The 86,114-nt window shown below is 62.8% G+C and carries 72 protein-coding genes, 1 tRNA gene and 2 pseudogenes; 33 read left to right on the top strand and 42 right to left on the bottom strand.

The window, feature by feature from the left end; translation table 11 throughout:
* Window positions 1-574: 574 nt before the first annotated feature.
* Window positions 575-964: pseudogene (locus DC522_RS10040) on the bottom strand (transposase); the annotation flags it as partial.
* Window positions 965-3,258: 2,294 nt separating this feature from the next.
* Between DC522_RS10040 and eda the strand changes: the two are divergent.
* The 4 genes from eda (at window position 3,259) to DC522_RS10020 (ending at window position 8,081) form a co-directional block, all read left to right on the top strand.
* Window positions 3,259-4,002 (top strand): bifunctional 4-hydroxy-2-oxoglutarate aldolase/2-dehydro-3-deoxy-phosphogluconate aldolase, encoded by a 744-nt coding sequence (gene eda, locus DC522_RS10035; RefSeq protein ID WP_245444072.1) that lies wholly within the window; start codon window positions 3,259-3,261, stop codon window positions 4,000-4,002.
* Between the two features lie 66 nt (window positions 4,003-4,068).
* Window positions 4,069-4,908, top strand: coding sequence for a tellurite resistance TerB family protein (locus tag DC522_RS10030; RefSeq protein ID WP_116528557.1), 840 nt, complete (start codon window positions 4,069-4,071; stop codon window positions 4,906-4,908).
* A gap of 475 nt (window positions 4,909-5,383) precedes the next feature.
* Window positions 5,384-7,192, top strand: a complete 1,809-nt coding sequence (locus tag DC522_RS10025; protein ID WP_116528556.1) for an IlvD/Edd family dehydratase — start codon at window positions 5,384-5,386, stop codon at window positions 7,190-7,192.
* A gap of 142 nt (window positions 7,193-7,334) precedes the next feature.
* Window positions 7,335-8,081, top strand: a complete 747-nt coding sequence (locus tag DC522_RS10020; protein ID WP_116528555.1) for an SDR family oxidoreductase — start codon at window positions 7,335-7,337, stop codon at window positions 8,079-8,081.
* On the opposite strand, the gene DC522_RS10015 is transcribed toward DC522_RS10020, so the two are convergent.
* The 7 genes from DC522_RS10015 to DC522_RS09985 form a co-directional block, all read right to left on the bottom strand.
* Window positions 8,078-9,049, bottom strand: a complete 972-nt coding sequence (locus DC522_RS10015) for a 2-hydroxyacid dehydrogenase (protein ID WP_116528554.1) — start codon at window positions 9,047-9,049, stop codon at window positions 8,078-8,080. The genes DC522_RS10020 and DC522_RS10015 overlap by 4 nt on opposite strands.
* A 17-nt stretch (window positions 9,050-9,066) precedes the next feature.
* Window positions 9,067-9,372 carry a TfoX/Sxy family protein gene (locus DC522_RS10010; RefSeq protein ID WP_116528553.1) on the bottom strand — a complete coding sequence of 102 codons (306 nt, stop codon included), beginning with the start codon at window positions 9,370-9,372 and terminating at the stop codon, window positions 9,067-9,069.
* 211 nt (window positions 9,373-9,583) lie between these two features.
* Complete coding sequence (locus DC522_RS10005) at window positions 9,584-10,111, bottom strand: MarR family winged helix-turn-helix transcriptional regulator (RefSeq protein ID WP_245444071.1); 528 nt, start codon at window positions 10,109-10,111, stop codon at window positions 9,584-9,586.
* 92 nt (window positions 10,112-10,203) lie between these two features.
* The gene (locus DC522_RS10000) at window positions 10,204-11,019 is read right to left on the bottom strand and encodes an ABC transporter permease (protein ID WP_116528551.1); all 816 of its coding nucleotides are present in this window, start codon (window positions 11,017-11,019) and stop codon (window positions 10,204-10,206) included.
* On the bottom strand, window positions 11,019-11,792 hold the full coding sequence (locus DC522_RS09995; RefSeq protein WP_116528550.1) for an ABC transporter ATP-binding protein: 774 nt from the start codon (window positions 11,790-11,792) through the stop codon (window positions 11,019-11,021). Before DC522_RS09995 ends, DC522_RS10000 begins: the two co-directional genes overlap by 1 nt.
* Window positions 11,793-11,823: 31 nt before the next feature.
* Window positions 11,824-12,837 (bottom strand): ABC transporter substrate-binding protein, encoded by a 1,014-nt coding sequence (locus DC522_RS09990; RefSeq protein WP_116528549.1) that lies wholly within the window; start codon window positions 12,835-12,837, stop codon window positions 11,824-11,826.
* A gap of 103 nt (window positions 12,838-12,940) precedes the next feature.
* Window positions 12,941-14,515 carry a glucan biosynthesis protein gene (locus DC522_RS09985; protein WP_116528548.1) on the bottom strand — a complete coding sequence of 525 codons (1,575 nt, stop codon included), beginning with the start codon at window positions 14,513-14,515 and terminating at the stop codon, window positions 12,941-12,943.
* A gap of 629 nt (window positions 14,516-15,144) precedes the next feature.
* Between DC522_RS09985 and DC522_RS09975 the strand changes: the two genes are divergently transcribed.
* Both DC522_RS09975 and DC522_RS09970 read left to right on the top strand, forming a co-directional pair.
* Window positions 15,145-16,299 (top strand): type III PLP-dependent enzyme, encoded by a 1,155-nt coding sequence (locus tag DC522_RS09975; protein WP_116528547.1) that lies wholly within the window; start codon window positions 15,145-15,147, stop codon window positions 16,297-16,299.
* Between the two features lie 132 nt (window positions 16,300-16,431).
* Window positions 16,432-17,004 carry a GNAT family N-acetyltransferase gene (locus DC522_RS09970; protein WP_116528546.1) on the top strand — a complete coding sequence of 191 codons (573 nt, stop codon included), beginning with the start codon at window positions 16,432-16,434 and terminating at the stop codon, window positions 17,002-17,004.
* Between the two features lie 24 nt (window positions 17,005-17,028).
* Here DC522_RS09970 and DC522_RS09965 read toward each other — a convergent pair whose 3' ends face one another.
* A complete protein-coding gene (locus DC522_RS09965; protein ID WP_116528545.1) occupies window positions 17,029-18,240 on the bottom strand; it encodes a nitrate/nitrite transporter in 1,212 nt (403 codons plus the stop codon).
* A gap of 323 nt (window positions 18,241-18,563) precedes the next feature.
* Between DC522_RS09965 and DC522_RS09960 the strand changes: the two genes are divergently transcribed.
* Together DC522_RS09960 and DC522_RS09955 are read left to right on the top strand one after the other, a co-directional pair.
* Window positions 18,564-19,994 (top strand): homospermidine synthase, encoded by a 1,431-nt coding sequence (locus tag DC522_RS09960; protein ID WP_116528544.1) that lies wholly within the window; start codon window positions 18,564-18,566, stop codon window positions 19,992-19,994.
* A 113-nt stretch (window positions 19,995-20,107) separates the two neighbouring features.
* Window positions 20,108-20,446, top strand: coding sequence for a hypothetical protein (locus tag DC522_RS09955; RefSeq protein WP_116528573.1), 339 nt, complete (start codon window positions 20,108-20,110; stop codon window positions 20,444-20,446).
* A 150-nt stretch (window positions 20,447-20,596) separates the two neighbouring features.
* Here DC522_RS09955 and DC522_RS09950 read toward each other — a convergent pair whose 3' ends face one another.
* The 9 genes from DC522_RS09950 to DC522_RS09910 all read right to left on the bottom strand — a co-directional run bounded on the left by DC522_RS09950 (window position 20,597) and on the right by DC522_RS09910 (window position 28,440).
* Entirely contained in the window at window positions 20,597-21,112 is a 516-nt protein-coding gene (locus DC522_RS09950; RefSeq protein ID WP_116528543.1) for a DUF2937 family protein, read from the bottom strand.
* Between the two features lie 12 nt (window positions 21,113-21,124).
* Window positions 21,125-21,403, bottom strand: coding sequence for a hypothetical protein (locus DC522_RS09945; RefSeq protein WP_116528542.1), 279 nt, complete (start codon window positions 21,401-21,403; stop codon window positions 21,125-21,127).
* 8 nt (window positions 21,404-21,411) lie between these two features.
* On the bottom strand, window positions 21,412-22,419 hold the full coding sequence (locus tag DC522_RS09940) for a WD40 repeat domain-containing protein (protein WP_116528541.1): 1,008 nt from the start codon (window positions 22,417-22,419) through the stop codon (window positions 21,412-21,414).
* Window positions 22,420-22,896: 477 nt separating this feature from the next.
* Entirely contained in the window at window positions 22,897-23,859 is a 963-nt protein-coding gene (locus DC522_RS09930; RefSeq protein ID WP_116528539.1) for a GTP-binding protein, read from the bottom strand.
* Between the two features lie 57 nt (window positions 23,860-23,916).
* Window positions 23,917-24,843, bottom strand: a complete 927-nt coding sequence (locus tag DC522_RS09925) for a metal ABC transporter substrate-binding protein (protein ID WP_116528538.1) — start codon at window positions 24,841-24,843, stop codon at window positions 23,917-23,919.
* A 20-nt stretch (window positions 24,844-24,863) separates the two neighbouring features.
* Window positions 24,864-25,688 carry a metal ABC transporter permease gene (locus DC522_RS09920; RefSeq protein ID WP_116528572.1) on the bottom strand — a complete coding sequence of 275 codons (825 nt, stop codon included), beginning with the start codon at window positions 25,686-25,688 and terminating at the stop codon, window positions 24,864-24,866.
* Window positions 25,689-25,741: 53 nt separating this feature from the next.
* The gene (aztA, locus tag DC522_RS09915; RefSeq protein ID WP_116528537.1) at window positions 25,742-26,491 is read right to left on the bottom strand and encodes a zinc ABC transporter ATP-binding protein AztA; all 750 of its coding nucleotides are present in this window, start codon (window positions 26,489-26,491) and stop codon (window positions 25,742-25,744) included.
* Window positions 26,492-26,494: 3 nt separating this feature from the next.
* Window positions 26,495-26,659: a hypothetical protein gene (locus tag DC522_RS34740; protein ID WP_165820110.1), complete on the bottom strand. Its 165-nt coding sequence runs from the start codon at window positions 26,657-26,659 to the stop codon at window positions 26,495-26,497.
* A 203-nt stretch (window positions 26,660-26,862) separates the two neighbouring features.
* Window positions 26,863-28,440, bottom strand: a complete 1,578-nt coding sequence (locus DC522_RS09910; protein ID WP_116528536.1) for a glucan biosynthesis protein — start codon at window positions 28,438-28,440, stop codon at window positions 26,863-26,865.
* A 157-nt stretch (window positions 28,441-28,597) separates the two neighbouring features.
* Here DC522_RS09910 and DC522_RS09905 point away from each other — a divergent pair, with 157 nt between their 5' ends.
* The 3 genes from DC522_RS09905 (at window position 28,598) to DC522_RS09895 (ending at window position 32,320) form a co-directional block, all read left to right on the top strand.
* Complete coding sequence (locus DC522_RS09905) at window positions 28,598-29,566, top strand: TAXI family TRAP transporter solute-binding subunit (RefSeq protein ID WP_116528535.1); 969 nt, start codon at window positions 28,598-28,600, stop codon at window positions 29,564-29,566.
* Window positions 29,567-29,660: 94 nt separating this feature from the next.
* Window positions 29,661-31,961 (top strand): TRAP transporter permease, encoded by a 2,301-nt coding sequence (locus DC522_RS09900; RefSeq protein ID WP_116528534.1) that lies wholly within the window; start codon window positions 29,661-29,663, stop codon window positions 31,959-31,961.
* A complete protein-coding gene (locus tag DC522_RS09895) occupies window positions 31,958-32,320 on the top strand; it encodes a DUF1850 domain-containing protein (RefSeq protein WP_116528533.1) in 363 nt (120 codons plus the stop codon). The genes DC522_RS09900 and DC522_RS09895 overlap by 4 nt, the downstream gene beginning before the upstream one ends.
* Before the next feature lie 2 nt (window positions 32,321-32,322).
* On the opposite strand, the gene DC522_RS09890 is transcribed toward DC522_RS09895, so the two are convergent.
* Window positions 32,323-32,559 carry a hypothetical protein gene (locus DC522_RS09890; RefSeq protein WP_371679239.1) on the bottom strand — a complete coding sequence of 79 codons (237 nt, stop codon included), beginning with the start codon at window positions 32,557-32,559 and terminating at the stop codon, window positions 32,323-32,325.
* A 99-nt stretch (window positions 32,560-32,658) separates the two neighbouring features.
* Here DC522_RS09890 and DC522_RS09885 point away from each other — a divergent pair, with 99 nt between their 5' ends.
* Window positions 32,659-34,254 (top strand): gamma-glutamyltransferase family protein, encoded by a 1,596-nt coding sequence (locus DC522_RS09885; RefSeq protein WP_116528531.1) that lies wholly within the window; start codon window positions 32,659-32,661, stop codon window positions 34,252-34,254.
* Window positions 34,255-34,270: 16 nt separating this feature from the next.
* Here DC522_RS09885 and DC522_RS09880 read toward each other — a convergent pair whose 3' ends face one another.
* The 3 genes from DC522_RS09880 to DC522_RS09870 form a co-directional block, all read right to left on the bottom strand.
* On the bottom strand, window positions 34,271-34,891 hold the full coding sequence (locus DC522_RS09880; RefSeq protein ID WP_116528530.1) for a YitT family protein: 621 nt from the start codon (window positions 34,889-34,891) through the stop codon (window positions 34,271-34,273).
* A gap of 95 nt (window positions 34,892-34,986) precedes the next feature.
* The gene (locus tag DC522_RS09875) at window positions 34,987-36,009 is read right to left on the bottom strand and encodes a nickel/cobalt transporter (RefSeq protein ID WP_116528529.1); all 1,023 of its coding nucleotides are present in this window, start codon (window positions 36,007-36,009) and stop codon (window positions 34,987-34,989) included.
* Entirely contained in the window at window positions 36,000-36,653 is a 654-nt protein-coding gene (locus DC522_RS09870) for a DUF1007 family protein (RefSeq protein WP_116528528.1), read from the bottom strand. Before DC522_RS09870 ends, DC522_RS09875 begins: the two co-directional genes overlap by 10 nt.
* A 211-nt stretch (window positions 36,654-36,864) precedes the next feature.
* Here DC522_RS09870 and DC522_RS09865 point away from each other — a divergent pair, with 211 nt between their 5' ends.
* The gene (locus tag DC522_RS09865; RefSeq protein WP_116528527.1) at window positions 36,865-40,368 is read left to right on the top strand and encodes an indolepyruvate ferredoxin oxidoreductase family protein; all 3,504 of its coding nucleotides are present in this window, start codon (window positions 36,865-36,867) and stop codon (window positions 40,366-40,368) included.
* Between the two features lie 113 nt (window positions 40,369-40,481).
* Here the strand turns inward: DC522_RS09865 and DC522_RS09860 are convergent, their stop codons facing one another.
* Window positions 40,482-41,687 carry an amino acid aminotransferase gene (locus tag DC522_RS09860; RefSeq protein ID WP_245444070.1) on the bottom strand — a complete coding sequence of 402 codons (1,206 nt, stop codon included), beginning with the start codon at window positions 41,685-41,687 and terminating at the stop codon, window positions 40,482-40,484.
* A gap of 94 nt (window positions 41,688-41,781) precedes the next feature.
* Window positions 41,782-42,489, bottom strand: a complete 708-nt coding sequence (ung, locus tag DC522_RS09855; RefSeq protein ID WP_116528526.1) for a uracil-DNA glycosylase — start codon at window positions 42,487-42,489, stop codon at window positions 41,782-41,784.
* Between the two features lie 193 nt (window positions 42,490-42,682).
* On the opposite strand from ung, the gene DC522_RS09850 reads away from it, so the two are divergent.
* The 5 genes from DC522_RS09850 to DC522_RS09830 all read left to right on the top strand — a co-directional run bounded on the left by DC522_RS09850 (window position 42,683) and on the right by DC522_RS09830 (window position 49,369).
* A complete protein-coding gene (locus tag DC522_RS09850; protein WP_245444069.1) occupies window positions 42,683-44,194 on the top strand; it encodes a bifunctional UDP-sugar hydrolase/5'-nucleotidase in 1,512 nt (503 codons plus the stop codon).
* Window positions 44,195-44,354: 160 nt separating this feature from the next.
* A complete protein-coding gene (locus DC522_RS35835; RefSeq protein ID WP_245444068.1) occupies window positions 44,355-46,586 on the top strand; it encodes an HWE histidine kinase domain-containing protein in 2,232 nt (743 codons plus the stop codon).
* A 114-nt stretch (window positions 46,587-46,700) separates the two neighbouring features.
* Window positions 46,701-47,762: a ferrochelatase gene (hemH, locus tag DC522_RS09840; RefSeq protein ID WP_116528525.1), complete on the top strand. Its 1,062-nt coding sequence runs from the start codon at window positions 46,701-46,703 to the stop codon at window positions 47,760-47,762.
* A gap of 174 nt (window positions 47,763-47,936) precedes the next feature.
* Entirely contained in the window at window positions 47,937-48,923 is a 987-nt protein-coding gene (locus DC522_RS09835; protein WP_116528524.1) for an SPFH domain-containing protein, read from the top strand.
* A complete protein-coding gene (locus DC522_RS09830; protein WP_116528523.1) occupies window positions 48,920-49,369 on the top strand; it encodes an NfeD family protein in 450 nt (149 codons plus the stop codon). The genes DC522_RS09835 and DC522_RS09830 overlap by 4 nt, the downstream gene beginning before the upstream one ends.
* 13 nt (window positions 49,370-49,382) lie before the next feature.
* Here DC522_RS09830 and DC522_RS09825 read toward each other — a convergent pair whose 3' ends face one another.
* Entirely contained in the window at window positions 49,383-50,378 is a 996-nt protein-coding gene (locus DC522_RS09825; RefSeq protein WP_116528522.1) for an SIS domain-containing protein, read from the bottom strand.
* Between the two features lie 50 nt (window positions 50,379-50,428).
* A complete protein-coding gene (locus tag DC522_RS09820) occupies window positions 50,429-51,295 on the bottom strand; it encodes a UTP--glucose-1-phosphate uridylyltransferase (RefSeq protein ID WP_116528521.1) in 867 nt (288 codons plus the stop codon).
* A 342-nt stretch (window positions 51,296-51,637) separates the two neighbouring features.
* Here DC522_RS09820 and galE point away from each other — a divergent pair, with 342 nt between their 5' ends.
* From galE to DC522_RS09805, 3 genes are all read left to right on the top strand, one after another.
* Window positions 51,638-52,624 (top strand): UDP-glucose 4-epimerase GalE, encoded by a 987-nt coding sequence (gene galE / locus DC522_RS09815; RefSeq protein ID WP_116528520.1) that lies wholly within the window; start codon window positions 51,638-51,640, stop codon window positions 52,622-52,624.
* Window positions 52,625-52,718: 94 nt separating this feature from the next.
* A complete protein-coding gene (locus DC522_RS09810; RefSeq protein ID WP_116528519.1) occupies window positions 52,719-53,945 on the top strand; it encodes a lytic murein transglycosylase in 1,227 nt (408 codons plus the stop codon).
* A 54-nt stretch (window positions 53,946-53,999) separates the two neighbouring features.
* A complete protein-coding gene (locus DC522_RS09805) occupies window positions 54,000-55,241 on the top strand; it encodes a DUF459 domain-containing protein (protein ID WP_116528518.1) in 1,242 nt (413 codons plus the stop codon).
* Between the two features lie 75 nt (window positions 55,242-55,316).
* Here the strand turns inward: DC522_RS09805 and DC522_RS09800 are convergent, their stop codons facing one another.
* Together DC522_RS09800 and gltB are read right to left on the bottom strand one after the other, a co-directional pair.
* Window positions 55,317-56,738 (bottom strand): glutamate synthase subunit beta, encoded by a 1,422-nt coding sequence (locus DC522_RS09800; RefSeq protein WP_116528517.1) that lies wholly within the window; start codon window positions 56,736-56,738, stop codon window positions 55,317-55,319.
* Window positions 56,739-56,756: 18 nt separating this feature from the next.
* A complete protein-coding gene (gene gltB / locus DC522_RS09795; RefSeq protein ID WP_116528568.1) occupies window positions 56,757-61,457 on the bottom strand; it encodes a glutamate synthase large subunit in 4,701 nt (1,566 codons plus the stop codon).
* Window positions 61,458-62,082: 625 nt separating this feature from the next.
* On the opposite strand from gltB, the gene DC522_RS09790 reads away from it, so the two are divergent.
* Complete coding sequence (locus tag DC522_RS09790; RefSeq protein WP_116528567.1) at window positions 62,083-63,159, top strand: low specificity L-threonine aldolase; 1,077 nt, start codon at window positions 62,083-62,085, stop codon at window positions 63,157-63,159.
* 329 nt (window positions 63,160-63,488) lie between these two features.
* Here DC522_RS09790 and DC522_RS09785 read toward each other — a convergent pair whose 3' ends face one another.
* Complete coding sequence (locus DC522_RS09785) at window positions 63,489-63,947, bottom strand: Hsp20 family protein (RefSeq protein ID WP_116528516.1); 459 nt, start codon at window positions 63,945-63,947, stop codon at window positions 63,489-63,491.
* A 179-nt stretch (window positions 63,948-64,126) separates the two neighbouring features.
* Here DC522_RS09785 and DC522_RS09780 point away from each other — a divergent pair.
* Window positions 64,127-65,071 (top strand): annotated as a pseudogene (locus DC522_RS09780) (alpha/beta fold hydrolase); the annotation flags it as partial.
* A gap of 183 nt (window positions 65,072-65,254) precedes the next feature.
* On the opposite strand, the gene hisN reads toward DC522_RS09780, so the two are convergent.
* Complete coding sequence (gene hisN, locus DC522_RS09775) at window positions 65,255-66,037, bottom strand: histidinol-phosphatase (RefSeq protein WP_116528515.1); 783 nt, start codon at window positions 66,035-66,037, stop codon at window positions 65,255-65,257.
* A gap of 226 nt (window positions 66,038-66,263) precedes the next feature.
* On the opposite strand from hisN, the gene DC522_RS09770 reads away from it, so the two are divergent.
* Window positions 66,264-67,523 carry an MFS transporter gene (locus DC522_RS09770; protein ID WP_116528514.1) on the top strand — a complete coding sequence of 420 codons (1,260 nt, stop codon included), beginning with the start codon at window positions 66,264-66,266 and terminating at the stop codon, window positions 67,521-67,523.
* Between the two features lie 160 nt (window positions 67,524-67,683).
* Here DC522_RS09770 and DC522_RS09765 read toward each other — a convergent pair whose 3' ends face one another.
* The gene (locus DC522_RS09765; protein ID WP_116528513.1) at window positions 67,684-68,574 is read right to left on the bottom strand and encodes an N-formylglutamate amidohydrolase; all 891 of its coding nucleotides are present in this window, start codon (window positions 68,572-68,574) and stop codon (window positions 67,684-67,686) included.
* A gap of 172 nt (window positions 68,575-68,746) precedes the next feature.
* On the opposite strand from DC522_RS09765, the gene cpdR reads away from it, so the two are divergent.
* The 5 genes from cpdR (at window position 68,747) to DC522_RS09740 (ending at window position 71,177) form a co-directional block, all read left to right on the top strand.
* The gene (gene cpdR / locus DC522_RS09760) at window positions 68,747-69,103 is read left to right on the top strand and encodes a cell cycle two-component system response regulator CpdR (protein ID WP_047191407.1); all 357 of its coding nucleotides are present in this window, start codon (window positions 68,747-68,749) and stop codon (window positions 69,101-69,103) included.
* A 92-nt stretch (window positions 69,104-69,195) separates the two neighbouring features.
* A tRNA-Val gene (locus tag DC522_RS09755) sits at window positions 69,196-69,270 on the top strand.
* 43 nt (window positions 69,271-69,313) lie between these two features.
* Window positions 69,314-69,439: a type B 50S ribosomal protein L36 gene (ykgO, locus tag DC522_RS09750; protein ID WP_009763379.1), complete on the top strand. Its 126-nt coding sequence runs from the start codon at window positions 69,314-69,316 to the stop codon at window positions 69,437-69,439.
* 129 nt (window positions 69,440-69,568) lie between these two features.
* Window positions 69,569-70,177, top strand: a complete 609-nt coding sequence (locus DC522_RS09745; protein ID WP_116528512.1) for a M48 family metallopeptidase — start codon at window positions 69,569-69,571, stop codon at window positions 70,175-70,177.
* Window positions 70,178-70,211: 34 nt separating this feature from the next.
* Complete coding sequence (locus DC522_RS09740) at window positions 70,212-71,177, top strand: alpha/beta fold hydrolase (protein ID WP_205769586.1); 966 nt, start codon at window positions 70,212-70,214, stop codon at window positions 71,175-71,177.
* A 119-nt stretch (window positions 71,178-71,296) separates the two neighbouring features.
* Here the strand turns inward: DC522_RS09740 and pyk are convergent, their stop codons facing one another.
* The 3 genes from pyk to DC522_RS09725 all read right to left on the bottom strand — a co-directional run bounded on the left by pyk (window position 71,297) and on the right by DC522_RS09725 (window position 74,335).
* Window positions 71,297-72,733, bottom strand: a complete 1,437-nt coding sequence (pyk, locus tag DC522_RS09735; RefSeq protein WP_116528510.1) for a pyruvate kinase — start codon at window positions 72,731-72,733, stop codon at window positions 71,297-71,299.
* On the bottom strand, window positions 72,730-73,194 hold the full coding sequence (locus tag DC522_RS09730; RefSeq protein WP_116528509.1) for a DUF1036 domain-containing protein: 465 nt from the start codon (window positions 73,192-73,194) through the stop codon (window positions 72,730-72,732). The genes pyk and DC522_RS09730 overlap by 4 nt, the downstream gene beginning before the upstream one ends.
* Before the next feature lie 217 nt (window positions 73,195-73,411).
* Complete coding sequence (locus tag DC522_RS09725) at window positions 73,412-74,335, bottom strand: DMT family transporter (RefSeq protein WP_116528508.1); 924 nt, start codon at window positions 74,333-74,335, stop codon at window positions 73,412-73,414.
* 108 nt (window positions 74,336-74,443) lie between these two features.
* Here DC522_RS09725 and DC522_RS09720 point away from each other — a divergent pair, with 108 nt between their 5' ends.
* The 3 genes from DC522_RS09720 to DC522_RS09710 all read left to right on the top strand — a co-directional run bounded on the left by DC522_RS09720 (window position 74,444) and on the right by DC522_RS09710 (window position 75,916).
* Window positions 74,444-75,277, top strand: a complete 834-nt coding sequence (locus DC522_RS09720) for an N-formylglutamate amidohydrolase (protein ID WP_116528507.1) — start codon at window positions 74,444-74,446, stop codon at window positions 75,275-75,277.
* 13 nt (window positions 75,278-75,290) lie between these two features.
* Window positions 75,291-75,596: a DUF1244 domain-containing protein gene (locus DC522_RS09715; protein WP_116528506.1), complete on the top strand. Its 306-nt coding sequence runs from the start codon at window positions 75,291-75,293 to the stop codon at window positions 75,594-75,596.
* Window positions 75,597-75,658: 62 nt separating this feature from the next.
* Complete coding sequence (locus tag DC522_RS09710; protein ID WP_036361868.1) at window positions 75,659-75,916, top strand: DUF2312 domain-containing protein; 258 nt, start codon at window positions 75,659-75,661, stop codon at window positions 75,914-75,916.
* 116 nt (window positions 75,917-76,032) lie between these two features.
* Here the strand turns inward: DC522_RS09710 and ppsA are convergent, their stop codons facing one another.
* The 5 genes from ppsA to DC522_RS09695 form a co-directional block, all read right to left on the bottom strand.
* Entirely contained in the window at window positions 76,033-78,444 is a 2,412-nt protein-coding gene (ppsA, locus tag DC522_RS09705; RefSeq protein WP_116528505.1) for a phosphoenolpyruvate synthase, read from the bottom strand.
* Window positions 78,445-78,696: 252 nt separating this feature from the next.
* On the bottom strand, window positions 78,697-79,134 hold the full coding sequence (locus DC522_RS09700; RefSeq protein ID WP_116528504.1) for a universal stress protein: 438 nt from the start codon (window positions 79,132-79,134) through the stop codon (window positions 78,697-78,699).
* 181 nt (window positions 79,135-79,315) lie between these two features.
* Window positions 79,316-79,468 carry a hypothetical protein gene (locus DC522_RS34735; RefSeq protein ID WP_165820114.1) on the bottom strand — a complete coding sequence of 51 codons (153 nt, stop codon included), beginning with the start codon at window positions 79,466-79,468 and terminating at the stop codon, window positions 79,316-79,318.
* Between the two features lie 165 nt (window positions 79,469-79,633).
* Window positions 79,634-79,765, bottom strand: coding sequence for a hypothetical protein (locus DC522_RS36835; RefSeq protein ID WP_256369846.1), 132 nt, complete (start codon window positions 79,763-79,765; stop codon window positions 79,634-79,636).
* Window positions 79,762-80,208 carry a thioesterase family protein gene (locus tag DC522_RS09695; RefSeq protein WP_116528503.1) on the bottom strand — a complete coding sequence of 149 codons (447 nt, stop codon included), beginning with the start codon at window positions 80,206-80,208 and terminating at the stop codon, window positions 79,762-79,764. The genes DC522_RS36835 and DC522_RS09695 overlap by 4 nt, the downstream gene beginning before the upstream one ends.
* A 142-nt stretch (window positions 80,209-80,350) precedes the next feature.
* Between DC522_RS09695 and DC522_RS09690 the strand changes: the two genes are divergently transcribed.
* Complete coding sequence (locus DC522_RS09690) at window positions 80,351-81,211, top strand: DUF1989 domain-containing protein (protein WP_205769585.1); 861 nt, start codon at window positions 80,351-80,353, stop codon at window positions 81,209-81,211.
* A gap of 33 nt (window positions 81,212-81,244) precedes the next feature.
* Here the strand turns inward: DC522_RS09690 and DC522_RS09685 are convergent, their stop codons facing one another.
* From DC522_RS09685 to DC522_RS09675, 3 genes are all read right to left on the bottom strand, one after another.
* The gene (locus DC522_RS09685) at window positions 81,245-82,909 is read right to left on the bottom strand and encodes a DUF882 domain-containing protein (RefSeq protein ID WP_245444067.1); all 1,665 of its coding nucleotides are present in this window, start codon (window positions 82,907-82,909) and stop codon (window positions 81,245-81,247) included.
* Window positions 82,910-83,048: 139 nt separating this feature from the next.
* Window positions 83,049-84,815 carry a murein L,D-transpeptidase gene (locus tag DC522_RS09680; protein WP_116528502.1) on the bottom strand — a complete coding sequence of 589 codons (1,767 nt, stop codon included), beginning with the start codon at window positions 84,813-84,815 and terminating at the stop codon, window positions 83,049-83,051.
* Window positions 84,816-84,923: 108 nt separating this feature from the next.
* On the bottom strand, window positions 84,924-85,958 hold the full coding sequence (locus DC522_RS09675; protein ID WP_116528501.1) for a sigma 54-interacting transcriptional regulator: 1,035 nt from the start codon (window positions 85,956-85,958) through the stop codon (window positions 84,924-84,926).
* Between the last annotated feature and the right edge of the window lie 156 nt (window positions 85,959-86,114).

The following is an 86,114-nucleotide window of genomic DNA, read 5'->3' as shown; positions in this document are numbered from 1 at the left end:
GGGCTCCAGCGCGTGCTCTCCAACCTGTGCTCTCCTGCGCGCGTCGACTGTGGCCGGCCCCTCGAAGGCCCGCCGCGCCGCTGGCGCTTGCTTAGGATTGTGCAGCGCTGTTCGGCGCGTGGGCAACCGCAGACCACACTGCAGCAGCGTCGCGTGCGATCAGGGCTTCGTCAGAGGGGCCGGGTCCGACACAGTGCAAATCCCGCTTGAGCCACGCGACGAGTCGATCCTCCGCCTCCGGCGAACTGACATCCAGCGGCAGCCGGACGACACACGGACGCACGACCGCGGCCAGCCCGGGTCGGAAAGGGGTGAGCGGAAGGAGCCAAAACTTAAATGACGTTCCAGGAAGGTCCGCTTGCCGCTCACAAGATGACCACCCCGCGACGTCCGAGAAGTGCCGATTGGGTTGAAAAAGTAGGCGCCTGGATGGGCTGAGCCAGCGACCAAGCTTTGCTTGCTGATGTCAGGACTATGATGAGCTGAGCACCCTTGGCCCCTTACGCCGTCCGGAACATGCGGGGCGATCTTCTGCTCTTCCACCAGCCAGTGCAGCATCTCGGCCGCGCCATAGGCGCTGTACGGCCTCGAACAGGTGACGGATCAGGTCGCTCTCACGAAAGCGCCCGTGCCGGTTCTTCGAGAAGGTGGAGTGATCGGGCACCTCACCTTCCAGCCCGAGACGGCAGAACCAGCGGTACGCCAGGTTGAGGTGCACCTCCCCGCACAGGCGCCGCTCGGATCGGATGCCCAGGCAGTAGCCGATTAGCAGCATGCGGATCATCAGCTCAGGGTCGACAGAGGGCCGGCCTGTGGTGCTGTAGAAGCCGGTCAGACGTTGGCGCAGTTCCGAGCAGTCGACGAAGCGGTCGATGCGCCGCAGGAGATGATCGGAGGGGACATGATCCTCGAGCCTGAACGCGTAGAACAGGCTCTCCTGCATCACAAGACGCTCGCCCATCATGGCCCGATCCTCCCGCTGAGAATGCCCGATCAAGGAATCACGATCCGGCGCCATGCACGAGGAGTTTTTCAACGAAATCTGCCAGTTGCTGACCTTAAGCGACCTTAACTCCAGCTGCATCGTGCCACTCACGTTCCAGGTCGGAGGCCGGAGCGAACTAAAGCTTCGGACGTGAAAAGTGCAAATCCACTTTTGTATCCGATGCCCTCTCGCATTAATGAGTGCATCGGTGGAGCGGAAAACCGGGTTCCCTTTTCACTGGCGTGGCCCTTCGGTTCCGCCCGAGGCGCTAGGTCATCATTGTAATCCGGAGGAAACATTCCAACCACGGGCGTCCCGACCCTCTTTGAGTGGCCGCCCGCTCCATCGCCATGGAGGCGATCTGCTGTGATAGTGGCGTTCGAGGCTCAGAAACATCGATTGGCGGCCGTCTCTGCCACGTTGGTTATACTGGCAGATGCTACCCTTTTGGGAGGGTAGCATCAAATCGGCAAGGAGAGCAGTATTCCCCGGTCAGCACCGATGCAATCAACATGCATCAACGGAGGGCCGTTCCGATGCCATCCTCATTCAGCAAGAGCACCTTTCAGTCTCTTAGCATCGCTATTCTCACGGGTGTTGGACTTGGAGTTAGTGCGGCGACAGCCGTTTCCGCCTCGCCCGAGGATGAGATCGCCCGACTCAATCGGGTCCGCGCCAACCTGTTCGAAGAGCTAGTCAAGACGCGGGCAGAAGCCGCCGCCGCCCGTGGGGAGCGGGATGAGGCCATCAAGGCGCGCGATGCGGCTGAGGCCGAGCTTGCGCGACTGAAGCAAGAAGCAACTTCTGCCCAACGGCCAAGTCCGGCACCAGCCGGCCAGAATACGGTTGAGCCACAGAAACAAGGGCAGGGCACCAGTTCTACAAAAAATCAGAGCCGCCCGAAAATTAAGACAGTACGTCCCACTGATCGGAGGAACATGTCGGGCTCTCACCCAACCGCAACGGCTTCAATCCCTCGAGCTGTCACAGCGACATCGCGGTCTGACCTCGTTCGGGGTGGCGCCGATGACGGCACAGCAAGCAGACAGGTCAGGCCGGCTGCGCGCGCCTCAGCGATTTCAGCTGCTCGGCCACAGGAACTTCCTAGCGTGTTGCGCTTGCAAGGTCCGCAATAACAGTCCGTCCGCGGCGGTCCACCCGACATTCGATCACGCCCTGGCGGGCTTCCCGTCCGCCTGACCGACTGTAGACAATCCCGATCTCCACTGGTGCACTTTGACCGTTGCGCGTGCGCCGCATCTCGCCTGCACTCGCGGCGTCGACCCGAACCAGTGTTGCTCCCGTCTCACTTGCATGAGCCCGAGCTGCCGAGACGACCGCATCGCGGCAGGCTTGAACGATTAAAAAAGGTGTGCCTGGGCGGTATTGCAGCTTGGGTATGGTTGCTTGTTCAGACGCATAGCCGCCAGCTAATCCAGCGGCCCCAGCGAGCAGGACGATCCACAGCATGTTACGTACACCAACAGCATGTCTGAGAGGTGAATACCTCGACCAAGGCCCGCAATCGCATGGACCGCAGCTCCTCAATCCAAGCACAATGAGAAATGTCGATTCCGACCGTGGTTCCCTTGAATTTGGTATTAATCTTGCTTGGGTATCCCGGGCTCGACGATCTCTGGCCTTTGCGAAAGCCATGCGGTTACAGCTGAGCCGCTGTTGCTGCGTGACTTGTGCAATGGCTATGCCCTTAATCCTGGACGCGGAATGAAGGCCATGGACCAACACGGTCCTTGAGTGCGGCCCTGTGGAGGTTCCCTCGCCACGCGAGTGCAGGCGTTCAGCCTTCCTCCGCAGGATATGCGCGTACGGCGTCCCAGACCTTCAGAAGAAAGTCCTCTCCGGTCCAGCAGACATCTAAGGCCAAGCTAGAAGCTCAAAGGACTGGGAATTTAACCAAGGAAGGCCTGCTCTCTTGGATGCTCCTGACAGAGTGAGACACCATCGTCTCACCCTGTCTACAGGTCGGGGAGCTTCCATGAGAACAATAATGATCGTGCTGAGCATCGGACCCAAAAGTGGGATCCACTTTTGGGGCTCATCTGATGCTCCCTTTTTAAACGGCGCAACGTGCAGAAAGCCGGGGCCACTTTTCGCTGACGCGAACCTTCGGTTCCGCACGATGCTCTAACCGCAATCATTTGCCTGCCAGGCTGCGTCTCCCCTCAACTTCCAAGGCCCACCCGCCAAATGATGTGACGCACCCCAGTCGACGGTATCGCCGGGCTTCCGCCACAGCCTTTGGAGGATCCGCCATGCCAATGCGCTTTGCTCGGCATGTGTCGCACATCGTCGACAAAAAACCTGGACCTCGGCACAAGGATCTGCTGTCCTGCATCCGCTCGAACAAGGACACATCCTCCATGCCGCACACCGACGTCCTACAGGATCAGCTCCGCCGTGCGCCCGTCATTCCTGTGGTGACCGTGAACGACGCGCGCATCAGCATCGACCTTGCTCATACCCTTGTCCGCGCAGGCCTGCCGGTGATCGAGATTACGCTCCGAACCTCTGCTGCGCTCGACGCCATAAGCGCTATTGCCAAGGCCGTGCCCGAGGCCATGGTCGCGGCCGGCACTGTTCTCGCGCGGAGCCAGATTCACGAAGTGGTGGACGCCGGCGCCAAGTTCATCGTGACACCAGGAACGCCAGTGAAGCTCGCGGAGGATCTGCGCGAAGCCCCGATCCCAGTGATGCCCGGCTGCTCGACGGTTTCGGAAGCCATGACCCTTGCGGACATGGGTTTCCGCTATCTCAAATTCTTTCCCGCGGCCGCATCAGGGGGAACAGCCTGGCTCAAGTCCGTCCATGGGCCCCTTCCGGACCTGGTGTTCTGCCCGACAGGCGGCATCGACCGCACCTCTGCACCGTCTTATCTTTCCCTTCCCAATGTTGCCTGTGTCGGCGGCACATGGGTTACGCCTGCGGAGGCGATGAAGAAGGGTGATCTTGCCGCAATTGAGCGGCTTGCCGCGGATGCCGCCTCTCTGCGGGGCTAAACCTGAACCATTCCCCGGCGCCTCCGTTGTGTTCTTGCTTTGGCATTGAACCGGCAGGAGGACGCAATGGTCGATTACAGAAAACTCTTGGATGCATTCGTCGGCGCGATCGGCCGTGCCGAGCCCCATCAGAATCGCCAGGGCTCTTCAGAGGTCCAACAGGCCAGAGCCGGCCAGCAAGGCTTGGGGCAGCAACTCGAGAAGAGCGTGACTCAGATCACGGGCCAATCCCCTGACCAACTCATTCAGAAGGCGAAGGATCTGGCGACACAGCATCCGGGCGTCACCCAGGCGGCGCTGCTCGGCTTGGCGGGGCTCCTGTTCGGGCGTCGCAAGAAAGGCAAACTCACCGGCGATCTTGTGAAACTCGGCGGCCTCGCGGTGATCGGAGGTCTCGCCTATCGCGCCTATCAGAAGCAGCAGGGTGGTGTGATGGCTACAGCGGATACCAAGGGACAGGCCCCGGCCGAGTCCGGCAAAAGTGATGGCGAAGCGGTGGCCCAAGCGGCTTTGAGCCTGCCGGAGACATCGCGGTTCCATCCGGTCTCGCAGACCGAGGACGATGCCTTGCTTTTTTTGAGGACCATGGTGGCAGCCGCAGCGTCAGATGGCAGGATCGATGCAGCCGAGCGCGCACGGATCGTCAAAGGCCTGACCGAAGCCGGCATCGACCCGGAGGCGAGCCGCTGGCTTGAGCGGGAAATGGCGTCGCCGGCCGACGTCGAGGAACTGGCAGCGAGCATCAACGATCCCGAGAAGGCGGCACAGGTCTATGCGGCCGCGCGCATCGCCATTGATCCCGATACGATTCAAGAACGTGAATTCCTCCACCAGCTCGCGGAAGCGCTCGATCTCGATCCTGCGACACGCGCGCAGATCGACGAGACCGCGAGCGCCTTGAGCTGATCTTGACGACTACCTTAAATAAGGAGAGCCGCGCCCAAGCGGTCTGATGCTCTGGGTCTGATCGTCTGTGCTCGTCGCGTGACCCGAACGAGGCCGCAGGCTACAGCCTCGGACCCACAAGTGGATTTGCACTTTTGGGACCCATCCGATGCTTTCTCCTTGAATGAGAGCATCGTTCAGGCGACCCGAAGGGCCGCGCTAGCGAATAACCGGATCCACTTTTCCGCACGATGCTCTAGGAGCTGCGACCGGTATCGAACGCGTCGCCAGCGACAACTCAGGCTCGGTACGAAACAATATATCAAATTTATTTGTATGATTTATTCGAAAGTCGCCTTGCGTCAGGCAGCGTTTCGCTTTCGATTGCTTGCCGACGGACTCATCAGGACGGATACGATTTTTATCCAGACCGGTTTTTCGGCTTCTGTCCTGCACCACATAAGGCCAAAGTGCCTAAAATTGAGAGGATCCAAGAATGGCTGACAGGCCCCACCGCCGCACTCCCGATCAGCTGCGCTCTCGGCTCTGGTTCGACAACCCGGACAATCCGGGCATGACGGCGCTCTATCTCGAGCGCTATCTGAACTTCGGCCTGACCGGCAAGGAGCTGCAGGGCAAGAAGCCGATCATCGGCATTGCGCAGACGGGTTCCGATCTCTCTCCCTGCAACCGCCACCATCTCGAGCTCGCCAAGCGCGTGCGGGACGGCATCACGGCGGCGGGCGGCGTGGCCTTCGAATTCCCCTGCCACCCGATCCAGGAGACGGGAAAGCGACCTACGGCCTGCCTCGATCGGAACCTGGCCTATCTCTCCCTCGTCGAGGTTCTCTACGGCTATCCGCTCGACGGCGTCGTGCTCCTGACCGGCTGCGACAAGACCACGCCGGCCTGCCTGATGGCGGCGGCGACCGTGAACATCCCGGCGATCTCGCTCAATGTCGGCCCCATGCTCAACGGGTGGCATCATGGCGAGCGTACCGGCTCCGGCACCATCGTGTGGAAGGCGCGCGAGCGTCACGCCGCGGGTGACATCGATTATCAGCAATTCATAGACATCGTCGGGTCCTCGGCGCCGTCGGTCGGCCATTGCAACACCATGGGCACGGCTTCGACCATGAATGCGCTGGCGGAAGCACTCGGCATGTCGCTGCCGGGCTCCGCTGCGATCCCCGCGCCTTATCGCGAGCGCGGGCAGATGGCTTACGAGACAGGCAAGCGCATCGTCGAGATGGTGTGGGAGGATCTGAAGCCTTCCGACATCATGACCCGTGAGGCATTCGAGAATGTCATCGTGGCGAATGCGGCCATCGGCGGTTCGACCAATGCGCCGATCCACATCAACGCGATTGCGAAGCACATTGGCGTTCCGCTCAACAATGACGACTGGGAGCGCATCGGCTTCGAGATCCCGCTGCTCGCGAATGTGCAGCCTGCCGGGGAGTATCTCGGCGAAGAATATTTCCGTGCCGGCGGCCTGCCGGCGGTGCTGGCCGAGCTGATCGGCGCGGGCAAGATCCATGAGAATGCGATCACCTGCACGGGCACGACGGTTGGCGAGAACTGCAAGGGCAAGTTCACCTGGGATCGCGACGTGATCCGCTCCTACGACAATCCGCTCAAAGAAAAAGCAGGCTTCCTCAACCTGAAGGGAACGCTCTTTGATTCCGCGATCATGAAGACAAGCGTGATCAGCGCGGAATTCCAGGAGCGCTATCTCAACAACCCGAGCGATCCGAATGCGTTCGAGGGACGCGTCGTGGTGTTCGATGGGCCTGAGGACTATCATCACCGCATCGATGATCCGTCGCTCAACATTGACGAGCATACGATCCTCATCATGCGCGGTGCAGGTCCCATCGGTTATCCGGGAGCTGCGGAAGTGGTGAACATGCAGCCGCCTGGCGCACTGATCAAACGCGGCGTTCTCTCGCTGCCCTGCATCGGTGACGGACGCCAGTCGGGCACGTCCGGTACGCCCTCCATTCTGAACGCGTCACCTGAGGCGGCGGCTGGCGGCGGTCTCGCTTTGTTGCAGACGGGTGATCGCATCCGCATCGATCTGAACAAGCGTACGGCCGATATCCTGCTCTCGCAGGAGGAGCTGGAGAAACGCCGTGCCGATCTCGAAGCCCGCGGTGGCTATGCCTATCCGGCAAGTCAGACGCCATGGCAGGAGATCCAGCGCTCGATGGTGGATCAGCTCTCCGAGGGCATGACGCTCAAGCCCGCGGTCAAATACCAGAAGGTGGCGCAGACCTACGGCGTGCCGCGCGACAACCACTAGAGCATCGGACCCGAAAGTGGATTGGCACTTTTGGGATCAATCCGATGCTCAATCTTGAGAGAAGCGCATCGTTTGGGGCGGAGAACCGGGGCCACTTTTCCGCACGATGCGCTAAGGTGCACGCATAGATCCTGGAGGCGTCATGACAGATCGTCTTAAGAACAAAACCGCCCTCGTCACGGCGGCAGGGCAGGGCATCGGGCGCGCCATTGCGCAAGCCTTCCTCCGCGAGGGCGCGCACGTCTGGGCAACGGATCTCGACGAGGCTAAACTCGAAGACCTTGAGGGGGCGACGCGGCGCAAGCTCGATGTTCGCTCGAATAGCTCCATCGAGGCCCTCGTCAACGAAGCCGGAGCGTTCGATGTTCTCGTGAATGCGGCGGGCTTCGTGCATCACGGCACCGTGCTCGAATGCTCCGATGCGGACTGGGATTTCTCGTTCGACCTGAACGTGAAATCCATGCACCGCACCATCAGAGCCGTCCTGCCGGGCATGCTCGATATTGGCGGTGGATCGATCGTCAACATCGCCTCCGGCGCATCCTCCGTGCGCGGCATTCCGAACCGCTATGCGTATGGTGCGACGAAGGCGGCAGTGATCGGACTCACCAAGGCCGTGGCCGCCGATTTCATCAAGCGCGGCATCCGCGCGAATGCCATCTGCCCCGGCACGATCCAGTCGCCTTCTTTGGACGAACGCATCGCATCTCTGGCCGCGAGCTCAGGCCAGGGCATCGAGGCGGTGCGTCAGGCCTTCATCGACCGGCAGCCGATGGGACGCCTCGGAACGCCTGAGGAGGTCGCGGCGCTCGCCGTCTATCTCGCCTCAGACGAGTCGAGCTACACGACGGGCCACATCCACCTCGTGGATGGCGGCTTCGCGCTTTAAGCCCGGCTGCCCGGATAGGGTGTCTCGGGCACGGGCGTCAGCGGCCCCTTGCCGTTGAACCACGAGATGAGATTGTCGGCGACGAGCTGGCCCATGGCGTTGCGCGTGTGAACCGAGCCGGAAGCGATATGGGGCAGAAGCACCACATGCTCCATATCGATCAACTCCTGCGGCACGCGCGGCTCATCCTCATAGACATCGAGGCCTGCGGTGAGGATCGTGCCGGATTTGAGCGCCTCGATCAGCGCCTGCTCGTCCACCACGCTGCCGCGCGCCACGTTGATGAGAACGCCGTTGGGCCCAAGAGCCTTTAGAACATCTGCGTTGATGAGGTGCCTCGTGCCTGCGCCGCCAGGCGTGATGGCGATCAGCACATCGCAGGCCTCAGCCATCCCGATGAGCGTCGGGTGATAGGTGTAAGCGACATCTTCCTGCCGCGTGCGGCCATGATAGGCGATGCTCACGTCGAATCCTTCGAGCCGTTTCGCAATGGCTTTGCCGATGCGGCCGAGGCCGACGATGCCGACCTTGCGTTCGCGGAGGGTCGGAGAGAGAGGAAAGGGGGCCTTCAGCCATTTCCCTTCGCGCAGGTAGCGATCGGCCTGCGGAATTTTGCGCAACGTGGCGAGGAGAAGGCCCAGGGTGAGATCGGCGACTTCGTCGTTGAGCACGTCGGGCGTATTGGTGACGATCACCTGTCGCTTGGCCGCCTCCGTCACATCCACGTTGTCGTAGCCGACGCCGAAGCTCGACACGATCTCAAGATTTGGCAGAGGGTCGAAGAGTGCCGCATCCATGCGGCCGAAGAGCGTGCTGGTGGCAACGCCGCGAATGCGCGGGCCGACTTCGCTCAAGAACTTGCCGCGATCCTCGTGCTCCCAGAGCCGGTGCAGGATGAAGGCCTTGTCGAGCGCGTCGATCACCACAGGCATCATCGGGGCGGTCATCAGGATCTCGGTGTTGTTCATGAGACTCTCTTTTTCCTTCAGCGCGTCGTGCAGCGGGAGACGGGGCCGCGGCGAAAGGCTTCTTCAATCGCCTTGGCCTCTTGCTGCAGAACCATCTTCACATCCTGGGGCAGGTCGAGCCAATGGCAACCGCGCAAGGCGGCTTCAAGGGCATAGAGCGCGTTGAGGCTGACCTGACGAGGAAGCATGAACTTGAGACGGCGATAGGCCTCGACGGACCCGACGGCCTTGAGCTCCGATACCGTGCGGATGCCTGCATCTCCCAGTCGGCTCTGCGTGACGGGGCCGATTCCGGGAAGGCTGCTGATGGTGTCATCGCTCATGGAAAAGCGTCCAGCTCCTGCTGCTTCGTGCGGACACGATAGAGCAAGTTGAAGCCGGACGCGATGGACCCTGCCGATTCAAGAGAGATCAGTCTTGGATTGATGCTCAATTTATAGAATAGCGCATCGTTTTGCGCGGAAGACCGGGTCCCCTTTTCGCTGACGCGGACCTTCGGGTCGCTGACGCGGACCGCCGGTGCCGCACGAGGCGCTAAGCCGTTGCGGCGAGTTCGGGCTCCTCAGTGCCGAGATCTTCCAACTCGTCATCCGTCTCGAATCCGGTCTGGTCGGCACCGGTCACGCCTGCCAGGTTCTTGGCGGCTCTGCGCAGGAGCTTGCGGAGGCGCTTGCGGTCCTTGTTGTCGAAGCCCGCGAGGAGTTCCGTTTCGACCTCGTCCCAGAGGGCATCGATGGCAGCGGCCTTGCGCTTGCCTTCCTTCGTCAGCTTCACGCGCACTACGCGCGCATCGCCCGGCTCCGTGTGCCGCTCGACGAGTTTGAGAGCTGAGAGGCGGGATACTGTCTTGGATGCCGTGGGCGGGCGCACGCGGAGAATGGCGGCGAGATCGCCCATGGTCATAGGGCCGGAGTTGGCCAGCGCCTGGAGAACCTGCTCCTGACCCGCGAAGAGCCCGAGTTCCGAGAGCTTGTCGCCCGTGCGACTGCGGTGAAGACGCGATGCTTGGACCAGGGCCCAGCCGACGCTTTTCACGCCTGGATGTACGATATCCTTGTCCATTGCCATCTTCCTTTGAGCAGCTATCACCTTACCATGACCAGCAACTCATGACGTTTCGATGACAGATCTGCGACCCTTTAACAGATCTCTCATCAGGCCTCCCGGGGCAGGGCGCTTTCGTGCCAATGCCGCAGCAGGAAACGGGACAGGAAGCCCAAAATAAGAAATAGGGTAACGCCCGTGAGCGCCAGGAGCACCAGGGCCGCAAACAGACGGGGAATGTTGAGCCGGTACTGGCTTTCGATGATGCGATAGGCGAGCCCCGAGCCGGCTCCCGCGGAGCCCGCCGCCATTTCGGCAACGACCGCTCCGATGAGCGAGAGCCCGCCCGCGATCCGCAAACCTGCCAGGAAGGCGGGCAGGGCCGCCGGTCTGCGCAGATACCAAAGAGCCTTCAACCGGGATTCGAGGCGAGCATCCCAGTCCCGTCGAGAGGAGGTGCCATAGAGCTGAAAAAGCTCCAGCAGGTTCCGGTCGACGGATTGAAGCCCCAGCATGGTGTTCGACAGGATCGGGAAGAAGGCCACCAGCCATGCGCAGGCAAGCACAGCCACATCCTGCGGCATATAGATCAGCAGCAAGGGGGCGATGGCGATGATCGGCGTCACTTGCAGGACGACAGCGAAGGGATAGAGCGAATACTCGACGATGCGCGAGAGGCTCAAGAGAATGGCGAGCGCTACGCCGCCGATGACTGCGAGAGCGAGAGCCGTCAGGGTGGTCTTCAGCGTCACCAGAAGCGAAGCCGACAGGATCGGCCAGTCTGACTTCATCGTGGCTGCGATCAGGCTTGGTGCGGGCAGGATATAGGGCGGCACGGCGGCAAGGCGCACGTACATTTCCCATGCACCAATGGCCGCGATGAAAACCAGGAGTGGCATAAGGATCTTGAGAGGATTGCGGAGCATCACAGCCTCTCGTCCTGCATGGTGCTCGTCAGGGCCTGCGACACGTGCCGGCACAGATCCGCATAAGGAGGACTTGTCCGAAAATCGCTGCCACGCTCATAGAGGGGAACGCCTGCGATCTCCGTAACGATGCGGCCCGGTCGAGGTGATAGAACGGCAATGCGGTTCGACAGATACGCACTCTCGAAAACGGAATGCGTTACAAACACGATGGTGCAGTTGAGTTCACGCTGCAACCTCAACAGATCGTCATTCAGCTTGAAGCGCGTGATCTCGTCGAGCGCAGCAAATGGTTCGTCCATGAGAAGCAGCCGAGGCTTCACGCTGAGCGCGCGGGCGATCGACACGCGCATCTTCATGCCGCCGGACAATTCGCGCGGATAGGCCTTGGCGAAATCCTGCAAGCCCACAAGCGCGAGGCTTTCCGCAATGCGGCCTTTCGCTTCCTGCCGCGAGATGCCGCGCAGGCGAAGCGGCAGCCACACATTGTCCGCCACTTTGGCCCAGGGCATCAGGGTCGGCTCCTGGAACACGAAGCCGATCTCGCTGCGATGATCAGCTTCCGAAGAGCCGGGCCAGGCCACAACTCCCGATGTTGGTCCCGTCAAGCCTGCGATGAGACGCAGCGCCGTCGATTTGCCACAGCCCGAGGGCCCTAGCAGGGAGACGAGATCACCTGAGCGAACATCAAGATCGAGGCGCTCAAGAGCCGCCACGCCGTTGGCGAAAACCTTGCTCACCTGATTGAGCGAAACGAGCGTGGAGACGGTCATGAGATGCGCGGTGCCGGATGCAGATCGATGTTTACTTTTTCAGCTCGATTCCAACGCCCTTGTTCACGAACTGGAGTGTATACGCTTTCTTGTAGTCGAGATCTGCCTTGAAGAGGCCGGCTTTCACCATCTTGTCGAAGAAGTCCTTCACGCGCGCGTCGGAGATAGTGCCGATACCGAGCTTCTGCGCATCGCCTGAATCGACGATGCCGTATTCCTTCATCCTCGCGACCGAGTAGGCAAGAAGCTCGTCAGTCATTTCCGGATTGTCGCGCTTGATGAGCGCATTGGCTTTCGTGTTGTCGCCGTAGAGATAATTGTACCAGCCGATGGTCGATGCATCGACGAAGCGCTGCACGAGATCGGCATCCTTCTCCACCACCTCGCGGCGCGTCTCGATCGTGGTCGAATAGGTGCTGAAGCCCTGATCGGCGAGCAGGAAGACGTTGGGCTTGAAGCCCGCCGCCTTCTCGATCACCAGCGGATCGGAGGTCACGTAGCCCTGCTGCACCGAGAGCTTGTTGGCGATGAAGGGTGCGGGATTGAAGCCATAGGGCTTCACCTGCTCGTCCTTGAATCCGAACTCCGCTTTCATCCACTGGAAGAAGGTGGCGGTGCCGCTCTTCGAGAGAAAGATGTCGTTCGATCTCCTCAAGGACTCGAACGTGTCGAGGCCCTCGCCCGGATGGCTCATCAAGGCCTGCGGCTCTTTCTGAAAATGAGCCGCGACGACCACCGTCGGAATGTCCTTTTCCACCGCTGAGAAGGCCTGGATAAGGCTGCCGCCCATATAGAAGTCGAGCTTGCCGACGGTCATGAGCATGCGGTTGTCCGCACGCGGGCCACCCGGCACGATGGTGACCTTCAGGCCATGCTTCTCATACGTGCCGTCCGCGAGTGCCTGATAATAGCCGCCGTGTTCGGCCTGGGCGAGCCAGTTTGTGCCAAAAGTCACCTCCCGCAAGGCAGGCTGCGCGATGGCCGGACCCATGTTCCAACCGGCCCAAACCACCAGCAGCCCCGCTGCCCAAGCCTTCCGTTTCATCGCTCTCGCCCCTTGCCATGGCGCAGACAGTCCCTGCGCGTCCAGGGTCCGGTTCTGCGCGGTTCCGGCGCGCTTGGCAAGCGCCGGGCGCTTCAGGCGGCGCTCACTCCACGGCCCAGGGATAGGTCCAGGTTTCCGTGAGCGCCCGGTTTCCGGCCCGCAGGAAGGCCCGCAGGTCCGTGGATTGGCCGGGCTCCAGCTTCACGTCGATGGCTGCGCGGAAACCGTTGGTGTGATCGTTGGGCATGAGGAATGTGTGGGTGATCTGCCCGACAGATGTGGAAGGCACCAGCTGCACCTGCTCCGGAGAGCTGAAGTAATAGGGCAGGTTGCCGCCTGCGAAATCGATGATGAAGCGTCGATGCGTGCGATCGCTCGGACCGTTCGAGCCGCTGGCGCGCGGTGGCGTCTGGAACGTATTGATGGCCTTGCCGCCCGGATGCATGTCGCCGATGGCGGAGGCCGCGCGCAGGCGATAGGAGAAAGTCACCTCCTGCCCGGCCTCGTAAGGTCTGGCAGGCTGCCAATAGGCCACGATGTTGTCGTGGGTCTCGTCCGGGGTCGGCAGCTCGACCAGCTCCACCCAACCCTCGCCCCAATCGCCCACTGGCTCCACCCAGTAGCCAGGGCGCTGATGGTAGTAAGCCTCCAAATCCTGGTAATTCTCGAACACCCGGTCACGCTGCATCAGGCCGAAGCCGCGCGGATTGTTGTCGGAGAAGGACGAGATCGTCTTCGTGGTGGGGTTGCGCAAGGGGCGCCAGATCCACTCGCCCGCGCCGGACTGCATGAGCAGCCCGTCCGAATCGTGAATTTCGAGGCGGTAGTCGTCCGTCGGCTTCCGGTCGTTCTCGCCTTCGAAGAACATGGAGGTGAGGGGCGCCAGTCCGACATTCTCCATCCGCTGGCGCGGGAAGATCGTGGCCGTGATATCGAGGGTGGTCTCTTTCGACGGATAGATCTCGAAACGATAGGCGCCGGTGGCGGAGGGGCTGTCGAGGAGCGCATAGACCGTGGCCCGGTCACTGTCGGGCTTGGGCATGTCCACCCAGAACTCGCGGAAATGCGGAAACTCCTCCCGCTCTCCGCCTTCGACGTTGATGGCGAGGCCGCGTGCCGAGAGGCCATATTTCTGGTCACGGCCCAAGAAGCGGAAATAGCTCGCGCCCAGGAAGGCGATCAGCTCGTCGAACACCTTCGGGTTGTTGAGCGGATAATGCAGGCGGAAGCCCGCAAAGCCGAGGTTCACCGGCAGCGGCTTCTCGATCTTGTTGCGACCGTAATCGAACAGCTCGCGCTGATAGGGCACCGGCGTCGGCACGCCGTCGCGGATGATGTTGACAGTCACCGGCCGCTGATAAAGGAAGCCGAGGTGGAACAGCTGCATGCGGAACGGGCCGTTGCCGGAGGCAAGCAGCGCCTTTTCCGGGCGGAAGCGGATATCGCGGTAATCGTCGAAGCTGAGCCGGTTGAGCGGCTCGGGCAGCTGCGAAGGATTGGCCTCGAATGGGGCTGTCGAGAGTTCCCGCGCCCTGCGCGCGACGTCCTCGAATCGGAATGGGTTCGGCGCCGGCACGCCGCTCTGCTGAGCCTGCGCGGAAGCTTCGCCGCTCCATGCGGACAGGGCGGTGGCGGCAATCAGGCTTTGCAAGAGAGTGCGGCGGGAGAGATGCGTCATGGCAGCGGGACTGTACTTCCTGAGGTTCGGGGAGACGGATTTTCGAAGCGCTCACCCGGCAATGGTTGGGCCTAAGCCGCTTAATAGGGCCTGAACGTTGCTCCGGCCACGCCCTCCCCAAATCTAGGGTTAAAAAATTGCGCAAGTGTGCGAAAAGGTCTTGTGATCCCGGGCAAATATGCTTATCTCACCCCTGCCCAATTTCGCACGTGCCTGTGGTCGCGTGCCGGTTGGTGGGCATCCGGACAAGAGGCCGGACAGCCGCCCGAGAGCACCCTAGCTCTCGATACCCCTAACCGGCAGCCGGAGGCGAAAACCGGCGCACCTCGTTCTCAACGGGGGACGCGACTTAAAGCAACGACGAACGGGCTTTTTTGGTCTCGTTGGCCCTCCAAAGGTCAACACCGAAGAGGCTTGTTTATCATTGCCAGGCGTGCGGACGGGTATCTCCCATCCAATCCAAGGCAGCATCGTCGGGTGAAGAGCCCATCTCACGCTTGTCGTGTCTCCATCGCACGAAGCGGGATGCATCTTCCCTCGCTGACGCCGGACAGCAGAAGGCTCTGACTGTCCAGACTTCAATCCGGAGGCTTGAAGACCTCCATTGAACCTTTGGTGGGGAGAGCGCCATGACTCAGCGCATCCGTGAATTTCTGCGCAACCGACGAGAGGACGGCCCGTGCGTCGTCGTCGACCTCGATGTCGTGCGTGACAACTATTCCAAGTTTGCCCGTGCGCTCCCCGACACGCGCGTCTTCTACGCCGTGAAGGCGAATCCGGCTCCGGAAGTGCTCAAGCTTCTCGCTGATCTCGGCTCGTGCTTCGACACGGCCTCGGTCGTCGAGATCGAGCTTGCGCTTGCCGCCGGCGCCACGCCCGACCGCATTTCCTTCGGCAACACGATCAAGAAGGAGCGCGACATCGCTCGCGCCCTCGAGATTGGCGTGCGCCTCTATGCGGTTGACTGCGAGGCCGAGGTCGAGAAGATCGCCCGCGCTGCCGCGACCGCTGGTGTTGCTGCTTCCGAGGTGAAGGTGTTCTGCCGCATTCTGTGCGACGGCGCCGGCGCCGAGTGGCCGCTCTCCCGCAAGTTCGGCTGTGTGCCGGAGATGGCTGTCGAAGTGCTTGAGCATGCGGTTCGCCAGGGCCTGGAAGCCTACGGCGTATCGTTCCACGTGGGTTCGCAGCAGCGCAACACCGAAGCCTGGGACCAGGCTCTCGGCTCCGCGTCCGCGATCTTCCGTGAATGCGCCGATCGCGGCATCCACCTGTCGATGGTCAATCTCGGCGGCGGCTTTCCGACGAAGTACCTGAAGACGGTTCCGCAGGTCGAGGCTTACGGCGAGTCGATCTTCCGTGCGCTGTCGAAGCACTTCGGCAACCGCATTCCGGAAACGATCATCGAGCCGGGCCGCGGCATGGTCGGCAACGCTGGCGTCATCGAGGCCGAGGTCGTCCTCGTCTCGAAGAAGAGCCGCGACGAGGACGAGGTGCGCTGGGTCTATCTCGACATCGGCAAGTTCGGCGGTCTCGCCGAGACGATGGATGAGTCGATCCGCTATCCGATCCGCACGGAGCGCGACGACGACCGCATGGTGCCGTGCGTGCTCGCGGGTCCCACCTGCGACTCGGCCGACGTTCTCTACGAGAAGGAGCCCTACCTGCTCCCCGTCTCGCTGGAGATCGGCGACAAGGTGCTGATCGAGGGCACGGGCGCCTACACGACCACCTACTCGGCGGTCGCGTTCAACGGCTTCCCGCCGCTCAAGTCCTACGTGATCTAACTCACGTCCCGCCTGCCTCGCCCCATCGAGGCAGGCACCAACCTCAAAGAAGTTGTCCCGGACGGCCTGTGTGTGATGACACGCAGGTGCGAGGGCTGTCGCTCACCCCACGTGTATTGGGAGGCCACGGCCATGATCACGATTCGCGAAGAATCCTTCCACGATGTGGAGGCGCGGGAAGCGCTGCTCGATACCTGCTTCGGACCCGCCCGGTTCCAGAAGACCTGCGAACGCCTGCGCGAAGGCCGCAAGCCCGCTGACGGCCTGGCCCTGGCCATCGAGCGCGACGGCGAACTCGTCGGTACGGTGCGCCTGTGGCATGTCTCCGCTGGCCCGAACCGTCCGGCGCTGATGCTCGGCCCCATCGCGGTCGATCCCGCGCTGCAGAGCCTCGGCCTTGGGGCTAGGCTCATGCGCGAGGCGCTGCAGCGTGCGGCGGATCTCGGCCATAAGGCGGTGCTGCTGGTGGGCGATGCGCCGTACTACGAGCGCTTCGGCTTCTCGTCGGACAAGACCGGCTCGCTCTGGCTGCCGGGTCCGTACGAGCGCAACCGCTTCCTCGCGCTCGAACTGGAGGCTGGTTTTCTCAACGGTGCCCGCGGTCTCGTTGCTGCAACCGGCGCATTCGAGGATAAGCCGGATCTCACCGCGCTCGTGGCTGCCGCCGCGCAGGGACAGCTGCCGGGCCTGCGCTCGTCCTTCTAATCTTCAACAATCGATCCGAGGGCTTCACTCTGAAGCTCTCGGATCGGGCAGCGCGAATGTGATGCCTGCCGCCGCGACGAGATAAGCAGCAAAGCCCAGTCCTATCGTGCCGAGTCCAATCCCGGCATCGAACAGCAGACCGATGGCGCCCGGTGTCGCCGCAGATGCCACCACCATGATGGCACCCGCCAGCGCGCGAATCTTTCCCAGATGCTTCGTGCCGAACAACTCGGCGAGAACCGCCGCGATGATCACGTTCGTCGCGCCGGCCGATAAACCGATCAGACCGAAGAAGATCGGTGCCAGGACAGGACCGCCGAAGGCTGCAATCGCTACGGAGGCGATGGTCAGCCCCAGAAGATAAAAGTGGCTCAAGCGCACTGCGCCGAATCGGTCGACGAGGCTTCCCGTCAGCATTGCCACGGTCACGGATACCAACGCAAAGATGGTGATGCTGCTTGCCAGCAGTTCCAGCGGCCAGCCCTTGATGTCGGCGATCAGGCGCTGATGGAAGAAATAGGCCGTTACGATAGCCGGATATCCGATCATGGTCGGGACAAGGGCGAGGAAGCGCCAGTCGCGGAGCACGTCGATCCAGCGTGGTCCCGCTTCATGAGGGCTGCTCGCCTGAATCAAGCCGTCAAGCTCCGGATCTTTCGACTTCAGGACAAAGCTCACGCTCCAACCGAGACAGAGGCAGACCACGATGAACAATGCGGCTGTGCGCCATGTGGTTATCCAGCCAAGCACCGCGATCAGCGCAATGACGATGCCGGGCAGGATCGCCTCGCCTGCAGGAAAGCCGAGCGCCGCCACAGCGGTCGCCCGGCCGCGAATTCCCGCCGGGAGCCTGGCCGTGCTCATCACGCCCGCATGGCTCGACATGCCCTGTCCGAAAAGGCGTAAGCCGAACAGGCTCAAACCGAGCATCACGATGTTCGGGGCAAGCGACAGGCTCAGTGCCGATGCGGCCAACCCTGAGAGAGCGATGCTGGCATAGAGGCGGATGTTGATGCGGTCGATCACGCCGCCGACCCAGATCATCAACAGTCCCGAGCAGAGGGTCGCTGTCGAATAGAGGAGGCCGAAGGTTCCGTTCGTGAGCCCGAAGGCATCGCGGATATTCGGCCCCGAGAGCGAGATGAAGAAGGTCTGCCCGAAGGACGACAGGAAAGTCAGGGCAAAACCGAGGCCGATCACGCGCCCGTGGCGCATGAGGAGTTCATGGAATTTCATCGGGCTCAAATCAGGGGGTGACGACGTTGAAGCAGATCATGAGACCTTGTTTCCCCATGTCGAGGCCAAAAACCATGCGGAAGGGGTGATTCTTGTCATTTTACGGTGGTCATCCGCAGGGAAATCGTCATCTGGCGCATCGTGCGGAACCGGAGGTCCGCGTCAGCGAAAAGTGGATCCGGTTTTCCGCTCGAACGATGCTCTAGGCCAGAGAGAGAGGCGCAGGCATTGACCCCGGGGGCTCCTCAATCCTAGATGCGCCCGGAACCGTTATGCCCGGAGACATTTCTTCCCATCTCAAGCTTTCGCAAGGAGAACCATCGATGACCACTTGGCCCATCCATGGCCGCATCACCGGCCCGATCGTCATGATCGGCTTCGGCTCGATTGGCAAAGGCATGCTGCCCCTGATCGAGCGGCACTTCGAGTTCGACAAGAACCGCTTCACGGTCATCGATCCCAATGACAAGGACCGCAGCATGCTCGACGTGCGTGGCATCACCCTTGTTCAGAAAGCTCTCACCCGCGAGAACTATCGCGAGATCCTGACGCCCCTGCTTAACGAGGGTGGCGGCCAGGGCTTCTGCGTGAACCTGTCGGTGGACACCTCCTCGCGCGATATCATGGAACTCGCCCGCGAGCTCGGCGCGCTCTACATCGACACCGTGGCCGAGCCCTGGGCCGGCTTCTACTTCGACAAGAGTGCAGGCCCGGCCGCGCGCACCAACTACATGCTGCGCGAGAACATTCTCGACGCGCGCCGTCAGTCCCCTGGCGGTCCGACCGCCGTGTCCTGCTGCGGCGCCAATCCCGGCATGGTGTCCTGGTTCGTGAAGCAGGCGCTGCTCGACATCGCCAAGGACACGGGCCTTCAGGTCGACGAGCCCAAGTCCCGCGAGGAATGGGCGAAGCTCATGAGCCAGGTTGGCGTGAAGGGCATTCATATCGCCGAGCGCGATACGCAGCGCGCCGAGAACCCGAAGCCCATGGGCGTGTTCGTGAACACCTGGTCCGTGGAAGGCTTCGTGTCGGAAGGCATGCAGCCGGCGGAACTCGGCTGGGGCACGCACGAGACGTGGATGCCGGAGAACGGCCACACGCACGACAAGGGTTGCGGCGCTGCGATCTACCTGCTCCAGCCCGGCGCCAACACGCGCGTGCGCACCTGGTGCCCGACGCCCGGCCCGCAATACGGCTTCCTCGTTACGCACAACGAGGCGATCTCGATCGCGGATTACTTCACATTGCGCGAGGGCGACAAGGTCACCTATCGCCCGACCTGCCATTACGCTTACCATCCGGCAAACGACGCTGTGCTGTCGCTGCACGAGATGTTCGGCAATGCGGGCAAGGTGCAGGAGGAGCACCACATCCTGACGGAAGACGAGATCGTCGACGGCAAGGACGAACTCGGCGTCCTGCTCTACGGCCACGGCAGGAACGCCTATTGGTACGGCTCGCAGCTCTCCATCGAGGAAACCCGCAAGCTCGCGCCTTATCAGAATGCCACCGGCCTTCAGGTCACCTCGGCCGTACTCGCGGGCATGGTGTGGGCGCTGGAGAACCCGAATGCGGGCATCGTGGAAGCCGACGACATCGACTTCCGTCGCTGCCTCGAAGTGCAGACGCCTTATCTCGGTCCGGTGAAGGGCTACTACACGGATTGGACGCCGCTGGATGATCGTCCCGGCTTCTTCCCGGAGGATATCGACACCTCCGATCCCTGGCAGTTCCGGAACATTCTGGTGCGGTAAGCAATAGACGTCATGGCCGGCCTTGAGCCGGCCATCCACGTCTTCTATCGTGGCGGAGTAAGGCGTGGATGCCCGGGGCAAGCCCGGGCATGACGAAGAGCGGAGTGATCGCCATGCCTCATTTCGAGGAATTCTACGCCAACAAGCTGCGCGGTGGTCTTGGCGTCGTGGATGCCGAAGCCGTGCTCGACTTGCGCGGTGCGTCCCGCGAGCAGGCCTCGGCCTCCCTTCAGGACATGCTGGAGCGCAGCCGATTCGCGCATGCCAAATCCGTTGCTGTACGCCTCGACCCGCCGCCGGAAGGCGGCGGCGAAACGCTCTTCCAGCCTATCGGCAAAGCGCTTCTGGAAGCGAAGAAACGCGGCTGGATCGATCGCCTGCAGACGCTGCCCGCCAGCGATGGTTTGGGATTTTACGTGGTGCTTGCCGGAAAGCCGGGACGAGAAAGCTGACAGCTTGGTTAAACGCCCGCCCTCATCCTGAGGAGGATTGCATCGCAATCCGTCTCGAAGGATGATCCAGCAATCTCTGAATCCTCCTTCGAGACGCAGACTGCGTCTGCTCCTCAGGATGAGGGCGGGGATTGTTGCCAAGCGATTTAATCAGGCTCTTACCTGCTGGCGAGGCCGCCTGAGGAGACTGCGCAGAAATCCTGCAAAAAGCAGAATGCCGCCCCACACGACGATGAAGCCGCTGATGGTGGAGATGATGCCTTCTTCCGTTACCGGCATGGCGGGCTCGAAATCGCGATAGGTTGCTTCCACCACATCCCTGTCGCCGTCGCGCACCATCAGGGCGATGCGTGCGAAGGAGCCTGCCTGCATCATGGCTTCACGATGCAATTGGAGCCGTTCGAGACGCTCAATATTCGCCTGCATGGCCGCACCCTGCCGGTTGACGAGAGTGTCCGGGTTCGAGCGCAGTCGTGCGATGGCGCTGTCCTGCGTTTCGCCATTGGCCTGCGCATCCGCATCGAACTGCGCGATCAAGCGCTTGAGTTCGTCGATCGTACCGCCGAGGCGCTGGCGATATTGCTGGGCATATTCCGGCCCCTGCGACGCAACAACGCCGCCGAGCAGACCGAGGCCGAAAGCGATGATGCGAACGATGCGAGACACGTCTCAACCCCTCTAATCGTCAAGCGCAGCGCGGATGTCTTGTTCCGTCACTTCGTCGAGGGTCTTCTGCACCTTGAGTGCCCTGGTCTTCTTTCCCGGCTCCATCACCAGGATCACGGTTTCGATGCCTGGGCAGCCGGGATCGTTGCAGGCAATCTCGTTGACGGCAAAAGCCGTCTCGGGCGAGGTCTGGAGCGCCGTGCGCGCCAGCTCCTTTACGCGCTCGATAGCCTCCCGATCCGGTTTCGGCAGGCCGAACGTTCCTCTCAAGAAAGCGCCGAACAGAGCCACGGGCGATCTCATGTGGGCAGGGTCAGGATGCCGGCCTGGCCGTCCTCGCAGCCGAAAGAAAGGCGCTTGCCGCCCTTGTCCCAAGCCATTGCCGTGACGCCGCTGCCCTTGACGGCAGGGCGCACGAGAAGCTCGGAAGCGTCGTTCAGGCGGATGAGGAGGATGCAGCCGTCCTCATAAGCGACCGCCAGCACATAGGTGTTGGGGTGGAACGCCACGCGGCTCACCTTTGCCGGGCGCACGCCGCATTCGCGCGGCGCCTTGCCCATGGGGCCTTCTTTCGACTCGAAGGGCCAGATGATCGCCGCTTCCGCGCCGGAGGTGGCAAGCCACTTGCCGTCATGCGACCACGAGAAGGAGCGCGTCTTCGACGGATAGCCGCTCATGCGCATGTGGCCCTTGTCGGGAATGAGCCGCCAGCCGTGGAGCGCATTCTCCTGCATGGAGGTCACCACGAAGCGGGCATCGGGCGACCAGGCCACATCGAGATGCGAGCCCTTCCACTCGAGCACTTCGGGCTTTGCTTCCACATTCGGGAACCACAAGGTTGCGCCGTTGTAGTGCGAGATCGCGAGGCGATAGCCCTTGGGCGCGAAGGCGAGGCCGCGGGCGGTGGAGGGCACCTCCAGCATCTTCTCTCGGCCCTTGTCGTCGCGGGCGAACACGCGCTTGCCCGCAGCATAGGCGAAGGCGCCGCCTGCGCTCAGCGCCAGCGAGTCGATCCACGCGCCCTTGGCCTCGGCCAGGGTCTTCGTGGAACCGTCGGCGCCGGTCACGGCCACGCGTCCGTCGTCGCCACCGGTGACGAAACGCTCGCCATCGCTCGCGCCCACCAGAACGCCCGCATCGGGATGGGCTTCCACGCGATGGGTTTCACCATCCTTCACCAGCAGCACGCCGCCATCGCCAAGACCAAAGACGGCGGTGCCCTTCAGCCAGCCGATGGCGGTCACATGCGCGCCCGCCGCCACGGGCGCCACGCTTTGGGTCAAGGACGAAGCAGCTCCAGCACTCATCGAAAAAATCCCTTCAGGTGGGTTCCCCATAGCACGGTTGCAGGGATGGAAGGCAAGGCAGGGTTTTCGCGCTCAAGGTAGCGCACCTTGGCAGTACGCCTTTTGAGACGTGGCCGTCACCGGGAGGCAGATCCATCATAGGATTTTAAGATCGGGAGCTGCGGCATGCGAACTTTGAGCTTGATTGCTTGTGTCATGACGGCGCTCGGTTCGATGGGAGCCTCTGCTCAGACCATGGGTGGGATTCCCGCCCGAGGAAGCGAGGCTTCGGCGCAAAGGGCGACCCAGAAGGCATCCTGCGAGAGAGATGCCCGGTTGATTTACCGGAACGGCAGGGACCTCTCCGAGCAATGGCTCCAGCAGATGAGATCAGCCCGAAGAGCCTATGTCCAGGAATGCATGACGAAGGCCGGTTTCACGCCATGAGCCGTTCGTGATTCCAGGGGCAAGCGACCTGCCCCTGGAATGGGACGTGTTTCAAGCCGCGCAGGCGAGGAAGCCCTCGCGGATCGCCTTCTCGTTCAGGTCGCGACCGATGAAGACCACCTTGGAGGTGTGCTTCTCGCCGGGCTTCCACTCGCCCTGCACATCGCCGTCCAGGATCATGTGCACGCCCTGGAAGACGAAGCGCTTCGGCTCGTTCGGGAAAGCCACGATCCCCTTGCAGCGCAGGATGTTCGGACCCTGAACTTGTGTCAGGTTCGAGATCCACGGCATGAACTTTTCAGGGTCCACCTCGCCGTCAATGGCCACGGAGACGGACTGCATCTCCTCGTCATGATGATGGTGGTGGCCTTCCTCAAGGAAGTCGGGCTCGAGCTCGATGATGCGGTCGAGATCGAAGGCCTTGCGGTCGAGCACCTCGCCGATAGGGATGGCGCAGTTCTGCGTGCGGTGGACCTTCGCATAAGGGTTGATGACGCGGATGCGTGCCTCGACGGCATCGAGCTCTTCCGGCGTCACGAGATCGATCTTGTTGAGGATGATCACATCCGCGAAGGCGATCTGGTTCTTGGCCTCGGGTGCGTCCTTCAGGCGGTCGGAGAGCCACTTGGCATCGGCCACCGTCACCACGGCATCAAGGCGCGCGGTGTCGGACACGTCCTGGTCCATGAAGAAGGTCTGTGCGACAGGAGCGGGGTCTGCAAGGCCCGTGGTCTCGACGATGATCGCGTCGAACTTGCCCTTGCGCTTCATCAGTCCGTCGAGAATGCGGATCAGGTCGCCGCGCACGGTGCAGCAGATGCACCCGTTGTTCATCTCGAACACTTCCTCGTCGGCGCCGACGACGAGTTCGTTGTCGATGCCGATTTCGCCGAACTCATTGACGATCACAGCATATTTCTTGCCATGTGGTTCGGTGAGGATGCGGTTGAGGAGGGTGGTCTTACCGGCGCCGAGATAGCCTGTGAGGACGGTAACGGGGATCTTGTCGGTCATCGGATGGTTCCAGGAAACTCTTTGAGGGCTGTCCCTGACGATCAGGGACAGCAGGGCTCAGCTCGACAGGGCCGCGCTGAAAGCCCTTATATTGTGTCTCATCATGTCAATGTAAGAGCCGGCTGGGCCGTTCGGGTCGGAAAGCGCATCGGAATAGACCCTCTCGCCGATCCTGGCCCCGGTCTCCTTGGCAATCCGCTCCATGAGGCGGGCGTCCGAGACGTTCTCCACGAAGACAGCGCTGATCTTCTCGCGCTTGATCTGCTGGATGATCTTGGCCACGTCCTTGGCAGAGGCTTCGGCTTCAGTCGAGACACCCTGCGGGGAGACGAAGTCGATCCCATAGGCGTCCTCGAAATAGCGGAAGGCATCGTGAGAGGTGATGATCTTGCGCCGGTCTGCAGGGATCTTGGCGACGAGATCCTTCAGCTCCGCCTCGAGGGCATCGAGCTTGGCGAGGTAGTCGGCGGCATTGGCTTCGTAAGCCGCTTTCCCGTCCGCATCCGCCGCGATCAGGGCGTCGCGGATATTGGCCACGTAGATCTTTGCGTTGCCGATGTTTTGCCAGGCATGGGGGTCGACGCCCTCATGATCGTGTCCGTGGTCATGGCCGTGTTCCTCCTCCCCTTTAAGAGGCTTGAGGCCCTTGGAGACTTCGGTCTTGACCGCCTTGGTGCCGGAGGACTTCACGAGACGGTCGATCCAGCCTTCGAACTTGAGTCCGTTGGTGAAGACGATCTTGGCTTCCGTCAGGCGGCGTCCGTCGGCGGGCGTGGGTGAATAGACATGGGCATCGCCGTTCGGGCCAACGAAGGTCGTCACGTCCACGCGATCACCGCCTACGTTGCGCACGAGATCGCCGAGGATCGAGAAGGTGGCCACGACCTTGAGTTTTTCAGAGGCCTGCGCAGCGATCGGTATGAGTGACCCGGCGAGCGCCAGAGAGCCCGCAAGCAGGGACAGAGCGGTTCTTCTCGTCAACATGATAAGATCCTTCTTGGGGTTTAAGCTTCAAGATGCTTGCCCGGCCAAGCGAGCCACAGCACACCGCCTTCGCGGCCGATCAGCAGGGACGCCACATAGACGATGCCGGCCGAGAGAATGATGGCGGGTCCTGCGGGCAGCTCCGCATGGAACGAGAGCAGAAGGCCGGCGATCCCTGAAACGATGCCGATGACGACGGAGACGATCATCATCATCGTGATGTCGCTGGTCCAGAAACGAGCAGCCGTGGCAGGCAGCATCATCATGCCGACAGCCAGCAATGTGCCCAGCGCGTGAAACCCGCCGACGAGGTTCATCACCACGAGGCCGAGGAAGATGAGATGCGTCGGCGTTCCTGCGCGGCTGACAGAGCGCAGGAAGATCGGATCCACGCATTCGAGAACGAGAGGGCGGTAGAGAACGGCAAGCGCGAGAACCGTCAGCGTCGAAATGGAAGCGAGCAATAAAAGCGTGTTGTCGTCGAGCGCGAGCACCGTGCCGAAGAGCACGTGCAGCAGATCGACGTTCGAGCCCCGGAGCGACACGATGGTGACGCCGAGCGCGAGCGACAGCAGATAGAAGGCAGCAAGTGACGCATCCTCCTTCAGCGATGTGAAGCGCGAAACCAGACCGGCCGCCATGGCCACGATGACGCCCGCCGCCAATCCGCCGACGGTCATGGCAGGGAGCGACAGGCCTGCCAGGAGATAGCCGATCGCCGCGCCAGGCAGGATGGCATGCGCCATGGCATCGCCCGTGAGGCTCATGCGGCGGAGCATCAGAAACACGCCGATGGGGCCGCCGCCGAGTGCGATGGCGATCAGGCCCACGAGCGCGCGCTGCATGAACTCGAATTCGGAGAAGGGGGTGTAAAGGAGGTCGAGCACGGAAAAGTTCTTTATGCAGCGCCGCGCTGGCAGACATGCGCATGCGGATCATGCGCCTCGACCATGCGGCGGGCCTTCAGGAGGTTTTCGGCGCTCAACACATCGAGCGTTTCGCCCCAAGCCACAGGCTCGCGGGCAATGAGCAGCGTCTTGGGGAACACGCGCCGGACCATATCGAGATCGTGCAGAACCGCCACGACCGTGCGGGATTCGTCATGCCAGCGGCGCACGAGATCGAGCAGGTCGGAGGTGGTCTTGGCGTCGATGGCGGTGAAAGGCTCGTCGAGCAGGATCACCGGCGCATTCTGCAGCAGCAGGCGTGCGAAGAGGGCGCGCTGCATCTGCCCGCCGGAAAGGGTGGAGATGGGACGACGCTCGAAGCCTATGAGGCCAACGGCCGCCAAGGCTTCCTCGATCCTCGTGCGGTCCTTCGCCGAGATGCCGCCGAAGAGGCCCGAGCGAGACCAGAGACCCATGGCGACGAGATCATAGACCGAGAGAGGGAAGGACCGGTCGATTTCCGCAGCCTGCGGCAGATAGGCGATCTCGGAGGAGGGGCCGTTGAGCCGGATATGACCCTCGAGCGGCTTCAGGGTGCCGACGATGCCTTTCAGCAGAGTGGACTTGCCGGCGCCGTTGGGGCCGACCACGGCCATGAGGCTGCCGGCGGGGATGTCCCCGTCGAGGTGGTGCACCGCGGGCCTGCGACCATAGCCGAGTGTCACTTCATCGAAACGAATGGCGGTGGAGGGCTTCGGCATGGCTTACCCCATCACCTGGAGAACCATCAGCCACAGGGCGCCCAGAAGCACGGCAGCGCCCGCCAATCGCTGCCAGACCGAGAGGCGAAGCAGCGAGAAAGTGGGGGCAGCGGCAAGGGCCCGGTGCTCATGGCCATGATGATGGCCGTGGTGGTGGCTGTGCGACATGCCTCCACACATAGACCGGATCGGTCACCATTTCCAGGGGCGTACAGTATTTTATACGCCCCTGTTAATATCATGGTTTGCAAGCGAAATCCGAGCATCGGACCCAAAAGTGGATTCCACTTTTGGGATCCATCCGATGCTTGCTTCCATTAGCGAGCGCATCGTTTGTGCGGAAAACCGGGGCCACTTTTCCGCACGATGCGCTAGAACGCCGGGTGGTACTGGTAGAGCCAGGTTTCGCTCAACACCTCGTCCCCGTTGCGCAGGTAGCAGCGCATCTCCACCGGCTCGGTGCCGGTGACCGTGAGATCGAACTGGGTGCGCCAGTGGCCGGGCACGTTGTTGGGCACCGCCTCGGTGAGGATGTTCGAGAACTCGCCGCGAGAGGCCGAGAACACCGGCTTCGGGATCACGCCGCTGGGCAGCTTCGTCAGGGGCTCGCCGATGAACTCGACCATGAACTTGCGCACGCCCTTGGGCCGGGCGGTGCCGGCCTGTCCGCCATTGCCGAAGCGGGTGGCGATCACGCGGGCGAGCGGGGTCGGGTAGGGCTCGTCCGCCGACCAATGCATGCGATAGCGGAAGTTGAGCGCTTGGCCTGCTCGGGCGGGCTCGGCGGGCACCCACATGGCCACGATGTTGTCGTGGATCTCGTCGTCGGTGGGGATTTCCACGAGCTGGATGGTGCCCTTGCCCCAGGAGCCCTGCGGCTCGATCCAGAGCGAGGGGCGGCGGTCGTAATAGACGCCATCGAGATAATGGTCGAAGTTCCGGTCGCGCTGGAGCAGGCCGAAACCTTTCGGGTTCTCGTCGGAGAAGGCCGAGGTGATGATGCGCGGCGGATTGTTGAGGGGGCGCCAGATGTGCTCGCCGGTGCCGGTCCACATGGCGAGGCCGTCGGAATCGTGAATTTCCGGACGCCAGTCGATCGCGGTGGTCTTCGCCTTCTCCGAGTACCAGTACATGGAGGTGAGCGGCGCGATTCCGAGGCGCTGGATGTCCTTGCGCAGGAAGAGGGCGCTGTCGAGATCCATGGTCACGGAGGCGGCGCGCTTCATCACGAAGCGGTAGGCGCCCGCCACGCTCGGCCCGTCGAGAAGGGCGTAGACCGTGGCGGTGTCGGAGCCCGCCTGCGGCGTCTCGAAGTAGACATGGGTAAAGTCAGGAAATTCCTCAGCCTTCCCATGGACCGCCACGTCCACGGCGAGGCCGCGGGCGGAGAGGCCGTACTGATAAAGCTCGCCGATGGCGCGGAAATAGGACGCGCCGAGGAAGGCCACCCAATCGTTCTTCTTCCAGTCGAGCTTGCCGCTGCGGGGCTCCTGGAAGCGGAAACCGGCAAAGCCCGTGTTGTCGGGGAGTTTCCGGGCAGGCGAGTCCGCCGGCATGTCGAAATACTCGGTGTCGTAGATGATCTCCCGGGCCTGGCCGTTCTCCACCACATGCATGCGCACCGGCTTCTGGAAGAAGCGGCCCATGTGGAAGAAGGTGACCGGGAACTCGCTGGGGCCGTCGGCCCACAGCGCCAGATCGGTCTTGAATTTGATCTTGCCGTGGGCGTCGTAGTCGATCTGGAAGAGGATGTCCGGCGAGGGGCTGGGCGGCGCCACATAGGCAGAGCGGGCCATCGCTTCGGCCTGCTTCTTCAGGTCGTCGAAGGAAAAGGGGACCGGTGCTCCCATCTTCAAACCCTGCTGTGCCATGGCCCGGCTTGAGAAGCCCTGGGCGGCCAGAGCGGCCGTGGCGGTGGCTGTTTGGAGAAACTGGCGGCGGTTGAGCATGGTTCGACGCATTGATTAGTTGTGGAGAGACCGACCCCTACCGACCAAGGTGGCAGGATTAAGTCCCTCTTAGCCTCTTGAGAAAACTTCGTCAGCAGCCAAAACTAGGCCCCACACAGGCGCCGCTACGGCAGGTGCCATGAACAGGGAGTACGCCATGAAAAGAAATGTGATGCGCCGCCTCGTGGGCGCTGCGACCGCTCTTGCGCTTGCGGGAGCCAGCCTTCCGGCCCAAGCGCAGGATTTCATCAACATCCTGACCGGCGGCACCTCCGGCGTCTATTATCCGCTGGGCGTCGCCCTCTCCAAGGTGTTCACGGAGAAGGTCCAGGGCTCGCGGCCTTCCGTTCAGGCCACCAAGGCTTCTGTTGAAAACCTCACCCTGCTGCAGCAGGGCAAGGGCGAGATCGGCTTTACCCTCGGCGACAGCCTCGCCATGGGCTGGGCCGGCGACGAGGAGGCGGGCTTCAAGGGCAAGCTCGACAAGCTGCGTGGCGTCACCGCCATCTATCCCAACTACATCCAGATCGTCGCCACCAAGGATTCCGGCATCAAGTCGCTGGCGGATCTCAAGGGTAAGCGCCTCTCCGTCGGCGCGCCGAAATCCGGCACCGAGCTCAATGCCCGCGCGATCCTCCAGGGGGCAGGCCTGACCTATAAGGATCTCGGCAAGGTCGAGTATCTGCCCTTCGGCGAATCCGTCGAGCTCATGAAGAACCGCCAGCTCGACGCCACGCTGCAATCGGCAGGCCTCGGCGTGTCCTCGATCCGCGATCTCGCCACCTCCGTTCCGATCGTCGTCGTGGAGATCCCCACCGCCATCGTGGACAAGGTCGGCACGCCCTACATCAAGGCCACGATCCCGGCGAACACCTATGAGGGCCAGACGGCTCCGGTGCAAACCGCCGCCGTCGTGAACTATCTCGTCACCCATTCCGGCGTGAAGGACGAGACCGTCTACCAGATGACGAAGGCCCTTTACGAGAGTCTGCCGGATCTGACGGCAGCGCATGCGGCGGCCAAGGACATCAAGCTCGAGAATGCGCTGTCCGGCATGCCGGTCCCTGTGCATCCAGGCGCGCAGCGCTACTTCGATGAGAAGGGCGTGAAGAAGCAGGGCTCCTAAACCCTTCAGCCGATAGACAAAGGAAGCCGGGGCAGCTGAACTGCTCCGGCTTTTGCATGACAAGAACAATAAGTCTTCGAGGAGACGCCGCGCGATGAGCCAGAGCACTAACACATCCGAACTCGCCCAGATGGAGGCTCCTGCCGAGACCGTCAATCCAGAGCACGGCCTGCCGGAGAGTTTCGGTGAGGGTTTCTGGGGCAGGCTTCTGTTTTGGATCGCGGTCTCGTTCTCCACGTTCCAGATCATCACCTCCTTCGGCATTCCTCTCGACCAGCCGTTCATCGCCGGTGCGAGCCTCTTCCACTTTGTTGGCGTCGTGATGGTGGCCTGGGCCGCATGGCTCGTTGTGCTCGCTGCGCGTCGGCGCAGCATCGTCGATGGCGTTCTCGGCTGGCTCGCCGTTGCGGTTGCGTTCGGCCTTGTTCTCTGGTTCGGCGGCAGCATTCCAAGCCAAGTGGTCCGCGCGCTGCACGTCGGCTTCCTCTGCCTTGTGGCAGGCGCGATGATCGCTAATCACCGCTCGGGCTCGTCGGCTCTCCATGCCATCGGCTGGATCATCGGTCTCGCTGGCTTCGGCGTCGGTCTCTATCAGTGGGCGCTCTACAATGAGCTGGTAATCCGCTCGGGTGAACTGACGACGGGCGATCTCGTCACCGGGATCGCGGCGCTCGCCATCCTCTTCTATCTCGTCTGGCGCGTGATGGGGCCGGCACTGCCCATCGTTGCAGGCTTGTTCCTGGCCTATTGCCTATTTGGCAATTACCTGCCAGCGCCCCTCGATCATCGCGGATATTCGCTCGAGCAGGTGATCGAGCACATGTCCTTCGGCACGGAAGGCATCTACGCAACGCCGACACTGGTGTCGGCGACCTACATCTTCCTCTTCATCCTGTTCGGCGCCTTCATGGAGAAGGCGGGCGTCATCGACTTCTTCAACGACATCTCGATGGCCGTGTTCGGTGACAAGCAGGGCGGCCCGGGCAAGGTCTGCGTGGCCTCCTCCGCGCTGATGGGCACCGTTTCCGGCTCGGGCGTTGCCAACGTGGTGGCTTCGGGCCAGTTCACGATTCCGCTGATGAAGCGCTTCGGTTTCCCGTCGGCCTTCGCAGGCGGCGTGGAAGCGACGTCATCGATGGGCGGACAGATCATGCCGCCGGTCATGGGCGCAGTGGCCTTCATCATGGCCGAGACCATCGACGTGCCTTACTCGAAGATCGTGGAGGCCGCGATCATCCCGGCGTTGCTCTATTTCGCATCCTGCTATCTCGCGGTGCATCTCGAAGCCGGCAAGCGCCACCTGCACGGCTTGCCCAAGGCCGAGCTGCCGAATGCCTGGACCGAGCTGAAGACGAAGTGGTTCCTCATCGCGCCGCTCGGCGTTCTCGTCTATCTGCTCTTCGCAGGCTACACGCCGCTCTTCGCGGGCGCCGTCGGTCTGTCGCTCACCGTGGCGCTGATCCTCGGCACGGCCATCGCGGCTGGTCTTGCAGTTCCAGCCCTGCGCGTTGCGTTCTGGGTTGGTCTCGCGCTCGTCTCCGCTTACTCCCTCGCATCGAGCGTGACGCTCGTCGTGGCGGTCGTCGCACTCCTGTCGCTGTGGAACGCCTTCTCGGGACGCGGTCGCACGACGCTTCAGGCCTGCGTCGACGCCATGGCCGACGGCGCGCGTCAGGCGTTGCCTGTCGGCCTCGCCTGCGCCGTGGTCGGCATCGTGATCGGCACCATGACGCTCACGGGGCTCGGCACCATCGTCGGCACCTGGATGATCTCGATCGGCAAGGACAACATCTTCGCCGCCCTCGTGCTCACCATGATCTTCAGCCTGATCCTCGGCATGGGCATCCCGACGATTCCGAACTACATCATCACCTCGTCGCTGGCGGCTCCCATTCTGCTGCAGCTCGATGTGCCGCTCATCGTCTCGCACATGTTCGTGTTCTATTTCGGCATCATGGCGGATCTCACGCCGCCGGTGGCGCTCGCAGCCTTCGCGGCAGCGCCGATGGCAAAGGAGTCGGGCCTCAAAATCGGCATGCAGGCGGTCAAGATCGCATTGCCGGGCTTCGTCGTGCCCTACATGGCGGTCTACGATCCCACGCTGATGCTGCAGCCGGTGCCTGGACTCGAGGGTGCAGGCTACTGGGTTGCAGTGGCCTACATCGTGATCAAGGCGTCGCTTGCGATGGTCCTGTGGGGTGTTGCTGCTGTTGGCTACTTCCTGAAGCCTCTGGCTTGGTGGGAGCGTGTATGGGCCGCCGTCGCAGCAGGCTTCCTGGTGGCGGCGATCCCGCTCACCGATGAAATCGGCTTCGTGCTCGCGGCGCTCTTCGTGGGCTTCCACATCTGGAAGACCCGCAAGGCGTCAGCGTCGCTCACGGCCGCCCATTCATGATCTGCCTGGTCGCAGGCAAGGTTGTCGCGCCGCTGATGGCAGGCGCGATGACTCTTGCCTGGACGCACTCGGTCGAAAAGATTGCGTGGGAGGAGGATTGGCGCGCGACGCCTGCAGGGCTCGAGCTCGTTGAGGCGCGGGTGAAAGGCTCGGGTGCCGGGATGGAGCCGCCGCCGGATGCTCGGCTCGTCAATGGTGCGTGGGCGTGGAAGCCGAAGCTGCCACCTCAGGCGGAGGTGGTCATGCGCCGCTCGGGCGCGACGGCGGATTGGCGGATCTGCATCGAGGGGCAGTGCCGCCCCATGGAGGCCTATGTGCCGCCTCAGGCCGATCCGATCGTGATGAGGACGTGCCCTTGAGCTTACTCGGCCAGGGGCTCGACGGCGACGCAGCGGCGCCAGAGGTTCACGAGGAAGTAGGCTGCGAGCAGGCTGAAGAGGCCCATGAGGGCGTAGCCCACGATGTGGCCCAGTTCGAAGAGACCCGCGATCGCCCAGCCGGCGGAGATCGCCACGCCGAACACCTCCGCACCGACCAGAATCATGATGCTGATCACGGTGATGAGGTTACGCCAGTTGGTGCTTTTCGCCTGAGCCACGGTTACGTACTCCATTCCTTGCCGGAAGGGACTACCCTAAACGCCCCCTCCGGTGCAAGTTTTGCCTGAAATCTCTTCTGTCGCCTCCTTCGAAGAAACATGCCCGAAACACCTGTATTCTCGACCGCCGCCGTCGCTGCCCCCCATACGCTTGCCGCCGAGGCCGGCCGGACCATCCTGGCCACGGGCGGCAACGCCGTGGAGGCCATGGTCGCCATGGCGGCCACTATCGCCGTGGTCTATCCGCACATGAATGGCCTCGGCGGCGATGGATTCTGGCTGGTGCGGGAGCCGAGAGGCCGGGTGCACGCCCTCGACGCCTCGGGCCCTGCCGGGTCGCTCGCCACCATCAAGCGCTATCGGGACAAGGGCTATGACAGCATTCCGCCCCGCGGACCCGATGCGGCACTGACCGTCGCCGGAGCCGTCAGCGGCTGGGGATTGGCGCTTGATCTCGCCAAGGCGCTCGGGGGGCAGTTGCCGCGCGACATGCTGCTCGGCGATGCCATCCGCCTTGCGCGGGAGGGCTATCGGATCGGTGCCGCCGAGGGGCGCAATCCTCTGCTGGAGGAGGCGGCGCTCTTTGCTGCTCCCGGTTTCGCCGAGGCTTTTCTGAAGGAGGGCAAGCTGCCACCCGCAGGCGAGACACGGCATTCTCTCAGGCTTGCCGATACCCTGGAGCAGATCGCCCATGCGGGATTGGCCGATTTCTATCGCGGCGATGTCGGGCGGGAGATCGCGGCGGATCTGGAGCGCATCGGAAGCCCCATCACGCGCAAGGACATCGAGACCTATCAGGCCCGCGTCGTGAAGCCGCTCTCCGTGGAGCTGAAGCATTCGACAGTCTACAACATGCCACCGCCGAGCCAGGGCCTCGCCACGTTGCTGATGCTCGGCCTGTTTCATCGGCTCGATGTGAAGCAGGGCGAAGCGCCTGAGCATCACCACGGGCTGATCGAGGCGGCGAAGCGCGCCTTCGCGATCCGCGACAAGGTCGTCACGGATCCGCGCGAGCTCACCCTCGATCCGGCGTCCTTCCTCACGCCTACCGTGTTCGAGAAAGAGGCGGCGATGATCGAGGCACGCCGCGCCGCACCCTATCCGCCGCGCCCGGCGGAGGGCGACACGATCTGGATGGGCTGCATCGACAAGGATGGCTTGGCTGTCTCCTATATCCAGTCCGTGTTCTGGGCCTTCGGCTCCGGCTGCGTACTGCCGGCGACGGGCATTCACTGGCACAACAGGGGCTTCAGCTTCTCGCTCGATCCGAAGAGCCTGAAGGCTCTGGAGCCCGGGAAGAAACCCTTCCACACGCTGACGCCCGGTCTCGCTGTCTTTAATGACGGGCGCGTGCTCTCCTACGGCACCATGGGCGGCGAGGGGCAGCCGCAGATCTTAGGGCAAATCTTCACGCGCTACGGCGATTTCGGCATGAGCCTCGCGGATGCCGTCGATGCGCCGCGCTGGCTCTTCGGCAAGAGATGGAAGGAGCCCTCCGCAACGCTGAAGGTCGAGGACCGCTTCGATTCGAGCTTGCTGCGTGCGCTCTCGAGCTACGGCCATCCGGTCGAGGAGCTGGCCAAGCCTTATGCGGATATGATGGGCCACGCGGGCATGCTGGTGAAGCATCCGCGCAACGGGCGTGTCGAAGCCGTGCACGATCCGCGCTCGGATGGCGGTTCGCTGGGGTTGTGATCAGCTCACGCCCGAATTAGCTCACGCCCATGTAGCGACCGGGCCGGTGATTGGTCGCAAGAATCAGGTTGAGCACCGCAGTGCCGACAAGCGAGAGCGCGACCTTGTCGTATTCGATCACGAAGAGCGACGAGAGCAGGATCACCGCATCGATAGCGAGTTGCACATAGCCTGCGCGGATGCCGTACCGCTCCTGCGCGTAGAGCGCGAGGATATTGACACCGCCCAGGCTCGTGCGGTGGCGGAAGAGGACGAGCAGGCCCACGCCCATCAGCACGCCGCCCATCACCGCCGCGTAGATCGGGTCGAGATGCTCGATCCCGAGCCAGCCGGGCGTGAACTTCGAGAGATACGACACGAGGAACACGGCGAGGAAGGTACGCACCGTGAGCTTCCAGCCCATGCGCAGGATCGAGAGGGCATAGAAGGGCAGGTTGATGGCAAAGAACAGGGTGCCGAAGTCGAATTGCGTGGCGTATTGCATGAGCAGCGCCAGCCCCGCCGTGCCGCCGGTGAGCAGCGTCGCCTTCGTATAGAGCGTCACGCCGAGCGCGACCATCAAGGTGCCGGTGAGCCCGGCCGAGATGTCCTCATAAAGTCGATGCGCGCTTGCTGAAGAAGGATTGGACACGCTCATGCCCCTGTGTCTGCTCGGCGGAGCTATAGCGAGCCCTCTCCCATGCTACAAGGTCGCATGATGAGCTTTGCGCCTCATGCACCCCCCAAGGATCTTTAGAAGCCCTGGTTCCGGAGGCCGATGAGCAGGCTTGCGCCCAGCACCAGTACGAAGGCGGCTGCCAAAAGCTCAAGGCCCGCGATGGCGATAGCGCCCGTCGCGCCGCGCCCACCCGCCAGTCTTAGCGCAAAGGTCTTGGCAAAGACCGCAACCGCCGCGATGGCGCTGGTGGTGAGCGCGGTGCCGAGGGCCATGGCGAAGGTGGCGGCGATGCCGGCCCCGAAGAGGCCCTGCGCCAGCGAGAAGACGAGCACGATCAGCGCCCCGGCGCAGGGGCGAATGCCGGCGGCAATCGCCACGCCCGCCATGTCGCGCCAGCCCGTGAGGCGGTTGAGTTCCTCGGGCGGCGGCATATGCACGTGATCGCAGCTCTCGTCCTGCGCCGGAGCCAGAGGATTTCGCGCGAGCGCCAGCACGCCCAGTACCTTGCCGCTCTTGCGCCAGGTCATCGCGAGGCCGAGCAGGGCAACGGCGATGAAGCTCACCAATTCCACGTTCATGGCGAGCTTGTTCATGGTGGAGGCGGTGGCGCGCAGCACCAAGCTCACCGTGCCGACGATGGAAATGGCGACGAGCGCCTGCACCAGGGCTGCGGCGAAGCTTAAGATCAGGCCTTTGCGCCATGCCTTCTCATCGGCCACCAGATAGGCCGAGATCACGCTCTTGCCGTGTCCCGGTCCCGCCGCATGGAAGACGCCGTAGGCGAAACCGACGAACAGGAGAGAGCCCCAAGCTGCACCACTCTCCTTCAGGGCGCGTACACTGGCCTGAAGGCTGGCGTAGAAGCCGGATTGGATCGAGAGGATCCATGCGCCGAAATCGCCGGAGGGGGCGGCCTCTCGGATTCCCATGCCGAAGGGGCTGCGTGGTGCGGGCGTGCTGACGGGGCCGATCCAGAATGCAAGCAGCGCCATGGCGGCGACCATGGTGGCGACAGCCGCGATCATCAGGCCGAGCCGCTGCCAGAGCCGTGCCTGGCCGGAGGCCGGAGAGGCGACGGGAGCCGAGCTCACGGACATGCGATGATGGCCTTGTTGGAATACTCGACGCTGAAATTCGCGCCAGGCGGCGTGGCCTGGATCGCGCCCTCGTCCTGCAGGATCCTCTGCATGGTCGCGTCGAGCGCCTTGGCCTTGGCGATGCTGGTCAGGCAGCCCTGAGGCGCATTGGCCAGCGTCACCGAGGATTGGTCAGAGAGGCTGAAATAGACGAAGAACGTGGGATCATCGATCTCGATGGCCAAGTTGCCTGAGGCCGGAGCAGGGGCCTTCAGTGGCAGCAGGAACGAGAGGGCGACCTGCTGGGGCTTCTCCATGGTCATCCTGGCCTCTCGCGGCTCGTCGAACCCTTGAGGCTTTCCCTTCACCTTCAAGGTCGTGAAGTAGTCGAATTCAGTGAGCCCGGCGGCGTTCTCGTTCGCCAACTCCTGCAGTTCATCCGAGGAGAGCTTGCCGTCGTTGTCCTTGTCCAGACCTTGAGTGACATAGGCCGTATAGGCCTCGTCGAACGTCCAGTGGTGGCGGATGCCCGTGACCTTGCCGTCGGGGGCGAAGACCACCTCCGCCTTGGCGGTGATCCACACATGGGGATGCGCGAAGGCAGGCAGGCTGAAGCCCGTCAGCAGGGAGGCGAGGCAGAGCGTGAGACCAAGGCGGCGTTTCATGTGTCGACTGTAACAGCAGCGCTTCCGGGACGTGTGGAAGCCGGGAAGCCAATATCTAGAGGCTTTATGGTTAATGGAGGCGAAACGAAGGCCGAAGCCCGCTCGATTGACGCGATCCGGCAATTATGTCAGCATTACTGACATAAATTCAAAAACCACCAAGAACCGGAAAACCGGCGAACGGGGCGAGAGGGCTCCAAGGAGGAACGGCATGGCCGAAGGTCATGTGGCGCTTCGTAGCGTTACGCTGGACGACAAGTACGATCTCACCAAAGATCATGTGTTCATCACGGGCACGCAGGCCGTCATACGCATGCTGCTGATGCAGCGCGAGCGGGACAGGCTGGCGGGCCTCAGCACGGCCGGCTTCGTCTCCGGCTATCGCGGCTCGCCCATCGGCGGCCTGGACCAGAACCTCTGGCGGGCCCGGAAGTGGCTTGAAGCCTCGAACATCGTTTTCCAGCCTGGCCTCAACGAGGAACTGGCGGCCACCGCCGTCTGGGGCTCCCAGCAGGCCGAGATCCGCGGCGACGGCAAGCATGACGGCGTGTTCGGCCTCTGGTACGGCAAGGGCCCGGGTGTCGACCGCTCCGGCGACGTGTTCCGCCACGCCAACATGGCCGGCTCCTCGAAGCACGGCGGCGTGCTCGCCCTGATGGGCGACGACCACACGGCCGAGTCTTCAACGGTCGCGCATCAGTCCGAATTCCACTTCGTCGACGTGATGATTCCGATCCTGAACCCGGCGGGCGTTCAGGAGATTCTCGATTATGGTCTCTACGGTTACGCCATGAGCCGCTTCTGCGGCACCTGGGTGGCGTTCAAGTGCGTGAAGGACAACATCGAGTCCACCGCCTCCGTTGACGGCTCCCTCGACCGCGTGAAGATCATCATGCCCGATGATTTCATCATGCCGCCCGGCGGGCTCAACATCCGCGCCCGCGACGGCGTGCTCGATCAGGAAGCGCGCCTTCAGGACTTCAAGCGTGACGCGATGATGGCGTTCGTGCGCGTCAACAACCTCAACCGGATCATCCTGTCGGGCGGACGCAACCCGAAGATCGGCATCATCACGGTCGGCAAGTCCTATCTCGACGTGCGCCAGGCACTCGATGAGCTCGGCCTCGACGAGGTGAAGGCGAACGACATGGGCCTGCGCCTCTACAAGGTCGCGTGCCCCTGGCCGCTCTCTCAAGCCGAGCTGTTGGAATTCGCTCAAGGCCTCGACAAGGTCATCGTCGTCGAAGAGAAGCGCTCCCTCATCGAGGTGCAGCTGCGCGAGGAGCTTTACGGCACCGCCAACCAGCCGCTCTGCATCGGCAAGAAGGACGAGGACGGTAACTGGCTCTTCCCCGTGAAGGGCGCGCTCGATCCGAACGACATCGCCATCGTCATCGGCGAGCGTCTTCTCGCCTACCACAACAACGACGACCTGCGCGGCCGCGTGGCGCGTCTTCGCCATGCGCAGGAGGTGCTGAAAGCCACCAACGACGTGGCGACCCGCGTGCCGCATTTCTGCTCCGGCTGCCCGCACAACACCTCGACCAAGGTGCCCGACGGCATGCGCGCCTATGCGGGCATCGGCTGCCATTACATGGTCCAGTGGATGGACCGCTCCACCGATGGCTTCACGCAGATGGGCGGCGAGGGCGCGAACTGGATCGGCGAGGCGCCGTTCTCCAAGCGCGGTCACGTGTTCCAGAATCTCGGCGATGGTACCTACAACCATTCCGGCATCCTGGCTCTGCGCTGGTCGATCGCGACCAAGACCAACGTCACCTACAAGATTCTCTTCAATGACGCGGTTGCCATGACCGGCGGTCAGAAGCACGAGGGCAGCCTGACCGTCGACATGATCGCCCGTCAGGTGCGCGAGGAGGGTGCTGATCGGATCGCTCTCGTCACCGACGAGCCGCACAAATATCCGAAATCGATCCGCTGGCCTGCGGGCATGACGATCCATCACCGCGACGAGTTGGACGCCGTGCAGCACGAGCTGGCGCAGATCCCGGGCGTCACGGTGATGATCTACGATCAGACCTGCGCCTCCGAGAAGCGCCGCCGCCGCAAGCGCGGCGAGTTTCCGGATCCGGACAAGCGCGTCATCATCAACGACCTCGTCTGCGAAGCCTGCGGCGATTGCTCCGTGCAGTCGAACTGCGTGGCCGTGCAGCCGGTGCAGACGGAGTTCGGCCGCAAGCGTCAGATCGACCAGTCGAACTGCAACAAGGATTTCTCCTGCGTGAGGGGCTTCTGCCCGTCCTTCGTGACGGTGCATGGCGCCAAGATCAAGAAGGCTGTGCCGGAGACGCTCTCGACGGATGGCATGACGCTCGCGCCGCTGCCCGATCCGGCGATCCCCGCCATCGACCGTACCTTCAACATCATCGTGACGGGTGTGGGCGGCACGGGCGTCGTGACCATCGGCGCGATCCTCGGCATGGCGGCGCATCTCGAGGGCAAGGGCATGGGCATGATCGACATGGCCGGCCTCGCGCAGAAGGGTGGCGCGGTCTACAGCCATGTGCGCCTCGCCAATAAACAGGAAGACATCCACGCGATCCGCGTGAGCGCCGAATCCGCTCACCTTGTTCTCGGCTGCGACCTCGTGGTGACGGGCACCAAGAAGGTGCTCGCCTCCGTGAAGCAGGGGCAGACGGCGCTTGTGGTGAACACCGCCGAGGTGATGCCCGGCGAGTTCACGCGCAATGCCGATTTCTCGCTGCCGACCGAGCGCCTGAAGCGCGCGATCAAGGGCGCTGCGGGCGAGAACGGCGCTGCCTTCGTGGACGCGACGGCGATTGCCACAGCGCTTCTCGGCAATTCGATTGCGGCCAATATGTTCATGCTGGGCTATGCCTATCAGGCCGGCCATGTGCCGCTGTCGGCCCGGGCCATCGAGAAGGCGATCGAGCTCAACGGCGAAGCGGTGAAGATGAATCTTTCCGCCTTCGAGTGGGGCCGCCGCGCGGTTGCTGAGCCTGAGCTGATCGCGACCATGATGAGTGAGCTGAAGGCGCCGAACGACGAGCTGAGGATCTCCGAGACCCTGGACGAGGTGATCGAGCGGCGCGTGAAGTTCCTGAGCGAGTATCAGAACAAGCGCTATGGCAAGCGCTATCGCATACACGTTCAGCGCGTGCGCGAGGCTGAAGGAAAGGCCGCTCCGGGCTCCACCGCGCTGACCGATGCGGTGGCACGCTCGCTCTTCAAGCTCATGGCCTACAAGGACGAGTACGAGGTGGCCCGTCTCTACACGGATGGTCACTTCGAGCGTCAGGTCGCCTCGACTTTCGAGGGCGAGAACCTGCGTTACGAGTTCCACATGGCCCCGCCCGTTCTGGCCAAGAAGGATCCGACGACCGGGATGCCGAAGAAGATGAGCTTCGGCCCGTGGATGATGAAGGCCATGCGCGTTCTGGCGAAGTTCAAGAGCTTACGCGGCACGCCGCTCGATGTCTTCGGCTACACGCACGAGCGTCGCACCGAGCGTGAGCTCATTCGCGAGTTCGAAGGACGCATCGGCGAGATCGTGTCAAAGCTCAATGCGGACAATCATGCGATTGCCGTTGGCCTCGCCAACATCCCGCAGAAGATCCGCGGCTTCGGCCATATCAAGGAGCGGAACCTCAAGACGGCGAAGGCGGAAGAGGCGGAACTGCTTGCCAAGTTCCGCGCCGAGCCGCAGCAGCCACTGCCGATTGCGGCGGAGTAAGACTTAAGACACGTCATGGCCGGGCTTGTCCCGGCCATCTCGTTTCGGAAAAGCGCCGCGTTTCACACAATCGGGATCACCGGCACAAGGCCGGTGATGACTGGTGGTGCTTTTTAGCCCCGCGCCTGGCTCACTTCCACGAAGCTCTTTGCGACCTTCGGCACGTTCTCCTCGTTGAGTCCTGCGACGCACATGCGGCCCGACCCCACGAGATAGACACCGTCCCGCTCGCGCATGGCGATGACCTGCTGCTCGGTGAGTCCTGTGAAGCTGAACATGCCGCGCTGGTTGAGCAGGAAGCCCACATCGACCTCGTTGGACAGGGCGCGGATGTGCTCGGCGAGAAGCTTGCGCACGGAATCCATGCGGGTGCGCATCTCATCGACCTCGCGGGTCCATTGGGCGCGAAGATCGTCGTTGCCGAGCACGGTGGCAACGAGAAGGCCGCCCATCATCGGCGGGCTCGAATAGCTGCGGCGCACCGCGAGCTTCAGCTGACCCAGGACGCGCCCGGCCTCGTCGCTGTCCTGACAGACGACGCTCAAGCCGCCGCAGCGCTCGCCGTAGAGCGAGAAGTTCTTGGAGAAGGAATTCGCCACAAAGCAGCTCGCGCGCTCCGCGTAGCGGCGCACGAAAGCGGCATCGGCATCGAGGCTCGTGCCGAAGCCCTGATAGGCCATGTCGAATACGACGATGTGGCGCTTGGCGACCAGCACATCCGTGACAGCAGCCTGCTGCTTCTCGTCAAGATCGACGCCGGTCGGGTTGTGGCAGACAGGCTGAAGAATCACGATGGAGCCGGAATCGGCGACTTCCAATGCCTTGACCATGCCGTCGAAGTCGACGGACCTGGTGGCGCGGTTCCAATACGGGTAGGTCGTCGTCTTGAAGCCCGCGCGCTGGAACAGGCCGTGATGGTTCTCCCAGGTCGGATCGCTGACGAGAACGGTGCGACCGGGGCAGTGCTTGGCCAAGAAATCGGCTGCGATGCCGACTGCGCCTGTGCCGCCGATGGTCTGGATCGTGGCGATGCGGTTGGTCTCACGAGCCGGATGCGTGTCGCCGAAGATCAGCTTCTGCACGCCCTCGCGATAGCCCGGGTGACCTTCCATCGGAAGATAAGGCCGTTCCGCAAAGCCGATGCGTTCATAGGCGGCCCTGACGGAGCCAAGCACCGGAAGACGGCCCTTCTCGTCCGTATAGACGCCGATGCTGAGATTGACCTTCTCTGAACGAGGATCGGCCTTGAAGCTGTCGTTGAGCGACAGGATAGGGTCGCCCGCGAAGGCTTCGACGCGTCCAAACAGTGATTCCGCCATGCTGACCTCCAGGCTCGTCGCGGCGCTGTGCCTCGCGAGAGCGTCATTGTTCCGCGAGAGACCTACCCGTTAGGCAGGCCCCCGGCAAGGTCGTTCAGGTGTCGAGCCGCCAATCTATCGGCTTCAAGCCCTTCTCGACGAGCCAGGCATTGGTGCGGCTGAAGGGACGGGTGCCTTTGAAATCGTTGAGGCGGTTGAGCGGGGAGGGGTGTCCCGCTTCGAGGACAAGATGCTTCTTCCGGTCGACGAGGGCGGCGCGTTTCCGGGCAGGCCCGCCCCACAGCAGGAAGACCACGGCAGGCTGCTGTTTCGAGATCGCGGTGATGGCCTGATCGACCAGTTCCGACCATCCGAACTTCACATGCGCGCCGGACTTGCCCTTCTCCACCGTCAGTGCCGTGTTGAGAAGCAGCACGCCTTGCTCGGCCCATTTCGTCAGGTCGCCTGATCTCGGCATGGGCACATCCAGATCCGCCGCCATCTCCGCGAGGATCGTGCGCAGGGATGCAGGCAGCCGTCGCGAGCCGCGATAGGAGAAGGCGAGGCCATGGGCATCACCGGGGGTCGGGTAGGGATCCTGGCCGAGAATGACGACCTTGACCTTGTCCAAGGGCGTCAGGATCAGGCTCGTGAAGACGAGATCAGGCGGCGGCAGGACATGGCCGCCCGCGGCAATCACCGCATCGACCTTTTCTGCCACGAGATCGGCGCTGCCGTCCTGGAAGAAGGGCAGCCTGAGCCAAGCGGCGGCCTGACTGTCGCGGCTGAACTCTGCAAGGGCTTGGGTAATGGAACCGGTCATGGAAAGCGACGCCTCGTGAAAAGTGCAGCATCGATGCGCTGAGAAGTCTCTAGACCAGATGGATGAAAATGGCATCACCACATGCCGGGCATCCGGGCGCCGAGGACATCGACAGGATGTTGCTTCTGTGACACGTTTCCGGCCTAGGCTTGGTGCCTGCCGCTATGGGCGCCGCCCGAAACGAGGATCTTCGATGATGCTGACTAGCCGACCCTCCGCTGCCCTGCGTGCCGGTTTCCTTGGATTGTCTCTGCTTCTGTCCGGCGCCGCCCTGGCGCAGGAAGCCGTGACCCTCCGCTTCGTCCAGACCAACGATATCGACCGCATGAGCCCAGAGAAGGGCCGCGGCGGGTTCGCAAGGCTGGCCACGGTGATCAAGGAAGAGAAGGCGAAGGGCAATGCCTTCTTCATCCATGCGGGCGACACCATCTCGCCCTCGCTCCTTTCGGGCTTCGACAAGGGTGCGCACATCATCGACATCCTGAACCGCATGGGCGTCGATGCCATGGCGCCGGGCAACCACGAGTTCGATCTTGGCCCCGACGCTTTCCGCGCCCGCATGAAGGAGGCCAAGTTCGACATTCTGGCCACCAACATCATCGACGGCAATGGCCTGCCCGAGAACACCAAGCCCGACAAGATGATCGAGGTGCAGGGCGTCAAGATCGGCTTCTTCGGCCTCACCACCGAGGACACGCCCATCGCCTCCAGCCCCGGCAACATCAGGTTCTCCTCCACCATCGACACGGCGCGCGCCAAGGCGAAGGAACTGCGTGGCAAGGGCGCGGACATCGTGGTCGCCATCGCCCACACGCCGCTGGAAGTCGACATGATCATCGCCCGCTCCGCCGGCGTCGACGTGATCATCGGCGGCCATGACGAGCACCTGCTCGCCTTCTATGACGGCAAGGTGACGCTGACCGAATCCGAGTCCCAGGGCAACTACATCACCATCACGGAGCTCGCCGTGAAGAAGGCCGAGAAGGACGGCAAGGTTACGGTTACCTGGGTGCCGAACTTCCGCATCGTGGACAGCGCGACAGTGAAGCCCGATCCGGAGATCGAGGCCGTGGTGAAGGGCTATGAGGACAAGCTCTCCAAGGAGCTCGACATCGATATCGGCGTGACGGAAACACCCCTCGACAGCCGCCGCGCCACCGTTCGTGGCGGCGAGGCTGCCATGGGTAACCTGATCGCCGATGCGCTCAAAAGCTCCGTCGGTGCCGATGTGGCCATCACCAATGGCGGCGGCATCCGTGCGGACAAGCAATACGAGGCCGGCCAGAAGCTGACCCGCCGCGATATCCTGGCGGAGATGCCCTTCGGCAACACCACGGTTCTGCTGGAGGTCAAGGGCGAGCAGATCAAGGCCGCACTGGAGAACGGCGTAAGCCAGGTGCGCGAGCTCGGCGGCCGCTTCCCGCAGGTTTCCGGCATCGTGGCCGAAATCGACCTGAAGGAGCCGGTCGGCAGCCGCGTGAAATCGGTGAAGATCAATGGCGAGCCGCTCGATCCGGCCAAGACCTACAAGCTCGCCACCAACGACTTCATGGCCCGCGGTGGCGATGGCTACCGCATGTTCACGGAAGCCAAGTCCCTTATCGACGTCTCGGCCAGCCAGCTCATGGCAAGCCAGGTGATCGACTATGTGGCGAAGGCCGGGAAGGTCGCGCCGAAGGTTGAGGGACGCATCGTCCTGCGCTGATCCTGCGGTCGATCACTCATTCGCCGGGGCCTGCCGCGGGTCTCGGCGTTTTATTTTTCAAGGTGGAGGGGTCATAATTTACCCTTTCCATCTCTCGCCCTTGCTGTGCCATGTTTGGCGCTCATTCAAGCGAATCGCAGCATCAAAGCGACTTCATTCATTGCAGTTTTCACTCCATACCGAACGTTCCAGCTCGTCCTTCAAGCGCCGCCGTCAATTGCTGGCACGCGGCCGCCTGACCCTGATCATGGGCTGGTTCGGCGTTTTCTTCATTCTCATCACGTTCGGCTACATTGCCTGGGAACAGCGTAACCGCCTGATTCAGCGCAACGAGCAGGAGATTGCCAGCAACGCCTATTTCCTGGCGGATCATACGGCTCGCCTTCTCGAAGTCGCCGACCTCACCCTGAAGCAGGTGGCAGTCCTGGTCGAAGGGGACAACTGGGACCTGATCGAGACGTCCAAACCCCATTGGCAGCACCTGGTCACCATCAAGGAAACACTGCCGTATTTCGACAATCTCTGGCTCAATGACTCGAATGGGCGCCTGCGGTTGACGACGGCAGGGTTCCCGACCCCGCCCTCGAACGTGGCGGACCGGGATGCTTTCAAGGCACAAGCCAAGTCGGATCAGGGGCTGTTCGTCGGGGAGCCGATTATCGGGCGCGTCACGAAGCTGCCGACCTTCATGATCAGCCGTCGCCTCGATGGCCAGGATAACGCCTTCCATGGCATCGTCTCGGCCACCGTGGCCCTGTCCTATTTCGAAACCTATTGGGGCAAGCTTCGCCTGCCGAAGGGTAGCCGGGTTACCTTGGTGCGTGCCGCCGATGCGGCAATCATCGCTCAGCTTCCGTTATCGCCCGACGGGCTGTCTTTCTTCCCCATCGACAAGGCTGCCCTTGATAGAGCAATCGCGGGCAATGCCGTGGCGGGTACTTACTCCTTCCTGAGCAGGGGCGAAGAGCGGACGGGAGCCTACCGCAGGGTCGGCGAGATGCCGCTCTACATCAATGTCAGCATTCCCAATAATGCCTATTGGGGACCCTGGACCATCCAGATGAAGCTCTACGGCGCCTTCGCGCTGATCGCGTTCCTGGCACTGGCGGCCCTCACGGCCCTGGCATCTCAGCAGTTCCGGGAGCAGGCCGCCACGGAGGCTTTCCTGCAGAAGGAAGTGGCGCTTCGCACCAGCGAGTTGCAGACGGAAACGGCGGCTCTCGAAGTGCTGAACCGGACGGGGCGGGCTCTTGCGGCCGAGCTCGATGTGGACCGGCTGATCGAGAACGTGGTCGAGGCGGCGGTGCTTCTCACCGGCGCGCAGGCCGGTGCCTATTTCTCCAACCGAGGCGATGCCTCCGTGGCCGGCACGCGCGCGGAGGAGTATGGACTCTACACTTCCGGAGGCTCCCGCTCCGCTTTTGCGAAACTCCCCATCGACCAGATCTGCACGGCGGTCTTCGACCAGGGCAGGATCATCCGGTTCGACGACATCGCGGACGATCCCGAGCTCGGAGCCGCATCCGCCGATCCTCATTCTCATGATCGCGCCAGGGTGCGCAGCGTCATGGCGATTCCTGTCTCGTCGCGCACCGGGCAGATCCAGGGTCTTCTGCTCTTCGCCCATGAGCGGGCAGGGGCTTTCACGGAGCGTGCCGAGCGCCTCGTGACAGGCCTCGCCGCCCAGGCGGCCGTTGCGCTTGAGAACGGACGCCTTTATCAGGAAGCCCAGTACGAGATCGAGGAGCGCAGGCAGGCGCAGAATCAGCAATCCTTCCTCATCCGTGAGCTGCACCACCGGGTGAAGAACACACTTGCGACCGTGCAGGCCGTGGTTGGCGCTACTGCACGCTCCACCTCGAACATCGACGAGTTCTACAAAGCCTTCGTGGGGCGCATCGTCTCGCTCGCGAACACGCATTCGCTGCTCACCGAAGCGCTGTGGCAGACCGCGCCGCTTCGCGAGATCCTGGAGAAGGAACTCAAGCCCTACAACGATGTGCGGGGTGAGCGGATCACGCTCGAAGGCCCGACCGTGGAGCTGCCCTCCGAGATCGCTGTGCCTATCGGCATGGCCATTCACGAATTGACGACGAATGCCGCAAAATATGGCGCTCTCTCCATGCGTAACGGCAAAGTTTCCGTGACGTGGGATGTGCATGGCGAAGACGACGAGAAGCGTCTCACCATGGCCTGGCAGGAGCGGGGCGGGCCCAGCGTGTCCCAGCCGGACCGGCAAGGCTTCGGCTCCCGCCTGCTGCATCGGGTCTTGACGACGCAGCTCAATGCCAAGGTTGAGGTCGATTACGATCCGGCGGGCCTGCGTGTCGCCATCGACGCGCCGCTCCAGGCCACCGCGAACTTGAGCCCGCCGATCTCACGGCCGGCATGAGACCCGCAGCAATGTGAAACACGAACACATTGGCGTAACAGACAAAAAGCCACTATCTAGAGCGCCATCAACGAGCGGGCTCCATGCCGGACTCCACTGCAAGGGCTTTTGTCAATGAACGAACGTGTCAACGTGACCGGAACGGGCCAGGGCGTGCGCCCGGTGGATCACCCGCCCGCGAGGTCGGGTCGGATCGGCGTGCTTCTGATGAATCTCGGAACGCCGGAAGGAACCACCTATTGGCCCATGCGGCGCTACCTCAAGGAGTTTCTCTCCGACCGCCGCGTGATCGAAACGCCGCGCCTCCTGTGGTGGCCGATCCTCAATCTGATCATTCTCACCAAGCGTCCCGGGCCCAAGGGTCGCGATTACGCCTCGATCTGGAACAACGAGCTCGACGAGGGGCCGCTCAAGACGATCACCCGCAATCAGGCCGAGAAGGTGACGGCGCATCTGAAGAGCATCGCCGGCGACAAGATCACTGTCGACTGGGCGATGCGCTACGGCAAGCCCGAGGTCCGTGAGCGCATCCAGGCGCTGCTCGATCAGGGTTGCGATCGCATCCTGCTTGTACCGCTCTATCCGCAATATGCGGCGGCGACCTCTGCGACCGCTTGCGATCAGGCCTTCCGCGCGCTGATGGATATGCGCTGGCAGCCGACCGTGCGCGTCTCGCCGCCCTATCACGACGATCCGGTCTACATTGAATCCGTCGTCGCCTCGATGAAGCAGGAACTCGCCAAGCTCACCTTCGAGCCGGAGGTGATCCTCGTCTCATTCCACGGCGTGCCGAAAGAATACCTGCTCAAAGGCGATCCCTATCACTGCCAATGCGTGAAGACCTGGCGCCTGATGCGCGAGGCTTTCGGCTGGCCGGCCGACAGGTTCCGCATGAGCTTCCAGTCGCGTTTCGGCACGGCGGAATGGCTGCAGCCCTATACGGACAAGACGGTCGAAGCACTGGCGAAAAGCGGCGTGAAGCGCATGGCGATCGTCGCACCCGGCTTCTCCGCCGATTGCCTGGAGACTCTGGAAGAGCTCAACGGCGAGAACCGCGAGATCTTCATGCACAACGGCGGCGAGGAATTCGCCTATCTGCCGTGCCTCAACGATTCTCCGGAAGGCATGCGCGTGATCAATCACATCGTGGAGCGCGAGCTTCAGGGCTGGATCTGAAGCGACCGTCTCGAAGGAGAGACCAAAATGCGCTGGATCCTCTTTCGAGACGCAGCCTACGGCTGCTTCTCAAGACGAGGTCTGCTTGGAACGCCCCGGTTTGGGATGCTCTAGTCGGCCTCGCTGCTTTCGGCTAGCTTAGCCTCTGCAACTGCGTTGCTTGGGGGCTGAAGGATGTTTGGTGGTTTCGATATCTTCGTGATCGTTCTCGTACTCGTGGTCGTGGTGACGATCGCAATGGGGGTGAGAACGGTTCCGCAGGGCTATGCCTATACGGTCGAGCGCTTCGGGCGTTACTCGCGCACGCTGACCCCCGGCCTTGCTCTGATCGTTCCCTATATCGACCAGATCGGCAAGAAGGTGAATGTCATGGAGCAGGTGCTCGACATTCCGAGCCAGGAAGCCTTCACCCGCGACAACGCGGCCGTCACCATCGATGCCGTGGCCTTCTTCCAGGTGCTCGATGCAGCGCGTGCGTCCTACGAGGTGGCCGATCTCAATCAGGCGCTCATGGTGCTGACGATGACCAACATCCGCACGGTCGTCGGCTCCATGGATCTCGATCAGCTCCTGTCCCACCGTGATGAGATCAACGAACGCCTGCTGAGCGTCGTCGATGCCGCTGCCTCACCATGGGGCGCGAAGGTCACGCGCGTCGAGATCCGGGACATCATCCCGCCGCAGGATCTTGCCGGCGCCATGGCACGCCAGATGAAGGCCGAGCGTGAGAAGCGCGCCGCAGTGCTCGAAGCGGAAGGCTTGCGGCAGGCGGAAATCCTGCGCGCGGAAGGTGAGAAACAAGCACAGATTCTGTCAGCCGAAGGCCGCAGGGAAGCGGCATTCCGTGACGCGGAGGCGCGCGAGCGTTTGGCCGAAGCGGAAGCGAAGGCAACCGGCATGGTGAGCGATGCAATCACGCGCGGCGATCTTAATGCCGCCAACTTCATCGTGGCGGAAAAATACATCGACGCCATCCGCAGTCTCGCGACAGCTCCCAACCAGAAGGTCGTGATCGTGCCCATCGAAGCGGCGGGACTTGCCGGTACGCTCGGCGGCATCGCGGAGCTTACGAAATCCGTATTCGGAGGTGATGGCAGCGCGCCCGCTTTGAAGGCGACACGCAGCGTGCCTGCCGTCACGAAGGGAGCGGAGCGCTCATGATCCGCGATGCATTCGTCAGCCTGGGAGCCTGGAGCTGGCTCATTCTCGGCGTCGTGCTGATCGGCGTTGAATTGGTGGCGCCCGGCATTTTCTTTCTGTGGCTCGGGCTTGCTGCCATTGCGACGGGCCTGCTCGATGCGGCGCTCGATCTGTCCTGGCAGGCAGCCTTTATCGTTTTTGCTTTACTTGCCGTCGCGGCGGTGGTGCTGGGACGGTTCGTGACCCGCTCGAAGACGCAGTCCCAGCAGGCGGAGCCTTACCTCAACCAACGTGGGCAGGCGCTCGTTGGCCAGGTGTTCACGCTGGAAACGCCGATCAAGGGTGGAGAAGGGCGCATCCGGGTTGGCGACAGCTCATGGCGCGTCATGGGTGCCGACCGCTTCAAGGGGGCCAAGGTCCGCGTCGTGCGTGTCGAAGGCTCGACGCTTGTCGTGGACGATCCTTAAAAAGCGGTAGGGATTATGCCACGCCGGCGCGCAGCAGATCGAGATAATGCACAAGCCCGATGGGCCTGTTGTTCTCGACCACGATCAGCGACGTGATGCGTGCGGTTTCCTCGATCTCGAGCGCGGTGGCCAGCAGCGCATCCGGCGCGATGGTGCGCGGCGTACGTGTCATGATTGCCGTGACCGGCAAGGTGCCGAGATCGGGGCGCAGGTTGCGGCGCAGATCGCCGTCGGTGACGATGCCGGCGAGCGTGCCGTCCGCATTCACCACGATCACCGAGCCGAAGCCCTTGCGGCCGATCTCCTCGATGGCCTGATCCATCCGCGCATCAACGCCGACGATCGGCAGTCGCTCGTCCTTGTGCATGATGTCGCGCACCAGTTTCAGGCGCGCGCCGAGCTTGCCGCCCGGATGGAACACGCGGAAGTGCTCCGCCGTGAAGCCACGTTTTTCGAGCAACGCAATGGCGAGCGCATCGCCCAACGCGAGCTGAATGGTTGTCGAGGTGGTCGGCGCAAGCCCGTTGGGGCAGGCTTCCCTGGCCTTGGGCAGCGCCAGGCAAATGTCGGCGGCCTGCCCCAGGGTCGAGCCTGCATTCGAGGTGAAAGCGACCAGCGGCACCCGGAAACGCTTGGCGTAGCCAATGATGTCGGCCAGCTCCGTCGTCTCGCCGGACCAGGACAGCGCGAGAATCACGTCCTCCGCCTGCACCATGCCGAGGTCGCCGTGGCTGGCTTCAGCGGGGTGGACGTAATGGGCGGGGGTGCCGGTGGAGGCGAAGGTGGCGGCGATCTTGCGGCCCACATGGCCGGACTTGCCCATGCCGGTCACGATCACCCGGCCTCTGGCGGCGGCTATCGTCTCGACGGCAGCGGTGAAGAGGGGGCCGAGCCCGTTGCCGATGGCGTCCATCAGGATGGTCAGGCCTTCGCGCTCGGTTTCGAGCGTGCGGAGGGCCGAGGTGACGGCCTGGTCGGGCGAGGCGGATTGGGTCTGTGCAAGTGCCATGGCCGCCCCTCTAGCATATCGGGGCGGCCCTATGTAACCCTGGAGCCTGATTACTTTTGGCGCAGGAAGGCTTCCAGTTCCTGGCGGAAGGCGGAGCCCAGATCCTCGCGCTCCAGGGCATAGGCCACGTTGGCCATGAGGAAGCCGATCTTCGAGCCCGTATCGTAGGTCTTGCCCTCGTACTTCATGCCGAAGAACTGCTGCTCCTTCATCAGGCGAATCATCGAGTCGGTAAGCTGGATCTCGTTGCCCGCGCCGCGCTCCTGGGTGGAGAGCAGGTCGAAGATCTGGGGCTGCAGGATGTAACGGCCTGAGATGATGTAGTTCGAGGGTGCCGTGCCCTTCGGCGGCTTTTCCACCATCCCGGTGATCTCGAAGGTCTGGCCGAATTCCCGGCCCACCGAGACGATGCCGTATTGATGGGTCTGATCGTCCGGCACCTGCTCCACGGCGATGATGTTGCCGCCATGCTTCTCGTAGGCCGCGATCATCTGTTCCATGGAACCACGGCTGAGCATGTCCGGGAGAATGACCGCGAAGGGCTCGTCGCCCACGAGTTCACGGGCGCACCACACCGCATGCCCCAAGCCCAACGGCTCCTGCTGGCGGGTAAAGCTCGTCTGACCGGCCTGAGGCTGATCCCTGGCCAGAAGCTCCAGCTCCTTGGCCTTGCCGCGCGCCTCGAGGGTCTGATTCAGCTCATAGGCGATGTCGAAATGATCCTCGATCACGGCCTTGTTGCGGCCCGTGACGAAGATGAAATGCTCGATTCCGGCGGCCCGGGCCTCATCCACCACATGCTGCACCACGGGACGGTCCACCACGCACAGCATCTCCTTCGGCACTGCCTTGGTTGCGGGAAGGAAACGGGTGCCGAGACCGGCAACAGGAAGAACTGCTTTGCGAATGCGCTTCATCGATTAAGCCATGTTTGAGCAGGAAGAGGGGGGACAATCTAAGGCAGGACAAGGAAAAGAAAACCGCTCACTGTCAAGCTTGAGGTCCCTGTAACACCGAATACCCTACCTTTTGCACTGGTGTTGCATCGTCTATGAAGCCCTGGACCTGAATTGAAGCTGAAGCGTTTTGGGTGAGCTGCTGGAGCATCGGACCTGAAAGTGGATTTGCACTTTCGGGTCCGATGCTCCTTTCTATACAAAGCGCATCGTTGGAAGCGGAAAATCGGGTCCACTTTTCGCTGACGCGGCCCTTCGGGTCCGCACGATGCGCTAAGTCGGGCAGGCTTTAGGAGGATGAAAATGGCGGTACTGGTCACGGGTGGCGCGGGATATATCGGAAGCCACATGGTGCTCGAGCTCCTGGATGCGGGCGAGCAGGTGGTGGTTCTCGACAATCTGTCCACCGGTTTCCGCTGGGCCGTCCCTTCCGAGGCCACTCTCGTCGTGGGCGATGTGGGCGATCAGGCCTTGGTGACCAGGGTCATCGAGGAGCACGGGATCGACAGCATCATGCATTTCGCAGCCCGGATCGTGGTGCCGGAATCGGTCACCGATCCGCTGGGCTATTACTCCAACAACACCGTCAGGACGCGCGCTCTCATCGAGACGGCCGCCCAGACGGGAATCAAGAACTTCGTCTTCTCCTCGACGGCCGCCGTCTATGGCAATGCCGAGGCTCCGCTGCTCACCGAGGACATGCCGCTCTCGCCGATCAATCCTTACGGGCGCAGCAAACTTATGAGCGAGTGGATGCTCCAGGACGCCCATACGGCCCATGGTCTTCGCTACGCCATCCTGCGCTATTTCAACGTGGCGGGCGCAGACCCCAAGGGCCGTTCGGGTCAATCGACACCTCAGGCCACCCATCTCATCAAGGTGGCAGCTCAGGCCGCCCTCGGCCAGCGGCCCTATCTCGACGTGTTCGGCACGGACTACGCGACGCCCGACGGCACCTGCGTGCGCGACTACATCCAGGTGAACGACCTCGCCCGGGCCCACCTCGTGGCCCTGAAGTCCCTGCGCGAAGGTGGCGATTGCGCCATCATGAATTGCGGCTATGGCCACGGCGCTTCGGTGCTGGAGGTCGTGGACGTGGTGAAGAAGGTCTCCGGCGTCGATTTCGAGGTGCGCCTGAGCCCCCGCCGCCCGGGTGATCCGGCTCAGCTCGTGGCCAAGGTCGACAGGATCCGCAATCTCGGCTGGCAGCCGCAGCACGACAACCTTCCGGAAATCGTCGATCAGGCCCTGCGCTGGGAGCGCATCCTGGCGGAGCGAAAGGCCGCATAAGGACTACCTATAAGGCTATCTATCAACCGGCTGTTAACTCTCTTAGTGTCGCAATGGCAGGGTTCCTTCCACCCTGTCTCCGTGAGCGACATTCATGTCCCTGCCGTTTTTCCCGGTGCGCCGCTTCTGCGGTGCCCTCCTTCTCGGTCTGAGCGTCACCATCGGTGTGGAGGGATGGACACGTCCCGCTCAGGCGCAGGAGGTCTCCGACGCCGGGTTCCAGCGCTTCGTGCAGAGCCTGTGGCCGGCCGCGAAGGCGCGAGGGATTTCCCGCGCCACTTTCGACGAGGCCTTCCGGGGCGTTCTGCCTGACCCCAAGATCATCGCGCTCACCAGGAAGCAATCCGAGTTCGTCCGTCCGATCTGGGACTACATCAACGGTTCCATCTCGGCCCAGCGCCTGCAGCGGGGCCGTGAGATGAATGCCGAATGGTCGAAGACCTTGGCGGCCGTCGAGAAGACCTATGGCGTTCCGCGCTCCGTGGTGCTTGGCGTCTGGGGCATGGAGACCAATTTCGGCAGCTTCACGGGCTCGATCTATGCTGTGCGGGCGCTAGCGACGCTGGCCTTTACGGGCTACCGGGGCGACTTCTTCAAGGAGGAGCTGCTCATCGCGCTCCAGATCCTGGACGAGGAGCATATCGGCCGGGACAAGATGCTGGGATCCTGGGCTGGTGCCATGGGCCAGACCCAGTTCATGCCGTCGAGTTTCATGCAATTCGCCGTGGACGGCAACCGGGACGGGGTCCGCGATATCTGGTCCTCGGTGCCGGACGCCATGGCCTCCACCGCCAATTACCTGCGCCAGAAGGGCTGGGAGCCGGGATTACCCTGGGGCTTCGAGGTCAAGCTGCCGCAGGGCTTCGATTTTCGTCACCTGAAGCAGGGCTTCGCCCAGTGGCAGGCACTGGGCATTCGCCGGCTGGACGGCAAGGCCATGCCGCGGGCGGGCGAGGCGAGCCTGTTCCTGCCGGGCGGGGCGAATGGTCCGGCCTTCCTGGTCACCAGCAACTACGATGTGATCAAGAGCTACAACTCGTCCGATGCCTATGCCATGGGCGTGGCGCATCTCGGCGACCGGATCATGGGTGGGCTGCCGATCCAAGGGGCATGGCCCAAGGAACAGCCCATGCTCGGCAAGGACGAACGGCAGGAATTGCAGCAGCGCCTGGCCCGGCTCGGCTTCTACGAGGGCGCGACGGACGGCAAGTTCGGCTCCAAGACGCGGGAGGCCGTGCGGAACTTCCAGCTCCGCCGTGGCTTGATACCCGATGGTTATGCCGATTACGCGGTCCTGCGCGAATTGCGCGCTGCCCGCTGACAGGTCCGGCTGAGGCTCTATAACAGGGTGGACCGGACCGAAGTGGAACCACCCATGCGTTTGCTGACGATCCTTCGCCTCATGACTTTAGGCCTGCTTCTCGCCTTGGGGAGCGGGGCTCCGGTCATGGCGCAGGGCTACTACTATCAGCAGCCGCCAAGCGCTCCGGCCTATCGTGATCCTCGCGCCTACCCGCCCGGCTATTATCCAGGCAAGCTCGTTCAACCGGCCCAGCCTCGGCAGGGCTTCAGCCTGCGCCGCTTCTTGGGCGTTCCGGACGATCCACCCCCGCCCGCGCGCCAGCCTGTCGCCAAGCCGCGCAAGACTCCTCCGCCGGCCACTGTCGCTCGTCCTGAAAAGCCTAAAGTTAACCCCACCACCCATGTGGTGGTCTTTGGCGATTCCCTTGCCGAGTTCGCGCGCCAAGGTCTCGATGCGGTCTATGCCGAGAACCAGGACGTGGCGATCGTGGGCAAGATCCGGGGCAGCAGCAACCTGGTGCGCAGCGACCCGGCGGAATGGCCGAACTTCATCAAGTCGACCCTCGATTCCGGACAAAAAGCAACACTCGCCGTCGTCATGCTGGGCTTGAGCGACCGTCAGGCCCTGCAGGAGGGCGAGGACAGGATCGAGCTTCTCTCCGCTCGCTGGAAGGACATCTACACCCAGCGTGTCGATGCCATCCTCGACACCTTCAACGAGCGCAACATCCCCGTGGTCTGGATTGGCCTGCCGCCCATGAAGAGCAGCAAGCTCTCCGAGGATCTCATGGCCATGAACGAGGTCTACCGCGAAAGCGTGCAGCGCCATGGGGCGGCTTACGTCGATATCTTCCCCGGCTTCGTGGACGACGAGAACCGCTACACCTCCTTCGGACCGGATGTGGACGGCGAGCCTGCGCGGCTTCGCACCGATGACGGCGTGTCCTTCACCAAGGCAGGCGCGCGCAAGGTCGCCCACTTCGCCGACGTGGAGATCAAGAAGATTTTGGAATCGGTGCGCACCGGCGCGCCGGTTGCGGCAGCACCTGCGGATGGCCAGCCTGTCACGAACATCGAAGCGGCCATTCCCGCGCCGCCTGATCCTGCCGTTCCGGTTGCACTTCCCGCCAAGCCGCTCGTCGGCCCCGTGCTGCCGCTGACGCGCCAGGATGTGGCGCCTGGCGGAACGCTGGTTTCCGGCACGCCAAAGCTCAACGGTGATAACGCCTATCCCGTCCAGCGCGCCCTGCGCACGGGTATCGCACCGAGCTCCCGCCCCGGACGCGCCGACGATTTCCGCTGGCCGCGGAGTTAAGCAGCAACACGAAACGAACAAGGCAGCCCGATCCACTGGATCGGGCTGCCTTCCTTATTGGCCTGAGCCGTGTGATCAAACCGGCAGATTGCTTTCACCCATCAGGTAGGTGTCGATAGCACGCGCTGCCTGGCGGCCTTCGCGGATTGCCCAGACCACGAGGGACTGGCCGCGGCGCATGTCGCCGGCCACAAAGACCTTGTCGTTCGAGGTCCTGTAGCTCTTGTCATCGGCGACCACGTTGCCGCGCCGATCGATAGTGACGCCGGACTGCTCCAGCAGGCCTTCCCTCACGGAGCCTGCAAAGCCGATGGCGATGAAGACGAGATCGGCCTTGAGCATGAACTCGCTGCCCGGAATGGGCTGGCGCTTCTCGTCGACGCGCGCGCATTGCACGCCGATCACCTGACCCTTCTTGCCTTCGATGCCGAGGGTTGCTGCCTGGAACTCGCGCTCGGCGCCTTCGGCTTGGCTGGAGGAGGTGCGCATCTTCGTCGGCCAATAGGGCCACACGGTCAGCTTGTTCTCGCGCTCCGGAGGCTTGGGGCGAATGTCGAGCTGCGTCACGGAGAGCGCGCCCTGACGGAACGCGGTGCCGACGCAGTCGGACGCCGTGTCGCCGCCGCCGATGACGACCACATGCTTGCCGTTCGCAAGGATCGGCTCCGCCGTCACCTCTTCACCGCCGACGCGCTGGTTCGACTGCGTGAGATACGGCATCGCGTAATGCACGCCCTTCAGATCCTGGCCCGGCAGGTTCGGATTGCGCGGATCTTCCGCGCCGCCGGCGAAGAGCACCGCATCGTATTCGTTGTGGAGCGAGGCGAAGCTGCGATCCACGCCGATGTTGACGCCGCAATGGAAGATGACGCCTTCGGCCTCCATCTGCTTCACGCGACGGTCGATGTGGTACTTCTCCATCTTGAAGTCCGGAATGCCGTAGCGCAGCAGACCGCCGGGCTTAGCCTGACGCTCGAACACATGCGCCTCATGGCCTGCGCGAGCGAGCTGCTGTGCAGCCGCGAGACCCGCAGGACCGGAGCCGATGATGGCGACGCGCTTGCCCGTCGAGATCTCGGCAGGCTCGGGCTTGATGAAGCCCATCTCCCATGCCTTGTCGGCGATGGCCTGCTCGATCGTCTTGATGGTGACCGGCTGGTTTTCGAGATTGAGCGTGCACGCCTCCTCGCACGGAGCGGGGCAGATGCGGCCCGTGAACTCGGGGAAGTTGTTGGTGGTGTGGAGGTTGCGCGCGGCCTCCTCCCAATCGTTCTGCCAGACGAGATCGTTCCAGTCGGGAATCTGGTTGTGCACCGGACAGCCCGTCGGTCCGTGGCAGAAGGGAATGCCGCAATCCATGCAGCGTCCCGCCTGCTTCTTCAGATCGTTGTCGTCGAGCGGCAGCGTGAACTCACGGAAGTGGCGCACGCGCTCACCGGCGAGCTCGTATTTCTGCTCCTGCCGGTCGTATTCGAGAAAGCCTGTGACCTTACCCATCGGTTTGCCCCTTAATCCTTATTCCGCTGCCTGCAGGTTCCGGAGACGATCCATCTCCTGGAGCGCGCGACGGTATTCAACCGGCATCACCTTCACGAACTTGGTGCGGAAGGTCGCCCAGTTGTCGAGGATCTCCTTCGCACGGGCCGAACCCGTATAGGTGTGGTGATTGGTGATCAGCTGCATCAGGCGCTCTTCGTCAGGGCCGGACATGTTGGCCATGATGTCGATGCGGCCCTTCGTCTCCAGATCGCCGCCGTGATGGTGGAGACGACGCATGAGGTCCTCCTCCTCCTCGACGGGTTCGAGATCGACCATGGAGAGATTGCAGCGCTTGGAGAACGTGCCGTCCTCGTCGAGCACATAGGCGATGCCGCCCGACATGCCCGCGGCGAAGTTGCGGCCCGTCTGACCGAGCACGACCACGAGGCCGCCGGTCATGTATTCGCAGCCGTGATCGCCCGTTCCTTCCACCACCGCGATGGCGCCGGAATTGCGCACGGCGAAACGCTCGCCCGCCACGCCGCGGAAGTAGGCCTCGCCGGAGATCGCACCATACATCACGGTGTTGCCGACGATGATCGAGCGCTCGGGCGTGGCCTTGGTGTCGGGCGACGGCTTGATGATCAGCTTGCCGCCGGACAGGCCCTTGCCGACATAATCGTTTGCAACGCCTTCCAGGTTCAGCGTCACGCCGGCCGCCAGCCATGCGCCGAAGCTCTGGCCTGCCGTGCCCTTCAGGTTCACGGTGATCGTGTCGTCGGGCAGGCCCTCATGGCCGTAGCGCTTGGCGACTTCGCCGGAGAGCATCGCACCCGCCGAACGGTCGGAGCTGCGGATGCTCGCCTCGATCGCGACGGCTTCGCCCTTCTCAAGAGCAGGACCAGCCTGCGCGATGAACTCGCGGTCGAGCACGTTCGCGATGGGATGAACCTGACGCTCCTGGTGACGGATTGCGACGGATGCCGGCACCTCCGGCTTGTGGAAGAGCTTCGTGAAGTCGAGGCCCTTCGCCTTCCAGTGGTTGATGGCCACGTTCTTGTCGAGCAGGTCGGACTGGCCGATCATCTCGTCGAGCGTGCTAAAGCCCATCTCCGCCATCAGCTCCCGCACTTCCTCGGCGACGAAGAAGAAGTAGTTGATGACGTGCTCAGGCAAGCCCTTGAAGCGCTTGCGCAGCACCGGATCCTGCGTGGCGACGCCGACCGGGCAGGTGTTCAGATGGCACTTGCGCATCATGATGCAGCCAGCAGCGATCAGCGGCGCGGTCGAGAAGCCGTACTCGTCAGCACCAAGCAGGGCCGCGATCACCACGTCACGGCCGGTGCGCAGGCCGCCGTCGGCCTGCAGCGCCACGCGGCCGCGCAGGCGGTTGAGCACGAGGGTCTGCTGCGTCTCGGCCAAGCCGATTTCCCATGGCGAGCCCGCATGCTTGAGCGAGGTGAGGGGGGACGCGCCCGTGCCGCCCTCGAAGCCTGAGATCGTGATGTGATCGGCGCGTGCCTTGGCGACACCTGCCGCAACCGTGCCGACGCCGACTTCCGCGACCAGCTTCACGGAGACATCAGCTGCCGGGTTCACGTTCTTCAGGTCGAAGATCAGCTGCGCGAGATCCTCGATCGAGTAGATGTCGTGGTGCGGCGGCGGGGAGATGAGGCCCACGCCCGGAGTCGAGTGGCGCACGCGGGCGATCTTGTTGTCGACCTTGTGGCCGGGGAGCTGACCGCCTTCGCCGGGCTTGGCGCCCTGCGCGACCTTGATCTGCATCATGTCCGCGTTGACGAGATATTCCGTCGTCACGCCGAAGCGGCCGGAAGCGACCTGCTTGATGGCGGAACGCTTGGAACGTCCGTCGGGCAGCGGCTTGAAGCGCTCCGGCTCCTCGCCGCCTTCACCGGTGTTGGACTTGCCGCCGATGGCATTCATGGCAAGCGCGAGAGTCTCGTGGGCTTCCTTCGAGATCGAGCCGAAGGACATGGCGCCCGTGGAGAAGCGCTTCACGATCTCCTGCGCAGGCTCGACGTCGCTTAAGGGCACCGGCGCGCGGCCCGTCTCTTCCGCCTTCTTGATGCGGAAGAGGCCACGGATGGTCTTGAGCTCGTTGTCCTGCTCGTTCACGAGGCGAGCATATTCGCGATAGCGCTCCTGCGCGTTGAGGCGAACGGCATGCTGCAATGTGGCCACCGTATCCGGGTTCCAGGCATGCACTTCGCCCCGCTGACGGAAGGCGTATTCACCGCCGACATCAAGCGAGTTGCGATAGATCGGCGCGTCGCCGAAGGCGTCGCGATGACGACGCACATTCTCTTGCGCCACCTCGTCCATGCCGATGCCTTCGATGGAGGTCGCGGTGCCGAAGAAATCACGCGCCACGAATTCGGAACGAAGACCGACGGCGTCGAAGATCTGCGCGCCGCAATAGGACTGGTAGGTGGAGATGCCCATCTTGGACATCACCTTCAACAGGCCCTTGCCGATCGACTTGATGTAGCGCTTCACCGCTTCATCCGCGTCCACCTCTTCCGGCAGCTCGCCGGCCTCATGCATGGCTTCGATGGTCTCGAAGGCGAGATACGGATTGATCGCTTCCGCACCATAGCCGGCCAAGCAGGCGAAATGATGGATCTCACGCGGCTCGCCGGATTCGAGCACGAGACCGACTGAAGTGCGCAGGCCCTTGCGGATCAGGTAATTGTGCACGGCAGCCGTCGCGAGCAGCGCCGGGATCGGAATGCGATCCGGGCCCACCATGCGGTCGGACAGGATGATGATGTTGTAGCCGCCATGGACCGCTGCTTCCGCGCGATCGCAGAGACGGTCGAGCGCGCCGTCGAGGGCGGAAGCGCCGAGCTCCGCCGGATAGGTGATGTCGAGCGTCTTCGTGTCGAAGCGATCCTCGAAATGGCCGATGCAGCGGATCTTCTCCAGGTCCTCGTTGGTGAGGATCGGCTGGCGAACCTCGAGGCGCTTGCGGCGCGAGGTGCCTTCGAGATCGAGGATGTTCGGACGCGGGCCGATGAACGACACGAGGCTCATGACGAGCTCCTCGCGGATCGGATCGATCGGCGGGTTCGTCACCTGCGCGAAGTTCTGCTTGAAATAGGTGTAGAGCAGCTTCGGCTTGTCGGAGAGCGCGGAGATCGGCGTGTCGGTGCCCATGGAGCCGACCGCCTCCTGGCCTGTCACGGCCATCGGCTGCATGAGGAGCTTCAGGTCTTCGGCGCTGTAGCCGAAGGCCTGCTGGCGATCGAGCAGCGACACGTCGGTGCGCGACTCGCGCGCCTGCACGGGCTTCAGGTCTTCCAGCACGATCTGCGTGCGCTTCAGCCATTCCTTGTAGGGGTGAGCGTTGGAGAGCTGCTGCTTGATCTCGTCGTCGGAGATGATGCGGCCTTCCTCGAGATCGATGAGGAGCATCTTGCCCGGCTGCAGGCGCCACTTCTCGACGATCTTCTCTTCCGGAATCGGCAGCACGCCCATCTCGGAGGCGAGCACCACGAGGCCGTCATCGGTCACGAGATAGCGCGCAGGGCGCAGGCCGTTGCGGTCGAGCGTCGCGCCGATCTGCCTGCCATCGGTGAAGCACACGGCGGCGGGGCCGTCCCACGGCTCCATGAGAGCAGCGTGATATTCATAGAACGCGCGGCGATCGTCGTTCATGAGCGGGTTTCCGGCCCATGCTTCCGGGATCAGCATCATCATGGCGTGCGACAGCGAGTAGCCGCCGCGCACCAGGAACTCGAGCGCGTTGTCGAAGCAGGCGGTGTCGGACTGGCCTTCGTAGGAGATAGGCCAGATCTTCGAGATGTCGTTGCCGAAGAGTTCGGAATCGACCGAAGCCTGACGCGCCGCCATCCAGTTCACGTTGCCGCGCAGCGTGTTGATCTCGCCGTTATGCGCGACCATGCGGTAGGGGTGCGCGAGCTGCCAGGTGGGGAAGGTGTTCGTCGCGAAGCGCTGGTGCACGAGGGCGATGGCACTCTCGAAGCGCGGGTCCTGCAGGTCGAGGTAGTAGTCGCGCAGCTGCGTGACGAGGACCATCCCCTTGTAGACGATGGTGCGCGAGGACAGGCTCACCGGGTAGTAGCCGGCGGTGCGCTCGTCCTTCATGTCGTAGACGGCGTTGGAGATCACCTTGCGGGCCAGGAACAGGCGACGCTCGAAGGTCTCCTGGTCGTCCATGCCCTTGCCTTTGCCGATAAAGATCTGGCGGTGCAGGGGCTCGGTGGCCTTCACGCTCTCGCCGAGATCGCCCGAGTCGACCGGCACCTCGCGCCAGCCCAGCACCTGCAGGCCCTCATCGGCGATCGCCTTGGAGACGATCTCTTCGACGAGCTTGAAGCCCTCGGGGTTGCGCGGCATGAACAGGTGGCCGACGCCGTACTGTCCTTCCTCAGGCAGCCAGATGCCGACCTTGGCGCATTCGGCGGAAAAGAATTTATGCGGGATCTGAACCAGGATGCCGCAGCCGTCGCCCATCTTCGGGTCGGCGCCCACCGCGCCGCGATGGTCGAGGTTGTGCAGGATCGACAGGCCCTGCTCGACGATGTCGTGCGACTTGCGGTTCTTCATGTCGGCGATGAAGCCGACGCCGCAGGAATCCTGCTCGTTGGAGGGATCGTAGAGGCCTTGAGCCGGGGGCAGGCCCGGATCGCGCACGGCTCGCGGGTCCGTTTTGACGGCCGTGCGGCTCGAGACTTTCACTCCAGGGCTCTTCATCGGCACGTCGCTCATATCAGATCCTCACATCCGAACACGTCTTCAAGGTTCTTCGAGGCGGTTTTCGGGCCGCCGGATGAGGGGATCGTCCGGAGTGCCCGCCGCTTCAGGGTTGTCGAGGGTTGGGTCCGGCAGGGAAGCCCGCACCTCGCGGGCACCTTTGGGCTGTCTTCAGCCCAGAGTCGCCCGTTCCGCCCACGTTTTGCGGGCGGCTTTCGTGGTATCTCGTTTCGTTCGCGTCTGGCGAAGCATCAAGAAAACCTCAGGGCGGAAAAGGGTGCAGGCACCCCAAAAGGGACAGCATCACTGTCCTAATGCCGGCAAAGTGCCAGAGTTCATGGCACCGCACAAGAGGGTTTAGAAAAATTTTAGACAAAAGTTACAAGCCGCCGACTCGGAATGTAACAAAAGCAATTCTTCCCAAGCTCCAAACGAAAGTCTTTGCCGAAGGGTCAACCATCTTGACATGTCTGTTCCCGTGGGGAGGCTGGCGCCTCCAGCGCATCGTGCGGAAAAGTGGGTCCGGTTTTCCGCCCCCGGCGATGCGCTTTGTACAAAAGGAAGCATCGGATGGATCCCAAAAGTGCAAGTCCACTTTTCACGTCCGATGCTTGAGGAGATGTTCATGAATTTCGCAAGCGACAACATCGTGGGCGCCAGCCCCCAGGTTCTGCAGGCTTTGGCGGAGGCCAATGCCGGGGCCATGGCGGCCTATGGGGGCGATGAGATCACCAACCGGGTGAAAGCGCGCTTCAACGAGATCTTCGAGCGGGAGGTCTCGGTGTTCTTTGTCACCACGGGCACCGCCGCCAATGCATTGGCGCTCTCCTCCGCCGTGCCGCCCTACGGCCTGTGCGTCTGCCATCAGGAGGCGCATGTCATCGACGATGAATGCGGCGCGCCGGAATTCTTCATGCACGGGGCGAAGCTCGCAGGCCTCCCGGGCGTCGGCGCAAAGCTCACGGCCGAGGGCGTCTCGGCTTATCTCAAGGGCCTGCCGAAGACCGTGAAGCAGATGCCGCCCAAGGCCTTGTCGATCTCGCAAGTCTCCGAATGCGGCCTTGTCTATAGCCTCGACGAGCTCAAAGCGCTGGGAGGGGTCTGCCGTGAGCATGGCCTTGCCTTCCACATGGACGGCGCGCGCTTTGCCAATGCCCTCGTGTCGCTCGGCTGTACTCCTGCCGAGATGACCTGGAAGCAGGGCGTTGACATTCTCTCCTTCGGCGGCACCAAGAACGGCTGCCTCATGGCCGAGGCCATCGTGGTGTTCAAGCCGGAACTCGCCGAGGCGCTGGACTACCGGGCTAAGCGGGCCGGCCAGATCATCTCGAAGGGCCGCCTGATCTCCGCGCAGTTCGAAGGCTACTTCGCGGAGGATCACTGGTACGCCAATGCCCGCCACGCCAACAGGCTGGCAAAGCTCCTCTCGGACGGGCTCACCCAGCTTCCCGGTGTGCGCCTCGCCTGGGAGACGCAGGCCAATGAGGTCTTCCCCATCATTCCCGCTGCCATGGACAAGGCCTTGAGGGATGCGGGCGTGCTCTACCATCCCTGGACGGAGCTGAGCCTGCCTGCGGGCGAAAGTGTCGGATCGGGCGAGGCGCTGATCCGACTCGTGCTCTCCTTTGCGACGCAGGAACAGGACGTGCAAAAGGTGCTCGACGTCGCCCGCTCGGTGGCCTCCCGGCAGGCGGCGGAGTGACATTGCCCTAACCCTGCCGCATTCGCCCGCAATGTGTGGCCCACGAGACCTTACCAACGGGGTCCATCTCCAGCCCCGGCGGGACATTCAGGACCAGGTTTCAAAACAAGAAAAGCGCCCCGGGCCAACCGGGGCGCTCTTTTTGTTTCAAGTTCTTCCGCTTAACGCAGCCTCACCCTGAGGCGCGTAGCGTCTTGAGGCCTCATCCTGAGGAGGACCATCAGGTTCGTCTCGAAGGGCGAGGCATCTTCACAATGCACTGGACTCTCCTTCGAGACGCAGACTTCGTCTGCTCCTCAGGATGAGGTCAGTGTTCTTGAAAAAGCGCGTTACGCGGCCTGCTTGGTCTCAACGGCCTGGGCGCCGTTGGAGGAAATCGGGATGAGCTTCGGCTTCTTGGTCTCGGGCGTCTCGCGCACTAGATCGACGTGAAGCAGACCATTCTCGAGGGCCGCACCCGTCACCTGGACGCCGTCGGCCAGCTGGAAGCGCCGGTCGAAGCTGCGCGCCGCGATGCCCTGATGGAGCACGGCAGCCTTGCGCTCTTCGTTGGGCTTGCGATCGCCGCGCACGGAGAGGGTGTTTTCCTTCACCTCGATGGTGAGGTCCTTGTCGGTAAAGCCGGCAACCGCGATCGAGATGCGATAGGCATTCTCGCCGGTGCGCTCGATGTTGTAGGGCGGGTAGCTCGGAGCCGCGTCGACGCCAACCATCTGGTCGAGCATTGAGAACAGGCGGTCGAAACCGACCGTGTTGCGATACAGGGGAGCAAGATCGAACTGTCGCATGGCATATCCTCCATCAGAAGCAACATGCATTTGTTGAAGATCCACCTTCACAAGGCTGGATCCGAGTCTCGTGACGCCATCGGGCCGCCACGACTTCCATGTGGGAATGGATAGGATTGCGTTCAAGAGGCTCGCCTTGTGAGGGGAAAGCGCCCTATAAAGAAGGTAACAGCCTTGCCATGAGACCTGCCGTGGAATTCTTCCCCACTCCTGATAACCCTGTGCCCGGCGAGCCGGTGCTCACCAGCATCACCACCGCCGACGGCATCGCCTTGCGTGTTGCCTATTGGATGGCCGAAACAGACCAGCCCAAGGGCACGGTTTGCATCCTGCAGGGCAGGGCGGAGTTCATCGAGAAATATTTCGAGACGGTGAGCGATCTTCTCAAGCGTGGTTTTGCGGTGGTGACGTTCGACTGGCGCGGGCAGGGGCTCTCGGGCCGTCAGGTAAAGAAACCCCGCAAAGGCCATGTACGGCGCTTCGCCGATTACCGGCTCGACCTCGAGGCCGTACGCGATCAGATCCTGATGCCCCATATGCCCCAGCCCCATTTCGCGCTCGCGCATTCCATGGGAGGGGCCATTGCGCTCAATGAGGCCTATGAGGGCTGGCTCCCCTTCCGCCGGCTCGTGACCACGACACCGATGATCGCCCTCACCATCGTCAAAAACACGCGCTCCGCGGCCTTCCTTGCATTGGTCTTGCGATTCCTCGGGCTCGGCGAGATGTTCGTTCCCGGCGGCGGCGAAACATCGATCTCCACCATGCCGTTCAAGGGCAATCGCCTCACGAGCGATCCGGTGCGCTACTCTCGCAATGCCAATGCCGCGACCGCTATCGGGCCCGGCGCCATCGGGGCACCGACAGTGGCGTGGATCGATTCCGCTTTCCGCTTCATGAAGTGCTTCACCGCGCCGAACTATGCGCTGAAGATCCGCCTGCCTACGCTCATCATCGCGGCCGGCGAAGACCCGGTTTGCGCGACGCCTGCGACGGAGCGTTTCGCAGCGCGCCTCAAGGCGGGGCACGCCATCGTGATCCCTGGCGCACGGCACGAGATCCTCATGGAGCGCGACGAGATCCGTGAGCAGTTCTGGGCCGCATTCGACGCCTTCATTCCCGGAACGCCCGATCCGGTGTTCGAGCCGAAGGCCGACCTGGGAGCTCTGGCGCATCGTGCGGAAAAGTGGCCCCGTTATTCGCTAGCGCGGCCCTCCGGTTCCGCGCCCAACGATGCGCCGACTGAGAAAGGGAGCATCGGATCGACCCGAGAAGTGGAATCCACTTCTGGATCCGATGCTCGAGGCTTATCGGCTGAGCAGCTCGACGGCAGCCGCGTGGACACGGCGGTCGCCCGCCGCGACGATGCGCCCGCCATTGGCGGCTGAGCCGCCGTCCCAGGTGGTGACAATACCGCCCGCGCCCTCGATAATCGGAACCAGCGCGGCGATGTCGTAGGGTTTGAGGCCCGATTCCACGACGAGATCGATGTGGCCGGCGGCGAGCATGCAATAGGCATAGCAATCGCAGCCATAGCGGGCGAGGCGCGCCACGCTCTCCACGCGGTCATAGGCGCGCAGCTCCTCGCCGGCGAAAAGGCGGGGGCTTGTGGTGGAGATCACGGAGTCTTTGAGCGAGGCGCAACGGCGCGTCATGAGCTTGCGCTCGCCGCCGGGGCCGCGATAGGTGGCGCTGCCGCCATCGCCGAAGAAGCGCTCGCCCGTGAAGGGCTGGTGCATCATGCCGAAGACCGGCCGGCCCTTGTAGGTGAGGCCGATCAGCGTGCCCCAGGTGGGAAGGCCCGAGATGAAGGCGCGCGTGCCGTCGATGGGGTCGAGCACCCACACATAATCGGCATCCGCGTTCTCGGACCCGAACTCCTCGCCGATGATGCCATGGGTGGGGAAGTTGCGCTTGATGAGATGGCGCATGGTGGCTTCGCTCGCCCGGTCCGCTTCCGTCACCGGATCGAAGGCGCCGCCGCGGGACTTGTCCTCCGACGCGATGGCCGTACGGAAGAACGGCATGATCGCCTGGCCGGACGAGGTGGCGAGCTCGTTGACGAAATGCGTGAAGTCGATGAGCCCCATGCCCGGATTTCCTCTTCAATCGTATTGGCTGGCCTTGGCCTGTTGTCGTTCCGCTTTTATCAAGCGTTTTGCGCGCGGCAAGAGCATCGGACCCAAAAGTGGAATGCACTTTTGGGATCGATCCGATGCTCCTGTCTTAAACAGCGCATCGTTTTGCGCGTAAAACCGGAGCCACTTTTCCGCACGATGCGCAACGGAGCAGCGACAGGATAAGGACAAGACGCCCATGGATTCTGCAGCCAAGGTTGCCCCCGCCCGCTCGGAAACCGCCGTGTTTCTCATTGCCTCGCTGGTGGCGATCTACGCGGTGAGTCAATTCCTGCGCAATTCCGTCGGCGTCATTGCCAACGATCTGGCCCGCGAGCTGTCGCTCTCCGCGACCCAGACCGGCCTTCTGTCGAGCGCCTTCTTCTTCACCTTTGCGGCGGTTCAGATCCCGATCGGCATTCTCATCGACCGCTACGGCCCAAAGCGCATCATGCTCGCCACGGCTGTCATCGCAGTCGTCGGAACAGTTCTCTTTGCGCTCGCCCCCTCGGCCTCGCTGCTGATCGTTTCCCGGGCTCTGATTGGGCTTGGCTGCTCCACCTTCTTCATGGCGCCGCTCGTGATCTATGCGCGGCGCTTCCCGCCGCAGCGCTTTGCGAGCCTCACCAGCATCCAGATGGGTGGTGCCAATCTCGGGACGCTCGCCGCCACCGCGCCATTGGCGGCCTCGGCGGCCGCAATCGGCTGGCGCGGCTCGTTTCTCGTCGTGGCGGCAATGACGGTGGTCTTGGCCCTTGTGATCGTCTTCGCCGTACCGAAGGATGCCGACACCACCAACGGGCGGGAGAGCTGGGCCGAGGCCTTCCGAGGTGTCGCCGCTGCCGCGAAGGTGCCGTCCTTCCGGTCGGTCTTCTTCATGCACCTGACCACCTATTCCTGCTTCGTCTCCATTGTCGGCCTCTGGGGCGGGCCATGGCTGACCGATGTTCATGGGGCGGACCTTCCCACGCGCGGGCGCATCCTGCTCTTCGGGGCGGGCGCACAGATCGCCGGCATGCTGCTGTGGGGCGCAATGGACCGGTTTTGGGGCAGCTACAGGAGGCCCGTTTTCCTCGGCGGCGCGACGGCGGTGCTGATGATGGCGATCTTGGTCTTCGTGCCGCTCGATCTCACCCTGGTCTCGGTCTGGTTCGTCCTTTTCGGCTTGAGCGTGTCTTACACGCCCATCCTGACCTCACATGGGAAATCCCTGTTCCCATCGCATCTGACCGGGCGGGGTATCACGCTCATGAACATCGGCACCATGGGCGGCGCCTTTCTCTCCCAGAGCATCACAGGCGTCCTGATCGACCTCATGGGACGCTCGGACACAGGTGCCTACTCGCCTGAAGGGTATCGGCTTGTTTTTGCAGCCCTGGGTAGCTGGCTGCTTCTGAGCCTGTTCTTTTACTTCAACGCAATTGATCCGCATCCGAGCAGATATGCGCCTAAAGCATAGCAAAACTGGAATTCCCACTTGATTTTTGTGCGGCGCGAAGCCAATATTGCAGTGCGATATGGCGATGGCGTCGCCTTGTCGTAGCCCTTCTTGGGCGTTTCCTCCCTAAACTTCGGGCCGCTTTAAGCGGCCTTTTTTCTTTTCTGGACTTAGGTTGAAGCTATTCCGCCGCGATAGGCCGGGTCGTCAGCTCTCCCTCGAGATCCGCAATAACCTGGAGAAAGGCTTGGGATAGATCATCCGCCAGGGTTGCGAAGCCAGGCCTCTTCCCCATGCTTCGCTCGTCCATGTAGAGCGCCCGGTTGATCTCCACCTGCAGCGCATGCCGGCCTAAGGCCGGCTCTCCGTAATGCTCGGTGATGAAGCCGCCTGCATAGGGCTTGTTGCGCACCACCGTATAGCCGCGCCCCCTGAGGGCTGCTTCCACGAGATCGATCAGGAGGCTGGCGCAGGAGGTGCCGTAGCGGTCGCCGAGAACGATATCGGCCTTCAGCCCGTCGTCCCGGCTCACGCTGGAGGATGGCATGGAGTGGCAGTCGATCAGGATGGCGTGGCCGAACAGGTCCGCCGTGCGGCGCACGAGCTGGCGCAAAGCCCGGTGATAGGGCTTGTAGAGCCATTCGATCCTGTGCAGGGCCTCATCCACAGGCAAGCGCGAGTGGTAGATCTCCTGCCCGTCGGCGACGATCCGGGGAATGGTCCCCAAGCCCCCCGCCACCCGCATGGAACGGGTGTTGACAAAAGGCGGCAGCCTTCCGTCGAACATGCGGGAATCGAGCTCGTAGGGCTCCCGGTTGAGGTCGAGATAGGCCCGAGGAAAACGGGCGGCCATGAGCGGTGCGCCCAGCTCAGGGACAGAGGCAAAAAGCTCGTCCACATAGGCGTCCTCCGACCGGCGCAGGGCCACGGCGTCGAGGCGGGACGCGGTCAGGAAGGAGGCTGGGTAGACGGCTCCGGCATGGGGGGCGTTGAAGACGAAGGGAATCGTCTGTGCCGCGGGCTCGCTGAGGACAAAGGGGGGATCGAACTCGTCGACGATGGCTGGCCGCATGAAAATGGCTATTCTTGAAGAGAAATGGCGTTTCTCGATAGTGTAAGGCAGCCGCGCCGCCTGTCCACGACAATATCGTGGGGGTGCTGCGTCGTTCCTTCACGGGTTATTTACCCGTCCGGCGTCATGAAGGCGTGAGATTCATTCGCCACGATTCGGGGCTTGGCAGCCGATGAAGATTCTTCTCGCCGAAGACGACAACGACATGCGGCGCTTTCTGGTGAAGGCGCTGGAGAACGCAGGCTACGAGGTGGCCCCGTTCGACAACGGCCTTTCCGCCTATAACCGCCTGCGCGAGGAGCCGTTCGAACTTCTCCTGACGGACATCGTCATGCCGGAGATGGACGGTATCGAGCTGGCCCGTCGGGCCACCGAGCTCGACCCGGACATCAAGGTCATGTTCATCACCGGCTTCGCCGCCGTGGCCCTGAACCCGGATTCCCAGGCTCCGAAGGATGCGAAGGTGCTTTCCAAGCCCTTCCACCTGCGTGATCTGGTGAGTGAAGTCGATAAAATGATGGCAGCCTAAAAAAGGTTGCTCATCATGACTTGCGCATATGCCCACTTGTGGGTATATCGCCCCCCACAGCCGAGACGGGACGTCAAACATCACCGTTTCCCGGGCGCGTAGCTCAGCGGGAGAGCACTACGTTGACATCGTAGGGGTCGCTGGTTCGATCCCAGCCGCGCCCACCATTTTCTTTTTCCGGCCTTCCCGAGGGGCCGCAGGAGACCGGATATGAAGATCCGTAACTCGTTGAAGTCGATCCGCGGCCGTCACCGCGACAACCAGCTGGTGCGTCGCAAGGGCCGGGTCTACATCATCAACAAGACCCAGAAGCGCTACAAGGCCCGCCAGGGCTAAAGCATCGTGCGGGGAAGTGGACACCGGTTCCCCGCGAGAACGATGCGTCCCTAGGGACAGTGGCGCTGCGGCAACGCCGCACACGCTTTTATGAATTGACCGCGCATGCCGGGATCCTAAAATCCCGGCATGCGCTTTTTTGCGTCCCTTCTGACCCTCATCCTGAGCTTCGCCACGCACCCCTTGAGTGCGCAGGAGGCCGCTCGGCCCAAAGCTCCATCCAAGGACGAGGCGCCCGCATCCCGCCCAGCTCCGAAGCCCGTCACCCTGGATGATCTGTTCGACCGCCTCTTGAAGGCCGGGTCTGAGCGGGAGGCTGAAGGGATCGCCAAGTTGATCGAGCGACGATTCTCTCGCTCCGGCTCCGACACCGCGGACCTGCTCTTGAGCCGGGCCACCGAAGCCTTCACCGAAAAGGATTATCCGCTCGCCATCGAACTGCTCGATCGGGTGCTGGCCCTCCAGCCCAATTGGGCGGAGGCCTGGTATCGTCGGGCGACAGTCTTCTACCAAATCGACGACCCCGTCGGCGCGATGGCCGATCTCCACCGCGCCCTCAAGATCGAGCCCCGCCATTTCAATGCCTGGACCGGGCTCGGCCATATCCTCATGGCCTCGGACGACAAGGCTCGCGCACTCGAGGCCTATCGGCGGGTGCTGAAGATCAATCCTCAAGAATCGAGCGTCCAAACCATCGTGACACGCCTCCTCCCCAATGTAGACGGGACGGATCTCTAACCCACGGTTCACGATGAGTTTTATCTTAAGCCTCTTGGCTGCACTCCTTTTCCTTGTCGTGGCCGGGGCTTTGTTCACCCACGCTTACGGCTGGATCATCGAGCGGCGCTATCCCCCCACGGGACAGTTCATCGAGGTGGACGGCTGTCGGCTTCACTACAGAGATGTCCGGCCGGAAGGTGAGCCGCGCGGCACCATCGTGTTGCTGCACGGGGCCTCCTCCAACCTCGTCGAATCCATGCTGGGCCTCGGTTCGCATCTCGCGCAAAGCTACCGCGTCATCGCCTTCGACCGGCCGGGCCATGGCTGGAGCGAGCGAAAAGGGGGCCTGAGAGGAGCCGACCCTGCCTATCAGGCGGCGCTGATCGCGAGCGCCTTACGCAAACTCGATGTGCGAAATGCTGTGATCGTCGGGCATTCCTGGTCCGGCACCATCGTGCCCCATTTCGCGTTGAACCATCAGGACGTGGCGGGCGCCATCCTCGTTCTCGCGGGAATCACGACGCCGTGGCCCGGCGGCTATATCGGCTGGTATCGGCGCTTCATTGCATCCTGGGCGGGCTGGCTTCTCATGCGCTCGCTCGCGCTGCCCGTGACCCTCGTGCTGCGGCCCTGGATGAAGAGAAAGACGTTTGCCCCACAGCCGCCGCCGCCGGGAATCGTGCGCAGAGGTTTCATCCCGCTCGCCTTCCGGCCGCGTGCCTACGAGGCCAACATGCAGGACTTCGCTGTCATGTATGATGCGGTGTCACGCCAAAGCGACCGCTATCACGAGATCAGCATGCCGGTGGTCGTCGTGGCAGGGGATCGCGACGAGATCGTCTGGACCGATCTGCACAGCCGCGCCTTCGTGCATGCCGTGCCTGGTGCGAAACTGATCCTGATGCCAAGCATCGGGCATATGCCGCAATATGCGGATGGAAAGCGGGTACTGGCCGCCATCGAAGAATTGGCGGAACGGATTGCAAATCCGGAATGTCTTTCGCGAACCTCATCCTGAGGAGGTCGCGCAGCGACCGTCTCGAAGGAGGATCCGGTGCTCTCTGGAATCCCCTTCGAGACGCAGACTGCGTCTGCTCCTCAGGATGAGGGCAGAGTGTTGGATACGCGCTGAGCGTCTTACGCCTGAGCCGCATGCTCCTGATTGACGAAGGCGATGCGCACCATGTTGGTGGCGCCCGGCGTGCCGAAGGGAACGCCCGCCACGATGATGATGCGGTCGCCCACCTCCGCATGGCCTTCGCGCACGGCGAACTTGCAGGCGCGGAACGCCATGTCGTCGATGTCGCTCGCATCCTTGGTGCGGATCGAGTGCACGCCCCACACGAGCGCGAGACGGCGGGCCGTGTCCTGACTCGGGGTCAGCGCAATCAGGGTGGAATTCGGCCGCTCGCGGGCGATGCGGAAGGCCGTGGAGCCGGAGGACGTCCAGGCCGCCATGGTCTTGAGGTTGAGCGTGTCGGCGATCTGGTGCGCGCCGGCGGCAATCGCGTCGGAGCCCGTCGCTTCCGGCTGCGTGTTGAGGGTGCGCATGATCGACCAGTAGTTCTGGTCCTGCTCCACTTCCTCCGCGATGCGGTTCATGGTGGCGACGGCATCGACGGGATACTGGCCCGAGGCGCTTTCCGCCGAGAGCATCACCGCATCCGCGCCGTCATAGACGGCGGTGGCCACGTCCGAGACTTCCGCGCGGGTCGGCACCGGCGAGGTGATCATCGACTCGAGCATCTGCGTTGCCACCACCACCGGCTTGCCGAGGCGGCGCGCGGCGCGCACGATGCGCTTCTGGATGCCCGGCACTTTCTCCAGCGGCATCTCGACGCCCAGATCGCCGCGCGCGACCATGACGGCATCGGAGATCTCCATGATCTCGTCGAGGCGGGCGATGGCCTGCGGCTTCTCGAGCTTCGACATGACGAGCGCCCGCCCGCGCGCAACCTTCTTCACCTCGGCTACGTCCTCTGGGCGCTGCACGAAGGAGAGCGCGATCCAGTCGACGCCCGCATCGAGCGCCGCTTCGAGATCGGAGCGGTCCTTCTCCGTCATGGCCGCGACGGGAATCGTGGTATCCGGAAGGCTCACGCCCTTGCGGTTCGAGATCTTGCCGGCAACTTCGACCATCGTCGTGGCGGAGCCCTGCTTCACGCTTTTGACGCGAAGGCGCAGCTTGCCGTCGTCGATGAGAACCGTGTGGCCGGGCTCGAGGGAGGAGAGGATTTCCGGATGGGGCAGATGCACGCGATTCGTGCCGCCCAGCGCCGTGTCGGCATCGAGCGTGAAGCTCTGGCCCGGCTCCAGCATGGCACTGTCGCCCTCGAACGTGCCCACGCGGAGCTTCGGGCCCTGCAGATCGGCAAGAATGGCGATGGGGCGCTTGTGCTTCGCTTCAACCGCGCGGATCATCGCGACGCGCTCTTTCAGCTTCTCGCGCGGCAGATGACTCATGTTCAGGCGGAACACATCGGCGCCGGCCTGAAAAAGTTTCTCGATCATCTCCTGAGACTCGGAAGCCGGTCCGAGAGTTGCGAGAATCTTCGTTCGCCTTGAGCGTTTCATGGTTGTGTCCCCCCACGGTTCGTGTCTGTCAGCTGAATGGTCCAGCTCTTTTGTTCACCGGTATCGACTTCGAAGAAACCGCTGCGATCGAAGCCCCGGGCCAGGCAATCTTCCGTGCCGCGAATCGTGAATTCCCGCTCGCGGGTGCACATGAAGGAGCGTCCGCTCCATTCGCCGCCCCGGTCGTAATCGATGGCGTAGATGTAATAGAAGCGACCGCCGAGCTGGCCCTTCAGAAGGGTTTCGCAGCCGCGGGCGTTCAGGTTCCACCAGCCTTCCGTGACCCAGCCCTGCGCGTCGCGGTAACCGAGCGCGATGCCGACGCGGCTCGACGTCATGTTGCACAGGCGCAGGTCTGCGCGCGCTGGAGAGGCGGCAGCGAAGAGGCCCCCAAGCAGGAACACGGTCAGCGCAAGGCTCCGCTGCCAGCCGGAAGCCGATATGAGGTTCAAGGCCTTCATGGATGTTGATTCGGTCAACGAGTCAGGAATGAAATCGCACAATGCTTCGAGATCTATGTCGAATCCTTGTCGGTCAGAAGACGGTCCGCATCAAGACAAAAAGGGGCCTCTGCCGACATTGAGCCTGCTAAAAGTCAGCTGTCCGATGGCGGGTAGGTTCGGAAAAGGCGGTTTTCCTCTTTGTCCGGAGAGGGGGAGGCGGTCAGCAAAAGGCCTCTCATGGCTCCGGGCGAGCCACCCAAATTCCCAGCAGAATCAACGCGCCGCCCAAGGATTGGATCAGGGTCAGCGGCTCGCCCAGGATGATCCAGCCGAAAACGGCCGCAGCGATCGCCTCGAGAAAGATCACCAGGGACGAGAAGACCGGGGGCAGGCTGCCCAATGCGATGGAAAGCAGGCCCTGGCCGCCGGCATGACTGACATAGGACATGGCGAACAGAGCCGCCGCTCCCTGCCAGGTCTGCGGCATCACGCGGCTTTCGAAGATCAGCGCCACGAGGAGGAGGAGAGCGGAGGTGATGAGGCTGGCCTCGAAGGTGACCCGCGCCGCCCCGGCGGTCTTGCGCGCCCTGCTGGCAACGATGAAGTAGAGGCCGAAGAAGACAGCGGTGGCGAGGCCATAGAGGTCGCCGGTGAGGCGGGCAGGATGGGCCTGCATGCTCTCGCCGATCAAGGCCGTGCCGCCGAGAAGGCATAAGGCCAGCCCGATGAAGGTGCCCCGCGAAACCTTCTGCCGCAGCACGAGCCAGACTACCAGCACTACGACGAGCGGGGCCATGGTGGCGAAGAAGGTGGCGTTCGCCACCGTGGTCTTGAGAATGGCGAGGTGCCAGACCAGAAGATCGCCCGTGAAGACCAGCCCGGCCAGAACGGTCGCCTTGGAGAAGGGAACGCGCGGCGCGTCAGCAGGCGCCTTCCTTTCTTCGATCCGCATCCAGGCATAAAGCAGCGGCAGGCAGAGAAAGACGCGCCAGAAGGCGCTGGCGAAAGGCCCCACATCGGCCGGTGCTCCGCCCATGCTGGCGGAGGCGAAGCGCACGAAAATCGGGGAAATGCCCATGGCCACTGCGCCGAGGCAGAGGGCAGCAAAAGCGGAGGCAAAGCCGGTCTCAGCGCGTGCCGGGGTCGAGGTGGAGGACATCTTCTTTTTGTGAATCTCTGTTGCGCGGATGGTCGCGTTGTCAGGGGTCGGCGTGCAGGGTAAGGATTTTCCTCCACCGATCAACGTCCTGTTTGTCAGCCCTACATCATGTCCGCCTCTGCCGCGCTCAAGAGCGTCGAGCCCGCCCTTGAGCCCCATCCTGTCGAGATCATCGAGGGTGCTCTCGAATCCGGCCTTCTCCTTCTCTGCGACCACGCCTCCAATGCCGTCCCGCCGGATTTGGGCGACCTTGGCCTGCCGGAGAGCGAATTCCAGCGCCACATCGCCTATGACATCGGGGCCGCCGCGGTCACACGCACGCTCGCCCGCCACCTGAATGCCCCGGCGATCCTCACCCAGTTTTCCCGCCTCATCATCGACCCCAACCGGGGCCGGGATGACCCGACGCTCGTCATGCGCCTCTCCGACGGCGCGGTGGTGCCGGGCAATGCGAGGGTGGACGAGGCGGAGATCCAGAGGCGCATCGAGCGCTTCTACGATCCCTATGACGCTGCTATTTCCACAGCAATCCACAGGGCCATGGCGGCAGGCCATCCGCCCGCCATCGTGACCGTGCACAGCTACACGCCGGTCTGGCGCGGCTGGCCGCGCCCCTGGCATGTCGGGATCCTGTGGGATGCGGATGACCGCTACGCGAAGCCGCTGCTGGAGGGCCTAATGGCCGAGGACGGACTCGTCGTGGGTGACAACGAGCCCTATGATGGGGCGCTTGCCGGCGACACAATCGACCGCCACGCCACGATCCGCGGCCTCGCCAATGCTCTGATCGAGATCCGGCAGGATCTGATCGCCTCGGACGAGGGGGCGGAGGAATGGGCCGAGCGCTTCGCTCGCCTTCTCAGGCCTTTGTCCGAAAAGGCGGATCTGCGTAAGCCGACGATCTTCGGCACGCGCACCCGCGAGCGCCTGCGCCAGCATTGAAGGGAGGGCTCCCATGAAGGATCTCGATACCGCGACCCGAACGGAGCTGGAGGCGGCCGCCTTCAGCAGGCTGCTGGAGCACCTGCGCGAGCGCACGGATGTCCAGAACATCGACCTCATGAATCTCGCAGGCTTTTGCCGCAACTGCCTGTCGAACTGGCTGAAAGACGCCGCCGACGCCAAGGGCGTGGCGCTCTCGAAGGAAGAGAGCCGCACTTACGTCTACGGCATGCCTTACGAGGAGTGGAAGGAGCGCTACCAGAAGGAAGCCTCTCCCGCACAATTGAAGAATTTTGAGGAATCGAAGCCGAAGCATTAAAAGGGCTTCAACTAAATCCAGAATATCACTGGCGCCAATGCCACAATTAAAGGGGCTTCATCATGGATGACGCAGCTTTCAACACCGAATCCGTCGCAGCCGACCAGCTGAAGGCCTTCATCGAGCGCATCGAACGCCTCGAAGAGGAAAAGGCCGGTATCGCGGGCGACATCAAGGACGTCTATGCCGAGGCCAAGGGCAACGGTTTCGACACCAAGGTTCTCCGCAAGATCATTTCCCTGCGTAAGCGCGACTACGCCGAGCGCCAGGAAGAAGAGGCGATCCTCGAGCTCTACATGCAAGCGCTCGGGATGGTTTAAGAGCCCGCTCTCCATCCCATTCTGACCGACGATCTTGGAGGACTTGGCCTTGTCAGCCGTTCTCCAAGTATTCTCCGATGTTCTGCGCAGATACTTGCTCTAACGATCTCTAACGATCACGTCCGCTCCATCTGCCGTTCGATGTCGAGCACCCGCATCGTGGTCTTGAGAACGGAATCGGGGTTGAGGCTGATCGAGTCGATCCCCAAGCGAACGAGATACTCGGCGACTTCCGGATAGTCGGATGGTGCTTGTCCGCAGATGCCCGAATGACGGTGGTTGCGGCGAGCGCCTTCCACCGCAAGCTCGATCATCTTCATGACGCCGGGATCGCGCTCGTCGAAGTCGAAGGCCACAGTCTCCGAGTCGCGGTCCACGCCGAGCGTCAGCTGGGTGAGATCGTTCGAGCCGATCGAGAAGCCGTCGAAGCATTTGGCGAACTCGTCAATCAGGATGACATTGTTGGGGATCTCGCACATCACATAGATCTCCAATCCATTCTCGCCCCGCGTCAGCCCAAACTCGCTCATCTTCGCGATCACGCGCTCCGCCTCCTCCACGCGTCGGCAGAAGGGGACCATCGGAATGATGTTGGTCAGGCCCATACCCTCCCGTGCTCGCTTCAAGGCCGCGCATTCGAGCGCAAAGCCCGGTTCATAAGCAGGGTGAGCGTATCGCGAGGCACCACGAAAGCCGATCATCGGATTGGCCTCGCCCAGCTCGAACGCCTTGCCCCCGATGAGGCTTGCATATTCGTTCGTCTTGAAATCGGAGAGCCGCACGATCACGGGCTTCGGGAAGAATGCGGCCGCAATGGTTCCGATGCCCTCGGACAGGCGTTCGACGAAGAAATCGGACGGCTTCGCGTAGCCCTCTGTCAGGCGCTTGATTTCATCGCGTTCTGCCGGATCGAGTCGCTCCTGATCGATGAGCGCCATGGGATGAACCTTGATGGCGTTGGAGATGATGAACTCCATGCGCGCAAGGCCGACCCCGTCATTGGGCAGGAAGCTCAAGGCGAATGCACTGTCCGGCTCGCCCACATTCATCATGATTTTGGTTGTGGGGCGCGGCATCGCGGAGAGATCGATCTTCTCGACATCGAAGGGGAGAGCGCCTTGATAAATCTTTCCGGTGATCCCTTCCGCGCAGGATACGGTGACGAGATCGCCCGTATGGATCGCACGCGTGGCATTGTCGGTGCCGACGACGGCAGGCAGGCCGAGTTCGCGAGCCACGATGGCGGCATGGCAGGTGCGCCCGCCGCGATTGGTGACGATGGCCGCCGCCGATTTCATGACGGTGCCCCAATCCGGAGACGTGGTGTCAGACACCAGAACCTCGCCGGGCTCGAAGGCGGTCAGATCGGAGGGTTGAGCGATGACGCGAGCCTTGCCCGCCGCGACCTTGGTGCCGACCGCACGGCCGGTCGCCAGCACAAGGCCAGTGCCGGTCAGGTGGTATTCCTCGAGCTTCGTCCGATCGATCCTGGATGCAGCCGTCTCGGGACGGGCCTGGACGATATAGATCTTCTCGTCGATGCCATCCTTGGCCCACTCCACATCCATCGGGCGCTTCTCGCCGGCCTTCGCGCTGTAGTGATCCTCGATCTTGATCGCGTAATCGGCGAGGAGCAGAACCTCCTCATCATCGAGGCAGTACCGCTCTCGATCCTTCTTGTCGGTCGGAATATTGCGGGTGTGGTCACGCGAGCCGCCGTCGGCATAGACCATCTTGATCTTCTTCCCACCAAGAGACCGGCGCAGCACCTGGCGCTTGCCCTGATTGAAGGTGGGCTTGAAGACATAGAACTCGTCGGGATCGACGGCTCCCTGCACCACGTTCTCGCCCAATCCATAGGCAGCCGTGATGAAGACCACGTCGGGAAATCCGGTCTCGGTATCGATGGAGAAGATGACGCCGGACGAGGCGAGATCGGAGCGCACCATCTTCATGACGCCGACGGAGTTCAGAACCTTGAAATGATCGAAGCCGTTGTTGATCCGATAGCGAATGGCCCTGTCGGTGAACAGGCTGGCGAAGCAGCGGCGTACGGCATCCACCACCTGCTGCTCGCCGCTGATGTTGAGATAGCTCTCGTGCTGGCCCGCAAAGCTCGCATTCGGCAGGTCCTCCGCCGTCGCGGAGCTGCGCACGGCGACGGTCAGATCGGATCCGTATTCGTCTTTCAGCTGCTGGTAGGCCTGGCGGATCTCGGCCAGCAGTTCCGGAGGTAGAGGCGTGCTGTAGACGAGTTCCCGCGCCTCGTGTGCGCGTTCCGCCAGATCCGAAAGGTCGTCGGGGTCGACAGGATCGAGGATCGTGTGCAGGCTCGGCCATGCGCCTGCCTGCTGCAAGGTCGCCCGGTATGCCTCAGCCGTTACGGCAAATCCGTTCGGCACCAGCAGGCCCTTCGGCGTGAGCTCCCGGTAAAGCTCTCCGAGGGAGGCGTTCTTACCGCCGACGAGGGACACATCTTCAAGGCCGATATCCTGGAAGAACCTGACGTGATGATAGCCTGAGGACATGGGGAACCCCATTTCGAGATCCGGCAACGGCTGAGTCTGGCCCAGCTTGTCTATTCCATGATCAGAAGGACGAGCCCCTCACATCAGCGGCCCGTGAGGAGCTCACCCGTGAAGGTGCTAAAGCATCGGACCCAGAAGTGGATTCCACTTTTGGGACCCATCCGATGCTTCCTCTTTCAAGCCGAGCATCGTTGATGCGGAACCGGAGGTCCGCGTCAGCGAAAACCGGGTCCACTTTTTAAGCACGATGCTCTAGTGGACGACAAGGACCGGCAGCTTCGAGTGTGAAAGAACTTTCAGGGTCTCGCTGCCGAGAAACATGGCGGAAACACCGCCACGGCCGTGGGATGCCATCACGATCAGATCACAGCCTCGGCCTTCCGCAGTACGAACGATAGCCTGATAAGGTTCGTCATCCTCATGATGGATGAGGGCTGACTCGACGCCTGCATCCGCAGCGACCCTGGCGGCCTCCTCAAGGGTCTTGGACGCCTCCTTCGTCATGTGTTCCTTGAAGGAAGAGGCTGTCTCTTCAAGCTGCGCGGCATTCAGGCTGAAGGTATGAAACCGCTCCGAGACCGTGAGCAGAGTAACCTTGGCGTTTAACGCCTTGGCCAGTTGCACGCCATGCGCGACACCGCGTGATGCCAGAGATGATCCGTCGGTTGCGATCAGAATGTGCCTGTACATAGGAACCTCCTCGCTGGGCTGCTCAGCTTCCCCTCGCGATGGAGCCATGATCAGCCCAACCTTGGATATTGGAATTGATTATAATCCAATTACAGGATGTTACATGCAGTTTTCTCAAGGGCCGGGAGACGGATCGGTTCTCAAGGAGCGCGAGAGCTCTCGCCCTGCGCCAGCGGACGGATCACGTAGCGATGATAACGGCAGCCACGATCATGCCGATGGCTGCTGACAGGCCGACCCAATCCATCACCAGCGCCAGGCGATCATTCGCCGGCGACCGGGATTGGACCTCCAGAATTGGCTCGGCATCCTCGTCCTGCACGGTCTGCTCCACGTATCCAGCGTGATTTCTAGGACTGCGGGCGGATGTAAGCGATTGCCCTTAAGGGGGCGATCCAAAACGGAGGCCGCCCGAACGGAGTACCAGCGAAGCGCATCGAGAGATTGGAGCCAGCCCCCACTCCATCATCTGGACTTCCTCGGAGCTTCCTGCTCAGGCTCAAGGTGTTGCAGCCGCGGCAACATAATTGCAGGCCGCCCCGAAATCGCAAAATGGGAAGCCGATATCGACGAAGATCCTGTGACCGATGACGAGGTCGGCGATCTCTTCCGTCTGGACGACCTGCTTCAATCCTGAGGCAGGTCGTCCAGACGGAGGCTCTGCAAGACGCCGACCGTATCCGCGGGGAGCGGCGTCGAGCGGCGCGTCTGCCTGTCGACCATGACAATGGTGGCCTCCGCCGTCGCAGCGAGACGACCGTCATTGAACATGCCCTGCGCCAGCGTGAACGAGCTGCGGCCGATTTTGAGAACCCCTGTGCCGATATCGACCGTGCCGGGCCAGAAGAGCTCCGAGCGGAAATCGATCAGCAGCCGTGCGATCACGAAGCTCGTACCTTTTGGCGCGAGCGGCCTTGCAGGATCATACATGAAAGCCACCCGGCCGATTTCCGAGTAGGTGGCGAAGACCGCGTTGTTCACATGTCCCTGCCGGTCCATGTCCGCATAGCGGATCTCGGCGGATGTCCTGTGTGGATATGCCTCCAGAGGGCGTTGAGGGTTCGCATCGATCATCTTTTGTCCTTGGGCTCCGGCCATAGAACAGCAAAGGGCGCGACAGCAAAAGATCCCGTTGCGGAACTGTTTTTTGTCGCCGCTCGCACCCCGCTCTTCTATAGGGAAGGGCGAAAGGGACAACCATTGCCAGGAGAGGTCGATGAAGCGAGCGCGTAACGAAGTGACGGAACCGCAGGACGCCGAGGCGCGCCGGAAGATTCCTCCGGTCATCTGCTATCCCGTCGACACCCTGCCGCGACCAGACCTCGCGGCCTATCAGGCGGTGCGTGAGGGCTGGCAGAAGGTGGATGAAGTCATCGTGCCGCCGCGCGAAGCGCGCTGCTTCTCGGTGCCGGCCGGCTCCTTCTTTCGCATCGTGAGCATCGAAGGCCCGCAGGTGGGAGACTTGAACCTCTGGGCAGCGGAGGATCTGGGCGAGCGCTTCTTCTCCGGCAAGACGCGCGCGCTGCACGGCACGCATCTGTCCACCGGCGATCAGCTCTGGTCATGCCTGCCTTACCTACGGCCCATGGCGACGATCACGCATGATACGCTCGACTGGTATGGCTTCGACGAGTTTGGCGGCTCGGTGCACGACGTCATCGGCACGCGCTGCGATCCCTACACGCACAAGCTCCTCTCCGGTCGCGAATATCACCATTGCTGCCATTCGAACCTGACGCGCGCGCTCGCAGACAAGGTCGGACGCTCGCGCGAGTCCGTGGAACCTGCGGTGCACGACGTGCTCAACGTCTTCATGTGCACGGGCTTCACGCGCGACACCGGCCAGTACTTCATGAAGGCGAGCCCCGTGCGTCCCGGCGATTACCTGGAGTTCTTCGCAGAGATCGATCTTCTCGGCGCTTTGTCGGCCTGCCCCGGCGGTGATTGCAGTTCGGAGCATTCGAGCGATGTGGCGGTATGCCATCCGCTGCTCGTCGAGATCTACAAGCCGAAGACCGCACCTGAGGGCTGGGCGCCAGCGCCTCGCAACAGCTACAGCCGCAGGCACGGCGACTGAAACCAAAAAGGGCCCCGAGAGGGGCCCTTTTCCTTATCTGACCATCGGCAGCGGCTTGACGGCCGGACCGGTAAACCGGTTCGTCGCGAGATCCCCCACGGCCTTGTTGGAGAAGCCCATATGGACGCTGGGTTCCGCCGCCATCAAGGCGCTCAGCGCCGTCGATTTCTGTGGCGCATGGGCTGCAGAAGCCTTCGGCTCGGGAGTAGCAGTCGTTTTCGTCTTGGTGTCCTTCGGGGCAATTTTGGGCAGATCCTTTGGCGTCGAGCCTGTGACCGGAATATCGACGGGGTCGGCGGAAGCCACAGCGACAGCACGATCAGGACGCGGCGGGGGCAGGGGCACTGCGCTTGCGGACGTGACCTCCACAGCTCCACGCAGTTCGGCCTGCAGCGGGATCGGATTCGTTGCAGCCAGAGAGCCGGGGCGTGCAGGCGGGAGCGGGGCATAGGCGAGCACGGTGGTCTCGCCCGCGTCATCCGCATCGGGACGGCGCGGCGGCATCGGCGCAAAAGTCATGCCCTTGGCAATCGACATTTCGTCCTGCGCTCCCGGTCCCTGCTGCCATGCGAGTGTCGGGCCGCTTGGCGTATCGACCGTGCTCGGCATGCCGCTGATGCGGGTCGGCGGCAGAGGAGCCGATGCAGGAGGTGACAGATCCTCGCGCAGAGCCGGTGCCATTGCGGCCACCACGGCGGGTGCCGGAGCAGGCTCACGCCGCACCTGCGCCACCATCACAGGAGCCTGACGCGCAACAGGCGCGTTCCTGTTCTCGTATTGCTGCAGGACGGTCTGGGGGGATGCATCGTCCGTGTAGGAGCTGCCCGGCGCATAGCCGGTGCTGCGCGATGCCACGAGCGCGCGGCCCGGGCGGGAAGCGGTGCGGATCTCCTCCGCATCCTCCTCCTCATCCTCAAGGCCGAACAAGGTCGCCCAGAAGCTCTTGCGGCGTGGCTGCTGGGCGGCAATCGCCTCTTCAGCATCCGCATAAGCCGAGTAACCTGCCACAGTGCCGCCCTTGGCCAGCACCTCGGCACGGGCGATGTCGTAGCCAGGCAAAGGCCTGCCATCGGCCGGAATATGCACCGTCCTGCCATCGGGGAAGAGGTTCACGAGCTGGTCGCGCGTCATGCGCGGCCAGGCGCGGACGCTGCCCACATCGAGATGCACGAACGGCGTATAGGCGTTGGGATAATAGCCGACGCCGCCGTTCTGGAGCTTCATGCCGACGGCGCGCAGGCGCGCGGCAGAGACGTCGGGCAGGTAGAAGTCCATGGCCTTGCCCAGCATGTGTTGACTGTGCTTGGCCACGGCGCTGGAACGCCGGCGCAGCATGGAATTGGTCTGCGGCGACCGATAGGCCGAGTTCACGTGCACGGGCGCGCTGGAGCCCACCTCGCGATAGACCTCCCACACCGTGTCGAACAGGCGCGGGTCCATGCGGGTCGGCTCGTCTCGCCGCCAATCGCGCAGGAACCAGTTGAGCTGCTGCAAGGCGGCAGAATCGTACTGGCCGTTGCGCCGGAAGGTGACGGTGAGAGTTTCCTTGGTGTTGTTGTGATAGAAGGTCAACGTGCGCGTATCGCCGTTGGCGATGGCATCCTGCGTGCCGCGCACGCCGCCGACCATGACGGCCACAAAGGCTGCAAGACCAATGCCGGCGCGACGCACCAAGCCGTCCGAACGCAATACTCTCACTGTGATACTCGTCTTGTACTCGCTGCACTCGGGGCAGTGCAGTAATCACTTATAGTGAAAGGATCTTTGCCGAAGACGGTTACCTTGAAGTTAAATGAGCCACAAAAAAGCAGCCCTTGAAGGCCGCTTTTGAAGGAAATCAGGGAGCGAGGTTGAGAGCCGCCCGGACCTTCTGATCGAGGCCGTAGAGATCGGGGAAGGACTTGAGCCCGCCCTTCTCGTCAGCCGCGAGCGTAAAGTAAGCCAAGTGCACGGGCAGGGGCTTGGGCAGGAACACCGTGCGCTCGCCCTTTCCGATCAGGCCTCGCAGCTTCTCCTCGGTCCACTTGCCGTCCTCACCCATGATCTCTTCCGCAAGCGCGAAGGGCTTGTCCACGCGCACGCAGCCATGGCTGAAGGCGCGTTTGGAGGCCGAGAACAGATTGCGGTTGGGCGTATCGTGCAGATAGACCGCGTGCTGGTTGGGGAACATGAACTTCACGAAGCCCAGCGCGTTGCGCTCGCCTGGAGGCTGCTGCACCATGATGCGATCACCCCTGCGAATGATCCTGTAGCCCTTCCTCGCGGCGTAATACGGATCGTTCGCGAGAGCAGGTAAAATCTCTTTCTTCATGATGGACGGCGGAATCGTCCAGGACGGGTTGACCACGAGGTACTTCATCTCCTCGGAGAAGATCGGCGTCTGCGATTGCTCCTTGCCGACGATCACCCGCGTCTCGTGGGCAACCTTGCCGCCTTCCATGAGCTGCAGGCGGAACTCGGGCACGTTCACCATGATGTGGCGTGCCCCAAGATCCTCCGGCAGCCAGCGCCAGCGCTCCATGTTGGCGATCAACCCCGCTTCCCGCTGCGCCAGCGAGGGACCGGAAAGGGCAGCGACCGTCTGCGGCGTGAGAATGCCGTTGGTGGGCAGGCCCTTTTCCTTCTGGAAGGCGGCGACCGCCGAGGCCAGACGCTCGTCATAGACATTCTGGTTCCGGTCGTCCTTCAGATTGAAGCGAGCGCGGATCAGCGGCACGCGCGGGTCCTTCATGCCGACCCGAAGCGCCGGGCCCTTGGGCACGCGCACGCTGGGCTGCGAGGGATGATTGGCGCGCAGTTCCGCAAGCCGCTCCTTGAGAGCGCGATAGCCCGCATGCGGCGGGTTGTAGGAGGCGAGCGCCGCATTCGCGTCCTTTGCGAAGGCCACTTTCTTTAGAATGTCGTCGGCATTGGGGATCGCCAGTTTCGGCGTTACCAGCCGGGAGAGGCTGGACGGCTCGATGCGTCCGCCGCGGGCATCGCGCGCATAGCGGATCACAGACGCCGAGAGCTTGAGGTCCGCTTCGGCCCATTGGGCGGGCGCCGCGTCCTTACGCAGCCTCAGATCGGGCAGGGGATAGGCGGTTGAATCGAGCCCGTCCTCGTCGGCAGCCTTCAGCCGCGCGGCGGCTCCCATGGCGGCGGGTGTGAAAGCGCCATCCTGCGCCCAGGCCAAGGGGCGCTCGGCCTGTGCATAGAAGGCCGTCAGAGCCTCGCGCTCTTTCTTGCTCAAGCGCAGATCGCGCATGGCTGCATCGCTGGCGAGCAGGCCTTCCATCGCGATGCGCAGCACATCCCGCTGCATGAGTGCGGTTACAGGTGCGGCATCAGGTAAGGGAATCTCGATAGTGGGAGCCGGCTTCAGATCGGCAGTGTCGAGGGTCCCCGGCGCGGGCTCGGGCACGGGGATTGCCTGGAGGGCCGTGTTCTCCCTTTCCGTTACGGGAGGCATCGACACATCGTGGAACGATGGTTCGGCGGGGTTCTGTGCAAGAACAGGCTGGGGCGAGCCGCTCGTGATGGTCTGCGCCATTGCGGAGAGAGACAAGAGTGACGCCGACCCGATCAGGCCCAGCCATAACGCCGTCTTGCGCCAATCACGCATGACCCATCTCCCTTATCGCAATGGGTTGGAGGAGGTTGCATCCTCCGCCTTCAAATGAATTTCGTCAGTGTGCAGGCACACGTCTGCTACGCTTAACGCACGAAGGCGTCATGCGGCTGCATCGCTTAAACCAAGTTCTTTCAATTTTCGGTAAAGGGTCGAACGGCCGATTCCGAGATGACGGGAGATGGCCGATAGATGTCCTTGATAGTGCACGAGGGCAAAGCGGATCGCGCGCTCTTCCAGCTCAGCCAATGTGAGCATGTCGCCGCTCTCACGAATGAGTGAAAGTGCGTGTGGAGCAGGTTTTTCGGCTGGTTCCTGTGTGCGAATGGGCGCAAGCGTCCTTGCCGCCGGAACCGGCGGAATCTCGATGCGAAAGCCTTCCACATGGGCCGCAACCTGGGGAAACTCGCTGGGCGTCAAAAAAGCTCCATCGGCGAGGATCACGGCCCGATAGACGGCATTTTCGAGTTGCCGGAGATTGCCCGGCCAGTCGTAGCGGGTCAGCAAGGTCAGGGCGTCCGCCGACAATCCTCGGATCCTCTTGCCTTCGTCCCTTGCAAAGCGTTCAGCGAAGAAGCGAGCCCATTCGGCGATTGTTTCGCGCTGAGCCCTTAAAGGGCGGAGAGCGAGAGGCATCGCCTGGAGGCGATAATAGAGGTCTTGACTGAATCGGCCTTCGCGCACCTTGTCGGCCAGATTGAAGCCAGCGCCGGCGATGATCCGCACATCGAGGCGGCGGGCCGGTCGCGAGGCTGCATCCTGGTGGAAGATCGTCTCCATCAGCCGGGTTTGGGCTTCTTGAGACAGCTGCTCCACGCGTTCGATGAACAGCGTGCCGCCATTGGCTTCCTTCAGGTGCCGGAGGAGGCTGGCCCCTTGGGTGCCTCCCTCCGAGAGGGCCTCCTCCGTCAGTAGGCTGATGAAGGGGCGGGTCTTGCGTTCGCCGCTCTCGTGGATCGCCTTGGCCAGCGCCTTGGCACCGCTGCCGGCCTCCGTCTCGATGAGGACGGGCAGGGTGGAGCGTGCCGCACGGTCGGCGAGCCGGGCCGTCCTTTCCCGTTCCGAGCCCGCGACGAAGCCCGACGTGCCCTGGCGAAGGGCGCGGATATCGTCTGCGAAGAACCGGTGAAGGGGCATGAGGCTGAAGATTTGAGAGAATCGCTTCCGGCGATGCTGGGCGACAAGGGTAAACCGGGTCTTAACGCCCGCCGCTTTTGAAGGGACCCAACCTTTAAAGCCTGGGTTGATCCCGGGACTTAAGCAGCCAATATGTGGTGCAACCTCTTTTCAACC

Source organism: Microvirga sp. KLBC 81, from assembly GCF_003075415.1.
Classification (GTDB): Bacteria; Pseudomonadota; Alphaproteobacteria; order Rhizobiales; family Beijerinckiaceae; genus Microvirga.
The sequence above is the reverse complement of the archived record's forward strand: the minus strand, read 5'-3'. Positions and strand labels throughout refer to the sequence as shown.

Coding starts and splice junctions, on each gene's coding strand:
- DC522_RS09680 (WP_116528502.1), bottom strand. CDS start 84,815: ATGCGTGATTGGCGCAAGACGGCGTTATGGCTGGGCCTGATCGGGTCG.
- DC522_RS09695 (WP_116528503.1), bottom strand. CDS start 80,208: ATGATCGATGCGAACCCTCAACGCCCTCTGGAGGCATATCCACACAGG.
- DC522_RS09960 (WP_116528544.1), top strand. CDS start 18,564: ATGACCACTTGGCCCATCCATGGCCGCATCACCGGCCCGATCGTCATG.
- cpdR (WP_047191407.1), top strand. CDS start 68,747: ATGAAGATTCTTCTCGCCGAAGACGACAACGACATGCGGCGCTTTCTG.
- DC522_RS09930 (WP_116528539.1), bottom strand. CDS start 23,859: ATGACCGACAAGATCCCCGTTACCGTCCTCACAGGCTATCTCGGCGCC.
- DC522_RS09875 (WP_116528529.1), bottom strand. CDS start 36,009: ATGTCCGTGAGCTCGGCTCCCGTCGCCTCTCCGGCCTCCGGCCAGGCA.
- DC522_RS09725 (WP_116528508.1), bottom strand. CDS start 74,335: ATGTCCTCCACCTCGACCCCGGCACGCGCTGAGACCGGCTTTGCCTCC.
- DC522_RS09790 (WP_116528567.1), top strand. CDS start 62,083: ATGAATTTCGCAAGCGACAACATCGTGGGCGCCAGCCCCCAGGTTCTG.
- eda (WP_245444072.1), top strand. CDS start 3,259: ATGCCAATGCGCTTTGCTCGGCATGTGTCGCACATCGTCGACAAAAAA.
- DC522_RS09830 (WP_116528523.1), top strand. CDS start 48,920: ATGATCCGCGATGCATTCGTCAGCCTGGGAGCCTGGAGCTGGCTCATT.
- DC522_RS09995 (WP_116528550.1), bottom strand. CDS start 11,792: ATGACCGTCTCCACGCTCGTTTCGCTCAATCAGGTGAGCAAGGTTTTC.
- DC522_RS09805 (WP_116528518.1), top strand. CDS start 54,000: ATGCGTTTGCTGACGATCCTTCGCCTCATGACTTTAGGCCTGCTTCTC.
- DC522_RS09835 (WP_116528524.1), top strand. CDS start 47,937: ATGTTTGGTGGTTTCGATATCTTCGTGATCGTTCTCGTACTCGTGGTC.
- DC522_RS10015 (WP_116528554.1), bottom strand. CDS start 9,049: ATGAACAACACCGAGATCCTGATGACCGCCCCGATGATGCCTGTGGTG.
- DC522_RS09870 (WP_116528528.1), bottom strand. CDS start 36,653: ATGAAACGCCGCCTTGGTCTCACGCTCTGCCTCGCCTCCCTGCTGACG.
- DC522_RS09675 (WP_116528501.1), bottom strand. CDS start 85,958: ATGCCCCTTCACCGGTTCTTCGCAGACGATATCCGCGCCCTTCGCCAG.
- DC522_RS09785 (WP_116528516.1), bottom strand. CDS start 63,947: ATGCGACAGTTCGATCTTGCTCCCCTGTATCGCAACACGGTCGGTTTC.
- aztA (WP_116528537.1), bottom strand. CDS start 26,491: ATGCCGAAGCCCTCCACCGCCATTCGTTTCGATGAAGTGACACTCGGC.
- DC522_RS09880 (WP_116528530.1), bottom strand. CDS start 34,891: ATGAGCGTGTCCAATCCTTCTTCAGCAAGCGCGCATCGACTTTATGAG.
- DC522_RS09825 (WP_116528522.1), bottom strand. CDS start 50,378: ATGGCACTTGCACAGACCCAATCCGCCTCGCCCGACCAGGCCGTCACC.
- DC522_RS09910 (WP_116528536.1), bottom strand. CDS start 28,440: ATGCTCAACCGCCGCCAGTTTCTCCAAACAGCCACCGCCACGGCCGCT.
- DC522_RS10020 (WP_116528555.1), top strand. CDS start 7,335: ATGACAGATCGTCTTAAGAACAAAACCGCCCTCGTCACGGCGGCAGGG.
- ykgO (WP_009763379.1), top strand. CDS start 69,314: ATGAAGATCCGTAACTCGTTGAAGTCGATCCGCGGCCGTCACCGCGAC.
- DC522_RS09955 (WP_116528573.1), top strand. CDS start 20,108: ATGCCTCATTTCGAGGAATTCTACGCCAACAAGCTGCGCGGTGGTCTT.
- pyk (WP_116528510.1), bottom strand. CDS start 72,733: ATGAAACGCTCAAGGCGAACGAAGATTCTCGCAACTCTCGGACCGGCT.
- DC522_RS09720 (WP_116528507.1), top strand. CDS start 74,444: ATGTCCGCCTCTGCCGCGCTCAAGAGCGTCGAGCCCGCCCTTGAGCCC.
- DC522_RS10010 (WP_116528553.1), bottom strand. CDS start 9,372: ATGAGCGATGACACCATCAGCAGCCTTCCCGGAATCGGCCCCGTCACG.
- DC522_RS09800 (WP_116528517.1), bottom strand. CDS start 56,738: ATGGGTAAGGTCACAGGCTTTCTCGAATACGACCGGCAGGAGCAGAAA.
- DC522_RS34740 (WP_165820110.1), bottom strand. CDS start 26,659: ATGTCGCACAGCCACCACCACGGCCATCATCATGGCCATGAGCACCGG.
- DC522_RS10000 (WP_116528551.1), bottom strand. CDS start 11,019: ATGCTCCGCAATCCTCTCAAGATCCTTATGCCACTCCTGGTTTTCATC.
- hisN (WP_116528515.1), bottom strand. CDS start 66,037: ATGGGGCTCATCGACTTCACGCATTTCGTCAACGAGCTCGCCACCTCG.
- DC522_RS09700 (WP_116528504.1), bottom strand. CDS start 79,134: ATGTACAGGCACATTCTGATCGCAACCGACGGATCATCTCTGGCATCA.
- DC522_RS09970 (WP_116528546.1), top strand. CDS start 16,432: ATGATCACGATTCGCGAAGAATCCTTCCACGATGTGGAGGCGCGGGAA.
- DC522_RS09925 (WP_116528538.1), bottom strand. CDS start 24,843: ATGTTGACGAGAAGAACCGCTCTGTCCCTGCTTGCGGGCTCTCTGGCG.
- gltB (WP_116528568.1), bottom strand. CDS start 61,457: ATGAAGAGCCCTGGAGTGAAAGTCTCGAGCCGCACGGCCGTCAAAACG.
- DC522_RS10030 (WP_116528557.1), top strand. CDS start 4,069: ATGGTCGATTACAGAAAACTCTTGGATGCATTCGTCGGCGCGATCGGC.
- DC522_RS09850 (WP_245444069.1), top strand. CDS start 42,683: ATGATGCTGACTAGCCGACCCTCCGCTGCCCTGCGTGCCGGTTTCCTT.
- DC522_RS09710 (WP_036361868.1), top strand. CDS start 75,659: ATGGATGACGCAGCTTTCAACACCGAATCCGTCGCAGCCGACCAGCTG.
- DC522_RS09990 (WP_116528549.1), bottom strand. CDS start 12,837: ATGAAACGGAAGGCTTGGGCAGCGGGGCTGCTGGTGGTTTGGGCCGGT.
- DC522_RS09770 (WP_116528514.1), top strand. CDS start 66,264: ATGGATTCTGCAGCCAAGGTTGCCCCCGCCCGCTCGGAAACCGCCGTG.
- DC522_RS10025 (WP_116528556.1), top strand. CDS start 5,384: ATGGCTGACAGGCCCCACCGCCGCACTCCCGATCAGCTGCGCTCTCGG.
- DC522_RS09895 (WP_116528533.1), top strand. CDS start 31,958: ATGATCTGCCTGGTCGCAGGCAAGGTTGTCGCGCCGCTGATGGCAGGC.
- DC522_RS09765 (WP_116528513.1), bottom strand. CDS start 68,574: ATGCGGCCAGCCATCGTCGACGAGTTCGATCCCCCCTTTGTCCTCAGC.
- ppsA (WP_116528505.1), bottom strand. CDS start 78,444: ATGTCCTCAGGCTATCATCACGTCAGGTTCTTCCAGGATATCGGCCTT.
- DC522_RS09905 (WP_116528535.1), top strand. CDS start 28,598: ATGAAAAGAAATGTGATGCGCCGCCTCGTGGGCGCTGCGACCGCTCTT.
- DC522_RS09690 (WP_205769585.1), top strand. CDS start 80,351: ATGAAGCGAGCGCGTAACGAAGTGACGGAACCGCAGGACGCCGAGGCG.
- DC522_RS09730 (WP_116528509.1), bottom strand. CDS start 73,194: ATGAAGGCCTTGAACCTCATATCGGCTTCCGGCTGGCAGCGGAGCCTT.
- DC522_RS09865 (WP_116528527.1), top strand. CDS start 36,865: ATGGCCGAAGGTCATGTGGCGCTTCGTAGCGTTACGCTGGACGACAAG.
- DC522_RS10005 (WP_245444071.1), bottom strand. CDS start 10,111: ATGGACAAGGATATCGTACATCCAGGCGTGAAAAGCGTCGGCTGGGCC.
- DC522_RS09940 (WP_116528541.1), bottom strand. CDS start 22,419: ATGAGTGCTGGAGCTGCTTCGTCCTTGACCCAAAGCGTGGCGCCCGTG.
- DC522_RS09885 (WP_116528531.1), top strand. CDS start 32,659: ATGCCCGAAACACCTGTATTCTCGACCGCCGCCGTCGCTGCCCCCCAT.
- DC522_RS09715 (WP_116528506.1), top strand. CDS start 75,291: ATGAAGGATCTCGATACCGCGACCCGAACGGAGCTGGAGGCGGCCGCC.
- galE (WP_116528520.1), top strand. CDS start 51,638: ATGGCGGTACTGGTCACGGGTGGCGCGGGATATATCGGAAGCCACATG.
- DC522_RS09985 (WP_116528548.1), bottom strand. CDS start 14,515: ATGACGCATCTCTCCCGCCGCACTCTCTTGCAAAGCCTGATTGCCGCC.
- ung (WP_116528526.1), bottom strand. CDS start 42,489: ATGACCGGTTCCATTACCCAAGCCCTTGCAGAGTTCAGCCGCGACAGT.
- DC522_RS09860 (WP_245444070.1), bottom strand. CDS start 41,687: ATGGCGGAATCACTGTTTGGACGCGTCGAAGCCTTCGCGGGCGACCCT.
- DC522_RS09965 (WP_116528545.1), bottom strand. CDS start 18,240: ATGAAATTCCATGAACTCCTCATGCGCCACGGGCGCGTGATCGGCCTC.
- DC522_RS09810 (WP_116528519.1), top strand. CDS start 52,719: ATGTCCCTGCCGTTTTTCCCGGTGCGCCGCTTCTGCGGTGCCCTCCTT.
- DC522_RS09920 (WP_116528572.1), bottom strand. CDS start 25,688: ATGCAGCGCGCGCTCGTGGGCCTGATCGCCATCGCACTCGGCGGCGGC.
- hemH (WP_116528525.1), top strand. CDS start 46,701: ATGAACGAACGTGTCAACGTGACCGGAACGGGCCAGGGCGTGCGCCCG.
- DC522_RS09900 (WP_116528534.1), top strand. CDS start 29,661: ATGAGCCAGAGCACTAACACATCCGAACTCGCCCAGATGGAGGCTCCT.
- DC522_RS09975 (WP_116528547.1), top strand. CDS start 15,145: ATGACTCAGCGCATCCGTGAATTTCTGCGCAACCGACGAGAGGACGGC.
- DC522_RS09820 (WP_116528521.1), bottom strand. CDS start 51,295: ATGAAGCGCATTCGCAAAGCAGTTCTTCCTGTTGCCGGTCTCGGCACC.
- DC522_RS09745 (WP_116528512.1), top strand. CDS start 69,569: ATGCGCTTTTTTGCGTCCCTTCTGACCCTCATCCTGAGCTTCGCCACG.